Source organism: Streptomyces sp. NPDC047108, from assembly GCF_040643575.1.
Lineage (GTDB): Bacteria > Actinomycetota > Actinomycetes > Streptomycetales > Streptomycetaceae > Streptomyces.
The window spans coordinates 57,672-140,086 of the sequence record NZ_JBEYUP010000018.1; the positions used below are offsets into that span (position 1 = coordinate 57,672).

At 70.0% G+C, this 82,415-nt stretch carries 66 protein-coding genes (1 of these 66 only partly in view); 32 read left to right on the plus strand and 34 right to left on the minus strand.

Translation table 11 applies throughout. The annotated features are described in order from the left end of the window. Nucleotides 1–3,539: the 3' portion of a CDP-glycerol glycerophosphotransferase family protein gene (locus ABZ822_RS26450; protein WP_360859240.1), read on the plus strand. Its footprint begins 19 nt before the window's first position; the window shows 3,539 of its 3,558 coding nt (coding positions 20–3,558); its start codon lies beyond the left edge, outside the window; it ends in the stop codon at nucleotides 3,537–3,539. A gap of 87 nt (nucleotides 3,540–3,626) precedes the next feature. On the opposite strand, the gene ABZ822_RS26455 is transcribed toward ABZ822_RS26450, so the two are convergent. Then, nucleotides 3,627–4,793 (minus strand): macrolide family glycosyltransferase, encoded by a 1,167-nt coding sequence (locus tag ABZ822_RS26455; RefSeq protein WP_360859243.1) that lies wholly within the window; start codon nucleotides 4,791–4,793, stop codon nucleotides 3,627–3,629. Nucleotides 4,794–5,198: 405 nt separating this feature from the next. Here ABZ822_RS26455 and ABZ822_RS26460 point away from each other — a divergent pair, with 405 nt between their 5' ends. Next, a complete protein-coding gene (locus tag ABZ822_RS26460; protein ID WP_360859247.1) occupies nucleotides 5,199–7,982 on the plus strand; it encodes an AAA family ATPase in 2,784 nt (927 codons plus the stop codon). A gap of 51 nt (nucleotides 7,983–8,033) precedes the next feature. On the opposite strand, the gene ABZ822_RS26465 is transcribed toward ABZ822_RS26460, so the two are convergent. Next, nucleotides 8,034–9,689, minus strand: coding sequence for an FAD-dependent monooxygenase (locus ABZ822_RS26465; protein ID WP_360859250.1), 1,656 nt, complete (start codon nucleotides 9,687–9,689; stop codon nucleotides 8,034–8,036). Between the two features lie 665 nt (nucleotides 9,690–10,354). Between ABZ822_RS26465 and ABZ822_RS26470 the strand changes: the two genes are divergently transcribed. The 3 genes from ABZ822_RS26470 (at nucleotide 10,355) to ABZ822_RS26480 (ending at nucleotide 12,306) form a co-directional block, all read left to right on the plus strand. Beyond that, nucleotides 10,355–10,528: a CsbD family protein gene (locus ABZ822_RS26470; RefSeq protein WP_360859253.1), complete on the plus strand. Its 174-nt coding sequence runs from the start codon at nucleotides 10,355–10,357 to the stop codon at nucleotides 10,526–10,528. A gap of 466 nt (nucleotides 10,529–10,994) precedes the next feature. Next, nucleotides 10,995–11,654, plus strand: a complete 660-nt coding sequence (locus tag ABZ822_RS26475; RefSeq protein WP_360859256.1) for a hypothetical protein — start codon at nucleotides 10,995–10,997, stop codon at nucleotides 11,652–11,654. A gap of 181 nt (nucleotides 11,655–11,835) precedes the next feature. After that, on the plus strand, nucleotides 11,836–12,306 hold the full coding sequence (locus ABZ822_RS26480) for a hypothetical protein (protein ID WP_360859259.1): 471 nt from the start codon (nucleotides 11,836–11,838) through the stop codon (nucleotides 12,304–12,306). 291 nt (nucleotides 12,307–12,597) lie between these two features. Here ABZ822_RS26480 and ABZ822_RS26485 read toward each other — a convergent pair whose 3' ends face one another. Beyond that, nucleotides 12,598–12,777 carry a hypothetical protein gene (locus ABZ822_RS26485; protein WP_360859261.1) on the minus strand — a complete coding sequence of 60 codons (180 nt, stop codon included), beginning with the start codon at nucleotides 12,775–12,777 and terminating at the stop codon, nucleotides 12,598–12,600. Between the two features lie 557 nt (nucleotides 12,778–13,334). On the opposite strand from ABZ822_RS26485, the gene ABZ822_RS26490 reads away from it, so the two are divergent. The 4 genes from ABZ822_RS26490 to ABZ822_RS26505 all read left to right on the plus strand — a co-directional run bounded on the left by ABZ822_RS26490 (nucleotide 13,335) and on the right by ABZ822_RS26505 (nucleotide 21,334). Then, on the plus strand, nucleotides 13,335–15,206 hold the full coding sequence (locus tag ABZ822_RS26490) for an Ig-like domain repeat protein (protein WP_360859264.1): 1,872 nt from the start codon (nucleotides 13,335–13,337) through the stop codon (nucleotides 15,204–15,206). Nucleotides 15,207–17,192: 1,986 nt separating this feature from the next. After that, the gene (locus ABZ822_RS26495; protein WP_360859267.1) at nucleotides 17,193–18,674 is read left to right on the plus strand and encodes an FG-GAP-like repeat-containing protein; all 1,482 of its coding nucleotides are present in this window, start codon (nucleotides 17,193–17,195) and stop codon (nucleotides 18,672–18,674) included. Between the two features lie 666 nt (nucleotides 18,675–19,340). Then, complete coding sequence (locus tag ABZ822_RS26500; RefSeq protein WP_360859271.1) at nucleotides 19,341–19,925, plus strand: TetR/AcrR family transcriptional regulator; 585 nt, start codon at nucleotides 19,341–19,343, stop codon at nucleotides 19,923–19,925. Nucleotides 19,926–19,993: 68 nt separating this feature from the next. Further along, nucleotides 19,994–21,334 (plus strand): MFS transporter, encoded by a 1,341-nt coding sequence (locus ABZ822_RS26505; RefSeq protein ID WP_360859274.1) that lies wholly within the window; start codon nucleotides 19,994–19,996, stop codon nucleotides 21,332–21,334. A 138-nt stretch (nucleotides 21,335–21,472) separates the two neighbouring features. Here ABZ822_RS26505 and ABZ822_RS26510 read toward each other — a convergent pair whose 3' ends face one another. Further along, the gene (locus ABZ822_RS26510) at nucleotides 21,473–22,450 is read right to left on the minus strand and encodes a teichoic acid biosynthesis protein C (protein ID WP_360859277.1); all 978 of its coding nucleotides are present in this window, start codon (nucleotides 22,448–22,450) and stop codon (nucleotides 21,473–21,475) included. A gap of 421 nt (nucleotides 22,451–22,871) precedes the next feature. On the opposite strand from ABZ822_RS26510, the gene ABZ822_RS26515 reads away from it, so the two are divergent. Continuing rightward, entirely contained in the window at nucleotides 22,872–23,699 is an 828-nt protein-coding gene (locus ABZ822_RS26515; RefSeq protein WP_360859281.1) for a hypothetical protein, read from the plus strand. Nucleotides 23,700–23,803: 104 nt separating this feature from the next. Here ABZ822_RS26515 and ABZ822_RS26520 read toward each other — a convergent pair whose 3' ends face one another. The 3 genes from ABZ822_RS26520 to ABZ822_RS26530 all read right to left on the minus strand — a co-directional run bounded on the left by ABZ822_RS26520 (nucleotide 23,804) and on the right by ABZ822_RS26530 (nucleotide 27,452). Next, nucleotides 23,804–24,070 (minus strand): hypothetical protein, encoded by a 267-nt coding sequence (locus ABZ822_RS26520; protein ID WP_360859284.1) that lies wholly within the window; start codon nucleotides 24,068–24,070, stop codon nucleotides 23,804–23,806. 936 nt (nucleotides 24,071–25,006) lie between these two features. Continuing rightward, on the minus strand, nucleotides 25,007–25,975 hold the full coding sequence (locus ABZ822_RS26525; RefSeq protein ID WP_360859286.1) for a zinc-binding dehydrogenase: 969 nt from the start codon (nucleotides 25,973–25,975) through the stop codon (nucleotides 25,007–25,009). Between the two features lie 64 nt (nucleotides 25,976–26,039). Further along, nucleotides 26,040–27,452: an MFS transporter gene (locus tag ABZ822_RS26530; protein WP_360859289.1), complete on the minus strand. Its 1,413-nt coding sequence runs from the start codon at nucleotides 27,450–27,452 to the stop codon at nucleotides 26,040–26,042. A gap of 252 nt (nucleotides 27,453–27,704) precedes the next feature. Here ABZ822_RS26530 and ABZ822_RS26535 point away from each other — a divergent pair, with 252 nt between their 5' ends. Beyond that, complete coding sequence (locus tag ABZ822_RS26535) at nucleotides 27,705–28,760, plus strand: aldo/keto reductase (RefSeq protein WP_360859292.1); 1,056 nt, start codon at nucleotides 27,705–27,707, stop codon at nucleotides 28,758–28,760. A gap of 86 nt (nucleotides 28,761–28,846) precedes the next feature. On the opposite strand, the gene ABZ822_RS26540 is transcribed toward ABZ822_RS26535, so the two are convergent. Both ABZ822_RS26540 and ABZ822_RS26545 read right to left on the minus strand, forming a co-directional pair. Then, nucleotides 28,847–29,482 carry a TetR/AcrR family transcriptional regulator gene (locus tag ABZ822_RS26540; protein WP_360859295.1) on the minus strand — a complete coding sequence of 212 codons (636 nt, stop codon included), beginning with the start codon at nucleotides 29,480–29,482 and terminating at the stop codon, nucleotides 28,847–28,849. Between the two features lie 194 nt (nucleotides 29,483–29,676). After that, a complete protein-coding gene (locus ABZ822_RS26545) occupies nucleotides 29,677–33,591 on the minus strand; it encodes a beta-ketoacyl synthase N-terminal-like domain-containing protein (RefSeq protein WP_360859298.1) in 3,915 nt (1,304 codons plus the stop codon). Nucleotides 33,592–33,886: 295 nt separating this feature from the next. On the opposite strand from ABZ822_RS26545, the gene ABZ822_RS26550 reads away from it, so the two are divergent. Then, a complete protein-coding gene (locus tag ABZ822_RS26550) occupies nucleotides 33,887–34,690 on the plus strand; it encodes an AfsR/SARP family transcriptional regulator (RefSeq protein ID WP_360859300.1) in 804 nt (267 codons plus the stop codon). Here ABZ822_RS26550 and ABZ822_RS26555 read toward each other — a convergent pair. The 5 genes from ABZ822_RS26555 to ABZ822_RS26575 form a co-directional block, all read right to left on the minus strand. Continuing rightward, nucleotides 34,653–35,456, minus strand: a complete 804-nt coding sequence (locus ABZ822_RS26555; RefSeq protein WP_360859303.1) for an alpha/beta fold hydrolase — start codon at nucleotides 35,454–35,456, stop codon at nucleotides 34,653–34,655. The two genes, ABZ822_RS26550 and ABZ822_RS26555, sit on opposite strands and share 38 nt — an antisense overlap. A gap of 65 nt (nucleotides 35,457–35,521) precedes the next feature. Next, the gene (locus ABZ822_RS26560) at nucleotides 35,522–36,226 is read right to left on the minus strand and encodes an SDR family oxidoreductase (protein ID WP_360859306.1); all 705 of its coding nucleotides are present in this window, start codon (nucleotides 36,224–36,226) and stop codon (nucleotides 35,522–35,524) included. A 38-nt stretch (nucleotides 36,227–36,264) separates the two neighbouring features. Continuing rightward, a complete protein-coding gene (locus tag ABZ822_RS26565; RefSeq protein WP_360859309.1) occupies nucleotides 36,265–37,485 on the minus strand; it encodes a beta-ketoacyl-[acyl-carrier-protein] synthase family protein in 1,221 nt (406 codons plus the stop codon). Next, entirely contained in the window at nucleotides 37,485–37,724 is a 240-nt protein-coding gene (locus tag ABZ822_RS26570) for an acyl carrier protein (RefSeq protein WP_360859312.1), read from the minus strand. Before ABZ822_RS26570 ends, ABZ822_RS26565 begins: the two co-directional genes overlap by 1 nt. Nucleotides 37,725–37,841: 117 nt before the next feature. Continuing rightward, nucleotides 37,842–38,843, minus strand: a complete 1,002-nt coding sequence (locus ABZ822_RS26575; RefSeq protein ID WP_360859315.1) for a beta-ketoacyl-ACP synthase III — start codon at nucleotides 38,841–38,843, stop codon at nucleotides 37,842–37,844. Nucleotides 38,844–39,196: 353 nt separating this feature from the next. Here ABZ822_RS26575 and ABZ822_RS26580 point away from each other — a divergent pair, with 353 nt between their 5' ends. The 5 genes from ABZ822_RS26580 to ABZ822_RS26600 are packed head-to-tail and all read left to right on the plus strand — an operon-like array spanning nucleotide 39,197 to nucleotide 44,885. Beyond that, nucleotides 39,197–40,318 (plus strand): AfsA-related hotdog domain-containing protein, encoded by a 1,122-nt coding sequence (locus ABZ822_RS26580; protein WP_360859317.1) that lies wholly within the window; start codon nucleotides 39,197–39,199, stop codon nucleotides 40,316–40,318. After that, on the plus strand, nucleotides 40,315–41,421 hold the full coding sequence (locus tag ABZ822_RS26585; RefSeq protein WP_360859320.1) for a 3-oxoacyl-ACP synthase: 1,107 nt from the start codon (nucleotides 40,315–40,317) through the stop codon (nucleotides 41,419–41,421). Before ABZ822_RS26580 ends, ABZ822_RS26585 begins: the two co-directional genes overlap by 4 nt. Further along, a complete protein-coding gene (locus tag ABZ822_RS26590) occupies nucleotides 41,418–43,022 on the plus strand; it encodes an FAD-dependent monooxygenase (protein WP_360859322.1) in 1,605 nt (534 codons plus the stop codon). Before ABZ822_RS26585 ends, ABZ822_RS26590 begins: the two co-directional genes overlap by 4 nt. 58 nt (nucleotides 43,023–43,080) lie before the next feature. Beyond that, on the plus strand, nucleotides 43,081–44,076 hold the full coding sequence (locus tag ABZ822_RS26595) for an aldo/keto reductase (RefSeq protein ID WP_360859325.1): 996 nt from the start codon (nucleotides 43,081–43,083) through the stop codon (nucleotides 44,074–44,076). Between the two features lie 35 nt (nucleotides 44,077–44,111). Continuing rightward, the gene (locus ABZ822_RS26600; RefSeq protein ID WP_360859328.1) at nucleotides 44,112–44,885 is read left to right on the plus strand and encodes an HAD-IB family hydrolase; all 774 of its coding nucleotides are present in this window, start codon (nucleotides 44,112–44,114) and stop codon (nucleotides 44,883–44,885) included. 356 nt (nucleotides 44,886–45,241) lie between these two features. Here the strand turns inward: ABZ822_RS26600 and ABZ822_RS26605 are convergent, their stop codons facing one another. After that, complete coding sequence (locus tag ABZ822_RS26605) at nucleotides 45,242–45,685, minus strand: VOC family protein (RefSeq protein ID WP_360859331.1); 444 nt, start codon at nucleotides 45,683–45,685, stop codon at nucleotides 45,242–45,244. A gap of 316 nt (nucleotides 45,686–46,001) precedes the next feature. On the opposite strand from ABZ822_RS26605, the gene ABZ822_RS26610 reads away from it, so the two are divergent. Continuing rightward, nucleotides 46,002–47,144 (plus strand): LCP family protein, encoded by a 1,143-nt coding sequence (locus tag ABZ822_RS26610; RefSeq protein WP_360859334.1) that lies wholly within the window; start codon nucleotides 46,002–46,004, stop codon nucleotides 47,142–47,144. Nucleotides 47,145–47,232: 88 nt separating this feature from the next. Here ABZ822_RS26610 and ABZ822_RS26615 read toward each other — a convergent pair whose 3' ends face one another. Then, nucleotides 47,233–47,844, minus strand: coding sequence for a helix-turn-helix domain-containing protein (locus ABZ822_RS26615; RefSeq protein WP_360859337.1), 612 nt, complete (start codon nucleotides 47,842–47,844; stop codon nucleotides 47,233–47,235). Nucleotides 47,845–47,955: 111 nt separating this feature from the next. On the opposite strand from ABZ822_RS26615, the gene ABZ822_RS26620 reads away from it, so the two are divergent. Beyond that, nucleotides 47,956–48,390, plus strand: coding sequence for a nuclear transport factor 2 family protein (locus tag ABZ822_RS26620; RefSeq protein WP_360859340.1), 435 nt, complete (start codon nucleotides 47,956–47,958; stop codon nucleotides 48,388–48,390). Nucleotides 48,391–48,855: 465 nt separating this feature from the next. Beyond that, nucleotides 48,856–49,215: a DUF805 domain-containing protein gene (locus ABZ822_RS26625; RefSeq protein WP_360859343.1), complete on the plus strand. Its 360-nt coding sequence runs from the start codon at nucleotides 48,856–48,858 to the stop codon at nucleotides 49,213–49,215. Between the two features lie 98 nt (nucleotides 49,216–49,313). Here the strand turns inward: ABZ822_RS26625 and ABZ822_RS26630 are convergent, their stop codons facing one another. Then, a complete protein-coding gene (locus ABZ822_RS26630; RefSeq protein ID WP_360859346.1) occupies nucleotides 49,314–50,243 on the minus strand; it encodes an alpha/beta fold hydrolase in 930 nt (309 codons plus the stop codon). A gap of 250 nt (nucleotides 50,244–50,493) precedes the next feature. On the opposite strand from ABZ822_RS26630, the gene ABZ822_RS26635 reads away from it, so the two are divergent. After that, nucleotides 50,494–50,667 (plus strand): hypothetical protein, encoded by a 174-nt coding sequence (locus ABZ822_RS26635; protein ID WP_360859349.1) that lies wholly within the window; start codon nucleotides 50,494–50,496, stop codon nucleotides 50,665–50,667. Between the two features lie 61 nt (nucleotides 50,668–50,728). Here ABZ822_RS26635 and ABZ822_RS26640 read toward each other — a convergent pair whose 3' ends face one another. Then, a complete protein-coding gene (locus ABZ822_RS26640) occupies nucleotides 50,729–51,625 on the minus strand; it encodes a LysR family transcriptional regulator (RefSeq protein WP_360859352.1) in 897 nt (298 codons plus the stop codon). A gap of 181 nt (nucleotides 51,626–51,806) precedes the next feature. Between ABZ822_RS26640 and ABZ822_RS26645 the strand changes: the two genes are divergently transcribed. The 3 genes from ABZ822_RS26645 (at nucleotide 51,807) to ABZ822_RS26655 (ending at nucleotide 54,126) form a co-directional block, all read left to right on the plus strand. After that, nucleotides 51,807–52,538 (plus strand): type 1 glutamine amidotransferase domain-containing protein, encoded by a 732-nt coding sequence (locus ABZ822_RS26645; RefSeq protein WP_360859354.1) that lies wholly within the window; start codon nucleotides 51,807–51,809, stop codon nucleotides 52,536–52,538. 144 nt (nucleotides 52,539–52,682) lie between these two features. Further along, entirely contained in the window at nucleotides 52,683–53,501 is an 819-nt protein-coding gene (locus ABZ822_RS26650; RefSeq protein WP_360859357.1) for a methyltransferase domain-containing protein, read from the plus strand. 151 nt (nucleotides 53,502–53,652) lie between these two features. Continuing rightward, nucleotides 53,653–54,126, plus strand: a complete 474-nt coding sequence (locus tag ABZ822_RS26655; RefSeq protein WP_360859359.1) for a carboxymuconolactone decarboxylase family protein — start codon at nucleotides 53,653–53,655, stop codon at nucleotides 54,124–54,126. 61 nt (nucleotides 54,127–54,187) lie between these two features. Here ABZ822_RS26655 and katG read toward each other — a convergent pair whose 3' ends face one another. Further along, nucleotides 54,188–56,419 (minus strand): catalase/peroxidase HPI, encoded by a 2,232-nt coding sequence (gene katG, locus ABZ822_RS26660; RefSeq protein WP_360859362.1) that lies wholly within the window; start codon nucleotides 56,417–56,419, stop codon nucleotides 54,188–54,190. Between the two features lie 648 nt (nucleotides 56,420–57,067). Between katG and ABZ822_RS26665 the strand changes: the two genes are divergently transcribed. Then, on the plus strand, nucleotides 57,068–57,493 hold the full coding sequence (locus tag ABZ822_RS26665; protein ID WP_360859365.1) for a Fur family transcriptional regulator: 426 nt from the start codon (nucleotides 57,068–57,070) through the stop codon (nucleotides 57,491–57,493). A gap of 39 nt (nucleotides 57,494–57,532) precedes the next feature. On the opposite strand, the gene ABZ822_RS26670 is transcribed toward ABZ822_RS26665, so the two are convergent. After that, the gene (locus tag ABZ822_RS26670; protein WP_360859368.1) at nucleotides 57,533–58,642 is read right to left on the minus strand and encodes an aromatic ring-hydroxylating dioxygenase subunit alpha; all 1,110 of its coding nucleotides are present in this window, start codon (nucleotides 58,640–58,642) and stop codon (nucleotides 57,533–57,535) included. Between the two features lie 445 nt (nucleotides 58,643–59,087). Here ABZ822_RS26670 and ABZ822_RS26675 point away from each other — a divergent pair, with 445 nt between their 5' ends. Both ABZ822_RS26675 and ABZ822_RS26680 read left to right on the plus strand, forming a co-directional pair. After that, entirely contained in the window at nucleotides 59,088–61,838 is a 2,751-nt protein-coding gene (locus ABZ822_RS26675) for an AAA family ATPase (RefSeq protein WP_360859371.1), read from the plus strand. Nucleotides 61,839–62,063: 225 nt separating this feature from the next. Next, a complete protein-coding gene (locus ABZ822_RS26680) occupies nucleotides 62,064–62,528 on the plus strand; it encodes an ATP-binding protein (RefSeq protein ID WP_360859373.1) in 465 nt (154 codons plus the stop codon). A 94-nt stretch (nucleotides 62,529–62,622) separates the two neighbouring features. On the opposite strand, the gene ABZ822_RS26685 is transcribed toward ABZ822_RS26680, so the two are convergent. Genes ABZ822_RS26685 through kdpF form a run of 4 tightly spaced genes read right to left on the minus strand, consistent with a single transcriptional unit; the run spans nucleotide 62,623 to nucleotide 67,230 of the window. Continuing rightward, a complete protein-coding gene (locus ABZ822_RS26685) occupies nucleotides 62,623–63,288 on the minus strand; it encodes a potassium-transporting ATPase subunit C (protein ID WP_360859376.1) in 666 nt (221 codons plus the stop codon). Nucleotides 63,289–63,293: 5 nt separating this feature from the next. Beyond that, entirely contained in the window at nucleotides 63,294–65,423 is a 2,130-nt protein-coding gene (gene kdpB / locus ABZ822_RS26690; RefSeq protein ID WP_360859430.1) for a potassium-transporting ATPase subunit KdpB, read from the minus strand. Between the two features lie 47 nt (nucleotides 65,424–65,470). Further along, nucleotides 65,471–67,132, minus strand: a complete 1,662-nt coding sequence (kdpA, locus tag ABZ822_RS26695) for a potassium-transporting ATPase subunit KdpA (protein ID WP_360859379.1) — start codon at nucleotides 67,130–67,132, stop codon at nucleotides 65,471–65,473. Nucleotides 67,133–67,140: 8 nt separating this feature from the next. After that, on the minus strand, nucleotides 67,141–67,230 hold the full coding sequence (kdpF, locus tag ABZ822_RS26700) for a K(+)-transporting ATPase subunit F (protein WP_360859382.1): 90 nt from the start codon (nucleotides 67,228–67,230) through the stop codon (nucleotides 67,141–67,143). Between the two features lie 473 nt (nucleotides 67,231–67,703). On the opposite strand from kdpF, the gene ABZ822_RS26705 reads away from it, so the two are divergent. Then, complete coding sequence (locus tag ABZ822_RS26705) at nucleotides 67,704–68,210, plus strand: hypothetical protein (RefSeq protein ID WP_360859385.1); 507 nt, start codon at nucleotides 67,704–67,706, stop codon at nucleotides 68,208–68,210. Between the two features lie 16 nt (nucleotides 68,211–68,226). On the opposite strand, the gene ABZ822_RS26710 is transcribed toward ABZ822_RS26705, so the two are convergent. Together ABZ822_RS26710 and ABZ822_RS26715 are read right to left on the minus strand one after the other, a co-directional pair. Beyond that, nucleotides 68,227–68,868, minus strand: coding sequence for an MBL fold metallo-hydrolase (locus tag ABZ822_RS26710; RefSeq protein ID WP_360859388.1), 642 nt, complete (start codon nucleotides 68,866–68,868; stop codon nucleotides 68,227–68,229). 97 nt (nucleotides 68,869–68,965) lie between these two features. Continuing rightward, nucleotides 68,966–69,364: a helix-turn-helix domain-containing protein gene (locus ABZ822_RS26715; RefSeq protein ID WP_360859391.1), complete on the minus strand. Its 399-nt coding sequence runs from the start codon at nucleotides 69,362–69,364 to the stop codon at nucleotides 68,966–68,968. Between the two features lie 64 nt (nucleotides 69,365–69,428). On the opposite strand from ABZ822_RS26715, the gene ABZ822_RS26720 reads away from it, so the two are divergent. After that, nucleotides 69,429–70,292 carry an NAD(P)H-binding protein gene (locus tag ABZ822_RS26720; RefSeq protein WP_360859394.1) on the plus strand — a complete coding sequence of 288 codons (864 nt, stop codon included), beginning with the start codon at nucleotides 69,429–69,431 and terminating at the stop codon, nucleotides 70,290–70,292. Between the two features lie 157 nt (nucleotides 70,293–70,449). On the opposite strand, the gene ABZ822_RS26725 is transcribed toward ABZ822_RS26720, so the two are convergent. The 6 genes from ABZ822_RS26725 to ABZ822_RS26750 all read right to left on the minus strand — a co-directional run bounded on the left by ABZ822_RS26725 (nucleotide 70,450) and on the right by ABZ822_RS26750 (nucleotide 76,278). Further along, nucleotides 70,450–70,734: a hypothetical protein gene (locus tag ABZ822_RS26725; protein ID WP_360859397.1), complete on the minus strand. Its 285-nt coding sequence runs from the start codon at nucleotides 70,732–70,734 to the stop codon at nucleotides 70,450–70,452. A 199-nt stretch (nucleotides 70,735–70,933) separates the two neighbouring features. Next, on the minus strand, nucleotides 70,934–71,476 hold the full coding sequence (locus ABZ822_RS26730) for an AAA family ATPase (RefSeq protein WP_360859400.1): 543 nt from the start codon (nucleotides 71,474–71,476) through the stop codon (nucleotides 70,934–70,936). A gap of 94 nt (nucleotides 71,477–71,570) precedes the next feature. After that, on the minus strand, nucleotides 71,571–73,043 hold the full coding sequence (locus ABZ822_RS26735) for a penicillin-binding protein 2 (RefSeq protein ID WP_360859402.1): 1,473 nt from the start codon (nucleotides 73,041–73,043) through the stop codon (nucleotides 71,571–71,573). Nucleotides 73,044–73,424: 381 nt separating this feature from the next. Beyond that, on the minus strand, nucleotides 73,425–74,294 hold the full coding sequence (locus ABZ822_RS26740) for a polysaccharide deacetylase family protein (RefSeq protein WP_360859405.1): 870 nt from the start codon (nucleotides 74,292–74,294) through the stop codon (nucleotides 73,425–73,427). 243 nt (nucleotides 74,295–74,537) lie between these two features. Then, on the minus strand, nucleotides 74,538–75,389 hold the full coding sequence (locus ABZ822_RS26745) for a GNAT family N-acetyltransferase (RefSeq protein ID WP_360859408.1): 852 nt from the start codon (nucleotides 75,387–75,389) through the stop codon (nucleotides 74,538–74,540). Between the two features lie 52 nt (nucleotides 75,390–75,441). Continuing rightward, nucleotides 75,442–76,278 (minus strand): poly-gamma-glutamate hydrolase family protein, encoded by an 837-nt coding sequence (locus ABZ822_RS26750; RefSeq protein ID WP_360859411.1) that lies wholly within the window; start codon nucleotides 76,276–76,278, stop codon nucleotides 75,442–75,444. A gap of 277 nt (nucleotides 76,279–76,555) precedes the next feature. On the opposite strand from ABZ822_RS26750, the gene ABZ822_RS26755 reads away from it, so the two are divergent. Next, nucleotides 76,556–77,506 (plus strand): hypothetical protein, encoded by a 951-nt coding sequence (locus ABZ822_RS26755; protein ID WP_360859413.1) that lies wholly within the window; start codon nucleotides 76,556–76,558, stop codon nucleotides 77,504–77,506. 191 nt (nucleotides 77,507–77,697) lie between these two features. On the opposite strand, the gene ABZ822_RS26760 is transcribed toward ABZ822_RS26755, so the two are convergent. Both ABZ822_RS26760 and ABZ822_RS26765 read right to left on the minus strand, forming a co-directional pair. Beyond that, nucleotides 77,698–78,123: a VOC family protein gene (locus ABZ822_RS26760; protein WP_360859415.1), complete on the minus strand. Its 426-nt coding sequence runs from the start codon at nucleotides 78,121–78,123 to the stop codon at nucleotides 77,698–77,700. A gap of 188 nt (nucleotides 78,124–78,311) precedes the next feature. Beyond that, the gene (locus ABZ822_RS26765; RefSeq protein WP_360859418.1) at nucleotides 78,312–79,595 is read right to left on the minus strand and encodes an acyltransferase; all 1,284 of its coding nucleotides are present in this window, start codon (nucleotides 79,593–79,595) and stop codon (nucleotides 78,312–78,314) included. Between the two features lie 712 nt (nucleotides 79,596–80,307). Here ABZ822_RS26765 and ABZ822_RS26770 point away from each other — a divergent pair. Beyond that, nucleotides 80,308–81,507, plus strand: coding sequence for a hypothetical protein (locus ABZ822_RS26770; protein ID WP_360859421.1), 1,200 nt, complete (start codon nucleotides 80,308–80,310; stop codon nucleotides 81,505–81,507). 139 nt (nucleotides 81,508–81,646) lie between these two features. After that, nucleotides 81,647–82,321 (plus strand): hypothetical protein, encoded by a 675-nt coding sequence (locus ABZ822_RS26775; RefSeq protein WP_360859424.1) that lies wholly within the window; start codon nucleotides 81,647–81,649, stop codon nucleotides 82,319–82,321. The last annotated feature ends 94 nt before the right edge of the window (nucleotides 82,322–82,415 follow it).

Here is an 82,415-nt window from a genome sequence, read left to right on the forward strand (position 1 = left end):
TCGTCGTACCCATCTACGACGTGGAGCGTTACCTCCCGGCGTGCTTGGACTCGCTGGAGGCGCAGACGCTGCGTGACATCGAGGTCCTGATGGTGGACGACGGATCGCCCGACGACTCGGCCGCCGTCGCGGCCGGTTACGCGGAGCGCGACTCGCGCTTCACGCTGATCCGCAAGGAGAACGGTGGCCTCGGCGCGGCCCGCAACACCGGCATCTCCCACATGTCGCCGGAGTCGGAGTACCTGGCCTTCGTCGACAGCGACGACGTCATCCCGCCCGACGCGTACCGGCTCATGGTGGCGAGCCTGGACGAGAGCGGCTCCGACTTCGCCACCGGCAACGTCCACCACCTCAAGGGCGAGAAGTCCTGGCAGGTGCCATTGCTGAAGATGCTCGCGGGCGAGGCGAGGAAGCGCACGCACATATCCCGGTACCCGAAGCTGGTGGCCGACCGGATCGCCTGCAACAAGGTCTTCCGGCGCAGGTTCTGGGAGGAGCGGAAGTTCTCCTTCCCCGAGGGGATGCTCTTCGAGGACGGCCCCGTCGTGCTCCCGGCCCACTACCTGGCCGAGGCCGTCGACATGATCGGTGAGCCGACGTACTACTGGCGGCTGCGGGAGGGCGAGTCGGTGCCCTCGATCACCCAGCGCCGCAGGGAGCCGCAGGCCGTCCGCGACCGCGTCACCTCGGTGAGCATGATCAGCAGGTTCCTGGCAGAGCAGCCCGGTGCCGAGTTCGCGGCGTACAAGCGCCAGTACGACGACCGTGTCCTGCGCGACGACCTCCGCCTCTTCCTGCGCGTGCTGCCGGACGCCACCACGGAGTTCCACGAGGCGTTCCTCGAGGCCGCCAACCGCTACCTCGACATCATCGACCAGCAGACGGTGATGGACCTGCCCGCCGAACTGCGCGTGCAGTACCTCCTCGTCCGCAAGCACGCCATGCCGGAGCTCATCGCGCTGATCGCCTCCCAGCGCCGCAAGGAGCCGATCGAGGTCTCCGGAAGGTTCCGCAAGTACGCCGGTTTCGGCGCGCTGGAGTCCAGCGGCGTCGAACTGCCCAAGTCGGCCCTGCGGATCGACCGCGACCTCTCGCTGCGCGCGCCGCTGCGTTCGGTCACCTGGGAGGACGGCAAGCTGGTGCTGTCCGGCGATGCCTACATCGACAAGGTCGAGGCGGCGACGAAGCGCAGCACGGTGAAGGTCGTGCAGCTCAAGCGGGACAAGTCGCGCCGCCGTCTGTTCCTGCCGGCCAAGAACGTCCACCGGCCCGAGTGCACCACCTCCTCCGGCCAGAAGCGCTACAACTACGACTGGGCGGGCTGGGAACTCGCCATCGACCCGGCCAAGCTCCGCAAGGGCGACGCCTGGCAGGAGGGTCTGTGGCACGTCGGGATCAACGTCTACGCCTCCGGCCTCGTGCGTCGCAGCGGCGTCTGGGCGCGCGGCGGCGCGGCCGCGAACTTCCCGCCGTATCAGTGGCTCGACGACGACTTCCGGCTGCTGCCGGTCGTCGAGCGCGGCGCGCTGAAGCTGCGCGTCGAGAAGGTGCAGGCGCTCATCACCGACCGCCGGCTGGAGGGCGACGCCGTCGAGATCAGCGGTGAGCTGCGTGCGAAGGTCTCCGCCGACGACAAGGTCGTGCTGCGACTGAGCAACTCCAGGAGCGGCGAGGTGATGGACTACCCCGTCACCGTGGAGTCGGGCGGCGCGGCCTTCCGCACGCGCGTGCCGGTCGCGGACGTGGCGCTGGTCCCGTCCGGAACCGTCGACGAGAAGGCGCAGCCCGATCGGCGGTTGTGGAGCACGGTCCTGGTCGCGACCGCGCCGGACGGCTCCCGGCGCCGGTTCAGCAGCATCGTGCGGGAGGGCCTCGCCGACCTGCGCCTGGACCTGCCGGAATCGCTGGGTACGCAGGCGTCCCACCACGAACTGGCCTTGGTGTCCGGCCACAACGGTTATCTGAAGATCGTGGGGCGGGCGCGCCGGGCCGTGATCACCGAGATCGCCGAGCGCGACGGCCGCATCGTCGTCAGCGGCCACTCCACCGAGCGGCTCGTCGGCGCCGACCTGGTCGTCAGGGCCCGGGGCCGGTTCGACGAGCGCTCGGTCCCCGCCGAGTGGCAGCCGGACGGCACGTTCACCGCCTCCTTCGACCCGTCGGTCATGGGCGGCGCGGGCAACGTGCCGGTCAAGGCGGGACGCTGGAACCTCTTCCTGCGCAAGGCCGGCGACGACGCCCCGGACACCGCGTTCGTCATCGACCGGCTGGCCGCCGACCTGTTCCCGCTCAAGACCGAGCTGGGCGGCCGCCGTTACTGGTTCGAGAGCCGCTGGGGCGACTTCCCGCAGCTCAACTGCCGTTCCGAGCTGAGCGACCTGGAGCTCGGCCCGTACCGTCAGCTGCAGCTGCGCCGGGAGGTCTACGGGGCCGGCCGCGACAAGCCGCTGCGTGACCAGGTCTTCTTCCTCAGCTACAACGGCAAGCAGTACTCGGACAGCCCCCGGGCCATGCACGAGGAACTGCTGAGGCGCGGCAGCGACATGACGTACCTGTGGGCCGTCCGTGACGGCCAGGTGGTGCTGCCCGAGACCGCCGAGGCAGTGCGTATGTGGGGCACCGAGTGGTTCGAGGCGCTCGCCACGTCCCGCTACATCGTCACCAACGGCCACCTGCCGGAGTGGGTGGTCCGCCGTCCCGGCCAGGTGATCGTGCAGACATGGCACGGCACGATGCTGAAGAAGATCGGCCACGACATCGAGACGCTCCACTTCGACCGCGAGTACCAGAACCGTCTGGCGCTCGAGGCGGACAACTGGAGCCTGCTGGTGTCGTCCAACCGCTTCTCGACGCCCATCCTGAAGCGGGCGTTCTCCTACGACGGGGAGATCCAGGAAGCGGGCTACCCTCGCAACGACTACCTGTACTCCCCCGAGCGGGACGCCATCGCCGAGAAGGTGAGGGCGAAGCTGGGCCTGCCCGCGGACAAGAAGGTCGTGCTGTACGCGCCGACCTGGCGCGACGACCAGTCGCACAGCGCCGGCCAGTACATCTTCGACCTGCGGATCGACCTCGAGGACGCCCGCCGCAAGCTGGAGGACGACCACGTGCTGCTGATCCGCCGCCACTCCAACGTGGTCGACGCGGTTCCCGGCGCGGGCAACGGATTCGTCTTCGACGCCTCGGAGTACCCCGACATCGCCGACCTGTATCTCGCCGCGGACATGATGATCACGGACTACTCCTCCGTGATGTTCGACTACGCGCACCTCAAGCGGCCGATGCTGTTCTTCACCTACGACCTGGAGCACTACCGGGACAAGCTCCGCGGGTTCTACTTCGACTTCGAGAACGACGCTCCCGGACCGCTGATCCGCACCTCCGAGGAGCTGATCGACGCGATCCGCGACATCGAGAAGGTGTCGGTGGAGTACCAGGACCGCTTCGACCGGTTCCACCACCTGTTCTGCGACCTCGACGACGGCAGCGCGTCGGCACGGGTGGTCGACCGGATGCTGGAGCAGGCGAAGGAGGTCTGAGGGCACCCGGGCCCTTCGATCCGGCCCGGGTGCCCCGACGGAGTTGTTTCCCGCCGCGACGGGCTTGCGCGCGCATGAAGGGGGCTGTCAGAGCCAGTTCTCCAGCGCGTCCGCCGCACGGGGTGCGCCACCGGACTGCGTCATCGCGGCGCGCATCTGTCCCACTCGCTGTCGCGTGGCCTCGTCCTCCGCGAGGGAGCGCACCGCTTCGAAAAGGTCATCCGCGGTGAGGTCCTCCGGTGCGAGGAGCGTTCCGAGCCCCAGTTCGGCCGCGCGCCCGGCCAGCACCACGTTCTCCGGAACGGGTGGAATCATCACCGGTGGTGTCCCGGTGAGCAGCGCGCTCATCAGGCTGCCGAGGCCGGCGGCCGTCACGAACGCGGTGGCCTTCTCCAGCGCCGCCAACTGGGGAATCCACGGGTGGATGTCGACATTGGAGGGCAGTTCCCGGGGGGATTCCGTGTCCGAGCTCTGCCCCAGGGTGATGACCACGCGCCAGGGCCGGTCACGGAAAGCCTCGACGCAGGTGCGGAAGAACTTCTCGTCGCCGTTGTGCAGGGTGCCCATCGAAGCGATGACCAGCGGCTCCTCGCCGACGGGCGGCGACCATGCCGACGCGTGCTCCCTCGGGAAGCTGTGCCCCACGAAGACGGTCTCCTTGCCGAAGGTCTCTCCCGCGGTCTGGAACTCCTGTGGGAGGTAGACGACGCTCTTCTCGGGGCGGCCTCCCGCGGGGGTCAGCTCCATCGGGAAGTTCCGGGCCCAGGCGAAGAGTTCGGCGAATGCCGGATGGTCGGGGCGGACGCCGGAGCACCCCAGCACCTCGTTGATGTGCGAGTAGTGCTCATTGGACGCCATCGAGGGAGTGGACTGCACGGCGGGCCGGTCCCACCGTGCGCCCAGGGCCCGCCCGGCCGCCCCGACCGCGACGTCGTACATGATCAGGGAGGGAGGGTCGTAGTCGAGCAGCCGCTCCGCCTGCGCCATCACCTCGACGCTCTCCCTCATGAACGAGATCGCCAGGCGCATGTTCTGGTCCTGGTCGGGTGCTTCCTGGCCGGGCGCGAGGACGTGCTCCAGCGTGGAGTCGTAGCGCACGGGGGTGGCGCCGGACGCCCGGATGGCCTCCTCGAAGCCCCGCGGCGAGAGAAAGCTGACGCGGTGGCCCCTGCGAACCAACTCCTCCGTCACCGCCAGGGCGGGTCGCATGTGACCCCAGGCCGGGATGTTGAGCATCAGGATGTGGTTCGACATGGCGAATCCTCCTGCCGAGTTGTGGTTCCGGACCGGGCGTGTGCGATGCGTACGGCGGGACGCTCGGTCCGTGGTGCACTGCGATGACGCGGATGACGTGGTGACCACCGCCGTACGCCACGGATTGTGCTGCGGGGATCCGGCTCCGCGAGTCCGTCAGGTGACTGCAGCGCGCGGTACGGGTGCCGATCCGGCCGGACTCAGTCGTCCGGCATGGCGAGGAGGTCCGTTGCCTCGTCCGGCACTCCGGCCGGGGTTCGCGGAAGGGCGGCGTGCACACCGGAAGGGCGGCGGCCAAATCGAGGGAAACCCTCAGCGAGTCCCCCAAGGGGCTGGTCAACGCCATGGGCCGGAGTAGTTTGGGCGCGCCAGACTGATGAGATCTCTCAGCTCACGGAGGCACGGGTGGCCGCTCTGCCGTTGTCCGGCGGCACTCTCCTGGGCCGCGCTGCGGAGGCTGCCGAACTGAGGAGCTTCCTGCAGGCTCCGGAGGGTGACGGCCCGATCCTGTTCGTCACCGGGGAGCCCGGCATCGGCAAGAGTGCGCTCATCGACGCCGAGGTCGCCCGCGTCGCGGCACGGAGCACACGGGTGCTGCGGGCGGAGGGAAGCGAGAACGAGTCCGACCTGGCCTTCGCGGGACTGCACCAGATTCTGAGGCCGGTACTGGCCCATGTGCAGCGCCTCCCGGAGCGGCAGCGCGACGCGATACTGAGCGCCTTCGGTATGGCCGCCGGTGCGGCGGCCCCCGATCAACTGATCCTGCGCATCGCGGTCCTCACTCTCCTGTCGGAGCTCGCCGACGACGACCCGCTGCTGATCGTGGTGGATGACGGGCAGTGGATCGACCGGGACTCCTGGGAGGTCCTGTCGTTCGTCGCCAGAAGGCTCCACCGGGAGAGCATCGCCCTCCTCGTGGCCCAGCGCAGCGGTGCGCCGCTCCCTCCTCTCGGGCGGAACGCACCGGTCGTCCCGTTGCGCCCGCTGGACACCGTGGCGGCACATCGCTTGCTGGACGCCCAGCCCCGCAGGCCCGCGGGTCAGCGGCGTGTGCGGATCCTGGAGGAGGCGGCCGGCAATCCCCTCGCACTGATCGAGTTCGCCGGTACGGACCTGCCGCAGACGCCCGGGCAGCCCTTGCCGCTGACCGAGCGGCTGGAGCGGGGTTTCGCCGTCAAGTGGCATGCGCTGCCCGAAGGGACCCGCAGCGCACTTCTGCTCGCGGCGACCGACATGGCGCCCGTGGAAGGGGCGCCCCCCGAGGTGTGGTTCCCCGCCGAGCAGGCCGGACTCGTCCGGGTCCAGGACGGCGACGTTCGGTTCCGCCACCCGCTGATCCGCTCCGCCGTCCACGACGCTGCCACGCCGGCCGAGCGGCACGAGGCGCACCGGACGTGGGCGGAGACCCTGCGCGACGTACCTGAGCGGCGTGCCTGGCATCTGGCCGCGGCCGGCTCAGGACCGGACGAGGACGTGGCACGCGAACTGGAGCGCGCGGCCGAGGAGACCCGTCGGCGCGGGGCTTTCACCTCGGCGGCCCAGGCCTTCCAGCGGGCCGCGGAACTCAGCCCGGAGCACGGGGACCGGGCACGCCGGTACACCCTGGCCGCGGCGATGGCGGCTCTCACCGGCCAGGTGAGCTGGGTCGAGGAGCTGACCGCCGAGGTGCACACGCTCACGGAAGACCCGGTGCTGCTGGCGCTCGCCACGCTGCGCACCGGGCAAGCCCTCGCGCTGACCCCGCGGCGCTCCACCGCGTACGCACCACTGCTGCGGACCGCGAAGGCGCTGGCACCCCACAGCCCTCATCAGGCCCTGGAAGCGCTCGCGACGGCGGCCCTGATCTGCTATTACTGCGGCGACACGGCCCAACGGGAGGCGTTGCGGCGGGTGTTCCGCAGCGTGGTCGAGGAGCACGGGCATCAGCCCCCGGGGCTGGGCGCGCTGTGGATCCGCACGGCGGCCGATCCGCTCGACGACCGGGCAGCGCTGCTGGCCGACCTGCACGACCTGCTGGCGGACGAGAGCCACGAGCCCGGTTTTCTGGCGGCAACGGCGACTCTCGCGTGGCTGCTGGACGAGACCGGTCTGGCGGTCGGCCTGTTCGAGGAGGCGAGGAGTCCCGTCCTCACGACAGCGGCGCTGCCCGACGGCCTGCGCTGCGTCGAGGGGTGGACGTATCTGGAGCACGGCCAGTGGGCCAGGGCGAGGGCTGTTGCCGATGCCTCCAGGCGCGCGGCCGCCGAGAGTGATCCGCCCTACGAGGCCGCCGCCCCCCTGGCCCTCGACGCTTCGGTTCTTGCGCTTCGAGGCGACTCGGCGGGGGCCCATGCGTCGGCCATGCAAGCGCTGGCTTCCGCGGCATCGGACGACAACGGGTTCGTGACCGTACGGGCGCGCTGGGCGATGGGGATGGCAGCGACGGCGGACGGCGACCATGAGGCCGCGTTCGCGCACTTCCGCACGATGTTCACCGCCGATGGCGGCGCTGTCCACTATCACGTCTCCCCCTACGGCCTGGCCGACCTGGCCGCTTCGGCGGTCCGCGTCGGTCGGCGTGACAGCGCGGCCGTTCTGGTGGAGGGGCTGGCCGGTCGTCTGGAGAGTGCCTCACCGCGGCAGCGGGCCCTGCTCTTCCGTGCCAGGGCACTCCTGGCGGACACGGCCGGAACCGAACGGCACTTCCGCGCCGCCCTGGCCGTGCCGTCGTCCCGGGACCGCCCGTTCGCCCACGCACAGACGCAGCTGGAATACGGAGAATGGCTGCGCCGTCAGCTTCGCTCCAGCTCCGCCCGGCCCCTGTTGACCGCGTCCCTGGAGACCTTCCGCCGGCTCGGTGCCGGGCCGTGGGCCACTCGCGCGCTGGGCGAGTTGCGTGCCGCCGGGGTCCGTGAGGCCGGCGGGCCCCATGAGGGCGACGGCTCCACGGACGGACTTCCTGATCTGACGCCGCAGCAGGAACAGATCGTTCATCTGGCCGCCATCGGGTTGACCAACCGTCAGATCGGTGAGCGATTGCAGCTTTCACCGAGGACCGTGGGCTCGCACCTGTACCGGTCCTTCCCGAAGCTCGGCGTCACCGCCCGCTCACAACTCCGTGACGTGATCGAGGAGAAGAGCCGCACCGGCACCGCGCACCCGCACCTGCGGGGAACCACCGGCCACCCCCGTGGAGTGGCCACGGCATGACGCACGCCATGCCTTCGCGGCGGCGAAGCTCACATCGCGTCCACGGATCGGTCAGGCAAAGGTCCGGCGCAGATGTGCCGTCAGGTGTTCCGGTACGGCCGGGTGGAAGCGTCCCGAGAGGTAGCCGTCCGGACGGATCAGGAGGGCCTCGCCGTCACGCGGCGCATAGGCGTCGCGGAACTCGCCGGCCGTGTCGCGTACCCGCGGCGGGCGGAGGCCGACCGGGCGGGTGGCCTCCGGTACCTCTGCGGCGGTGACCAGATAGGCGTCGAGCAGGCCGTGGGCGGCGCGCTGCGCCTCGGCGGCGCAGGCCTCGAGCAGGGCGGCTGCGTCGCCCGAGGCGTTCTCCGTGCCCGCGAACAGGAGCAGTACGTGCCGTGGGGTCCTCAGCAGGTCGAACAACCGCCGCGGGTAGGTGGCGAGGTCGCTCAGAAGGCCGCGGCAGTCCGGTGCCCGGTCGCCGGGGGCGGGACCGGCCGTGGGTGCGTCGTCCGCCGCCCGCGGCTGGGTCAACGGGCTGTCCGGGTAGGCGACCAGCAACTGGGCCTGGCGCCGCAACGTCATCTCGGCGTCGTCCCCGTTGCTGATGAGGCCGGAGCCGGCATGGCGGACGGTGCGGTCGACCACCTCCCGTGCGACGGGGTGACGTTCGGTGTGATAGCTGTCGAGCACGTCGTCCGTGGCCAGACCTCGGACGGCCAGGGCCAGCTTCCAGGCGAGGTTGTAGGCGTCCTGCACGCCGGTGTTCAGACCCTGCCCACCGATCGGCGGGTGGATGTGCGCGGCGTCCCCGGCGACGAAGAGGCGACCGTTCCGGTAGCGGTCCACCAGGCGGTAGCTGGTCCGGAAGGAGGACGACCAGTGCAGCCTGGAGGCGGTCGTCACCTCCGGGGACAGCCGGTCGAGCACGGTCTGGATCTGGCCGAGGCCCGGGCCCGGGCCCTCCCCCAGGCCGAGGGCGATACCGTCCGGCGCACCCGAGCCGGCTACGTCCCGGACCTGGGCGGAGGGGTGCAGCATCGAGAGCCAGTACCGCCGGACGCCCGGCATCGGAATGCAGATGAGCATGTCGTCCAGTTCGCCGGCTGCGTCCAGGTGCACGGCCCGCATGCTGTAGCCGGCGGGCAGGTTCCAGTCGACCTCGACGTCGCCGATCATGTACTGCTGGGGGAAGGCTCCGCCCTCGAAGGTCAGCCCGGCCGCCTTGCGGACCAGGCTGTGCGCGCCGTCGCAGCCCACGACGTAGCGGGCGTGCAGACGCTCGGTCCGGCCGTCGGCGTGCGCGAGAACGGCCTCGACCTCGTCCGGGCGCGTCTGAACCGAGCAGAGCTCGGTCGTCCGCTCCACCTCCGTGCCGAAGCTCGCAAGATGCTCGGCGAGCAGCCGCTCGGTCGCGTACTGGGGCAGGGTGGCGAAGGGGTAGGGGATTTCAGGCGGCAGGGTGAGTTCGACCCGGGGCCGGGGCTTTCCGTCGATGAAGACCAGCTGGCCCAGGTGCGGCACCGCGTGGTCCAGCGCCCCGCGCACCAGACCCATGTCGTCCCACACCTCCAGGGTGCGGGGCTGGACGCCGATGGACTTGGCATAGGGCTCCGGGACAGCCAGCCGATCGACGATGCGGCAGTCCACGCCGTGCCGCCGCAGCTCGGCCGCCGCCGTCAGACCCACTGGGCCCGCGCCCACCACGAGTACTTCGACATCGGCCATGACCAGGCTCCCTCGTCCGGACCGGTTCCCGAGCCAGTGTGCTTCACCACCTTGCGCCGACCCGGCAGGGTGAGGTTCCCTCTTCGCTCGGAAGTCACTGAATGCCTGGTCAGGACGGGTTGACAGGGTTTCAGGTTCACCGATTCGGCCGTTGCCGGGTCGGCGCGGCGCTTCTCCTCGAACTCGAACCTTCTCGGTCGCGACGCGGGGCCGACGCGGGACCGAGGGCCGCCGGGTCCGAAGGACACCATGCGACTCGGCGGCTACGTCACCGCGGAACCGACCGGAGACCATCGCGAGGTCGAGGAGATCCCCAATGATCTCGAACAACTGGAGCCCGGTGAAGGCGACTTCACCAGCGTGGTCAACAGCCTCGAACGAGAGATCTCCGACCACGTCCAGGACGAAGAGGCACTCTCCCCCGGCTACGCGAGCCTGCTCGCAGGACCCCGGAGTCGGCGTGGTGGACCGGGTACGCGACTTCGTCCCCGGCGGCGGGTAGAGGCTGGGCCATCGCTTCAGCCGGCGTGTCCGCCGGTGGCCCCTGACCAGGCCCGCGCAGGGGTAGCAGGAGCCGTTTCCCTCTGCTCAGACCATGTTTGCGTCGGGAATGAGTGGCCAGGCGTGTTCCAGCACCCGCTACCCGATGCTGAAAGGTGAACAGCATGAGCGCCAGTGAGAAGGCCAAGGCGAAGTCCGAGCAGGCCGCGGGCAGGGCCAAGGAGACGGTCGGACGTTCCGTCGGCAACGAGCGTCTCATCGCTGAGGGGCGCGCCGAACAGACACGAGGTGACGCCCGGCAGGCCAAGGAGAAGCTCAAGGACACAGGCCGCGGCTGATACACCGGCTGAGATTCCGTCTGCGAAGAGGGCGCCCCTCTTGAGGGGCGCCCCTTTCCTTTCGACACACCACGAGCCCCCGACCGGCCGGATCGGAGAAGACAGGCCGCTGATGGTGACCATCACGAGGAAACGGAACCGGCATCGCGACGAGATGCCGGCGGACGTGTTTCCATCAAGAATGCGCCGACGCAAAGCGAACTGAGGCTTGATCAGTCCTGTGCTTCTGAGTAATGGCTGCTCATCAGGGATCGGATCCGGCGTCCGGCGAGACACCGGGGCCGCCTCACATCAAATATGTGTCGCGCAGGGCGCACTGAGGGTGAATCAGTTCTCCACTTCTGAGTAATGCGTGCCCATTGCGGGTGGTTCCGGTCACTAACTACCATCCGGATCTTGTTGCCGGATGGTCCATCGGCGACTCGTACGAATGCTTGAGGAACACGATCGAGGGAGAACGACCCCTATGCGTCTGCGTATTCGCAGGGCGGTGCCGGCACTTCTGCTGGCTTCGGCACTGACCGTCTCGCTGTCCGCGTGCAATGAGAACGAGGGCGACAACACGTCGGGCGAAGCACAGGACACCAGCAGGCCGGTCGCGCTTCCCCTTCCCGACGGCGCCGAGATCATGAGCGCATCCTCCGAGGAGGAGGGGAAGATCATCAGCCTGCGCTTCGAGCCCACCGAAACCATGGAGGAAGAAGTCGAAGCGTACTTGAAGAAATTCTCGGACAACGGCTACGTGTCGGACGCGGAAGACAATTTGACGCGAGGAAACCAGAAGGTGGCCGCCGGTGGCAACATCAAGGGCTCATTGGCGCTCGACATCATCTACCCGGACGCGCCGCCCCCGCTTCCCTCCGACGGCGAAGTCAACTCGGTCACCAGCAAGAACGATGACACGTTGACACTTACCTACAAGTTGCCCGCCCGCCAGAACAACATGCTCTCGCTCAAGGGCTACATGCGGAAACTCAACGGGGCCGGCTGGGACACCCCGCCTGACGACGGCAACCCGATGGAAGGCGTCGCCACGGCGACGAAGGGCGACCAGAAGATGAAGTTCGACATCAGCCAGAACACGCGGATCAAGGTGATCCTCGACGTGCCGAGCTCCGTCAGCTGACCCACCTGTGCCCGGGGGCCGGCCCCCAGCGGCCCTCACTTCCGGGACCGACCAGACCCGCGGTCACCCTGTCCTCGGACTGGCCGTCAGTCCGCGACAAGATCGTCGCAACCGGACCGTCAGTGCCTCATGAGAACCTCGCACACCGAAACCGAAAGATCGAGTGACGGGGTGACATGCGATGACGAGGCCGGAAGTCGTCGGGCGGGGCGAGTCCGTCGCTCTGGTCGTCAGAACCGACTACAGCGACGAGCCGACCTGGCAGGCGGTGAAGGAGGACATGGCACGGCCTTGGGGAGAGGAGGCCGAGTTCCACTTCGTGGACGACGGCGCCTGGTCCGGTGCCACACCGGACGAAGTCCTTGCCGCAGTGGCGCAGGACGAGAACCTGGCCGTGGTGTTCGTGGCCGACTCCGTCACCATGCAGGCGCCCCACCATGCTCTTCTGGCTCTCGACACCGTCGGCGAGGACGACATCTGGGAGCCCGAGGGCGAGGAGGAGTCCGGCCCCCCGCCGCCGCGCGAGTTCCGTACGGCCCCGGCCGGTGCACACGACGTCCATGTGAACCTGGACATCGCGAACATGGATTTCTTCGAGTTCGCCGACGCCGCGGCCCTCACTCCCCAGGGCATCTACGAATGGTCCGAGTGACGCGGACGATCTGAAGGTCCGCCTGGGTCGCGGTCGCTGCCGTGATCATCGCAGGCAGATGTCGGCAGCCGCGCGCCCGAACTCCCGGTCGTTCTCGTTGTCGTACGCGCCCGAGCCCGTTGACTTCAACTCGCCCGCCATGTCGTGCGATTGCCTCGCGCAGGGGTACGCTCCACCGCGATCTCCTCGCCTCGAAGCGCCCCGCGTGAGCCATATGACGCCGCTGTTCCAGCACGCCCAGAGTCCGGCTGAGAGTCCGGCGCCAGAACCGTCACCGGCCGCCCTTCCCGCTTAGGGCGGCACCGTCGAGCCCGGCACCGGCGCGAGCGGCGGCACTGATTCCTCCTCCGCCTCGGTCGTGGCCACAGTGGTGGCCTCGGCCGCGGAGGCTGCCAGGCCCCCGACCAGCTCCTCCCGCGCGATCAGCCGCCGGTGCAACTCGATCTCCGTGGCCTCCAACACCTGAGCCAACCGCGCGACTTCCTCTCGCAAGCCCTCCACCCGCACGCCGGCAGTACCTGACCTCTGACCACAGGTAGTCAAGGATCACCTTCGGTTCAGGTAGGGCTTCTCAGGCGCGGTCGGCGGCGCAGGTCTCTGCAGGCAGCCGGAATTCGGCTGCCCCGGCCAGTCTGGGGTGGCCATTCGTCACTCGCGCGGTGTGGCCGGGTCGGGCTGTTGAATGGTCTGTTCGGGTGAAAGTCGAGTCAAGGGATGGTGTCATATCGGTCGCTTCGGGTTAATGGTTGGTGACTGTTTTCCTGTGGGTTGCCCAGTCTCCGGGGAGAGGGGCAACCCCTGTGGCGCGCAGGTGTGTGGTGCGTATCGGCGTGTCCTTCTCTCTGTACTGGTGCGCAAGCGGTGGATCCGGTTCGCGTATGCCGGCGCCGTGCGACGCGGGCCCGAGTGAGTTCTTGGGCAGCCCCCTCAGATGAGAGAGGTCTGTCATGGAACCGAGTACGGGTTGGTTTGGAGCTCCGGCGATAGCCGGCGGGGTCCGGCCGGTTGTACCGGCGGGTGGATCCGAGGTGGCCGCCGTTGTACGGGGGCTTGTGGCCGCGCCGTTGAGTGCGGCGTTCTCCACGCTGACGATCCCGGCGGGCACGACCCCGCTGGCGGTGGCGGTGGCGCCGAACGGCAACGTCTATGTCGGCAACGCCAATTCCAACAACGTGACGGTGATCAGCAGCACCACGAACACCGTCCTGGCCACCGTCCCCGCCGGCTCGAACCCGGCCATGATTGCGGTGACGCAGAACGGCAACGTCTACGTCACCAATCAAGGCTCGAGCAACGTGACGGTGATCAGCAGCACCACGAACACCGTCCTGGCCACCGTCCCCACCGGCGGGGGCCCGTTCGCGCTGGCGGCGGCGCCCAACGGCAACGTCTACGTCGCCAACAGCACGTCGAACAACGTGACGGTGATCGACAGCACCACGAACACCGTCCTGGCCACCGTCCCCGTCGGCGCGGTTCCGGACGCGGTGGCGGTGGCGGCGAACGGCAACGTCTACGTCGCCAACCGGAACGCGGGCACCCTGACGGTGATCGACAGCGCCACCAACACGGTCCTGACCACCCTCCCCACCGGCGGGTTCCCGGGCGCGGCGGCGGTGGCGCAGAACGGCAACGTCTACATCGCCAACCGGAACGCGGGCACCCTGACGGTGATCGACAGCGCCACCAACACGGTCCTGGCCACCGTCCCCGCCGGCACGGTCCCGGGAGTGATCGCGGTGGCTCCCAACGGCAACGTCTACGTCACCAACACCGTTTCGAACAACGTCACGGTGATCGACAGCGCCACCAACACGGTCCTGGCCACGGTCCCTACCGGCGTGGGCCCCTTCGGGGTGGCGGTGGCGCCGACCGGCAATGTGTACGTCGGCAACACCGTCTCGAACAACGTGACGGTGATCAGCAGCGCCACGAACACCGTCCTGGCCACTGTCCCCGTCGGCGCGTTCCCGTTCTCGGTGGCGGCGGCGCCGAACAGCAACGTCTACGTCAGCAACGCCAATTCGGCCAACGTGACGGAGATTTCGCCGCTGACGGTGACGACCTCGCCGGCGTCGCCGGTGTGCGGACAACTGGTGACGTTCGGCATTTCCGGGGGGACTCCGAACGGGACAGCGGTGGTGGACTTCGGAGACAGCAGCCCCACCGTCACCGTCGCCCTGGACGCCACCGGGAGCGGGCAGACGACCCACACCTACACCGCCGGTACGTTCACCGCGACCGTGAACGGCAACCCCACCTCCGTCACCGTGGACCCCACCCCCACAGCGACCACGCTCTCGGTGACGCCCAACCCCTCCACCTGCGGGCAGAGCGTGACCGTATGCGCCACCACCACCCCGACCACAGCGACCGCCTCGGTGCCGACCGGCACGGTCACCTTCACCCTCCCCAACGGCCAAACCCAGATGGTCCCTGTCAACGCATCGGGGCAGGCCTGCTTCACCACCACGGCGCTGACCACCGGCACCGTCACCGCCGTCTACGGCGGTGACAGCTGCTTCACCGGCTCCACCGCCGGCGCCCCCGTCACCGTGAACTCCAACTCCACCACGCTGGCCGCGCAGCCGGGCACGATCCGGCTCCGGCTGACCCCGCTGCCGGAGTTCTACATCCCCACCCTCAGTGCCAGGCTGACGACGACTTCGGGGATGCCGGTGGCTGGTCAGCCGGTGACCTTCACCGCTACCACGCTGTTCGGCCCGGTCAACCTCGGCACTGCCGTCACCGACGCCAACGGCACCGCCACCATCCACAACGCCATCGTCCCCGTGTTCGCCGTCGCCACCCCCTTCTACACCGCCTCCTTCCCGGGCACGGCCTGCTACACCGCCGCCGGCGCCCACGGCTTCCTGCTCTTCTTCCCCCTCCCGGGCTGACCTCGTCGGCTCTCAACCCTGTTCAGGCTGCCGGTGGTCGCGGCTCCACGTGACAGGTGCCGAAGGACCACCGGTTGCCTTCGAGACGGGTGATGGCGAGTTCGCGGCTGCCGCAAAGGCCGGCCTTTGATCTCGTAGAGCACGTGCACACCTGTGGTCTTGAGGCGCTGGTAGCGGTTGCCGACATCGTCGGTCACCACGTAGACGCCGAAGGTGCCGGGCTGCATGGACCCTTCGGCACTCCTCGGCGAGCCAGCCGGTGGGGCTGAGGTCGCTGTACGGACGGAAGTCGCGCACGAGGCGGGAGTGGTCGTCGTAGCCGAAGTCGTCGGCGATGCGGGGCCAAGTCCGGTACACGGCTCGTGGCGACGGCTTGGACCATGGGGTTCCTCGAACCTGTATCGCGCGGGTCGAGCGCGCCTCGGTGTTCATTCGTCAGGGGCACGGTGCTCTTGCCCGTTCAGGGCGTAGTGGTCCTGAAGGTAGAGCCAGCGCCGGATGAGACGGCGGACTTTGTTCATGGTGGTTTCCCTTCTTCTCTCGGGCCAATTTCCTCACACACAACCCCCAAGACGCACAAAACGGACTTAAGGTTCATTTGGTGGATGGCTTTCCGCAGGTGACGCCGTGACCGCGGCATGGCCTCTGCCTCCATCAGCTTCCCCTCTGGGAAGCAACGGCGACATGAGCTGTCGGTGCGTTTGCCTGAGGCTCACCGCGTGCAAGCGCAGGGCCGGAATTCCTACAACTCTGCGCGCACAGGATTGGGTCACGAGAGACGCGGACTCCGCGATAATTGAATGCGGCACGATGACGGCGTCCGCGGTGCTGCCTCCTTGAACAGGCCTGATACTCCCTGGGAAGTAACCAGAGCCGGCCGTTGCACCCCATAGGTGTACATGACTGTCGGCTCCAGACGCATGCGGAGCTTCTTCAACGGAGTAAGGATGGTTCCTTGCTCAATCGGCCCGGAGGGGTCTCGCAAAGTCGGAGGTCTGGAAATGGAGGGGGAATTTGAACCCTTCGAGCGCGTGCACGCCAAAGTTGTTCGTGTCGAGACGATGAAGACGATGGATGGGTCCGGGATCGGCTGGTGGCATGTGACGTTGCCGATCGTGACCAGGTCCGGACATCCGGGAACCCATACGTTCGTCGTGCGGTCCAGAACGGCGGACGAAGCCTTCAACGCGGCCCTGCGCACCGCTCTGACGCCGAGTGCTCGGCGCAGGCGGCGGGACGCGGACATCAGCACGTCCGTGGCCAAGCCCCGACCGGAGGAGGAGGAGGAGGAGGCCGAGCCCGCCGGGGGTCAGGAACCCGGTCTCCCGGATCGGCCGAAGGGCCGGGAGGAGGCCCCGCCGACTTCACGCCGCGGACGGCACCCCCGAGAACCCCGCACCTCCGAGAACCGGCCATTCGAGGTGTGGAAGGAGCCTGCATCGGCGCGCAGCCGCACCTACCTGCGCAACCGGTACCTCGCGACTCTTTCCGCGGCCAAATGCGCGGCCTCCAGCGACGGTTGATGCCGACGGAGCCCGGCCCAGCCGGCTGGTGGGGAACGAACACCCACAACCAGCGAGCGCGGCAACGGCCGCAGCGAGGGCAGCCGGTCCTGAGCGCCCTCGCGCCCACCGGGCCTGGAATCGTAGGGGATTCTCGATCAGGAGCGTGTTCCCCGCTGCCGCAGCCACCGAGACTGCCACGATCAGGGCGGTACGGAGCAGGCCCACGCGCGGTCCTTCCCGCGCCGGCTCTGTCCTTTCCGTTGCATGCGGACAGCGGGAGGTCAGGGCCGACGCCGACACACGTACCGGCACGGTGTTGCGTATGCGCAAACACATCTGTTGCGGAGATGGGGCTGCCGTCAGCGGGTGGTCACCATCTCCTCACATGTGGAGAGGCAACGGGTCGCACGTTTCTCGAGTCGAAGTCCGTGGATGCGGTGCACTCGGTGCCGCATGGGACTGATCTTGAGGAACTGGACGTATGTCTCGACTACGACGTAGAACGCGTTCCGCGCGGCTGACCGCACCGTTGGCCGTGGCGGCGCTGCTGGCCGGGGGTGGGTGTGTCTGGGCGGCAACCGGGGCTTCGGCCGAGGCCGCTTCCGGCTCGGCCGATGCCCAGGACGACTTCAACGGAGACGGCTATGCCGATCTGGTCGTCGGTGCCCCGGAGGCCACGTTCTCGGGCCAGGAGCATGCCGGGTACGTGGCCGTCATGTACGGCTCCGCCGACGGGCTCTCCGCCTCCCGGAAGGAGATCATCAGTCGCTCCACCAGCGGCATCCCGGGCTCGGCGACCGCCGACCAGTATTTCGGTTCCACCTTCGCCAAGGGCGATCTGAACGGCGACGGATACGCCGAACTCGTGATCGCGGGCGGCAGGGAGGGGTCGGTCATCCTGTGGGGTTCGGCATCCGGCTTGACCGGCGGCACCGACATCCCCACGTACGGTGCCGCGCCGCAGATCGGTGACTTCGACGGCGACGACACCCCGGACCTGGCGCTCTTCTCCCACCGCTACGCCAGCAGTGACGGCGGCGAGGGTGGCCCGGCCACCTTGTGGAAGGGGCCCATCGCCCGTGAGGGGATCCCTACCAAGGTCCTCAACATCGTGGACGAGTCCGGGTGGTGGGGCTGGGAGGAGCACGACCCCTCCTGTGCCGACGGCAGCGGCTGCGAGGACGGACCCGACTCGATCACCGGCCCCATCCGCTCCGGCCAGGTCGGCGACATCAACGGTGACGGCAAGGACGACATCGTCCAGCAGAGCTTCATCGGCGACGGCATGTGGGGCAACCGCGTGCTCTACGGCGGCACTTCGGGCTTCACCTACAAGCGAGCACCCGGCGACACCACGGGCGAGGTGGGCACCGGTGTCGGCGACGTCAACGGTGACGGCTACGACGACGTGGTCACCGGCGAAGACGGATACGCCAAGGCGTATGTCGCGCTGGGCTCGGCCTCCGGGCTGAAGGACGACGACCTGCAGTCCCTCGACCAGGACCTGCCCGGCTTCCCCGGCACGCAGGAGGACGGGGACCGGCTCGGCTCCTCGGTCTCCGTCGAGGACGTCACGGGCGACGGCTACGCCGATGTCGCGCTCGGCATTCCGGGCGAGGACGTCGGCAACACCGCCGACACCGGGTCGATCGCCCTCCTCCACGGCTCCGCGTCCGGTGTCACCGGCACCGGGGCGCAGGTGTTCCACCAGAACACGGCCGGTGTGCCCGGAACAGCGGAGAAGGGCGATTGTTTCGGCCGGAGTACCGCGCTGCTGGACGTCAACGGCGACGACCACCGCGACCTCGCCACCGGCTCCGTCGTCGAGAACGAGGAGAACGGCGCGGCCTGGCTTCTGCGCGGCACGAAGAAGGGCCTCACCTCCTCGTCCGCCTTCGCCTTCGGCCCCGACGACATCTCTGCGCCTTTCAAGGACGCCCACTTCGGTTCCCCACTGGACTGATGGGCGACATGCGAGGGCGCCCGGCGCGGACCACCGCTTCGAACGGTCACCGCGGTCGCCGCAACTGCCCCCGGCCCCTCGTTCTGAACGTGTGAAGGCACGCCCGCAGCCATGGGCAGATGGCTGAGGGCGAGGCTCGTTCGGCTGTCGACCATGGGCCAGGCCGGGAAGAGGCAGGTCCTGCGCCCCGTGGGCCGGACTCTCGCCGAAGAGCCCCCGAGAGTGGCCCTTTGGCCCCTGGGAGCAGCCGTCCCCTTACGGCGAGCAGCCCCACAAGGCGTGTGCAGCCCTCCACGCCGATGAGGCCACATGGGGCCCAGCGGACCGGAACGCATCCCCCATCGATCGCTGCCCGCCCTCGCGCCGGGACCGCAGCACGAGCATGTCGGCTCCGAAGCCCTGCACCCCGTCTCAGTCCCCGAGCGTCGACCGTTGCTCCCGTCGCCCAGGCGCAGTTCGTCTCGCCGGAGGGCGACCGCCTCAGGACCCATGCTCACGCCCCCGGGGTCGATGCGACCGCACATCCGACCGCTCGGGCATCCGGTCCCGACGGGACGCTGCTCGCCGAGACGAGCGCCGCCCCCGGTCAGGAACACCGGTGGCGAGAACTGCAGGAGCCGCAACCAAGGGTAGACACTGTCTACCTCTCCAGGGTAGACAGTGTCTATGAGTGCACAGGACACGGGCCTTCGTGCCCGTCTGGTGGACGTCGGCGTCGACTTGGTGAACAGGGAGGGAACGCAGGCCCTGTCCCTGCGCGAGATCGCCCGCCGAGCGGGGGTCTCGCACGGCGCGCCGCGGCGCTACTTCCCCACTCATCTGGAGTTGCTCTCCGCCATCGCCCGTCAGGGCTTCATGGAGTTGACCCGCCGGGCCGCCGAGGCGATCGGCGACGGGCAGGCGAGTCCCCGCGACCAGCTCATGACGCTGGGGCGGAGCTACCTCGACTTCGCCCTGACCCATCGCGGCATGTTCGAGCTGATGGTCCGCCACGACCTGCTGGAGAGCAACCATCTCGGCTTGCGGGAGACAAGCCTTCCGCTCTTCGACGTCCTGGTGGACCTGGTGAGCCGGGCGAGGTCACGATCCAACGTGCCGGCGCCTGTCGTCGCGGGTGCGCTGTGGGCCAACCTGCACGGCATCGCCCAGTTGTGGGGTTGGGGAAGTCTCCCCCTGGTCACAGGAGTCGACGACCTCGAGCCGCTACTGGCCACCACGCTGGCCGCGCACCTCGGCCCCGCAGCCTCGTGAGCGCGACAGGCGCGACGGACTCACGGCGCCAACAGCGCCTCACACTCGCCGGCAGCATCACCGGCGCTGTGATCGTCGCCTTGGACGGGACCGTACTGACCATCGTGCAGCCCGTCATGCAACGGGACCTCGACGCCTCGTTCAGCGAGGTCCAGTGGACCAGCACCAGATACCTGATCGCCGTGGCCGGCCTGCTGGTCTTCTCCGGACGTCTCGGTGACCGCTACGGCCACCAGCGCGTCTTCGCCGTCGGGGTCCTGGGCTTCGCCGCCACCTCGGCAGCCATCGGCGTGGCCTCGGACATCGACGAGGTCATCGCATTGCGCGTCGCTCAAGGGGTCTGCGGCGCACTGCTCCAACCGGCCACCCTCGGCATGCTGCGCGCCGCCTACCCGCGCGACCGACTCGCGATGCCCATCGCGCTGCGCACGAGCGCCATCGGTGTGGCGGCCGCCTGCGGCCCGCTCCTCGGCGGTGCGCTCGCTGCCCATCTGGGCTGGCGAGCGGTCTTCTTCCTCACCGTCGCCCCTGCCCTCGCCGCGGGCGTTGCGGCCCTCGCCGTACGGATGCCGCAGCCCGCCGTCCCCATCGCCCCTGATGCGCGCGCAGGACTCGACCTGCCTGGCGCGGGCCTTCTCGCGGTGGCCCTGGGATTCCTGGTACACACCCTGGTCGTCCTGCCTGAGCCCGGCGGAACGGGGGCGTCCGCGACGGGTTTTGTTGCCGTCGTCGCCGCGAGTGTCGCCTTCGTCCGGCACGAGCGACGTACACCGAGCGCACTGGTGCAAGCGAGCGTGATCCGATCCGCGGCCGTGAGGCCCGCGCTGGGTGTTCTGGTGATCGCGTCGGCCGTGATGTTCGGAGCGCTGTTCATCGGCACGTACTACCTCCAGGACGTGCTGGGTCTGGACCCCCTCCAGAGCAGCCTCAACGCGCTGCCCGGGCCCGTGATGATGATCCTGGGCGCGCCGGTGTCCGCTGTGCTGTCGCGCCGACAGGGCCACCGGCTCACAGCCGTGTCCGGGATGGTGCTCATCGCCGTCGGCGTCCTGCTGCTGTCCGGGCTGGACCAGGGATCGGCATCGACGGCCATCGGCGGCGCATTCCTCGTGCTGGGCGCGGGCTTCGGCATGGTGATGGTCACCGCGACGGCCGTCATCGTCCACCAGTGCTCGAAAGACACCGCCGGTGTGGCCGGTGGTCTGCAGCAGACCGCGATGAACATCGGCCCAGCCGTCGGCATCGCCGCCGCAACGATGTTCCTGTCGCCCGTGGACGCACCACACCGCACCGGTGCCGCCTTCCTCTCCACGATGGAACCGGCCCTGGTCGCCCTCGCCACCACAGCGGCACTCGGCGCGCTCCTCGCTGCCCGGCTGCCAGGACACCGGGCAACGTCCCGCCGGTGATCGGGTCTTCGTCTTGCGCAGGCGAGTCGGCCTTGGGCGGAGTCGGTGCAGGTGACCTCGGCCAGGCGATGCTGGGCCCGCGTCCGCCCTCGCAGGCTCCGCCCGGCGGCCGGTGACCGGCCGCCGGGCGGACATGACTCAGACCAGCGCGTTCTTGTAGAAGATGCTGGAGCGTCGGTCGCCTTCCACACCGGTGGCGAAGCCGATGAAGAGGCGGGCCTCGCCGGAGTCGGTGCGGTAGATCGCCAGGCCCTCGGGCTCGCGGTGGTGGAGGGTGGAGCCGGCCTTGGTGAGGACGGGGCCCTGCTTCACGGACCCGGTGTTGATGTCGATGCTGGTGACGTAGGTGTTGCCGTCGCCGCTGGGGGTGCCGTCGCCGGGGTAGGCGTCACCCGTCAGGTAGTACATGTACGAGCCGTAGAGGGTGTAGCCCTGCGGTGTGCCGGAGATCGTCGGCTGCTTGAAGTCGGCCAGCGGGGAGCCGAAGTTGCGCGTCGTGAACGCGGAGAGGGGGTAGACGGCGATGCGCTTGCCGCCGCTGGTGTGGTAGCGCACGATCATGCGCTGGTGGACCGGATCGACGGAGCAGGTGTACTCCGTGGCCCCTGAGATCGGCCGGTAGGCGGCCGAACCTGCCGGCGAGCCCAGGGTGGTGTTGGCGGTGTAACGGATGGGGGCGAGCGCGGTGCCGTACCCGCTGGTGTTCGCGGCGCACTCGATCCACAACTCGGTACCGGAACCACTCGGCAGCGCGGCGAAGGCGACACCGTGGCCGAAGCCATTGAGGTGCATGTAGGAGATGTAGTTCCCGTCGAAGTCCATCTTGTTGATGCACAGGTCACCGGCGGACTCGGGGCTGTCGCTCCGCTTGGTTGCGACGAACAGGAACTTGTTCACCCAGTCGAAGGCGAAACTCTGCTGGACCCGCGCACCATGCGTGTCCTTGGACCGGAACAGGTCGTAAGACGGCTGCGTGAGATCGAACCGCTTGGTGGGGGCCACCGCGGCGGAAGCGGTCTGCGCGCCGACACCGAGCCCGAGCGCGGCGATCGATGCGCCGGCGCCGGCGCGTATAAGGCCGCGGCGGGAGAAGGGGAAGCCAGGGGCGCGGTTCATCAGGTACTCCAGGGCACATGAGCGGAGGGCAAAAGGCACGTGATCGTATCCGCTGCGGGCATGGCGTGAAGTGCCGGAGCCAGGTGGGCAGTTGCGCCCGGAGCACGGTCCTTCCTGGGGCTGGCTGTCCTGGAGCCGGTTGTTACCTCCACCTCCGGACCGTCCGGGAGATACCAGAGCGTCTTCCATGCCACCGCGGGCACATCGCCGTCCCGTTCTCGCCTCGGGCGTTCAGGCAGGATCGAACAGGTCGCAGACACTGCATGTCCGCAACCGGCGGCCGGGCGTATCCGTCTGGGGAGGAAAGGCCTGACGCCGCACGATCGGAGCAATGATGGCCGACACCCCGAAGCCACGGGCGGAACCCTCCTGCGGCGAGCCTACTCAGCCATCCCACACGACTGCCGACCCGTCTACGGGCATGGCCGAGCCGCCCGGTCACCGTCCGCTGTCTCGTACGACGTTGGGCCAAGCAAGCGTCATCCTCGCCGGCCTCGGCTTGACGATTCTCGTGTTCCTCGGCGTCGTCGGCGCGAACGGTCCCGCGCGGGCACTCTTCTGGGTGGCGGCGTTTCTTGTGACAGCCGCTCTGGCACTAGGACTTGACGGGGCCCGTCGACTGAAGCGGGGTTACGCGGACAGGCGGAGCAGGTGCCTGACCGGGACTGTCCTTGGCGGGCTGGCCACCGTGTGGTGCATCAATGGCGCCGTCGCCGCGACTGACCCCTTTCACCATGTCTCGTGCCGGCCCGCGCATGTGGACACGGCGCCTTCAACGGAAGAAACGGCCGAGGGCTCACCATCCTCGACGGCAGAGTTCGGCACCACCTCGTGCTTCGAGAACGGAGTGCAGGCAACCGTCGCAGCACCCGAGCCGTCCACACCCCACGAGATGAGGAACGAAGGGCAACGCGAAAATCCAGGGGATGACCGAACGGTCACTGTCCACGTCACGATCCGCAACGGATCGACCAACATCATCGATCTCGAGGAATTCTTCACCATCGGCGCCAAGGACGCTGACGGGCGAACAGCCGAAGCCGTCTTCGAAGGCGAAGATCACTCCTCAGGACTGGGCAAAACGATGCTCCTGCCAGGGATGAAGAAGGTGATCACACAGCGATTCACCCTCCCCCCGAGTGCGGCGAAAAGCATGGCGGTAGAGGCCAATACGGCCCTGCCACAGGACAGAAGAGGGGCTTGGAGCGGTCCTGACGAAAGCGCGTGGTGGAGCGGTCGCGTGCACTGACCAGCGCACACCTATCTACGAGACGGCCCCGGCCGACGTCGCGGATTCGGGGCCGTCCGTTGCGGAAGTGACTGTCAGCGCATTATCCGTGGCCGACCTCAGGCTCAGTCGTCAGCCAACTCACAGGCCTTGAAGGCGTGCCCTTCCCGCACGCCTATGCCGTTGAGCTTGACCTTGCAGACGACTTTCCCCATGGCGCTGTCGCTCGAGCCCATCTTGCAAGCGGCTTTGACCTTCGGGCCGACGACGTAGCCCTTCTGCTTGAGGTACTTCTGGCATTGTGAGGAACTGGCCTCGGCGGGGGAAGCCAGGGCCAGAGAACCAGCGGCCAGGGAGAGCCCCGCAACGGCAACAGCGATCGCGCGCTTCATGAAATGAGCACCTTCCTTGGCAGTGCATCCGACCTCGGGCAACGAGGCTTCTGGTGTGTCCCTCGTCTGTATGTCCGAGGATCTGTCACCGACCAGCCTGCCGGGGCCTTTGACGAACGTCGTTAGCAGCGGGTCCACACCTCTGCGCATTGCGTACACACCCCACCGGTGACACGGAGGGGTGAGTCAGCCACCCGACCGAACACGGGAGTTGCCGCTGTGTCCGGAACGCTCTCCGGGCTCGTGGTGGCGGCCGCGGAGGGCGGCGAAATCGGGCAGGTCCCTGTGTTGTCGCTCGCGGCCGTGGTCGCCGAGCGGCGGGCTGTGGGTGAGCACGTCGCAGGCCTGCCGGGCCTGGCTGAGTGGCCCCGCGGCCGCATCGTGATCTCGCCCCAACCGCCTGTACGCACGTACCGGGATCGACCCCATCGTCCCAACTGAGATCATCTGACACATGCCCGCAACGGACCGGCTCATGATGAACTCGCGTCCGCGGTGACCAGGCCGGTTTACCTCCTGGGCCTCGCATCACAGCGAGCAGTGAGCAGCGAGCAGCGAGCACAGCGCGCCGGCTCGACGAGATGTGCGTGAGCCAACGAGGCGATCCAGGACGGGACCGGACGTCCCAGCAAGAGGCCCCGGCCATCCGCCACGGGGGAAGAGGACGACCGGGGCCGGTCTTGAAGTCAGGCAGTGGAGCAGGCGACCAGGGTCCCGATGCGGTCGGAATCGGGGCGACGACGCCGGGGATGCCAAGCGGTCGGTGAGCATCGCCTTCCCCGCGAACCCTCCCCCACACCTCCCAGTAGGCGAACGCACCGCCTGTTCGCGAACGCGCCCCCATACATCCCCCAGCGGACCGTACACACCGGACGGCAAGCCACAGCCATGCGTCCGGCCCTTCGCCCTTCCCACGCCGTACGTGTAGTCGGGCCGTTACGGCATCGCCAGCACCAGCTTGCCCGTGCTGCGGCCGCTCTCGATACGGCGGTGAGCCTCCGCCGCGTCGCGCAGCGGCAGCACCTCCCCCACCTCCACCCGCAGCCCGCCGTCCAGCACCGCGTCCACGACGCGTCGCAGCACCGGCGTCACGGCCCCGGGGCGCTCGCCGCTCAGCGCGCCGAGGTTGAAGCCGAGCACGCCCTTGCCGCTGAACCACAGCTCGTTCGCATCGAAGTGGACGCTGTCGGCGCCGGAGGCGTTGCCCATCGCGACCAGGCGCCCGCCCTGCGCCAGCGCGTCGATGCTCTCCCGGCGGGTCGTGCCGCCGACCGGGTCGACGGCCACGTCGAAGCCCCACCCTTCGGTCAACTCCTTGACCGAGGAGGGCAGTTCGCTGCGGAGTACGACCTCGTCGTAGCCGAAGGCAGCGGCCTTCTCCAGCTTCTCCGGTGAGCCCACGGTGCCCACCACCTGGCCGGCGCCCAGCAGCTTGGCGACCTGCCCGAGCTGGCTGCCCACACCGCCGGCCGCGGCGTGGACGAGCACCCGCTCGTCCTTACGCAGCCGCGCCACCTCGCGGAGCACCAGCCACGCCGTCGTGCTGTTGGAGGGCACGGCGGCCATCAGGGCGAGGTCCGCCTCCTCCGGCAGCGGGGCGACCAGCTGCGCGTCGGTGACCGCCACCTCGCCGTAGCCGCCGCCCATGGTCATGGTCAGCGCCGTCACCGGCTGCCCGACGCGCAGGTCCTTGACGCCGTCACCGAGTGCGCGGACACGTCCGGCGGCCTCGATACCGGGTACGTACGGCAGCGGTACGTCCACGGCTCCCTGGCGGAAGAGGATCTCGGCGTAGTTCACGCCGGCGTGGGTCACGTCGATGGCGACCTGACCGGGCCCCGGCGTCGGGGGCTCGGCCTCGGCGTAGGCCAGTACCTCGGCGTCACCGAAGCGGGGAATCGTCACAGCGTGCACAGAATGTCACTCCTCATCAGGTGAGCTAAGGGGAAGAGGGATGTGTGGAGAGGACTCAGCGGGCTGCCGCTCCCTCGCGTTGGTCGGCCGTCTCGGCTGCCTGCCGCGTCGCCGGTGCCACCGGTGATCCCGAGCGCGAGCGCAGCAGCACCGCGGTGACGGCTGCGGACACCAGGCACAGCCCGGCGAAGCACCACAGCGTGAGGTGCAGCGCCTCGGGGAAGCGCGGCCCGGACAGCCTGCCTCCCGTACGGGCGGCGAGAACGGCGCCTACGGCGGCGATCCCCAGGGTCTCCGCGGTCAGCTTGGCGGTGTTGAACGTTCCCGCCGCGGCGCCCGCGTGCTCCGCGGGAACCGCGTCCACCGCCAGCCCGTCCAGCAACCCTTGCGCGACCGCCACACCGACGCCCGTCACCACCAGCGCCGGGAACAGCGACCACCCCGTCGCCAGCCAGGCAGCGCCCGCGGACACCAGCACCAGAGAGGCCACCACCTGTACGGGGCCGGGGATCCAGCGCACCAGCGCACCGCACACGAGCGGCACGACCAGGACCGGTCCTGTAAGGGCGATCATGGACAGCCCGGCCTCACCGGTGCCCATGCCGGCGACCTCGGCGAAGTACGCCGGCAGGTAGGTCAGCAGAGGCCCGAACAGCCCCACGACCGCGACCACGGCGAGGCACAGGCCCAGGAAGCGGCCCGTACCGAACAGCCGTAGGTCCAGGAGCGGTTCGGCGACCCGGCGCTCCACCACCACGAACACGGCGAACAGCACCGCCGAGGCCGCCAGCGCCCCCGCCACCGCGGCTGTGTCCCAGCCCCTCTCCGGGCCCTCGACGAGCCCGAAGATCAGTGCCAGCAGCGCCAGCGTGAAGAGGGTGCCGCCGGCCCGGTCGAGCCGGCCGCCTCGGGTGTCCGGGCGGGAAGCCGGCATCGTACGGACGAACGCCAGGCACAGCAGGCCGATGGCGCCGGGCACGGCGAACGCGGCCCGCCACCCCCAGGTGTGCACCAGCAGGCCCGTCAGCGTCGGCCCGACCGCCAGACCGGCGCCGATCGTGGTCCCGAACAGGCCGAACGCCCTGGCGCGAGCCGGCCCGGTGAAGGTTTCGGCGAGCACCGCGCTCGCGCCCGTGGTGGTCGCGGCGGCTCCGATCCCGGAGACCAGCCGGGCCACGTCCAGTACCACGATGTTCTGGGCCGACGAGCTGATCACCGCGCACAGCGCGAACAGAGCCACCCCGGACGCGAAGATGCGACGCCGCCCCCAGCGGTCCGCCAGAGCGCCGCTGATCAGCATGAAGCCGGCGAAGGTGGCGCTGTAGGCGTTCACGACCCACTGCGTGGCGGCGAGACTCGCGTCCAGCTGGGTCCCGATGTCGGTCAGCGCCACCGAGGCGCCGGTCAGGGTGAAGGGGACGAGAAAGACCGCCACGAGCGACAGCAGCAGCGTCCCGGCGCGTTGCATGAGAATCCCATACGACTAGGGGCTTCGCGGCGCCCGGATTCGGCTCCGGCTCGGCTCCGGCTTCGGCCGGATCGGGCCGAGCACGAGTCGAGACCTCGGGCGCCTTCCTTCCGTATCCCATGCTCGGCGACCCTGCTCACATCACGCTCACGTGCCTCTCACGCGGGTGCCCGCGGGGGTGTGATGCCGTGTCAGACTCGGCGCAGCTTCCCTCCTGATCACCCGAAATCGATTGGAGTGTGAGGACCTTCCATGCGCAGGACGACTCTGGGGCGTACCGGAATCTCCGTGAGCAGGTTCTGTCTCGGCACGATGATGCTCGGCTCGTGGGGCAACGCCGACCACGCGGACTGCCTGCGGCTCGTGCACACCGCGCTGGACGCCGGGATCAACTTCGTGGACACGGCCGACATGTACGCCGGGGGCGAGACCGAGGAGATCGTCGGCAAGGCGCTCAAGGGCCGCCGCGAGGACGTGGTCCTGGCGACCAAGGTGCATTTCCCGATGGGCGGGGACGCCAATCACCGCGGTAACTCGCGGCGTTGGATCAGGCGCGCCGTCGAGGGCAGCCTGCGCCGCCTGGGTACGGATCACCTCGACCTGTACCAGGTGCACCGGCCCGATCCGGCCACCGACATCGACGAGACGTTGTCGGTCCTCAGTGATCTGGTGCGGGAGGGGAAGGTGATGGCGATCGGGTCGTCGGACTTCTCCGCCGACCAGATCGTCGAGGCACGGTGGACGGCCGAGCGTCGTCATCATGTGCCCTTCCACACCGAACAGCCCCCGTACTCGGTCTTCATGCGGGGGATCGAGCGGTCCGTGCTGCCTGCTGCCCAGCGCCACGGGATCGGTGTCCTGACGTGGAGTCCGCTGAACAGTGGCTGGCTGACCGGTCGTTTCCGCAAGGGCGGGGCCGATGGGATCGGTGAACTGGGGTCGTTCCGGCGGGACTTGGTTCACCACAAGTTCGACCCGTCCGTCCCCGGCAACGCGCGGAAGCTCGACATCGTCGAGGAACTGGTCGTTCTGGCAGACGAGTGCGGTCTCCCGCTCCAGCACCTGGCGCCGGCCTTCGTGCTGTCGCACCCGGCCGTCAGCTCGGTCATCATCGGCCCGCGCACGGTGGATCAGTTGAAGGACCTGCTCGCCGGGGCCGAGGTGAGGCTGGAGGACGATGTCCTGGACCGGATCGATGCCCTGGTGCCGCCGGCGACGGACCTCAACCCGGCGGACGCCGACCACACTCCCCCGCACCTCGCCGACCCATCGATGCGGCGCCTTCCCCGTGAGCTGCGCGGGGCCTGAGGACGAGCCGCGGACGTGACCGCATGAACCCGCGGCCCTGACGATGTGAAGGGAGCCCGCCGCGGAGGCCACGGCGGCTCCCTCACTCAGTTACGGAAGGGCTTGTTGCCGACGCCTGCGAGCAAGTGGTCGACGATCGTGAGGAGTTCGGCGCTGAGCGAGCCGGCGTCCTGCTCCGCTTCCTTCCGGGACGACCAGCGGTAGAGCGACCCGAGGTACAGGTCGCGGAGCATGCTGCCCATGAGGTCCGGTGACAGACCGTCGGTCAGTTCGCCGGTCTGGCAGCCGGACCTGACGATGCCCGCGAAGATGTCCGCCATGTAGGGCTCTTCCTGGATCGGGCGTCCGGCCTTCACCCACGCGGTCAGCATGGCGACGGTGAGCTCGCGCTCCTCCTCGTTGATGCGGCCCAGCGCGAACATGCACTGCCTGAGCTGGGTGACGGCGCCGGATCCGTACGACTTCGTCTCGGCCAGCTGCGTCATGAGCTTGGCCCGGCGCCGCTCGCTCCAGGAGCCGATGAGGTCTTCCTTGCGCGGGAAGTAGTTGAAGAAGGTGCCACGGGCCACGTCGGCGCGTTCCGCGATGTCGTCGATGGAGGTCTGGTCGTAGCCTCTCTCGCGGAAGAGCTCCAGCGCCGCCGTGTAGAGCCTTTCCTTGACGCGCTGCTTGTTGCGCTCCCGGCGGCCCACAGGCGGTACTGCGGGTGCGTGTGACTCCATGATCTGTCTCCGCCTCCAGTCAACTGTGGTCGAAGCTGACCACCGTGCAGAGCGGGCTCCTTCGGGTGAGGTAACCTCCTGGCCAGCCCCCATTTCCTTATACCACAGTCCAAGAATGTGTCCCAGTTCTCGCTCTACCCTCACCCGGAAGCGGGCGGCTCCTCGGGCCGAACTGCCCTGTGACGCCCCGTCGTTCATGCCGGCGTCCCCGCCCCCAGGTTCCGGGTGAGGGTGTCGACGCTCTCGCCGCTCAGCAAGCGGCCCGCCGTGATCTCGATGCCGTGTTCGCGGCGCAGCCGATGGCGCAGCCGGGCCGCCATCAGTGAGTCGAGCCCCAGGTCGCGCAGCGGCCGGCGCGGATCCAGGTCGTTCTGCGACATGCCCAGGGTCGCGGCGGCCGCCGCTGCCAGGGCTGTTCGCGGGCTGCGGTGGCCGGCCGGCGGGGTGGAGACGCCTCCGTGGGCGTGGACGGCGTACTGCGTGCTGCCCGCCGTCTGCTCCGGCGCACGCTGCAGTCGTATCCCGTCGAAGCGGGCGACAGGACGGCCCAGTTGGGTCATGAGAAGGACATCGGCACGCTGCACGCCATCGTCTTCGGCCCGCTTGAGGCGGCACACCGTCCAGAAGGCGTCCGGGAGTTGCGTGAACAGCCGCACGGACGCGAACGCCGCGGGCGCTCCGAGTTCGTCGTCCGTGGCGAGCAACGGCAGCAGCGCGGCCTCCCAGGCAGCGGGCCCCGGCACCTTCGGCTTCCGCATGCGGGCGACCGCCACACCGTCGTCCCGCCATAACTGCTCCACCGCGCGGAAAGGCTCCCCGACGACGACGCCGCGCGCGGCGGCCCGCGCATGGAACCGGTCCTCCGACACGTACTCCCGGCAGCGCTCCAGCGCCCGGTCCAGCGTCCGCAGCAGTTCCTGCGGCTCCTCTTCCGGCTGCTCGGCCGGGAGGAGGCGAGGGCGCGCGGTGACGCACCGCCGCCACGCGTTCTCCGGGCCGGCGCGGAACTCCACCGCCGCCGCGTCGCCTTCGAAGGCCACCCGCACGTCCGCGTCTCCGAGCATGTCCGGCGTCAGCAGCTCGCCGGCCTCCAGCGCCACGTCCTCCAGCGCCAGTGGCCCGTCCTTTCCACCCTGCTCCTCACGTAGGACCTCCCGCGCCGCGTCCAGCAGCGTGACGCAGTGGACGACCGGCGGTACGGGTGTCACGCCCTGCACGGAGACGCCCTCCGCCCACGCCTCCGTGCGCCAGGCACTGGTGTCGACCGGCCGCACCCGGCGTTCGGCCCTGCCCGGGCCGGCGTATGCCTTCCTGCCGGCTCCCGCGGCGGCGCCCGCGCCCGTACGGCGGTAATGCACCGCCTCCCACGGGTAGGAAGGCAGCGGCACGGCGCGGTGCCGGTCCCCGTACCAGCGCGTCCAGTCCACCGCGCCGCCCGCGGCGAAGATCCGGCCCGCCGCGCGGAGTATTCCCGTCCGGGTGTCCTCGTCCCGCCGCATCGTGCCCACCGCGGTGCCGTCGAGGCCGGCTTCGGCGAGTGTGTCCTCGATCGCGGTGAGGAGCAGCGGGTGGGGGCCGACCTCGACGAAGACGCTGTCGCCGTGCTGCGCCGCGGCGCGCAGCGTGGGGGCGAAGCGGACGGTGCGGCGGAGGTTCTCCGCCCAGTAGGCGCCGTCGAGTTCGGGGCCGCGGACGGTGGTGGCGCGTACGGTCGAGAGCATGCTCGTGACCGCGGCTGTATCGGTCGGTGCGAGGGTGGCCAGCTGCTCGCGGAGTTCGTCGCGGAGCGGTTCCACATCGGGGGAATGCGAGGCGACGTCGACGCGGATTCTGCGGTTGAGGACGCCGCGCTCGTCCAGCTCTTTCGCGATCCGGTCCAACGCGGCGGGGTCTCCGGCGAGTACGCAGGAGGTCGGTGCGTTCTCGGCGGCCACGCAGACGGCGCCGTCGTGGCGTGCGACGGTCTCCTGCGCCTGTTCGGCGGAGAGTTCGACGGCGAGCATCGCCCCGTGCCCGGCGGCGCGTTCCATCAGTGTGCTGCGGCGGCAGATGACGCGGGCCGCGTCCGGCAGGGACAGGGCGCCGGAGACGTACGCGGCGGCCGCCTCGCCCATGCTGTGCCCGATGCACAGCCGTGGGCCCACCCCCAGGTCCCGCCACAGGGCGGCCAGGGACACCTGGACGGCCCACAGGGCGGGTTGCACCGTGGCGACGCCGGTGGGCGGGTTCTCCGGCGGGTCCTCCAGCAATGCGCGTACGGACCAGCCGAGTTCGGCGCGGATCGCCTGGTCGCAGCGATCGAGTTCGGCGCGGAAGGCCGGGGAGGCCGCGAGCAGGTCCCGGGCCATGCCCGCCCACTGCGAGCCCTGCCCGGCGAACACGAAGGTGGTGGGCTTCTCGGCTCCGTAGCCGCCCGGTCCGTAACCGGCGTCGTCGACACCGCCGTCGGTGATGGCTTCCCCGTCGGCCAGGGTGCGCAGCTTGTGCGCGAGGTCGTCGTGCGATGCGCCGACCACCCAGAGCCGGTGGGGGTGGGCGGCCCGGCGGGTGGCCGCGGTTGCGCAGATGTCCTGCAGTGAGCTGACACGCCCCCGCCCGTGCGGGCTCAGGTGATCCGCGTACCGGCCGGCCGTCCGGCGCAGGGCGGCGGGCGAGCGGGCGCTCAGCACCAGCAGCTGCGGACCGGTGGCCCTCCCCGCAGCCGGTTGGTCCGGGTTCAGGTGGGACCGCGTATGTGTGTGCCGACCGGCCGGCCGTGCGACGTACTCACCGATGACGGCATGGGCGTTGGTGCCGGACAGGCCGAAGGAGCTGACTCCGAGGAGTGCTTCCCCGTGCGCTCTCGCCAGCGGGCGGTTCGTGGTGACGATCTCGACGGGGAGTCCTTCGTCGGCCAACACCGGGTGCGGGCGCTTCAGATGGAGCGAGGCCGGTATGACGCCCCGTCGGATCGTCAGGACCGCTTTGATGAGTCCGGCGATGCCGGCGGCTGCTTCGGCGTGGCCGATGTTGGTCTTCAACGATCCGGTCAGCAGCGGCCGTTCCGGGGCTCGGCCTTCCCCTGTGGCCTCGGCCAGGGCGCGGAGTTCGACCTCGTCGCCGATGGGTGTGCCGGTGCCGTGGGCCTCGACGTAGTCCAGCTGTTGCGGGCGGATCCCCGCGCTCCGGCACGCCTCGCGCACCATGTCCGCCTGCCCTTCGACGGACGGCTGGAGCAGCAGGCCGCTCGCGCGGCCGTCGTTGGTGACGGCGCTGCCGAGCACGAGGGCCTGCACGGGGTCGCCGTCCCGCAGGGCGTCGTCGAGCCGCTTGAGGACGACGGTGCCGACGCCCTCGCTGCGGACGAAGCCGTCGGCGGTGGCCTCGCCGAAGCGGCAGCGCCCGCCGGGGGACAGCATGCCGCCCTCGGAGTAGGCGACCGCGTCGCGCGGGGAGAGGAGGAGGTTGACGCCGGCGGCGACGGCCAGGTCACTCTCGCCGGTGAGCAGGCTCTGCCGCGCGGCGTGCACGGCCACCAGTGAGGACGAGCAGGCCGTGTCGATCACCAGGCTGGGTCCGCGGAGATCGAGTGCGTACGAGACGCGCCCCGCGGTGGCGGCCCGGATGCGCTGTCCGACGGCGTCTCGCAGGGCCTGCCCCGGCGCCCCTGCCATGGGCCGGCCCGCTCCCCCGGGCCGGTCCTGGTCGGCCCCGGCCTGCTCGGCGTAGTCGGATGTCGCCTGCCCGACGAAGACACCCGTACGGCTTCCTGCCAAGCGGTCCGGGGTCAGTCCCGCGTCCTCCAGGGCTTCCCAGACCACGTGGAGCAGCAGGCGCTGCTGCGGATCCATGCTTTCGGCGTCGACCGGTGCGATTCCGAAGAAGGCGGCGTCGAAGCCGAACGCGTCGTCGAGGAAGCCGCCGTGGCGGGAGGCTGTCCTGCCCGGCGTGCCGGGCAGAGGGTCGTACACCGGGTCGACGTCGAAACGGTCCGCCGGGACTTCCGTGACGGCGTCCTCGTTCCCCACCAGCAGGTCCCAGAGCTCTTCCACACTCCGCGCGTTGGGGAACCTGCACCCCATGCCGATGACCGCGAGTGCGCTCGTGCCGTCGTGTCGTCCGTATTGCATCGAGTCCCTCTTCACAACGTGGACATGTCGCCGCCCATGCTGCCACCCGAGTCCAAGATTGGCACAGTGAGTAATCTTCGCCTCAAGTGCACTTATGTGCTGGTCGATTGAACGCTGGAGCACTGCACGGTACGGAGTTCCTGTCCGCTTTGTTCGCTGAAAGGGTGGTTCCGATACGGAGACTCGAAGGCAAATCTAGACTTGCATTCAAGGATGCACTTGACTATACGTAGTTGAGAATCATGTCCGGCAAGACAACGGGCCGCGGATCGTGGAGCGTTGAGGAGGGGGACGGATGATCGCCAACGTGCTCGGGTCGCTGCGCGTCACCATGAACGGTGAATCCGTGGTGCCGGCGGCGCCCAAGGCCAGAAAGGTGCTCGCCCTGCTGGTCCTCAACCCGGGACGGGTCGTGCAGACCGACGCGATGGAGCGCGAGGTGTGGGGCGCTCGTTCCCCCAGAAGCGCGACCACCAGCCTGCAGAACTACGTCATGCAGATCCGCAAGCATCTGGGGAGGACACTGCCCGGCGACACCGGCAGCGCCCGCGCCAAGCAGATCCTCGTCACGGAACAGACCGGCTACCGACTGGCCGCTCAGGACGACCAGTTCGACGTGCGCCGCTATCACGCGCTGGTGGCCGAGGCCGACGCGGCGGAGGCAGCCGGCGACCTCGCGGAGGCGTCGGCGCTCATCCGGTGCGCCCTGGACCTGTGGCGTGACGAGCCGTTGGCCGACCTGCCGACCGGTCCCGTCCTCCAGTCCCATGTGATGCGCCTGGAGGAGAACCGCAAGGCGGTGCTGCGCAAACGGATCTCCCTCGACCTGCAGTTGCACCGGTACGAGGTGGTCGGGGAGCTGCGCGCACTGGCGGCGCTCCACCCGTACGACGAGATGTTCCACGAGTGCCTGATGATCGCGCTCGACCGCACCGGGCGGCGGAACGACGCTCTCTCGGTCTACCAATCGCTGCGCAGCGCACTCGCCGAAGGCATCGGCCTCGAACCCTCCGCACGACTGCGGGAACTGCAGAAGGCGATCCTCGTCTCGGACGACTCGCTCACACCCGCGGTGCCGCAGGGCGGCATCCGGGTGTGACGGCCGCGTGCAGGGCGGCATCGAGCTCGGCCAGCAGGACGTCCGTACCGGAGGGGGCGAAGGGGAAGAAGTGCCCGCCCGCCACCAGGTGTTGACGGTATTCGGCTCGGGTGAAGGCCGCCCACTGCGGCAGGGTCCCAGCGGGGACGAGCTGATCGTCGCGCCCGGCGAGGGCCGTCAGCGGCACGGTGAGGCGCGCGTCGCGCACCGCCGTCAACGCCCGCAGGGACAGGGACAGGTCGTGCGCCAGCACGCGTGCGTCCCGGCCGAGTCGGGTGACGTCGCCGCAGCTGTCAGGTCCTTCGCTCTCGCGGAGCGCCCCCGCCGGCAGACCGTGCAGGGCGAGGACGTCTTCCAGCTGGAGAGGTGTACGCGCTCCGGGCAGCGCGCAACTCACCATCACCGCATCGCAGTTCACACGGGCGGGCCCCTCCCCCGCCAGATCGGCGACCGCGACGGCGAGCAGCCCGCCCAGGCTGTGCCCGTACAGAACGGTCGGTGCCGGCGGCAGTCGGCGCAGCTCCCCCGCCACCCCCTCGACGGCTTCGACCGCACAGGTGGTCAGCGGCTCGACGGCACGCCGTTCCCGCCCCGGCAGGGTGGCGCCGATCAGCTCCACATCGTCCGGCAGCCGCGACAGCGGGGCGCGATAGCGCAGCGGACCGGCGCCCGCGTGCGGGAAGACGAGGACGCGGGCGGCGGGTGCCTCCTGGGCGGCCGGACGCATCAGATCCGTCCAGCCGCCGCCGGTCGCGCTCGGAGACATGGTGTGGTTCCTCCCTTCCGCCGGTCGGTGGCTACGCGATTCAGGTACCGGACCGGTCGGCCCGGTCAGTGCCCCATACCGATGCCGCCGCTGACCGGAAGCACCGCACCGGTGATGTAGCCGGCCTCCTCGCTCGCCAGGAAGCGGACGGCGGCCACGACCTCGTCGACCGTGCCCGGGCGGCCGAGCGGTGTCATCCGCATCAGGTCCGCCATACGCTTCTCGGACAGCGGCTCCGTCATGTCCGTCTTGATGATGCCGGGAGCCACCACGTTCACCGTGATGCCACGATCCCCCAGTTCCCAGGCCAGCGAACGCGCCATGCCGACCAGACCGGCCTTGGAGGCCGCGTAGTTGGCCTGTCCGGGCGAGCCGAGGAAGCCCAGCGCCGACGAGAGCAGGATGACGCGGCCGCGCCGTGCCGGGAGCATGCTCTTGAGCGCGGCGCGTGCGGTGGCGAAGGCGCCCGTGAGATTGGTGCGGAGCACTTCCTCGAAGTGCTCGTCCGACATGCGGAGTGCGGGCCGGTCCCGGGTGATGCCGGCGTTGGCCACCACCACTTCGACCGGGCCGTGCGCCGCCTCCGCCTCGCGCAGGGCCTTCTCCACCTCGCCCGGCGCCGTCACGTCCGCTCGTACCCCCAGCACCCCCTCCGGCGGGATGCCCGAGCGGTGGCTGGCAGCGACCTTGTCCCCGGCGGCCGCGAAGGCGGCGGCGACGGCGGCGCCGATGCCCCTGTTGCCGCCGGTGACGAAGACCGAACGGTTCATCGTGTTCCCTTCCATGTCTGTCGTGGCGTGCGCCGCGGTCACGCGGGGGTGAGGACGAGCGCCGCGTTGTGGCCGCCGAAGCCCAGTGAGGTGCTGACGGCCGCGTCGATGCGGGTACGGCGCGGCTCGCCGGAGACCACGTCCAGTTCGATCTCCGGGTCCTGGTTCTTGAGGTTCGCCGTCGGCGGTACGGTGCCGTGCTGCACGGCCAGCACCGTGTACGCGGCCTCCAGGGCACCGGCGGCGGCCAAGGCGTGGCCGGTCACGCCCTTCGTCGAGGTGACGGCCGGGCGCGGGCCCAGGACCCGGCGGAGCATGCGGCCCTCGATCACGTCGTTCATGGGGGTGGAGGTGCCGTGCGCGTTGACGTGGTCGACGTCCCCGGGGGCGATGTCGGCGTCCTCCAGTGCCAGCCGCAACGCCTGCTCGATGCCCCGGCCTTCCGGTTCCGGGGCGGTGGCGTGGTGGGCGTCCGAGGAGGCCCCGTATCCCTGGACGAGCGCGCGGACGCCTGCGCCGCGCGCCTGCGCGTCCTCGGCTCGTTCGAGGACGAGTACGCCGGCGCCCTCGGCCGCCACGAACCCGTCCCGCTCCGCGTCGAAGGGGCGTCCGGCGTACTCGGGTGCCTCGCGGTGCCGGGACAGCGCGCCCATCTTCGTCAGTCCGGCCATCACCGTCGGCGTGAGCGCGGACTCGCTCGCCCCGGCCAGCACGATGTCGCACGCTCCGGATCGCAGCAGGTCACGGGCCATACCGACGGCTGTGGCACCCGACGCGCAGGCCGTGCCGACGGCGAGACCGGGCCCGGTGGCGTGGCAGTCGATCGCGATGGAGCCGGCGAGCATGTTCGGCATGTACTTCGTGATCGTCAGCGGGGAGACCCGGCCGGGTCCCGCCTCGCGGAGCACGTCGTACTGCTCCTCGAGCGTCGCGGCGCCGCCGAGTGAGTTGCCGAGCACGATGCCCACGCGGGTGCCGTCCCAGGTACCGCTGTCCCATCCCGCGTCCTCGATCGCCATGCGCGAGGCGGCGAGCCCCAGTTGGACGAACCGCTCATGCTGCCACGAGGAGAAGCCGCCCAGAACGTCGTCCGCGTCGAAATCCGGCACGCGTGCCGAGAAGTCCACCGGCATTCCGCTCAGGGCCTCGTCGCGGGTGGCGCAGGAACGGCCCGAGAGCAGACGTTCCCAATTCCCTGCGACACCGATTCCGGCGGGAGTGACCAGCCCGAGGCCGGTGACCGCGATTCCGGCCGGCATCACACCACCGCGCCCTTGCCGGAGAGGAGGTCTGCGACGTCGCGTATGGTGAGCTGATCGGTGAGATCGCCTTCTTCCAGGGCCACTTGGAATTCCTTTTCCAGGACGAGGCTCAGCTCGATGAGCACGAGAGAGTCGAAGGAGAGCTTGTGGAAGGTGACGTCCGGGGAAATGACGTCCCTCTTCACCTTGAACTGGCCGGAAAGAATGCCGGCGACGCGTTCCTCGATGACCTGCATGGGGATCCTCCTCGAGTGCGGGGTGAATGGTGCGGAAGATGTGGACGTGCTGACCCGGCGACATCGTGACGTGCCGCGTGGTGTCCGGGTGTTCCGGGCCGGCTGTGCCGAACCCGCTCAGACGGGGGTGACGTCCGGCCAGACGAGACCGATCGCGCCCCAGGTCAGGCCGCCTCCGAACCCGGCCAGCACGGTGTGATGCCCAGGGCGCAGTACGCCGTCGGCGACGCCGTCCGCCAGGGCGAGCGGTATGGACGCGGCGACGGTGTTGCCGACGTCCGCGATGTTGGAGACGAATCGCTCGGCGGGCAGCCCCATACGGTCCGCGACGGCCGCCAGAATGCGGGCGTTGGCCTGGTGCAGGACGAATCGGTCCACGTCGCCGGGCGTCCGGCCGAGGCCGTGGGCGGTCGCTTCGACGGCGTCGGTCATCCTGCGTACGGCCTCGGAGAAGACGGCCTTCCCTCGCATGGTGAAGTACGCGCCCGCCTCGGCCGCCGATATGCCCGAGGCGCGCTGACGTGATCCGCCCGCGGGCACCTCGATCAGCTCGCTGCGGGTCCCGTCGCTTCCGAGGTGCAGCCCGCCCAGGGCGCCCGGCTCACCGGGCTCACCCGCGCGCAGCAGCACGGCCCCCGCGCCGTCCCCGAACACCGCACGCGTGGTGCGGTCTTCGGGGTCGAGGATGGTGGAGAAGGTGTCCGCGCCGATGACCAGGACGGAGTCCGTCATGCCGGAGGTGATGAGCCCTGCGGCCGTGCCCAGGGCGTAGACGAATCCGGTGCACACAGCGGCGATGTCGAAGGCGGGAACACCGGTGAGTCCGAGCCGGCTCGCCACCTCGGGTGCGGTCGCCGGGCACGGCCGGTCCGGTGTGCTGGTGGCGACGACGACCACCCCGGCCTCGTCCGTCCCGGCCGACTTGAGCGCGCGCCGCCCGGCTTCCACGGCGAGGGAACCCGTGGACTCGCCCGGGGCGATGACGCGACGCCGGCGTATCCCGGTGCGTGTGAGGATCCACTCGTCGGAGGTGTCCAGGTGGCGGGCCAACTCGTCGTTGGTGACCACGGTCTCCGGTAACCAGGCGCCGACACCGGCGAGCACCGCGGCGCGGCTCATCGGGGGGTCCCGTCATTCCTCACCGGGAAGGGAAAAACGGCCTGTGGTGCGCCGTTCCCGGAAAAGCTCATCTGAATTCCTCCCTTTCTTGCCGTGGTGCGGAAGTCTCGCCGTGGTACGGAAATTCGGCGGCTCACGTGAACTCATGCGGACGTTCGGCGGCTCACGTGAACTCATCCTGCACGACCTCACTTGAGTGGCCTTCATCAGCGGCACAGAGGCGGGTCATGGACTGCTCACGCCGCGCATGAGGACGACGTGAGCGGGAGGCCAGCGGTGTCCGCCAGCATCGTCATCACATCGAATACACCGCATTCACGCCCTCAAGTGCCCCTCAGGGGAAGGGAGAAGGAGTGACAGTCGCCGCCGAGTCGGCCGATGTGCGAGAGAAGCTCTCCGGCCTTGATTTCTCGCGCACGGTCCCGAAAGACCTGGTGCATCGCGAGGCGTTGTCCGAGCTGTTTCTGACGGACAGCAGGAAGGTGACGGGCGAGCATTTCGTGGCGGCGGCCCAACTCCCCCCGTCGCACGCCTACTGGACCGACCACACCGCGCCCGGGGTCGTCGACGCCGCCGACCCGCTGCTGCTCCTCGAATGCTGCCGGCAGGCGGAGACCCATGCCGTCCACGCGCACTTCGGGGCACCGCGCGACACCGTCTTCGTTCTCCGGTCCTGGTCGATGGAGCTGTCCGGTGACGCTTCGCGTGACCGCGAGTCCCCCGTCGGCCCGGGGCCCCGGCCCGGCTCCGGTCCCGTCGAGTTCACCATGGACGTCACCACGTGCGACTCCCGGTGGCGGGAGGACACGCTGCTGGGGACGACGTACGTCATGGACCTGTACGTCGCCGGCCGGCACAGCGGGGAGGTCCGGCTGCGCGTGGCCTACCTGCCCGGCGGCACGTACGCGGCGATGCGCAGCCGGAGCCGCGGCAGCACGCCGCCCACCTCGGACGCCTTCCGGCACCACCGGGACGGAACACCCGTCCCTCCGCTTCGCGTCGGACGGTCCCGCGAGGAGAACGTCGTCCTGGTGGACCCGGTGGTCGACGAGGACCGCGTCAGCGCGCGACTGCGCCCCGCCGGTGAACACCCCAGCCTCTTCGACCACCCGCTGGACCACTTCCCCGGCATGGTCCTCATGGAGGCGGGCCGGCAGCTGAGCGTGCTCGCCGCGGGCGAATGGGGCCGCACACCCGGCGCGTCATGGACGCTGACCGGCCTGGACGCCTCCTTCCGCGCTTACGCGGAACTCGACAGTCCGCTGATCCTGACCGCCCACCGGGCGGACACAGGTGCCGACACCGGAGCGGACACCGGCGCCGGCTCCGCTGCGAACTCGGATGGGCACTCCGGTGCGGACGGGGCGGCGCAGCGCCTGCGGGTCACCTTCGAGCAGCGGGAAGAGACGCTCGCCGAGGCCGAGTTCACGCTCACCGCGACCGGTCCGGACGCACACCGGGACGCCGCCCGGTGAAGCTCCACCGACCGCTGTCCATCGGCTCCGCTGCCACCTGGCTGCCCGACACCGTCGAGACGGTCACGGAGGCCGTGGAGTCCGGGCGGCTCGCCCCGGACGACGTGCCGGTGACCGGCTACCGGCAGCTGCCCGTCTCGCACACGTACGCCCCGCCGGACATGGCGGTCCTCGCGGCACACCGCGCACTGACAGCCACGGGCGAGGATCCGGGGAACGTCGGCCTGCTGGTGCACGCCTGGACCTACCACCAGGGCCACGACTTCTGGTCGCCAGCGCACTATGTCGCGCACCGCACGGGTGCGCTCGGCGCGCTGCCGGTCGGCGTGCAGCAGATGTGCAACGGCGGCGCCTGCGCACTGGAGTTGGCCGCGGCGCGGCTGCTGGCCGACCCCACGACCCGTACGGCCGTGGTCACGACAGCCGACCGCTTCTGTGCGCCCGGCTTCGACCGCTGGCGCGGCGACTACGGCCTCTGGTACGGCGACGGCGGGACCGCCGCCGTACTGCACTCCGCCGCGCCGGAGAGCAGCAACGGACTGGAGTTGCTCTCCCTCGTGACGGCGGCCTCGCCCGTCATGGAGACCATGCACCGCGGCCGGGATCCCTTCAGCCCGGCGCCGCGCGAGCACAGCGACGTGGTCGACATCCGCCGTACCAAGAAAGCGTTCCTGCAGGACAACGGCAAGGAGCACTTCGCGAAGACGGTGCAGCAGCGCGTCCCGTCCGTCCTCCGGCAGGCCCTGCACGAAGCGGGCATGGACGATGGCTCCGGGCTGCGCGCGGTGCTGCTGCCGCGGATCGGCCGGACGGCGCTGGAGGCCGCGTACGTCCCCGCCGTCGCCCAGGTCACCGACTCCCCCGCCGTGGATGTCGGCCACGACACCGGCCACTTGGGAGCGGGCGACATGCTCGCCAACCTCGCCCTGCTCGCCGGGGACGGGGACAGCAGTGGTGCCGGGCACGCGCTCGCCCCCGGCGAGGCAGCCGCGGTCCTCAGCGCCGGCGGCGGATTCACCTGGTCCTGCGCGGTGGTCCGGCGACCCCGCACCGGCACTCCTCACCTCGACACAGCGGACCCCCGTGGAAGGGAAGGGCGATGAGCCCCGGACAGCACAGCGTGACAGCCTCCGAGCCCGTCCTGGTGGTCGGCGCCGGACCGGTCGGCATGGTCCTCGCCTGCGATCTGCTGCGCCAGCAGATTCCGGTGCGGATCATCGACGCCGCGCCCAGCACGACCGTCCACTCCCGCGCCGTCATCATGTGGCCGCGCAGCCTGGAGCTGATGCGCCGGATCGGCGTCGCGGACGAACTCTCCCGTACCGGCAAGCACATCGACGCCGTCTCCTACTACTCCGGCAGCCGCCGCCTCGGCGCCATCGAGATGAGCCGGCTGGACGACACCCCGTACCCGTACGGGCTGTGCACCCCGCAGTGGAAGACCGAGGACGTCATCCGCAAGCGGCTCGTCGAACTCGGCGGCCACGTCGAGTCGGAGACCTCCTTGGTAGGTCTCGACAACTCCGGGGACCGGCCGGCGGCGACGCTGCGGCGCCCGGACGGCACCACGGAGGAGATGCGGGCCTCGTGGCTGATCGGCGCCGACGGCTCGCACAGCGCCGTACGCAGGCTGCTGGGCATCGAGTTCCAAGGACAGGGCGCCGATGTGCTGTTCGCCATCGGCGACGGTCCGCTGGACGGCCCGCTGCCGCCCGACGAGATGGTGTACTGCTACAACGCGGGTGGCGCCATGGGGCTCGCGCCCTTCGGCGACGGCACGTTCCGCGTCGCGTGCAGCGTCCCGGTGTGGAACGACGAGGACGCGCCTCCGCGCGAGCTGTTCCAGGAGAACCTGGACCGCGTCGTGCCCTTCCCGGCCAAGCTGGGCGAGCTGAAGTGGACGACCGTCTTCCGTGCCCGTCGCCGGACCGCCGCCACCTTCCGCTCCGGCCGCTGCTTCCTCGTCGGGGACGCGGCGCACATCTTCAGCGCGGCCGGTTCGCAGGGCATGAACACCGGAATCCAGGACGCGGTCAACCTCGGCTGGAAACTGGGCGGCCTGATACGGGGCACCCTCGATGCACGGGTCCTGCACTCCTACGACCCCGAGCGCCGCCACTCCGCCGAACGCGTCTCCCTCGTCACCGCCAAGCAGACCTCCTGGGGCCTCGTCCAGCAGCCCGCGAAGGTCGCGCTGCGCGACACCTTCGTGCGCGGGGCGGGAGTCACCGGTGCGTTCCAGCGCCTGGTGGCGCCGTTGATGAGCCAACTCACCGTCAACTACGCCTCGGACCGGGAGAACGTGAAGGCCGACATCAGCTGGCGGCTCCGCCCCCTGGGCGTGGGCGAGCGGCTGCCCGTCTTCGTACCCGACGGCGACGAGGACGCCGGCCACAGCGCCTGGCCCACCGTCGCCGACGACCGCCTGACCGTTCTGGCCTGGGCGGGCGGCTCGCGCGGCGTCCGGTGGGAGGAGCGCTGCGCGACGCTGCGCGCGGCACTGGCCCCGCATCATCCCGTGCGGGACGTCTCGGCCTGGCCGGCCCTCAAGAAGTTCCTCGGATCGGCTCCGCGCGCGGTCGTGGTGCGGCCCGACGGGCACATCGCCGCCATCGATCCGCGCCTGGACCCCGTACGGCTGCGCCGCACCCTCGCCCGTGTCGGCGCGTCGGTCACGGCCGACACGGACGCAGTGATCGGCTGACAGGGACCGGCTCCCGGACACCGACCGCCACAGACCGGCGAAGAAGTGAGGAAAACACGTGGAACAGCGCAAGCTCGGGGCCTCCGGACCCCCCGTCAGCGCCCTGGGCCTCGGCTGCATGGGCATGAGCTGGGGTTACGCCGAGGGGCAACGGAACGACGAGGAGTCCGTACGGATCATCGCCGAAGCCGTCGGCCTCGGTGTCACGTTCTTCGACACCTCCGACGTCTACGGCGACGGTCACAACGAGCGGCTGCTCGGCAAGGCCCTCGCCGGGCGCCGTGACGAGGTGGTGCTGGCCACCAAGTGCGGGCTGGTGGTGGACGATCTGGCCACCCGCGCGATGCACCGGGACGGCCGGCCCGAACGCGTTCGGGTGGCGGTCGAGGCGAGCCTGCGGCGACTGGACACCGACACGATCGACCTGCTGTATCTGCACCGCGCCGACCCCGATGTGCCGCTCGCCGAGACCTGGGGAGCGATGGCCGGACTCGTCGAGGCGGGCAAGGTCGGGCGGATCGGCCTGTCCGAGGTGAGCATCGCGCAGGCCGCCGAGGCGCACCGCCAACACCCGGTCGCTGCCGTGCAGTCGGAGCTGTCTCTGTGGACGCGCGAACCGCTGGGCCGGGCCGGGGACGAACTGGCCGGACTGCCCCCGGCGGAGAACATGGTCGGCTGGTGCGCGCGGAACGACGTCGCCTTCGTTCCCTTCGCGCCCCTCGGGAGGGGCTTCCTGACCGGCGCTTACACGCGTACCGAGCAGTTCGAGCAGAGCGACTTCCGGGCCTCCAGCCCGCGCTTCCAGGACGAGGCGCTGACGGCCAACGGTCGCATCGTCGACGTCGTGCGCGCCGTCGCCGGGCGGCACGGTGCCACACCGGCTCAGGTCGCCATCGCCTGGACCCTCGCCCAGGGCGAGCACGTCATCCCCATCCCCGGCACCAAGAACTCGCGCTATCTGCGCGAGAACACCGAGGCGGCCGACCTCCGGCTCGGGGATGCGGACCTGGCCGAGCTGGACGGCGTACCGGTCGCGGTCGGCTCGCGCTACTGACGTACGCACCGGACCAGAGGGAGGGGAGGAACACGGTGACAGCCGAAGGGGCGGAGCGGACGACGGGTGCCGCGCGGTCGGGGGGCCGCGCGGCCTTCTTCGACGTCGACGAAACACTGATCACGCGCAAGAGCATGCTCTCGTTCCTGCGCGCCTACTACGGGTGGATCGGCTGCCCCGAGGCCGAGGCGGAGGAGGCGGTATCCGCTCTCAAGGACACCGCCGCCGGCCCGGGTGGCCGGGCAGCCTCCAACCGCGCGTACTACCGGTTGTTCGCGGGCCAGCGGGTGGCCGATGTGGCGGCCGCCGGGCAGCGGTGGTTCGACGACGGGCTGCGCGCCGGCGGTCTGTTCCACCAGCCGGTGCTGCGGGCTCTGCGCCGGCACCGCGCGAACGGGGACCTGATCGTGCTGGTCTCCGGGTCCTTCTCCGCCTGCCTGGACCCGGTCGCGGGCCACGTCGACGCGGACGTGGCGCTCGGCACGGTCCCGGAGACATCCGGCGGCCGCTACACCGGAGAGGTGCGCCAGGTACGGATCGGGGCGGGCAAGGCGGCGGCGGTGACGGAGGTGCTGCGCGACCGGGGGTTGCGTGCCGGGGAGTGCCACGCGTACGGGGACCACGCCTCCGACCTGGACCTGCTGAGCCAGGTCGGGCATCCCGTGGTCGTGGGCGAGGACCCGACGCTGCTGGAACGCGCCCGCGTCAAGGGCTGGCGCCGCCTGCCGGGCATCTCGTCCGCCACCCCGCCCGGTCCTTCCGGGGTGGCGGACGGGACGCGGTCGGAGCACGGAATCTCGGGCCGCTGACCTGAGCCCTGCGGAATGCTCCCGAAGCGGTGGGGGGCGTCGGGGCGGTCCGCCCCGCGCCCGAGCCCTGGCGAAGCGCCGACCCGACACCACGAGCACTGTGGTGTGGTCCGAGGAGTGCCGCGGAGTGCGAGAACGAGGTGTCCAAGATCGTTATGTGGCGAACGACGTGGCCCCCCTCGCGACAGCACTCCATGCGCGACCGACGACGTACTGAAGGAGCGTCCCGATCCTGGCGCCGCGGCGGGGGCCGGCCGGACGCGGAGTGGAAGGTCTCCAGACCGCCAGTCACTGTTCGGTGAGTTCGTCGGGCGTGCCCGGACGGTTCTGTGCGCGCACGGTCCCTTCGGCGGCCCTCAGCTGAGCTGCTCGGCCAGTCCGACGACGATGCCCTCAGGGCCGCGGACGTAGCAGAGCCGGAAGACGTCCTCGTACTGCGCCAACTCCCCGACGAGTTCGGCGCCGTGGGTGCGCAGGCGGGCAACGACGTCGTCGATGTCGTCGACGGCGAACATGATGCGCCTCATGCCCAACGTGTTGGCCGGTGCATCCTCCGGCTGGGAGCTGATCGCCTTCGGTGCGTGGAACCGGGCCAACTCGATTCGGCCGTGGCCGTCCGGGCTCCGCAGCATGGCGATGTCCTGTCGGACGCCGTCGATCCCGATGACGCGCTCCACCCAACGCCCCTCGATCGGGTACGGCTTGCCCTCCAGTTCCATGCCGAGTTCGACGAAGAACGCGACAACGGCGTCAAGGTCGTCGACAACGATGAGGACGTTGTCCATCCGCTGGATCGTCATGCCAGGACTCCTCGGTGTGGTGCGGCCACGGTGACCGCATCCGCAAAAGGGGGACGGACCCGCCAAGCCGTTCTCGACATCCTGCGCCCCATCGTCCTCCAGACCGATGTCGATGTTCAGAAGGCCGCAGAAGAACGTCAAGCATTCACTCACGGAATACCGCGACCCTCGGGCCGGGACTCAGCGGAACATGGCCGTATCCCTACTAGAGCAAATGACGTATTTCATAGCGCGCCGAGGGCTGCCTCCACGGCGCGCACCTGCATTCCGCTTATGGTTTCGGGATCCTTTCCAGCGGTCGAATGGAGCGAGCCCCGTGCCAGTTCAGGAGTCCGGTTCCGATTCGGTTGTCAGGACACCCGGCCGCACGCGGGAACGTTTCAGGATGCTCGCCCCGATGGGCGCGCTCGTTGTCCTCGGGGCAGGCGTGAGCCAGATGGGCGACGCGACCGACCCTGGTGGCTGGTTCTCCCACCTGCTGCCCGACCAGGGGCCCGGTGAAGCGATGAACATCCTGCTGGTCGGCACGGACAGCCGGGACTGGAACCTCATCACCCCGGAGGAGAAGCAGTCGTTCCGTCTGGGCGGCGTGGCCTGCGACTGCACCGACACGATCATGGTGGTGCATCTCTCCGGCGACCGTAAGAGCGCCGATGTCGTCAGTCTGCCCAGAGATTCACTGGTCGAGCTGCCGGCCCATCACGACCGCCGCACCAACGCCGAGCACGCGCCCCACCTGTCGAAGATCAATGGTGCCTGGGCGGAAGGCGGCGCGGATCTCACCCTGCAGACCGTCGAGTCGGTGACGGGGCTGAAGATCGACAAGTTCCTGCAGGTCGATTTCCGGCGCTTCATGGACACCGTCAACACCCTGGGTGGTGTCGACGTCTGTACCGCGGTGCCACTGCAGGACCCCTCCACCGGCCTCGATCTCGCTCCGGGAACTCACCACGTAGCCGGCGGCCCCTCCTTGCAGTACGTGCGTTCACGCAAGGTCGACCACCAGGCCGACTTGGGACGAATCCAGCGCCAGCAGCGCTTCCTCATGTCCTTTCTGACGAAGATGTCCCAGGAGGACGTTCTGAATCGACCGGACGTGTTGCGCAAGCTCAGTGAGACTTTCGTCGGAACGGAGCCTGTCAGCCGAGGCTTCAGCGCCACCGAGCTGTTCGAACTGGCCCTTTCTCTACGCGATCTGAGTCCGGCATCGGTGGAACTGGCAACCGTGCCGATCAGCGGTTTCGACCAGAACATCAGAGGAATCGGATCCACACTGAAATGGGACCACGAGAAGGCAGAGCAGGTGTTCGCCGCGGTGCGCGATGAAAAGCCGCTGGTGAACAACGCGCCGCCGAGCACGGGTCCGCTGGGCGAATACTGGCCGGTCCAGGGCAACTCGCTCACCTGCGACGCACCGATCGTCCCCAACGCCCAGGCGCCTGCCTCACCCGCGTCCTGATCCGGGAGGGGCGCGCCGAGTCGCCGACGAGGACGCGGGCGCGGGCGCTCAACCAGGCACTGCGAACGTGCCGCCGCAGGGCCCGGGTTCAGGCGGAGGGCCGGCGAAGCCCCTCCATCAGGTAGATGAGGGTCTCCGCGGCTTCGGCCCGCGCCGCGGCGTGGTCAGCAGCGTGGGCGACGAGCATCGCCCCCTCGTTCAGAGCACCGAGGAGCATGTGGGCGAGCGGCCGGACGGGCCGCCGCTCCAGGATCCCGCGGTCCATCAGCTCCTCGAGGGCGCCGACGATGATGCCGAGACCGTACTTCGCGTCCAGTTCGCGCCACTCCGACCAGCCCAGCACGGAGGGCGCCTCGAGCAGGACGATCCGCTGCACGGTCCGGTCCTCGGCGCAGGCGTCGAGGAACGCCTCCACGCATGCGATCACTCCGGTCCAGAGGTCGTCATCGGTGAGCGCCGCGGTGAAGACATCGACGAGTTCGAGCTCCACCTGCTCGAACACGGCCCGGAACAGGTCTCGCTTGTCCGTGAAGTGGTGGTAGAGGGCGCCGCGGCTGACACGGGCCTTGCGGACGATCTCCTCGGTGGACACCGCGCTGAAGCCGCGCTCCGCGAACAGCTCGCGCGCCGCCTCGACCAGCGCTTCCCTGGTTGCCTCGGTCGCCTCGGCCCGTCGGCTCTTCGCTTGGGAACTCATCATCGGCACATTATCCGCAGATCTCGACGTTGACCTCACATACAACCTGTATGTACCGTGCAGGCCGTCGGCCGAACGGTCGGCCTGAGCATCGGACGAACCACTGGAGACCCCATGACCCCTCATGCCGAACGCTTCGTACAGAAGTTCACCGAGATCTGGGCGAGACCCCGGGCCGAGCGCTTCCCGGAGCTCTTCCACGAGGACGCCACCCTGCTTCACCCCGGAATGGCGAGGCCGCTGGCCAGCGACGAGATCGAGGGCTACGTGAGCACCGTGCTCGCCGGCGCCCCCGACCTCCATCTGATCCCCGAGGGCTGGGCGGCGCGCGGCGACCTCCTCTACATCGACTCGACCATCCACGCGACGGTGGCAGGACAGGCCATCTCGTGGCCAGTCGTCGACAGGATCGTGCTGCGCGGCGACCGCGCGTCGTACATCCAGGCCTACTTCGACGCGCACCAGCTGTGGGTCGCCATCGAGCCCTCGATGGCGCGGTCGCAGACGCTGGAGAGCGTCGTCGCGGAGAAGGCCGCGCTCGCCGGCTGACGTACATTCCCTGCTCGCCGGCTGACGTACGTTCCCTGGAACGGCCATGACGCGGACGGATGGGCAGCCGGGCGCGAGGCACTGACTCCGCGGGGCGGCCCGACCAACCGTGCGGGGGGGGCAGCGATCTGCCCGTAGTTCCGCCACCCGTCGTTGCCCAACTGCCGTCTCCTGGTGGAAAGGCACGGCCCGAACGGGGCCCCGTACCGAAGTATGCGTGTCGACGCACCTTCTGACGCGTCGTCACCGATTCGCGCCTCGTGGAGTGCACGCGCGCCAGTTGGTTCGCCGTCCCCCGTCAAGTGAGCGGCACCGCACCGGAGGCACCCTCAGCCGAGCCGGGGACCCCACCCCACGGCTCGTGGACGCCAGGCTCCCTCGGGGCTCGACGAGGAGCCACCAACCACCGCTGCCGCTCGTCGCACATGACCCACACCCCCCACGTCTCGAACGAAAGATCCCCCCATGCACTGGTACATCGACCCGTTCAAGAACGCCCTGAACTTCCGAGGGCGGGCGCGCCGCAAGAGTTACTGGATGTTCCACCTGCTCAGCGCGTGCGTCGGCGCTGTGGTGTATGCGGCCGACCTCGCGGCCGGCACCGGCTCCGCCCTGTTCACGATCTACTGCATCGGCCTCCTGCTGCCCCACTTTGCCCTTGCCTGCCGCCGCGTACACGACACAGGCCGTTCGGGCGCGTGGGTCTTCCTCGTGCTCCTCCCGGTCATCGGCGAACTGATCCTCCTGGTCTTCGCCGTCCAGGACAGCCAGCCCGGCCCCAACGCGTACGGGCCCAATCCCAAAGAGGTGCCCGCCCTCGCCTGATACGGACGCAGCGACGGCCGCGAAGGAGTACACGAAGGGCGCCGTGGCGACCGGCTTCCCGCTGGGCGGGGGCCGGTCGGCCACGCCCGGCGGCGGCCTCAGTCCCGGATCGCCCCCACGGCGTCGTGGAGGAACGGCAGGACGACGCGGCTGAATTCGTCGGGCACTTCCAGTTGGGGGTAGTGGCCGCAGTCGGCGAACTCGTGGGTCCTGACGTTCGGGTAGGCCCGGACGACGTCGAGGTAGTCCGCAGGAATCATGCGGTCCTTCTCGCCGGTGAGTACGAGGACGGGGGCGTTGAGGTGCGCGAGCCGCTCCCGGTAGCGGTCGACGACCTCCATGCGCTGGCCGTCGTGGCGGACGAACGCGCGGAGTGTGCCGAGGAGTCCGTGTGCCGCGCCGTCATCGGCGGAGTGCCGGAACACCGTCTCCACGAGGCCGTCCGGGACGGTCGAGTGCCGGTGTACGCACCCGAGGACCGAGCGCCTGCTGGCCGCTCGGTCAGGACGGGTGAGCGTCTCCCCGACGTACGGGACGCTGAGCGTCCGCGGACCGGGGCCGACCGCTCGGCCGAGCCCCGCCGGGCACACCAGGACGAGGCTGTGCAGGCGCTCCGGGCTCTGGATCGCGCACTCCATCGAGACTGCCCCGCCCATGGAGTTCCCCATCAGGTGCAGGCGGTCGAGACCCACGGCGTCGGCGAACCGCCAGACCGTTTCGGCGAGGAAGGCGGGCGTGTAGCGCACCGGCGGCTTGTCGCTCCTGCCGAATCCCGGAAGATCGAGGGCGAAGACGCGGTGGTGCTCCGCGAGCCGCGGCAGCGTACGCGACCAGAACTCGACGGACGCCCCGAGTGCGTGCAGCAGGACGACCGGGGTGCCGTGGTCCCCCGCCTGCCAGTAGCGGAGCCGCAGCCCGTCCAGGTCGGCGTGGAGATCCGGGTGATTCAGGTGATCCGCGTGAGCGTGCTCCGGGTGTTCCCGGAGATCGGTGCGACCAGGGCGATCGGAGGGGTCCAGATGATCCATGAGCGGAAAGCTACGGCGGTACGGCCCTGCCCTCCAGCGCCGGGAACGCCACATCCGATACGACTTCCGACAGCGGACCGGGGCCCGTGACGGTCAGTCCCGCTTGTCGCCTCGGGCGAGTTCCACGGCGACTTCGGCCAGTCCCGACTCACTGGTCCCAGCGGGCGGCCGGGGCGTCCAGCCAGGTCCGGGCGGCGGCCAGTGGTCGGACTTCGGGGGGAAGTGAACCTCAACGCCAGCCTCTCCCCCCGTGTACGCGATGCTGATCACCGCGCCCATCGGCCTCCTCCTGACGCCGGTGCTGCCCGACGGGTCGATGGCCGCCTACTGGAGCGCGGTCGTTCTCGGGGCGGTGGCCAATGCCGTGGTCATCAGCCACCTCGTCCCCCGCCGGCCACGAACGCCGCCGCGGACGCCGACCTGACCACTACCGTGTCGGCTCCGTTTCATCCATGAGGGCAAGGGCGACGCTACGACTCCCTGCGTCACCACGTACGGGCCTGCTGGAGCAGGCGGGTGCGTGCGGCCGCGATGTGAGGTGCGTCCTCCGTGCCGGAACGGCAGGCCAGGTAGAAGGTGTTGATCGGCGGGATCTCGGGCTCGAGCAGGGGCACGAGGGTGCCGCCGGCGAGCTGTTCGGTGCAGAGGTAGCGGGGCAGGACGCTGATGCCCGCTCCGGCCTCGGTGGCGGCCCGTACGGCTCTCAGGTCGGGGACGACGACGGCGGGGCTGCGCGTGAGGCGTGTGCCGAAAACGGCGTGCCAGTAGCGGCGGATGATGGGGAGGTCTTCGGCGTAGCTGATGAGCGGGATCTCGCCGAGGGCTGACGGGCCGTCGTGGGCGAGGCGTTCGGGGTCGAGCGTGGCGGCCCAGCGGGGTGCGCCGACCAGCACGAACTCCTCGTCGCCCAGCGGCGCGACGGTGAGGCCCCTGCTGCGGGGACGGATGGTGGAGACGACCAGGTCGATCCGTCCGTCGCGCAGGCCGGTGAGCAGGTCCTCGGCCAGGCCGAGGGTCACGCGGAGCTTCAGTCCCCGGTCGACCAGATCGGAGAGTGCGGGGACGACCCGGGTGCTGGTGAGTTCCGCGGGACCGGCGAGATGGAGGGGCTTGGCGAAGGGGGCGCGGCGGGTCAGGCCGCGTTCGGTGATGAGGCTGAGGGCGTCGATGTGGGGTGCGATCTGCGCCGCGAGTTCGTCGGCGACGGCCGTGGCCGTCACTCCGCGGGGCACGCGCCGGAAGAGCTGCTGCCCCAACTGTCCTTCCAGGGTGCGGATCTGGGCCGTCACGGTGGGCTGGGAGAGGCCGGCCTGGCGGGCGGCGGCGGTGAGCGAGCCGGAGCGGTAGGCGGCCAGGAAGGTCCTGAGCAGGGAGAGGTCCATGCGAGCTCCTCGCGGCCGGTCCGCCTTTCATGCCATCGGATTTCCGATGACACAGTACGGGTTTCCCCATTGGTTTCCGATGGGTTCGACAGCCTACGTTGACGGCACCGGAAGGCGCCGCAGCGATCCGCTCCGGTGATCTCTCCGCGTAGCACGCGCCTATCTCTCGCCTGGAGTTCACATGTCTGCCCCTCGCAAGGTCCTGTTCGCCCTCACCAGCCACGACACGCTGGGCGAGACCGGCAGGAAGACAGGCTTCTACCTGCCGGAGGCCGCCCACCCCTGGAAGGCGCTCACCGACGCCGGTTTCGAGGTGGACCTGGTCTCGGTCCAGGGCGGCCGGCCCCCGATGGACGGAGAGGAGCCCTCCGACGCGGCGCAGACCGACTTCCTCAAGGACCCGCGAATGGCGGCGCAGTTGGACAACACCCCGCGCCCGGAGGAGATCACCTCCGGCGACTACGAGGCGATCCTCTTCGTCGGCGGCCACGGCACGATGTGGGACTTCCCCCTCAACGCCGCTCTGACGGGTGTCGCGCGGGACATCTACGAGGCGGGCGGCGTGGTGGCCGCGGTCTGCCACGGCCCCGCGGCCCTGGTCAACCTGACGCTTTCGGACGGCACGTACCTGGTGGACGGCAAGAACGTCGCCGCATTCACGAACAGCGAGGAGGACGCGGCAGGTCTGACCGACCAGGTGCCCTTCGCGCTGCAGAGCAAGCTCGAGCAGCGCGGCGCCAAGCACACGTCGGCGCCCGACTTCCAGGCCCACGTGGTGACCGACGGCCGCCTGGTGACCGGACAGAACCCGGCATCGGCGACCGGTCTCGGCGAGGCGCTGGTCACCGTGCTCAACGCTTCCCGCGCTGCCTGGACGCACGGACTGACCGCACGCACCGACCGCACAACCTGAGCCGGCACACCGGCTGCCGTCCGGCCTCGCCCTCGGGCGGTGCGCTGGACGGCGGCCGGTGGCGGGTGTCCGCGGGGAAGCACACCCCCGTGTGCGCTCCGGCCGGGAGAGTGCACCGTCGTCCGGGCGTGACAGGATCGCTTCATGGGTCAGGACGAGGGATATCTGCTGGACAACCAGCAGGCCGAGGCAGGCACACGTTTCGACGCTCTGTCAGCTCTCTTCGACGCCTCGACGTTCCGGCACTTCGAAGGGGTCGGGATCGACGAGGGATGGCACTGCTGGGAGGCCGGGGCGGGCGGACCGGCCGTCGCCGCGTGGCTCGCCCGGCGCGTGGGGCCCCGCGGCCGCGTCCTGGCCACGGACATCGACCTCTCCTGGACCAGGGCGGCCACCACCGAGGGGATCGGCGGGGTCGAGGTGCTGCGCCACGACGTCGCGCTCGACGAACCCCCCGCCGGCCCCTTCGACCTGATCCACGCCCGCCTGCTTCTCGTCCATGTCACCGACCGCGACACCGTGCTGCGCTCCGTGGCGCGAGCGCTGCGCCCCGGCGGGTGGCTGCTGATCGAGGACGCCGACCCGGCGTTGCAGCCGCTGATCTGCCCCGACGAGTACGGCCCGGAGCAGGAACTCGCCAACCGGTTGCGCCGCGGTTTCCGCGCGCTGCTGCGGGAGCGCGGCGCCGACCTCGCGTACGGGCGTAAACTGCCGCGACTACTGCGCCAGGCCGGGCTCACGCAGGTCGAGGCCGACGCCTACTTCCCGATCACCTCACCGCAGTGCGGCGTGCTCGAGGCCGCCACCGTCCACCAGGTGCGGGACAAACTCCTCGCCGCGGGCCTGGCCACCGACGAGGAGATCGAGCGGCACCTCGCCAACATCGCGGCCGGCCGTCTCGATCTCGCCACCTCACCGATGATCTCCGCCTGGGGCCGCCGCCCCCTCGCCGACGAGTCCTGACCAGGGGCCCGCCCCCTCCCCGCTGCCGGAGGCACGGATCGCAGGCCCTGCCCGCGCTGCCGGGGCCGCAGGTCGGCGGCGGCCGTGTCACATTCCGCTGAGCCGGCCCGTCGTAAGGGGGCAAGCACCGACAACGGCAGAGGAGATCACCATGAGCGCCCGCCTGGACGCCTTCGGCAGCCCGACCCTGGGGAAGGTCTTCACCCACGTCATCGCGGCGGACAAGGTCCTCGGGGACTCGACGCTGCCGGCCGCGACGCAGGAACTGGTGAAGCTCCGCGCCAGCCAGATCAACGGGTGCGGATACTGCACCGACATGCACTTCAAGGACGCCGCGGCCGCCGGCGAAACCGCCGTACGCCTGAACCTGGTCGCCGCGTGGCGGGAAGCCACGGTCTTCACCGAAGCCGAGCGGGCCGCGCTGGAACTCACGGAGCAGGGCACCCGAATCGCCGATGCGGCCGGCGGGGTCACCGACCAGGCCTGGGCCGATGCCGCCCGGCACTACGACGAGGAGCAACTGGCCGCCCTGGTCAGCGTGATCGCCCTCATCAACGCCTTCAACCGGGCGAACGTCATGATCCAGCAGCCCGCAGGCGACTACCAGCCGGGCCAGTTCGGGTAGAGCCTCCCCAGGGAACACGTCGGGGCCGGCCCGAACACGGGCCGGCCCCGACGCCGTTGCATCAGATCAGGTCGAACCGGTCGAGGTTCATGACCTTCTCCCACGCCGCGACGAAGTCGTTCACGAACTTCTCCTTCGCGTCATCGCTCGCGTACACCTCGGCCAGCGCCCGAAGCTCGGAGTTGGAACCGAAGACGAGGTCGGCACGGGTGCCCTTCCACTTGACCTCGCCCGTGGCGGCGTCGCGCCCCTCGAAGGTGTTCGAGTCCCCGTTCACCCCGTGCCATGTGGTGCCCATGTCCAGGAGGTTGACGAAGAAGTCGTTCGTCAGCGACCCGGGGGTGGCGGTGAAGGCGCCCAGCGACGACTGCTGGTAGTTCGCGCCCAGGACGCGGAGGCCACCGACCAGGACGGTCAGCTCCGGGGCGCTCAGGGTCAGCAGGTTCGCCCGGTCCAGGAGCAGGTACTCGGCCGGAAGCCGGTTGGCCTTCCCGAGGTAGTTGCGGAACCCGTCGGCGGACGGCTCGAGCGCGGCGAAGGACTCCTCGTCCGTCTGCTCCTGCGTCGCGTCCACACGGCCCGGCGTGAAGGGAACCTCGATCGCGAACCCGGCGTCCTTGGCGGCCTTCTCCACTGCCGCGCCGCCGGCGAGCACGATCAGGTCGGCGAGCGAGATCCGCTTGCCGCCGGTCTGGGCCGAGTTGAAGCTCTCCTGGAGGCCCTCCAGCGCCCGCAGCACCGTCGCGAGGCGGTCGGGGTCGTTGACCTCCCACGAGCTCTGCGGCTCCAGGCGGATACGGGCACCGTTCGCGCCACCGCGCTTGTCACTGCCGCGGAAGGACGAGGCGGAGGCCCACGCGGTGGACACCAGCTCCGGCACCGTCAGGCCCTGGTCGAGGATCCGGCTCTTGAGGGAGGCGATGTCCCCGGCGTCGACGAGCTCGTGCGTCCGCGCCGGGAGCGGGTCCTGCCACAGCAGCGTCTCGGAGGGGACCTCGGGGCCGAGGTAGCGCGCCACCGGGCCCATGTCGCGGTGGGTCAGCTTGAACCAGGCGCGGGCGAAGGCGTCCGCGAACGCGGCCGGGTTCTCCAGGAACCGCCGCGAGATCTGCTCGTACGCCGGGTCGAACCGCAGGGAGAGGTCGGTCGTCAGCATCGTCGGGGCGTGGCTCTTCGACGCGTCGTGCGCGTCGGGGACGGTGCCCGCACCGGCGCCCTCCTTCGGACGCCACTGGTTCGCGCCGGCCGGGCTCTTGAACAGCTCCCACTCGTAGCCGAAGAGGATCTCGAAGAAGCTGTTGTCCCAGGCCGTCGGGGTGTTGGTCCAGATCCCCTCGAGGCCACTGGTGATCGCGTCGCCGCCCTTGCCGGTGCCGTGGCTGTTCCGCCAGCCGAAGCCCTGCTCCTCGATGGAGGCGGCCTCGGGGTCGGGGCCGACGGCGTCCGCCGGGCCGGCACCGTGAGTCTTGCCGAAGGTGTGGCCGCCCGCGATCAGGGCGACCGTCTCCTCGTCGTTCATCGCCATCCGGCGGAACGTCTCACGGATGTCGCGGGCCGCGGCGATCGGGTCCGGGTTGCCGTTCGGACCCTCGGGGTTGACGTAGATCAGGCCCATCTGGACCGCGCCGAGCGGGCTCTCCAGATCCCGGTCGCCGGTGTAGCGCTCGTCGTCGAGCCAGGTGGTCTCGGGGCCCCAGTAGACGTCCTCCTCGGCCTCCCAGACGTCCTCACGGCCGCCCGCGAAGCCGAAGGTGTCGAAGCCCATCGACTCCAGGGCGACGTTACCGGCGAGGATCATGAGGTCGGCCCAGGACAGGTTCTGGCCGTACTTCTTCTTGACCGGCCACAGCAGGCGGCGGGCCTTGTCGAGGTTCCCGTTGTCCGGCCAGCTGTTGAGCGGGGCGAAGCGCTGCTGACCGGCTCCGGCACCGCCGCGGCCGTCGCTGATCCGGTAGGTGCCCGCGCTGTGCCACGCCATACGGATCATGAACGGGCCGTAGTGCCCGAAGTCGGCCGGCCACCAGTCCTGCGAGGTCGTCAGCACCTCGGCGATGTCCTGCTTGACCGCCGGGAGGTCGAGGCTCTTGAACGCCTCGGCGTAGTCGAACTCCTCGCCGAGCGGGTTGGCCACCGCGGGGTTCTTCGCAAGGATCTTCAGGTTGAGCCGCTCCGGCCACCACTGGCGGTTCCCGCCGCCCTGGGTCGGGTGCGGCGCGCGCCCGTGCGCGACCGGGCAGCCACCCGCGCCCTCGTCCTTCGCGTCGGCGACGATTGCTTCATGGTTCTCGGACATGGGAACCCTTCCCGGATCAGGCGGATCACAGTGCTCAGGAACTGATGACGATGGAACAGCGGGGGCCACGGCCCCCCGGTGGACGGCCTCCGGTCCGGTCAGGAACCGACGAGCCGTCGCGGCCGGGCGGGGCGCGCTCGGGCTCTCACCGGCCCCGCGGCTGACGACCGGGACGGCGCCGTGCGACCGGCACACTCCACGGCCGCAGCGGGCACATCTCGCGGACCGGAACGTGACCGGCTCGCTACAGCACAGGGGCCGCACCGCCGCGGTGCGCGGGTGGCGAGCCCCGCGAACGGCGTGGAGGCGAGGCGAGCCCCGCGATCACGCATCCCCGGAGCCTGCCGCCCGAGCGCCGGTGCGGTCAGCGTCCCGGACGGCCCGCAGCAGCGCGGCGCCGGCGGCCTTCGCCGCCCTCGCGCCGCGTGTCTCCACGGCGGTGATCCCGTCACAGTCCGTCCTCCGAGGTGCTGGAGTCCCTGTCCCTTGGTTATTGCCGGAACCGATCCTACGATGGACTCAGTCCAGGTCAAGAAGAACGCCAGACCCGTATCCGATCGGAACTCGGACTTCAACCGGTAAACTCCGGGAACCTCGCCGGACCTCCGGTGCCAACACTGCCCACCGAGCCTGAATGGTGAAACCGACATGAGTGACCTGCTGCTCCGGCTGCGAGAGCGAGGCTGGCGAGTGACCTCCCAGCGGCGAGTCGTGGCTGAGGTCCTCGACGGCGACCATGTGCACCTCACGGCCGACGAGGTGCATGCGCGCGCGACCCAGCGTCTGCCCGAGATCTCCCGCGGGACGGTCTACAACATCCTGGGGGAGCTGGTGGGTCTCGGTGAGGTCATAGAGGTCTCGACCGACGGGCGCGCCAAGCGCTACGACCCCAACGCGCACCGCCCGCACCAGCACCTGGTGTGCTCCCGGTGCGGCACCATCCGCGACGTGCACCCGACCGGCGACCCGCTGGCCGACCTCCCGGCGGACGAGCGCTACGGGTTCACGGTGTCCGAGGTCGTCGAGGTCACCTACCGCGGCGTCTGCCCGAACTGCGCCCGGCCGAGCCCCTGACCCCGGCTCCGGCCGTCGCCCATGGTGCGGGGGTGACCGTCACCGGGGTCCGGCGTCGACGCCGTCGCGCATCTGCTGGTAGCGGAGGTCGAACGCGTAGACCTCCGCGTCCTTCTCGGGGTAGATCCCGTGCGTGAAGGCCCGCGACATGACGCCCTTCTGGGCGCGCTCGCACACGGCGTTGTCCTGCTGGGCCACGAGTTCGTTGAAGCGGACGACGGGCGCGGGGTCGAAGCCCTCGCTGCTGACGCTGTCGGGATGGAACAGGTAGTCCGTCACGATTCTGCTGCTGGTGGGGCCGGTCGGCTGGATCGTGCTGGCGATGGCCTCGCATCCGCTGACGTCCAGGAACATGGCGGGGAACACCAGGGCGCCGAAGTACGAGGCTGACGCGTCCTCCGTCATCCCGGGAATCGGCAGGAGCTTCGACTCGGGCTCATCGGCCACACTGTTCCGCCCGGCGGCCAGGGAGACGCCTCCGTCGTCCCTGCCTTCTTCGAAGACGGACCCTGAGCGGAAGGCCGGCACGAGATCCACGAGTTCCGGGTGCACGGTGGGGCAGTGAAGGCACTCGTTGTAATTGGCGACCAGGATCTTCCAGTTGGCCTGCACGTCGTGCGTCGTCCGGAATCCCCGCCGGAGGACGGCCAGGTCGAACCGTTCGAGATCGAGGACTCCGTCACTCTTGGCCAGTTCAGAACGCAGTGAGGCGGGCTCGCCCTTGTCGAGATTGACGAAGACGAAGCCGTTCCACTGGTCGATATGGACCGGCCACAGCCCGTACTCGTCCCGCACGACTTCACTCCGGTCGACGTTCGGAGTTCCCCGCAGCCGGCCGTCGAGCGTGTAGGTCCAGGCGTGGTAGGGACAGCTGAAGGCCGACCGCACACGGCCGGACTCGCCGTCGCAGAGCCTCGATCCCCGGTGACGGCACACGTTGTAGAAGGCCTGGAGCGCGCCGTTCGCGTCCCGGGTGATGAGGACGCTCTCCCCCGCGACGTCGGCGGTGATCCACTGCCCGGTTTCGAGCAGATCTTCCGTGCGCCCGACACAGATCCAGGACCTGAAGAAGATGGACTCGCGGTCGAGTTGAAAGATCGCCGGGTCGTGGTAGTCGGTCCCCGCCAGGGTCGGACGCACTGTGTTCACCCCTACTCTCGGCCCTCCGGAATCCCCCGGAACGGGCCGTCGCGCCACACGCCCGAGAGATTGACTAACTGATCAGTCAGCAAACCTCGGGGTGTCGCCGTTTGTCAAGAGGAAGCACAGGACGGCCGGTTGACGCGCCCATGAGATCCAGGGGCCTCCGGTCCTGCGGTCACCCCTCTGCCACCTCCGATGCGAGCGACTCGAGGTGAACTGCGGCCGGGCCGCGCGAAACGGAATTCATGCCACGCGTCATGTAAAATGGCATGGAGAATACGACACGCATGCCCCCGCCGTGCCCATTCCGGCCCGGAACGGTAATCCGGAGATCTCGCGATTCTCCGGACACCTTTTCCCGGACATCACTCCGCGACCGGCACCGCAAAGGCGCCGTACACCAGCGGCGAGGTGGACCTCCGTACGTGGCTGCCGCGCCCAGGAGCGCTGTATGGAAGATCAGAGAGCCTCCCCTTTCATAGGCCGAACCCGTGAACTGGCACGCATGTTCACGGCGTTGGAAGAGGCTCGGGACCGGGGGATCCGGATCGTGTTCGTCTCGGGACCGGCCGGTGCCGGTAAGAGCGCCCTCACGGAACGGTTCCTGTCCTCGCTGAGCGACAGCTCGGAGGTTTCCCTCCATGGCATGCCCGGGGAGAAGAAGTTTCCCTTCGCTGCCGCACACCGACTGCTCGCGTCATTGGATTCCACGGGCGGGCGCACACACCTCAGCTCGCTCGACGAACTCCGCGACATGTCGGTCATGGAGATCGGCGGGAAGCTGATCAAAGCTCTGGACGACGCCAGAACGACGGACGCACCTTTGGTTCTCGTCATCGAGGACGCCGAACTTCTCGACACCGATTCCCTGCACGTTCTGGGATTCACGTTTCTCCGGCTGTGGGCCGATCCGATTCTCGTGGTCGTGAACACCGAGAACGCCTCCTCCACCCGCAAAGGCATGGGGCTGACCCCGCACAACGAACGCTTCACGGAAATATCTCTCGGCGGATTCACCACGCCGGAAGCCGAGGAATTCATCAAGACACACGGGGCCGACATTCCCTCCGCTTCCCGTATGGCGAACCTCATGGACTGGACCGGCGGAAATCCGCTGTACATCCGCGCGGTCCTCGGAGCCCGCTCCGGCTCCCACGTGCCGGAGGATCCCTCGCTGATCGAGATACCCCGCACGCTGGCGGATGCGGTGGACCGGTGGACCTCGGCCTTTCCTCCGACGGGCCGGCGCGCGCTGCAGTACCTCGCCGTCCTCAATTCCTCGGCGAACATCCCGTTTCTCCGCCAGCTCATCGATTCCGATCGTCTGACCGAGGAAGTCGAGCCACTCATCGATTCCGGCGCCGCCGAATGGGACAGGACCGCGGGTGTACCTCGCCTTCGGCTCGTGCACAAGGGGCAGAGAGACGCCCTGTACTCCGCGATCCCCCCGTCGGAACGACGGCACATGCACCGGCGTATCGCGGAGTTTCTCGAGCCGCCCGCGAAGTGGCGGCACAGCATCGCGGCGGCCGATGCGTACGACGGCGAGCTGGCGGAGACACTGCGGGGAGCGTCCGCCGCGGAGCTGAAGGGCGGAAACCTCCCCCTCGCGGCCGAACTCTCCCTCGGCGTCGCCGAGATGGACCCCGACAGCCAGGGGCGCCCCGCCGCCCTGCTGAACGCCGTACGCCTGCTGGTGATCAGCGGCCAGTACCACCGCGCGCTGTACTACCGGGACGACGTGCTCGACACCCCCGCCTCGCCGTTCAAGGACGAGGTGCTGGGGCTGCTGTTCTTCGCGGAAGGCATGGATGCCACCGCCCGCCACCACCTCCAGCTCGCAGTGGACGGATACGACGCGGCCGGGGCGCAGTCCGACGCGGCGTACGCGGCGGCTTCACTGGCGGGGGTCCAGGCTTCGCTGGGCTTGGGGGAGGCCAGCCTCGCGTCCGCGACCTTCGCCCTGGCCCACCACCCCCGGTCGCTGGTCTCGGGAACGGCGAAAGCCGCGGCGGCGCACGGTCGTGCCCTCATGGACGGCTCGTCCGCGGGGCTGGAGGAGCTGGCCGGGCTTCCGGAGAACCCGGTCGAGGTCGAGAACATCGAGATCGAGGCGCTGACGCACCGCGGGTTCCTGCGCGGTCTCTCCGGCCGTCTCAGCGAGGCGGTCTCCGATCTGTCGGTGGTCACGCGGCGAAGGCCGGTGGGAGCCGCGCGGGGCAACGTCGCCGTGGCGCATGTGCACAAGACGTGGTGCCTGTTCCTGCTCGGCGAGTGGAACGAGGCCCGGCGCGAGGTCTCCCTGGCGTTCGACGTCGCCCGCACCACGGGCCGTCCGGTGGAGTTCAGCTCCCTGCACTGTTTGTCGGCCCTTCTCCACGCGGCCCAGGGGCACTGGGACGCGGCAGGTGTCGACCTCGCCGAATCGCAGCACTCGACACGGGTCTTCGACTTCTCCGGTCCCGAGTTCCACCGGACCATGACGTCCGCCTTCATCGAGCACGCCCGGGGAAACCAGCAGCGCGTCGCCCAGCTGACGAAGAAGGCGGACGGCGAGCTGGCGAATGCGACCCGCTCGGGGCTCTACGCGGTGTGGTACCTGCCGTTCCTCGGCTCCGCGTGCGCGTCGATCGGTGACCGGGACTCGGCCGAGGAGGCACTGGCCCGGCTGAGCGGCAGCGGCTCCTCCGGAGCCCTGCGAAACGTCGCGGTCCACTGGGTGCGGGGAGAGATCCTGGCAGCGGACGGCGATGCCGAAGCAGCCGTCCAGGAGTTCCGGTCCGGACTCACCCATCCCCCGGACGGTGACGATCCCGTCTTCCACCGAGCCCTCACCGGTCTCGCGCTCGGACGCGTACTGATGCAGTCCGGCCGCTCGGACGAGGGACGGGATCGTCTGCGCGCCACCGCGCGGGTCTTCTCCGACCTGGAAGCGGTGCCCTATGTGCAGATGTGCCTGGACCTGCTCGAGGATCCGGAGCTCTCCGCTGCGGCCGACCGGGCCGCACGCTTCTGGAACTTCCTCACCGCCCGCGAGCAGGACGTGGCGCGACTGGTCGGCCAGGGCTGGACGAACCGGGAGATCGCCGAGGAGCTGTACGTCAGCGCGAAGACGGTCGAATACCACCTGAGCAACATCTACACGAAGTCCGGCATAGCCAACCGGCGGGAACTGCGCGACCTGGTGCAGAGCCTCGCGTGACACTCGCGAACCGCGGGCGCCGCTCACGCGGCGCCGCCCCTCGCCCGTATGCCGGTCCCCCGCCAGTCCGGTCGGCATGCCGCACTGGGGGGTTTCCCTGATCCGTTCACCGCGGAATGCGGGCGACAGTGGTCGGGACAGCACACGTTCCGACGCGTACGCAGGGCGGAAAGGAGCAGGCCCATGTCGCCCCCACGGCCGCCGGCCCCGTACACATCCTGCTGCATGGATCTCGCACTGCGGCGTGACCCGGTGCGCCATGCGCGGAACACGGTGCGCCGCCACCTGGCCGCGGTCGGTCTGACCGCCGACGGCGGACCGGTGGTCAAGGAGCTGATCGACGCCGCCGCGCTGATCGCCGGTGAGCTGGTGAGCAACGCGTGCCGTCACACCCTGGGCCCCGAGGCCATGCGCCTGACGTGGGACAGCACCTGCCTCGTCCTCGACATCGACGACCCGAGTCCCCTGGCGCCCGTACTGGTGCCGGAGGACCTGCGCGGCGAGCGCGGCGGCTTCGGCCTGCAGATAGTCGAGAGCCTGGCCGAGTGGTGGTGCGTCGTTCCGCGTGTCGAGGGGAAGACGGTCCGCGTCTGCATCGGCCATCCGCAGCTTCGCGTACCGCTCGGGCCGCCGTCCCGCTACCGATCGGGCTCCCCCTCCTGCCCGGTGATGAGCAGGACACCGGCGTGAGCCGTGCCGAGCCCGGCCGTACGGGGGCATGGGGCTGGAGCCGCCGGCTCGGGTGCTCCCCGGCCGACGGCTCCCGCCTCAGCCCCCGGGATGGTCAGCCCCTGACCAAGTCCCTGAGAGCGACGTTGAGTTGAAGGACGTTGACCCGGGGCTCCCCCATGAAGCCGAGAGTGCGTCCTGTGGTGTGGTCGTCCACGAGCTTCCGGACCTCCGCGACGGCGAGCCCGTTCTTCTCGGCGACGCGGTGGACCTGGAGCTCCGCGTACTGCGGGGAGATGTCGGGGTCCAGGCCGGAACCGGATGAGGTCACGGCGTCGGCCGGTACGTCCCGCGGCCTGACCGTGAAGTCCGCGGTCGAGTTGTCCTTGACCACGGCCGCCTTGGCGTCCTTCACCCACTGGATCAGTTCGGTGTCGTCGCCGGACCGGTTGGTGGCACCGGAGAGGATGAGCTTGTACCGGGTGTTGACGCTGTTGGTGCCCAGGCCGCCCGAGGGCCGCGGCTGGAACCACTTCAGGTCCGGTGCCGGGGTGTCCTCGCCCTTCTTCAGGGGCAGGTCGTACCGCTGCCCGACCAGCGTGGAGCCCACGACCTTTCCGCCGCTCTTGGCCTCCGAGCCGTTGGCCTGGGGGTGGAAGAGGGCCTGCGCCACACCGGTGACGAGGAGCGGATAGATCACGCCGCAGACCAGGGTGAGGACGAGGAGGGTACGGAGTCCCGCCCCGAGGACCCGGGCCGCGTTCCCGATGGAGTTGTTCATCACGATCAGCCGATTCCGGGGATGAGGGAGATGAGCAGGTCGATGAGTTTGATGCCGATGAACGGGGCGATCAGGCCGCCGAGTCCGTAGACCGCGAGATTGCGGCGGAGCATCCGGTCGGCGCTCATCGGCCGGTACCGCACGCCCCTCAGAGCCAGTGGTACGAGGGCGACGATGATCAGCGCGTTGAAGATCACCGCGGAGAGGATCGCGGACTCCGGCGAGGTCAGGCCCATGATGTTGAGCTTGTCCAGGCCCGGGTAGGCCACCGCGAACATCGCCGGGATGATCGCGAAGTACTTGGCGACGTCGTTGGCGATCGAGAAGGTGGTCAACGCGCCCCGGGTGATGAGGAGTTGCTTGCCGATCTCGACGATCTCGATGAGCTTGGTCGGGTCGGAGTCCAGGTCCACCATGTTCCCGGCCTCCTTGGCGGCCGAGGTGCCGGTGTTCATGGCCACGCCGACGTCGGCCTGGGCCAGCGCCGGGGCGTCGTTCGTCCCGTCGCCGGTCATCGCGACGAGCCGCCCACCGGCCTGTTCGCGCTTGATGAGCGCCATCTTGTCCTCGGGCGTGGCCTCCGCGAGGAAGTCGTCGACACCGGCCTCCTCGGCGATGGCCTTGGCGGTGAGCGGGTTGTCCCCTGTGATCATCACCGTGCGTATGCCCATACGGCGCAGCTCGTCGAACCGCTCGCGCATGCCGTCCTTGACGACGTCCTTGAGGTGGATGACGCCGAGCACCCGCGCTCCCTGGTCGTCCTCGGCGGCCACCAACAGCGGGGTTCCGCCTGCCTCGGAGATCCGGCTCGCAAGCGCGTCGGCGTCGTCGGCGACGGTGCCGCCGCGCTCCGTCACCCAGGCGATGACCGAAGCCGCCGCGCCCTTGCGGACCTTGCGCCCGTCGACGTCCACACCGGACATACGGGTCTGCGCGGTGAACGGGATCCAGTCGGCGTGCGCGAGTTCGCCCTCGTGGCGTTCGCGCAGGCCGTACTTCTGCTTGGCGAGCACGACCACGGAGCGGCCCTCGGGCGTCTCGTCGGCCAGTGACGACAGCTGTGCGGCGTCGGCCAGTTCGGCGGCCGTCGTGTCCTGGACGGGGACGAATTCGGCGGCCTGACGGTTGCCGAGCGTGATGGTCCCGGTCTTGTCGAGCAGAAGCGTCGAGACGTCGCCCGCGGCTTCGACTGCGCGGCCGGACATGGCCAGGACGTTGCGCTGGACGAGCCGGTCCATGCCCGCGATGCCGATGGCGGAGAGCAGCGCGCCGATGGTGGTCGGGATGAGGCAGACCAGGAGCGCCGTCAGGACGACGAGGGAGGTCTGCCCGTCGGCGCCCGCATGGATCGCGAACGGCTTGAGGGTGACCACGGCGAGCAGGAAGACGATGGTCAGCGAGGCGAGCAGGATGTTCAGCGCGATCTCGTTGGGGGTCTTCTGCCGGGCCGCGCCTTCGACGAGGCCGATCATCCGGTCGATGAAGGTCTCGCCGGGCTTCGTCGTGATCGTGACGACGATCCGGTCGGACAGCACCTTCGTACCTCCCGTGACCGCGGACCGGTCGCCGCCGGACTCCCGGATGACCGGGGCCGACTCGCCGGTGATGGCCGACTCGTCCACGCTCGCGACGCCTTCGACGACGTCTCCGTCGCCAGGGATGATGTCGCCCGCCTCGCAGACGACGAGGTCACCGATGCGCAGATCCGTACCCGGTACGCGCTCCTCGGCTCGTCCGTCCGCGGTGAGACGGCGGGCGACGGTGTCCGTCTTGGCCTTGCGCAGGGTGTCGGCCTGCGCCTTGCCACGGCCTTCGGCGACCGCCTCGGCCAGGTTGGCGAAGCCGACCGTCAGCCACAGCCAGGCCGTGATGGCCCAGCCGAACCAGTTCCCGGGGTCCTTCAGGGCGAGCACGGTGGTCGCGACGGATCCGACCAGGACCACGAACATGACCGGGGACGAGACCATCACGCGGGGGTCGAGCTTGCGCAGGGCGTCCGGCAGCGACGTGACCAGTTGCCGTGCGTCGAAGACGCCGGCGCCGACGCGGCCGGGCCCGGTCGTGCTGCCGCTGGGCACGTCGCGGTGCGGTGCCCTGGAAGGTGTGGACGTGGACGTCGGTGTGGGAGTGGACATGGAGTCCTCGGACTTCTTCCGGTGGGTCGTCTTCGTGTCGGCGGTCGTCACGACAGCCCCTCCGCCATGGGCCCGAGAGCCAGTGCCGGGAAGTAGGTGAGACCGGTGATGATGAGGATCGTGCCGACGAGCAGGCCCGTGAAGAGGGGCTTCTCGGTGCGCAGGGTGCCTGCCGTCTCCGGGACCGGCTTCTGCTCGGCCAGCGAGCCGGCCAGCGCCAGGACGAAGACGATCGGGACGAAGCGGCCGAGCAGCATCGCCAGACCGATGGTGGTGTTGAACCACTGGGTGTCGGCGTTCAGGCCCGCGAAGGCCGAACCGTTGTTGTTGGCGCCCGAGGTGTACGCGTAGAGGATCTCGGAGAAGCCGTGCGCGCCCGAGTTCGTCATCGAGTTCGCCGGGGTGGGCAGGGCCATGGCCGCGGCGGTGAAGCACAGCACCAGCGCCGGGGTGACCAGGATGTAGAGGGCGGCGAGCTTGATCTCGCGCGTGCCGATCTTCTTGCCCAGGTACTCGGGGGTGCGGCCGACCATGAGGCCCGCGATGAACACGGCCAGGATCGCCATGATCAGGATTCCGTAGAGGCCGGATCCGACACCACCGGGCGCGATCTCGCCCAGCATCATCCCGAGCATCGTGATCCCGCCGCCCAGGCCGGTGAATGAGGAGTGGAACGCGTCCACGGCGCCGGTCGAGGTGAGCGTGGTCGACACCGCGAAGATCGACGAGGCACCGATGCCGAAGCGCTGCTCCTTGCCCTCCATCGCGCCGCCGGCGATGTCGAAGGCGGCCCCGTGGTGGGCGAACTCCGTCCACCACATCAGCAGGACGAATCCGATCCAGATCGTCGCCATCGTGGCGAGGATCGCGTAGCCCTGCTTGATGCTGCCGACCATGCGGCCGAAGGTGCGCGTCAGGGCGAACGGGATCAGCAGGATGAGGAAGATCTCGAAGAGGTTGGAGAACGGGGTGGGGTTCTCGAACGGGTGGGCCGAGTTGGCGTTGAAGTAGCCGCCGCCGTTGGTGCCCAGCTCCTTGATCGCTTCCTGCGAGGCCACGGCTCCGCCGTTCCACTGCTGCGAGCCGCCCATGAACTGGCCGACCTCGTGGATCCCGGAGAAGTTCTGGATCGCGCCGCAGGCGACCAGCACGATCGCGGCGATCACGGAGAGGGGCAGCAGGATGCGGACCGTACCGCGCACCAGATCGGCCCAGAAGTTGCCCAGCTCACCGGTACGGGACCGGGCGAAGCCGCGGACGAGCGCGACGGCGACGGCCATGCCGACGGCGGCGGAGAGGAAGTTCTGCACCGCCAGGCCGCCCGTCTGGACGAGGTGCCCCATGGCCTGCTCGCCGTAGTACGACTGCCAGTTGGTGTTGGTGACGAAGGAGGCGGCGGTGTTGAACGCCTGGTCCGGGTCGATGGACGCGAAGCCGAGCGAACCCGGCAGGCTGCCCTGGAGGCGCTGCAGCAGGTAGAGGAGGAGGACACCGGCCAGGGAGAAGGCCAGGACGCCGCGCAGGTACGCGGGCCAGCGCATCTCGGTGGCCGGATCGGCGCCGATGGCCTTGTAGATCCACTTCTCCACGCGAAGGTGCTTCGTGGAGCCGTAGACACCGGCCATGTGGTCGCCGAGCGGGCGGTACGCCAGGGCCAGCGCGGTGATGAGCGCGAGCAGCTGGAGCACACCGGCGAGGAAGGGGCTCATATCCGTGCTCAGAACCTCTCCGGCTTGACGAGGGCGAGGACGAGATAGCCCAGCAGGGCGGCGGCCACGACCAGGCCGACGATGTTCTCGGTGGTCACAGCTTCGCCACCCCCTTGGCGATGAGCGCCACCAGCGCGAAGACCGCAAGCGTGGTGACGACGAAGGCCACGTCGGCCATCGTGAGCTCCTGAAAGGTTCGGCTTGATCTGACCTCTCGAGGAAACCTCCCCGCGCATCGGTTCGTGCGGGTCGTTGACGGCCCTCTAACGGCCGCGGCGGCCGCTTTGACGACTCTCTGACGCCGGCCCCGGCGAACTGCGCCGAAGGCCCGGAAGTACGGGGTGGTACGACCACCGCCCACGAGGGACCGGGACGCTTTCCGGTCACCGCGGACGGGGGCGGCCGATCGGCTGTGGCGGCTCTCCGGCAGCGCGGATCTCCGGCACTCCGAGCGGTCGGCGATGCGAAACGGCAGCACGAGGAACCGGCCGGGACGGCGGCACGGTGGTCCGGCGACAGGGCTGGGGTGTCGTTGCGTCAGAAGCCCACCGGAGCAGGGATGATGGCGCCCATGCGCGTGCGGGAGTGGTCGGTGGCTCTGGGGCGACTGCTGCTGCCCCTGAACCACCCGGAACATGCGGTCTACGGCACGGTCATCACCGGGGCGGTCCTGGCCGCGTACTCGGATCCGCCCGTGCACCTCGAAGACGTGCTGGTCAACGTCCCGGCGACCGTGGTGATCTACTGGCTCGCGCACGTCTATGCGGAGGGTCTGGTGCGCGCCGAGCGGGGCGTGCCGTTCTCGGGGCGGCGGTTGCCGGCCACGATGCGCTCGCAGTCGGGGATCATCCAGTCCGCCCTGGCCCCGATGCTGGTACTCCTGCTGGCCGTGCTGTGCGGCGCGACGTCCACCGTCGCTCTGGAGATCGCCGTCTACTTCACGGTGCTGCTGCTCGGCAGCTTCGGCGTGGTCGGCGCGCGACGGGGCGGCCTCCGGGGCAGACCGTTGATCGTGTCCGCGCTCCTCGCCACGTTTCTCGGATTGATCGTGGTCGCCTTGAAGGCATCGGTCGACTAGGGACCGGCGTGCGCCGTCACAGGGTGGCGAGCTCGGCGGTCTCGCCGGGGGCGAGGAGCCGGTACGGGATGCGGGGTTGCAGCGCGGCGATGATCCGCCCGTACTCCACGGCGCCGGGCTCGCGCAGCAGACCGTCGTGCACGCCCATCGTCGTGCGCGGCGCGACCTCGGCCACGTAGTCGACGACGTCCGCGACGTCGAGCCACGGGGTGTGGACGGGGAGCATGAGGGTGTCGACCGGTGCGTCGGGGACGGTCAGGGCGTCTCCGGGGTGGAAGACCGAACCGTCCAGGAAGAAGCCGGTGTTGGCGCTGCGCGGGACCGCCGGGTGGATCTCCCCGTGCAGTGTGCCGTGCGCCTCGACGACGAATCCTGCCGCGGTGAAGGTGTCCCCGTCTCCTACGACGGTGACGCGGTCCCGGTGGCCGGTCAGGCGCTCTGCCACCGAGCGGATCGTCCACACGTGCAGTGCCGGGTCGGCTTCCAGAGCGCTGCGCAGTCGTCCCTCGTCGAAGTGGTCCCAGTGCTCGTGGGTGATGAGCACCGCGTCGGCTCCGTCGAGGGCTTCGGGCTCGGTGAGTTCCCCCGGGTCGATGACGACGGACTGTCCGTCCTTCTCCAGCCGGGCACAGGCGTGTCCCCACTTCGTGACCTGCACGAGCCCTCAACTCCCTTGTCCGGAACCGTCGGACGGATCCGGCCGCCCTCGGGGTGTTCCACCACTCTGCGCGGCGTCCGGTCCGACCGGGAGGGGTTCACGGCTTCGCTGTCGCGGCCGGTATCGAGTGTGTCGGCTCCGCAGCGGATGGACCGTCCGATCCCGGTTCGGCGAGGGAGTCGGGGAGGGAATTCCCCCACTCCGCCATCGCGTCGAGCACCCCTCGCAGCCCCTGACCGAGCGGCGTGAGCTCGTACTCCACGCGTGGCGGCACCTCGGGATGGACGGAGCGGATCACGATCCCGTACGCCTCGAACCTGCGCAGGCGGCTGGTCAGGGTGTGGGGACTGATGCCGGGCAGCGCGTCGCGCAGCTGGGAGAAACGGCGCTTGCCCGGCAGCAGTTCGCGCACGATCAGGGTCGCCCACGGTCCTTCCAGGACGGTCAGGAACCGGGCGACCCCGCAGTCGGGCAGCGGCGGTATGTGCGGTGTCACAGTTCCGACGCTACCCCAATAGTGCAGTTGATGTAACCAGTGCATCGTATGCACTAATGACGCCATGAGCTATGTGATCCATGGCGCCACGGGCGCCCAAGGCACTCCTGTCCTGAACCGGCTGAAGGCCGCCGGGAAGCCGGTGGTCGCGGCGGCCCGGAAGGCGGGCACCGCCGACGACGGCACCCCGGTCGTCGCCGCGCGCTACTCCTCCGTCGACGAGCTGACGGCCGCTTACGAGGGCGCCGACGGCGTGTTCGTGCACCTGCCGATCGGCCCCGAGGAGGAGCGTGCGGCGTACGCGGGCACCATCGTCGCCGCGCTCTCCGTGGCGCGGCCCGGCCGGGTGGTGGTCTCCACCAGCGGCGCGGTCGTCGACAGCCCCGGCTCACCGCTCCAGGCCGGGGCAGACGCCGCCGTCCCCACCCTGATACGCGGGCTGGAGGAGACCGGTCTGTCGTACGCGGTGATCGCTCCGCGGCTGTTCCTGGAGAACCTCCTGCTGCCGCCCGTCCTCGACGCCGTCCGTGCCGAAGGGGTGCTGCGCTACCCGCTCCGCGCGGACTTCCCCGTCTCCTGGTCCTCGCACCTGGACAACGCCGATGCCGCGGCCGCGCTGTTCGACCGTACCGACATCACCGGCACCGTCGCCGTCGGACAGCATCCGGGCCTGACCGGACCTGACATCGCCGCGGCCTTCGGCGCCCACATCGGCCGGACGGTCTCCTACGAGCCCATCACCCCCGAGGAGTTCGGCCGTCAGCTCTCCCCCGTCATCGGAGCCGGCGGGGCCGCGGGCGTCGCCGGTCTCTACGCGTGGTTCGCCACCGCGACGGAGAACACGATCGCCGCCGACAACAGCGCCCAGCGCATCCTGGGCCTGAAGCCGCGCAGCGCGCACCAGTGGCTCGAAGAGGTCGGCCGGTAGCGGCCGTTCACCGGGTGAGTCGACGCGCCCGGCACGGCGTCCCCGGGACCGTCCGGGATCCCGGGGACGCCGCCGCGCGGGCGTGGACGGCCGCCCGCGGGCCCCGGCGGAGACGTCCGACTCCGACGGGGAGGACATACGGAGGACGTACGCGCTCCTAGTCCTGACGCGGCACGACGAACGCCACCGAGATGTCGATGTCCGCGTCGCGCCGCCTGCGCCGGGCCTTCGCCGTCACGGCGTCGCGAATGGCGGCATGGAACGCCTCGTCCGCGGTGGGGGCACAGGTGACGAAGGTGTGGGTTCCCGGATGGCCGTCCGCCGTGATGATCGGCAGCGTCACGTCCCACCACCCCGTCTCGGACCCCTCCAGGGCCCCGTACCCCTCCACCGGAACGACCGTCGCATGCGCGCGCCCGGAAAGTTCGAAGAACTCGTCCATGGCGTACCTCCCCGCCGTCACGACGCACCTCCGCGTACGGCGCACAGGAGGAACGCTGGCACGACACACCCTGCCCAACGGGCGAGGCCCCGCACATCCGGCCGTGGCAGACACCCGCTGCACCCGGAGGAGACACCGCGCGCACCACGCCGTACTCTTCGGGGAGTACGAAGCCCCTGACCTGCGCGGATGCAGAGGCTCAGGGGCGATCCAGACGGGCCGCCGCCGCGAGGACCGCTTCGGTCCGCCGCTCCAGCGGCCCGGTCGCTTCGAGGATCGGCAGGTCGCTCCAGGCGCCGAGCGGATCGTCGTGGACGAGGCCCAGCAGCGCGTCGTTCACGGTCTGCCGGAGGCGGGGCAGGTCCGCCTCCGGCAGGAAGCGTTCCGTCTCGGCCGTGATCGGCAGTACGACCAGGAGGTCCAGGCTCGCCATGGCCGACTCCAGTACGTCCGGGTCCGCCTCCTCCTCGACGTCATGGCCGTACGCCGCCAGGTAGGCGAGGAAGTCCACCGGTGTGCGGTCGAAGACGATCCGCTCCGCGGGTGAGCGCAGCAGGAGCAGGGATCGCCTCAGCTGCACGCGGTAGTCATCGGGCGATGGCGGATGGCCGAAGAGGTGGCCCTCCTCCTCGAGCAGGAGGTAGGGCTCCTCGACGGAACCGTGGCCGGGCAGGCGGGCGCAGACGTCCTCGATGAGGGTCGTCTTCCCCGTTCCATGGGTGCCGGATACGCCGATGCGCACCTGAGCCCTCCTCGTCAGGTCCGGTACTCCGGGCTACGGATTCCGGCTTCGGTTCGCAGCCCCGACCCTGTATGCATACCGGAGATCGGCTCGGCTACTGGTCGAGTACGGCCTTCATGACCGCCTTGGCGATCGGCGCGCCCAGGCGTCCGCCCGCGATCTCGGAACGGGAGATGTTCATGTCCTCGGGATCGACGAACACCGCGACCGCGACCGGTGACCCGCCGTCGGGGTTCTTGGCGTACGAGACGAACCAGGCGTACGGGCGCTCGTCCCGCACATCGGCGCCGTGCTGGGCCGTTCCGGGCTTGCCGCCGACCGTGACGCCGGGGATGCGGACCTTGTCGGCCGTCCCTTCGTCGACGGTGTGTTCCATCATCTGCTGCACCGTCTTCGCGGTCTGCGGCGAGACGGCCTGGTCCAGTTCCTCGGGTTCGTACTTCTGGACGGTCGACAGGTCCGAGCCGCGCAATTCGTCGACCAGGTAGGGCTTCATGACCTTGCCGTCGTTGGCCAGGCCGGCCGTGACCATGGCCATCTGCAGCGGCGTGGCGATCACACTGCCCTGGCCCATGCCCGTCAGTGCGGTCCCGGGCTGGTCGAGGTCCTTCGGATAGCCGCTCGCGACGGTGCGCACGGGGGTGAACTGCTCCTTGTTGAAGCCGAACTTCTCCGCCGTGTCCCGCATCTTGTCCTGGCCCAGCGTGTGGGCCGCGTCCAGGAAGACGTTGTTGCACGACCACTGCAGGGCCGTCTTCAGGGAGACGCCGTCGCACTGGGAGTTGGGGACCACGTTCCCGATCTCGGTGGTGCTCTGCGGCAGTCGGTACGGGGCCGGGGCGCCGCTCGGCTTGTCGATGTCGGTGACGGTCCCGTGCTCGAGCGCGGCGGCCGCCGTGAGGATCTTGAAGGTGGAGCCGGGCGGATAGGCCTCCCGTATCGCCCGGTTGTGCAGCGGCTTGCCCTTGTCCTTGTCCAGCTTGCGGAACGCCTCGCCCTCCTTGCCGGACAGTCCGGAGAAGACGCCGGGGTCGTACGAGGGGGTGGACGCCATCGCCAGGATCCTGCCGCTGCGCGGGTCCAGCGCCACGACGGCCCCCTTGGCGTCGAGTCGGGTCAGACCGCGGTAGGCGGCCTTCTGCGCGGCGGGGTCGATGGTGGTGATGACGTCCCCGCCCGGCTGCTTGCCGCCGGAGAGCATGTCGAGCGGATTGGTCCCGAGGCGCGGGTCGCCGCCGCTGAGCAGGTCCTTGTTCACGCCTTCGAGAAAGGTGGAGCCCTGGGCCTGGGAGAGGAAGCCGGTCACCGGCGCGTACATCGGGCCGTTGGTGTAGGTCCGCTTCCAGCGGAGGTCGGAGCCGGGGGTCTCGGTGGAACCGGTGACGGCCTTGCCGCCGACGATGATGTCGCCGAGGGGCTGGGCGAACGTGCCGATCGCCACGCGGCGGTTGTCGGGGTGCTCGGAGAGCTCCTTGTGGTCGACGAACTGCACCCAGGTCGCCCGTGCCAGCACCGCCATGGCCAGCACCCCGCAGAAGACGGCTATGTGGCGTATGGTCCGGTTCACGACGCCACCTCGGTGGCGTCGGCGTCGCCGCGGCGGGCGGGGTGTCCGGTGATCATCATCGGTCCTTCCTCCATGTACGGGTGCGTGCGCGGTCGTGGACGGGCGACTGGAATTGGCGCAGAACATGACAAATAACGCCAACACGGTGAACGCCCCACACCGGGCATACCTGTACTGAAGGAGTCCCCCGTCCCCGAACTGGTTCCGGCCGTCCGCATCACGGACGCGAGCCGGAACGCTCCGCCACCCTCACGCAGGGCGCGGCATACGAGCCAATGCGCCCTCGCACGCCTTCATGCCGAATCGGCATACGGCGACGGGGCCCCACCCGTGCGGGCGGGGCCCCGTCGCTGCATCATCCGGTCGGCGGCGCCTGCCGTTTCACCACAGCCGGAGCGGCAGACCGGGACCGGAACGCATCGCGGCCGACGCGGAGTCCCAGGGCACCAGCGCGGGCATCAGCACGCCCGCGTCGCGCTGTTGCGTGACGGCCGGTGCGGCCGGGGCCGTGAGAAGCGTGCGCAGGTCGACGATCTCGTAACCACGCGCCCGTACGGCGTCGATGATCTCGGGGAGGGCGTCCGCGTCGAGGACAGGACCCTGGCCGGTGCCCTGACCGACATGCATCTGAATGATCTCGCCCGGCGTGAGGGCGGCCAGAGCGCGGTCGACGACCTTCTCCACGGTCATCCCGCCGGCGGGCCCCAGGTAGCCGTTGGTGTCGGTGGTCCACTCGATGTCGGCGTACCCCAGCGAGTTGACCTCGGCGATCTGCGTGGGGGTGGTGTCGCCGTAGGGGAAGCGGAAGAAGGGCAGCGGTTCGGTGCCGGCGGCCACACGCACGGCGTCGTCGGCGGCGTTGACCTCCGCGGCGCGTCCGGCGGGGGTGAGGGAGCCGAAGTGCGGGTGGGTGTGGGAGTGGTTCCCGAGCCCGTGGCCCGCCGCGGCGATGCGCCGGACGGCGTCGGGGAGGCGCTCGGCGAAGTCGCCCGTGGGGAAGAAGGTGGCGGAGGCCTTCTCCTCACGCAGGACGGACAGCACGGCGTCCAGGCCCTCGTCGTTCCAAGCCGCGTTGAAGGTGAGCGCGACGACCTTCTCCTGGGTCGGCATGGTGCGGATCGCCGAGCCGAACAGGTGCTCCGGTACAGGCCGCTCATCGCCGACGGCGGCGGTCGGCGCGAGCAGGGCGGCCACGAGCGGCAGGGCGACGCAGCCCCGGCGCAGCGAACGGGAGAGACGAAGAATCACCATGAAAAGGGACCGTACCGGCATTTTTCGCCGCTGGGCGGTGGGCGCGCGGGCGGCGGCGAGGTGCCTACGCGGGCCGCTCGCCCGATTCCCCGGAGTTTCCGCCGTGCCCTCATATGGAAATGGGTGACGTCTTTCCTTCCGGCCGGTTCCACCATGCGTGGTACCGCTCGCAGCTCGCTCTCTTCATCAGCTTCGGGAGCCCTGTTCGGAATTCATCGCCGGGTGCGGAATTGCGTCCGCCCGTCACATCTGCTTCACCAGGACGGCGCGGGTGTAGAGAAAGTGGAATCCCTGGCGCTGTGCGTTCTCCTGGGATTTCGAACCAGGCTGGGTGGTGATGACGGCGATGTCGCAGCCCGCCGCGGCTGCGTCGGCGAGCCGGGCCGTCAGGAGGGCGGTCTGCACGCCGCGACGGCGGTGCGCGGGTGCCGTTGCCGCGCCGGTGAGCTGAGCGACGCCCTCGGCCGTACGGAAGCTGGCCCCGCCGACCACGGCGCCCTCGCGTACGGCGCTGTAGCGCCTCATTCCGGCGGCGCCGACCAGGTCGCGGACGGCAGCGGCGACGACGTCGTACGGGAACTCCTCGTGCGCGGGCACGCCTTGGGTGTCGGGGTGCGCGAACCCGTCGACCACGACCTCCAGCCAGCGCTCGAACTCCGCGTCGTCGCTGAGCCTGACCTCGATGCCTTCGGGTTCGACGCGCCGCTGCTCACCGGTCAGGGGGAGGCCGAGCACGTTCTCGTACGAGGTGAGGCGGTAGCCGCGTCCCGTCAGGAGTTCGCCGATGGCGGGATCGGCGAGGTGGGCCAGCTCCACCAGGACGGGGGCGCCGCGGTCGGCGTACGCGCGCTCGATCTCGTCGAGCGCGGCCGCATCGGGTACGCCGCCGAATCCGAGTCCGGCGACTTTGTTGAGCGGCGAGTGGTCTTCGGCGAAGGACGCCACTCCACCTGACAGCGGTGTGAGAAATCCCGCGCCCTCTCCCTTGCGGCGATGGGCGGCCTCGCTGCCTTTCGTGACGAGTTGTGTCTCGGCCCGCTCGATGCGTTCCGCCAAGTCGGTGTCACAGAAAAGCGGCAGTCGATTCGCGTCCATCCGGGAAGGCTACAGCGGACGCCGCTTCCGGTGCCTCCGAATTCAGTGGCGTTCAGTTCTCGTGGTCGCGGATCGCTCCGCGCACGGCGGTGCAGAACGTGCCGAACCAGGCACCGGAGTCGTCGTAGGTCGCGCGGCGCTTCGCCGGGCTCGACGCATCGCCGAACATCGCGTCGCGCAGCTCGGCCGTCATCTCCAGCTGGACGCCGCGACCGGTGGAGGTGCGGTTGACGATGTTGGCGGTGTCCCCGCCGTCCAGGCCGGGGACGTCGTCGCCGTCGAGCACGGTGATCTGCGTCGAGGTGAAGGATCCGCGGATCGCCTGCTTCACCGCGGACCTGAGCCGCGCGTCCCGGCCGCCGACGACCACGGCCCGGTTCTTGCTCCGCGCGAGGTCGACCGGTCCGTCGGCCAGCTGCTCGGCGCGGCAGCCGTGCAGCGAGACCGCGAAGTCGCTCCGGCGCACCAGGGCGAGTGCGACGGGGTCGTCGCAGTGCGCCGAGGTCACATGGAGGGCGGAATTGCCGGAGCTGCGGAGCCCTTCGAACATCCAGTAGCCGTAGGCGGCGCCGGGGAACAGCGCCTCACCCGGCCGCTCCGGTCGGCAGCCCGCGATGCCCAGGCACAGTTCGCTGGTTCCGGCCTCGATGCCTCCGCCGTGCGGGGCGAGGACGGCGGTGCGGACGGGCCCGGAGGGCTGCCGGGACCGCCGGGCCCAGTCGATGCCCTCGCGGTCGGCCAGCTTCCGGTACAGCTCGGTGTTGGATGCGTAGCGGTCGGCCGCCGCTCCGGCGGCGTCGCCCCGGTCGGCGACGACGGTGAGGAAGGGCACTCCCGCTGCCGCGGCCACCGCCGCGGTGAGGATCGATCGACGTCCGATGTCAGCCACGGCCTCAGCCTCGCATTCCCTGCCGGGCCGTTCCAGATCCCGTGGCGAAGTTGAGTACACGCCCCCCACCTGGTGAGCAGTGTGCCGAGCGGGTCGCCGAGAGGGCTGCGGCCGGGGGCGCTTTCCGGTCATGTGCCCTGCACAGGTCATGCATTACTCATGTGCCCCGCCCGATGGTCCCGTTAGCGTCCCCCGCACGTCGGACGTGCCCGCCCGGCCGGGGCTCGGCGGGTGCGTCCGGCCGCCACCGTCCCGGACCCTACGAAAAGAGTGACGCATGCGGCGCCGGCGTCTTGCCCTCGCGACATCGTTCGTGGCCACCACGTGTCTCGCGACCATGCTGACCCTGCCCTCCACGGCGGAGGCCGCGCCGAGCGACGCGGAGCTCGCCCAGCGCTGGGCACCCGTCCACTACCAGGACACCGCCGACAGCAACGCGGCCGCGGACTACCTTTCCATGGTCCAGTACGACGGCGACTGGGACACCCTCAACAACCAGCAGTCGCTGGCCACGCACCAGGACCGGCTCAGCGCGACCGTCTACTACTCCGTCGTGGAGACGGGCACGCACTGGTTCATCACGTACGGCTACTACCACCCGCGGGACTGGAAGCGCTTCGGCGGGCACGAGAACGACATGGAAGGCGTGATGGAGGTCGTCCGCAAGGACGGCACGCCGTACGGGACGCTCGAGGCGATGATCTCGCAGGCGCACAACCACTACTACTCGTACGTTCCGCGCGGGGGGACGTGGACCGAGGGCCGGGAGAGCATCGACGGCGAACTGCTCACGCAGCCCCACGAAGGCAACTCCCACCCGACCAGCTTCCAGGAGGCGAAGGGACACGGCGCCTACCGTTGGGACGGCGAGGAGTTCGGCGGCGGCGACGGCATCGTCTACTACCCCGGTCCGCCCGGGGTGCCCGGTGAGGTGCCGGAGAACGGCAACGACCGTTCCGTGCAGTACCAGTTGGTGGACTTCTTCGCCCCGGGTGGCTTGTGGGACCGCCGCGACGATCCGGAGACCTATGCGAAATTCGGATCCTTCCGCGGCGACGACGGCAGCGACAACGCCGCGAGCCCGCCGTGGGGATGGGACGACAAGGACGACGGCAGCGACCTGCAGAGGGGCAGCATCACCACCGATCCCGCTCGTCTGATCGACGCCTATTTCGGCAACAAGGGCGACTTCTCGCTGGACTACGTGCGCAATCCGTACGCGGAGTGAAGGGGCTTCCTCACCGTTCTCCGTAGTGTCAGCCCTCTTCCGCCCTGGCCCCGGCCGCATCGTGCGACCGGGGCCAGGACCCATGAAGGAGCCTTCCTCCGTCCCGGGTCCGGCAGCGCGCGCACCGCGAACGGGCGTCCATGGCGGACGCAACGGGCGCCCGTGGGTGAACGATCGACGCCGTCTCGCCGTCAGACGATCGGCTGCCCGATGCCGATCATGTTCCCCTCGCTGTCACGGAACCACACGCCGCGCTCACCCCGCGCACCCTTGCTCGGGTAGTTGCCCTCGATCTCGGCGATCCCGCCCTGCGTACGCATGCCCGGCACGTCGACCTCCTCGAACACCACACCCCGCCGGGCGAGTTCGGTCACGGCTGCGTCGATGTCGTCGACCTCCCACCCCATCTGGGTGAAGGTGCCGGGAGAGGCTCCGGTGGAGCGGAAGACGACGAAGTCGGTGCCGCCGCAGCGGTAGAGGAGCCCTCCGGGTCGTTCGTCGACGGGTTCCAGTCCCAGTTTCTCGGAGTAGAAGCGGCGCGCCCGGTCCAGATCCTGGGCGGGCAGCCGGGTCGCGACGCGGCCCCGGGCCAGGACATTGCTGTCGTCTGCGGTCATGTGCCCACTGTGCCGCGAACGGTGACCGCAGAGGCGGAGGCGCCGCGTACGTGGCGGGTGCGTGCCGCGCGTGCAGGTCACTCACCGCTCACCGGTCGCGTACCGGTCGCTCACCGCTCGCGCACCGGTCGCGCACCGGTCGTCCATCGCGAGGCTATTCGGCTCGTGGAGCCTCCCCCTCCGAGAGGTCACGGCGGCCGGACGCGGCGGGCCAGTCTGCGGCCGTAGGCCTGGCCGGGAGCTTCGATGCAGCGGTGGGTCAGCACGCACAGGGGCAACAGCACGGCGCAGAACGCCGCTTCGAGCAGCAGATTATCGTGTCGCGACCGGCCGATCGTGCCGTCGGTCACCGCCAGCAGCAGCGGATGCAGCAGATAGACCGAGTAGCTGATGGTCCCGAGTCCCACCAGCAGGCGCGGAATCCGACGGTGGCGCACCGCGAGTCCGGCACCGAAGGTGAGCACGGCCAGCAGGAAGGCCAGGATCCAGCCGCGGCGCGTGAAATGGGACGCGTCGCCGTCCGCGTACGCACTCGCCACGGCGCAGGCGACCACCACCGCGGCCGCGCAGAACGCCGCCCGCCAGGTGCTCTCACCGCTCTCGGCCCGGCGGACGGCGGTGCCGAGGAACATCACCGCGAGGATCACCAGGCCCTCCCACACCGGGACCGTGCCGTTGAAGGGGACCAGGACGAGCGCCAGCACACCGCCCAGCACTCCCCCGGCCACCCGGAGCACCGGCGCCCCCGAGCTCGCGCAGCACACGGCGAGGACCAGGGCGATCGAGGCGAGCGCGATCAGCGGACCGGTGCCGATCGCGCCGGAGAGAGCGGAGACCGGCAGTGCGAACCCCGCGGCGACGCTCACCGCGGCGAGCACGGCCAGGGCGACGGCGATCGCCCCCGACCGCCGGTGGAGACGGACCGTGAAGAGGGCGACGACCAGGAGATAGAAGCCCACCTCGTACGAGAGCGTCCAGAGGACGAGCAGGAGACTGGGCGTCCCCAGCAATTCCTGGAGCAACGTGACGTGGGCGGCGGCCACTTCGAGCACGCTCTGCTCACCGAGGCCACCGCGCATCTCCACCACACCCAACAGTTCGAGGGCGACGAAGGAGACGACGACGGCCGCCCACAACGGATACATCCGGAAGGCCCGGCCGATCCAGAAACTCCGGACACAGCCGACGCGTTCGAGCGAGGCCGGGATGATGTAACCGCTCACGAGGAAGAACACCAGGACGCCGTACCGACCGGTGTTGAATTCCGGCACCACCGCGTCCCGGAATTCCCTCATGAAGGCGTATGAGGAATGCTCGAACACCACGACGAGTGCCGCGATACCGCGCAGCGCGTCCAGCCACCCCAGCCGTTCCGTAACCGGGGCGGGACCGGGTGTCGTCCAGCGCAGCCGCGCGCTGGAAATCCGCTCCAGCGGCGAACGGGCAGGGGGAAGGAATTCCTGGCTCCTCATGGCGTCCCACCCCTTGCGGTGTTCCTCTGCGCGCCTCGCATTGCGGGTACGCCTCGAAGCCGACACGTTTCGAGGAGACAGGGCCGGGCGCGCGGTGATCGGTGGAAGCGAGCCCGCATGCGCAGGCCGGCGGAGGTGCGGTCCGCATGGCAGGAGCCACGGGCGACACGACGTTCAGCTTCTGCATGAGCGAGCAGGCGCATGCCCCCCTGGCCTGCGGAACGCCCCCCAGCAGATACGGAAAAGCGTACTGCGGTCGGTCCGGATTTCCGGCCCAGGAACCCGCCGGGAACCACAGTGGAGTACCGCGTACTCATAAAGGGGAGATCAGGCAGTTCACAGCTGCGCGTGCGCCCTTTCCGTCCGTCACTCCGACGAAGGTCCACGCCTCCCGTCCGAAGAGGTAGAAGGAATGCGTACCGCCGTCCCCCGAGTAGCCACGGGATACGGCCGGGAATGCGGACGGTGCTTCAATACGCGCCGAAGACTGCGGCGGAGAAGCCGTGCGGCGGTGGACCGCGCTCGCGGACGGCCGACCCAGCGAACGCCGGATGCGCCGCACCACGATCCCGCTTGTCGTGCATCGGTCATTGCCGTCCGAAGCGGCCATGGGTGGCAAGGTTCACACTATGTCCTCATCAGAAACCTTTTGAGGGCTCCGGCAGTCTCTCTGGGCTGAGGGAGAAAAGGACGTCCGTTCTGAGGCTGACCCATGAAATTTCGGGCCGACACCAAGGCCGAAGAGAAGAAGAGCCGACTCGACCTGAGCATGGCGCAGGTCGCGGGCAGCGCGATCGCGGCCGTCGTGGCCGCGCTGCTCGCGGGAAAACTGGGGGTGTACGGGACCGTCCTGGGGGCGGGAATCGTCAGTGTCGTCGCGAGCACGGGCGGATCGGTCTTCCAGCACTTCTTCAAGCGCACCGGTGAACAGATCCGCGATGTGACGGAACAGGCCAAGCCCAAGGCGCGTCAGGTTCCGGTCGACGACGCGGACGACGACCACACCCTGGCAGGCCACGCCGGCAGCGCCGCCGATCCCACGATGGCCCTCCCCCGCCTCGGCGCCCCGCCCACCGCCGAGGCGGAGGAGGAGGACCGCACACGACTGCTCGAGCAGATCGAAGCGACGCAGATGCTGCCGCGGGCGGATCCGGCGGCGGCGGGGGACGGGGCGCACGGCTCTTCCTCGTCTTCGCCGTTCGACGCCACCACGATGCTGCCCCAGGTCCGGGAGAGCACCTCATCGGCGGACGCCACCGAGCTGATGCCTCACGCCCACGGTCGCTCCGGGCACCCCGCGGACGGACACGATCCGGCCGACGGCCCGCCCGATGCGTACACGCACGGCACCACCCACGGGACCAGACTGCGCGGCTGGAAGCGCTCGATGCTCGCCGCCCTGGCCGTGTTCGTCCTGGCCATGGGCACGATCACGGTGATCGAGCTGGTCACCGGCTCGACGGCGAGCGGCGCCGGCGGTACCACCGTCGGCCGCATCGTGGGCGGGGGCAACGGCGGCTCCGGCGGCGGTGACGACGGTCGGCAGCCCGAGGCCCCCGCGCCCTCCCCGTCGTCCAGCAGCTCCGGTTCCGGGCACGACTCGGGCGGGGCGCCGGACGGCCGGCAGTCCCCGGACCCGTCGCACAGCAAGAGCGGCGGCTCGGACGCGCCGTCGAAGCCCGGCGACGACACCGGCGGCACGGCGGGACCGTCCGGGGGCTCCACGCCGTCCGGTTCCGGCTCGTCGTCCGGTGGCGCGAGTGACGGCAGCAGTGGCAACGGCGGTACCGACGACGGGGGCACCGGCGATGGCGGCCAGGACGACGGCGGCCGGGACAGTGGTGGCGACAGCGGCCCCGGTACGGGGAACCAGCAGCACCGTTCCGAGAGCGAGGACGGCTCCGGTTCGTAGGCCGGGGCAGGTGCGGCACCGTGCCCCGCAAGCCCCGGCCACGCACACCGCCGTCCATGCGCGAGGACCGGGGCCGCGCATCAGGTCGCACCCCGGCCCCGATAGCATCCCAATCCAATCCCCCGGCAGAGAACGGCACATGAACCACCTCAGCACTCCCCCGGCACGGCGGCGCGCCGCCGCCGTGGTCGTGGGTGTGCTGCTGGCCCTGGCCGCACTGCTGGTCTGCAAGCCGTGGGCGACCGCCGCCACGTCCCGGCAGGCGCCGTCCGCTGCCGCGACGGCTCAACAGGAGGCGCACGCCCCGGCGTCGGCGGTCGCCGGACCGTACGCCGTGGGCCGGGACGAGCCCAACGACCGTACGAGCGCCGCGACGTCCCACCCCTCGGACGTCCGCTCGGCCACGGGCGCCTCCGCCAAGGCCGCCGACGTTTCGGTCGGCGACATTTCGGTCGGCGACGTTTCGGTCGGCAATGTCGAGGTCGCCGACTTCTCTGCCGCGACCACGACCACGACCACGACCACGACCACGACCGCGACCACGACCGGGACCGGGGCCGTGACCGGGGCCGCGACCGGCACCAAGGGCGAGGATCCGCCCGGCTGTCAGGACGACCGGCGCGGCGACAACGGCGCCGAGCCGTCCGTCCCGCCCCGCTCCGGGTCCTCGTACGACCACGGGCCGCTGCTCGGTGAACGAGCCGTCCCCGGCGACCGCGCCGCGGCGCAGGCCCTCGCCTGCCGTCCCGCTGTTCCGGTCCCCTCCCTGCCGGCGTCCACGCCGGTGCGGCTCTCGGTGGTGCAACGGGTGTAGACGGCGGCGGGGGGGGGGGGGGGGCCCCCCCCCCCCCCCGGGGGCCCGGGGCGGGAGCCGGGGGCGGAAGGGTGGCCGGAGCGGGCGCCGGGCC

Excerpts from the sequence above, each read along its gene's own strand:
- ABZ822_RS26455 (WP_360859243.1), bottom strand. The coding sequence starts at position 4,793 with ATGTCGAACCACATCCTGATGCTCAACATCCCGGCCTGGGGTCACATG.
- ABZ822_RS26465 (WP_360859250.1), bottom strand. The coding sequence starts at position 9,689 with ATGGCCGATGTCGAAGTACTCGTGGTGGGCGCGGGCCCAGTGGGTCTG.
- ABZ822_RS26470 (WP_360859253.1), top strand. The coding sequence starts at position 10,355 with ATGAGCGCCAGTGAGAAGGCCAAGGCGAAGTCCGAGCAGGCCGCGGGC.
- ABZ822_RS26475 (WP_360859256.1), top strand. The coding sequence starts at position 10,995 with ATGCGTCTGCGTATTCGCAGGGCGGTGCCGGCACTTCTGCTGGCTTCG.
- ABZ822_RS26480 (WP_360859259.1), top strand. The coding sequence starts at position 11,836 with ATGACGAGGCCGGAAGTCGTCGGGCGGGGCGAGTCCGTCGCTCTGGTC.
- ABZ822_RS26495 (WP_360859267.1), top strand. The coding sequence starts at position 17,193 with ATGTCTCGACTACGACGTAGAACGCGTTCCGCGCGGCTGACCGCACCG.
- ABZ822_RS26500 (WP_360859271.1), top strand. The coding sequence starts at position 19,341 with ATGAGTGCACAGGACACGGGCCTTCGTGCCCGTCTGGTGGACGTCGGC.
- ABZ822_RS26510 (WP_360859277.1), bottom strand. The coding sequence starts at position 22,450 with ATGAACCGCGCCCCTGGCTTCCCCTTCTCCCGCCGCGGCCTTATACGC.
- ABZ822_RS26515 (WP_360859281.1), top strand. The coding sequence starts at position 22,872 with ATGGCCGAGCCGCCCGGTCACCGTCCGCTGTCTCGTACGACGTTGGGC.
- ABZ822_RS26520 (WP_360859284.1), bottom strand. The coding sequence starts at position 24,070 with ATGAAGCGCGCGATCGCTGTTGCCGTTGCGGGGCTCTCCCTGGCCGCT.
- ABZ822_RS26530 (WP_360859289.1), bottom strand. The coding sequence starts at position 27,452 with ATGCAACGCGCCGGGACGCTGCTGCTGTCGCTCGTGGCGGTCTTTCTC.
- ABZ822_RS26535 (WP_360859292.1), top strand. The coding sequence starts at position 27,705 with ATGCGCAGGACGACTCTGGGGCGTACCGGAATCTCCGTGAGCAGGTTC.
- ABZ822_RS26540 (WP_360859295.1), bottom strand. The coding sequence starts at position 29,482 with ATGGAGTCACACGCACCCGCAGTACCGCCTGTGGGCCGCCGGGAGCGC.
- ABZ822_RS26545 (WP_360859298.1), bottom strand. The coding sequence starts at position 33,591 with ATGCAATACGGACGACACGACGGCACGAGCGCACTCGCGGTCATCGGC.
- ABZ822_RS26550 (WP_360859300.1), top strand. The coding sequence starts at position 33,887 with ATGATCGCCAACGTGCTCGGGTCGCTGCGCGTCACCATGAACGGTGAA.
- ABZ822_RS26555 (WP_360859303.1), bottom strand. The coding sequence starts at position 35,456 with ATGTCTCCGAGCGCGACCGGCGGCGGCTGGACGGATCTGATGCGTCCG.
- ABZ822_RS26560 (WP_360859306.1), bottom strand. The coding sequence starts at position 36,226 with ATGAACCGTTCGGTCTTCGTCACCGGCGGCAACAGGGGCATCGGCGCC.
- ABZ822_RS26565 (WP_360859309.1), bottom strand. The coding sequence starts at position 37,485 with ATGCCGGCCGGAATCGCGGTCACCGGCCTCGGGCTGGTCACTCCCGCC.
- ABZ822_RS26570 (WP_360859312.1), bottom strand. The coding sequence starts at position 37,724 with ATGCAGGTCATCGAGGAACGCGTCGCCGGCATTCTTTCCGGCCAGTTC.
- ABZ822_RS26575 (WP_360859315.1), bottom strand. The coding sequence starts at position 38,843 with ATGAGCCGCGCCGCGGTGCTCGCCGGTGTCGGCGCCTGGTTACCGGAG.
- ABZ822_RS26590 (WP_360859322.1), top strand. The coding sequence starts at position 41,418 with ATGAGCCCCGGACAGCACAGCGTGACAGCCTCCGAGCCCGTCCTGGTG.
- ABZ822_RS26605 (WP_360859331.1), bottom strand. The coding sequence starts at position 45,685 with ATGACGATCCAGCGGATGGACAACGTCCTCATCGTTGTCGACGACCTT.
- ABZ822_RS26615 (WP_360859337.1), bottom strand. The coding sequence starts at position 47,844 with ATGATGAGTTCCCAAGCGAAGAGCCGACGGGCCGAGGCGACCGAGGCA.
- ABZ822_RS26620 (WP_360859340.1), top strand. The coding sequence starts at position 47,956 with ATGACCCCTCATGCCGAACGCTTCGTACAGAAGTTCACCGAGATCTGG.
- ABZ822_RS26625 (WP_360859343.1), top strand. The coding sequence starts at position 48,856 with ATGCACTGGTACATCGACCCGTTCAAGAACGCCCTGAACTTCCGAGGG.
- ABZ822_RS26630 (WP_360859346.1), bottom strand. The coding sequence starts at position 50,243 with ATGGATCATCTGGACCCCTCCGATCGCCCTGGTCGCACCGATCTCCGG.
- ABZ822_RS26640 (WP_360859352.1), bottom strand. The coding sequence starts at position 51,625 with ATGGACCTCTCCCTGCTCAGGACCTTCCTGGCCGCCTACCGCTCCGGC.
- ABZ822_RS26645 (WP_360859354.1), top strand. The coding sequence starts at position 51,807 with ATGTCTGCCCCTCGCAAGGTCCTGTTCGCCCTCACCAGCCACGACACG.
- ABZ822_RS26650 (WP_360859357.1), top strand. The coding sequence starts at position 52,683 with ATGGGTCAGGACGAGGGATATCTGCTGGACAACCAGCAGGCCGAGGCA.
- ABZ822_RS26655 (WP_360859359.1), top strand. The coding sequence starts at position 53,653 with ATGAGCGCCCGCCTGGACGCCTTCGGCAGCCCGACCCTGGGGAAGGTC.
- katG (WP_360859362.1), bottom strand. The coding sequence starts at position 56,419 with ATGTCCGAGAACCATGAAGCAATCGTCGCCGACGCGAAGGACGAGGGC.
- ABZ822_RS26665 (WP_360859365.1), top strand. The coding sequence starts at position 57,068 with ATGAGTGACCTGCTGCTCCGGCTGCGAGAGCGAGGCTGGCGAGTGACC.
- ABZ822_RS26675 (WP_360859371.1), top strand. The coding sequence starts at position 59,088 with ATGGAAGATCAGAGAGCCTCCCCTTTCATAGGCCGAACCCGTGAACTG.
- ABZ822_RS26680 (WP_360859373.1), top strand. The coding sequence starts at position 62,064 with ATGGATCTCGCACTGCGGCGTGACCCGGTGCGCCATGCGCGGAACACG.
- ABZ822_RS26685 (WP_360859376.1), bottom strand. The coding sequence starts at position 63,288 with ATGAACAACTCCATCGGGAACGCGGCCCGGGTCCTCGGGGCGGGACTC.
- kdpB (WP_360859430.1), bottom strand. The coding sequence starts at position 65,423 with ATGTCCACTCCCACACCGACGTCCACGTCCACACCTTCCAGGGCACCG.
- kdpA (WP_360859379.1), bottom strand. The coding sequence starts at position 67,132 with ATGAGCCCCTTCCTCGCCGGTGTGCTCCAGCTGCTCGCGCTCATCACC.
- ABZ822_RS26705 (WP_360859385.1), top strand. The coding sequence starts at position 67,704 with ATGCGCGTGCGGGAGTGGTCGGTGGCTCTGGGGCGACTGCTGCTGCCC.
- ABZ822_RS26720 (WP_360859394.1), top strand. The coding sequence starts at position 69,429 with ATGAGCTATGTGATCCATGGCGCCACGGGCGCCCAAGGCACTCCTGTC.
- ABZ822_RS26725 (WP_360859397.1), bottom strand. The coding sequence starts at position 70,734 with ATGGACGAGTTCTTCGAACTTTCCGGGCGCGCGCATGCGACGGTCGTT.
- ABZ822_RS26740 (WP_360859405.1), bottom strand. The coding sequence starts at position 74,294 with ATGGTGATTCTTCGTCTCTCCCGTTCGCTGCGCCGGGGCTGCGTCGCC.
- ABZ822_RS26745 (WP_360859408.1), bottom strand. The coding sequence starts at position 75,389 with ATGGACGCGAATCGACTGCCGCTTTTCTGTGACACCGACTTGGCGGAA.
- ABZ822_RS26755 (WP_360859413.1), top strand. The coding sequence starts at position 76,556 with ATGCGGCGCCGGCGTCTTGCCCTCGCGACATCGTTCGTGGCCACCACG.
- ABZ822_RS26760 (WP_360859415.1), bottom strand. The coding sequence starts at position 78,123 with ATGACCGCAGACGACAGCAATGTCCTGGCCCGGGGCCGCGTCGCGACC.
- ABZ822_RS26765 (WP_360859418.1), bottom strand. The coding sequence starts at position 79,595 with ATGAGGAGCCAGGAATTCCTTCCCCCTGCCCGTTCGCCGCTGGAGCGG.
- ABZ822_RS26770 (WP_360859421.1), top strand. The coding sequence starts at position 80,308 with ATGAAATTTCGGGCCGACACCAAGGCCGAAGAGAAGAAGAGCCGACTC.
- ABZ822_RS26775 (WP_360859424.1), top strand. The coding sequence starts at position 81,647 with ATGAACCACCTCAGCACTCCCCCGGCACGGCGGCGCGCCGCCGCCGTG.